We start from the raw sequence: 110,808 nt of genomic DNA, 5'->3' as shown, positions 1-110,808 counted from the left end.
AAAGCGCGAAGAGCGCACCACCGAGGGCGGTCTGGACGTGGCGGGCGATGCCAACCGCCTGACCGGCTATATCGCCGCGCTGACCGAAGCCGGCAGCCGCGTGTCGCTGTTCATCGGCCATGACGCGCGCCAGATCGAGGCGGCAGCGCGCGTCGGTGCGCCGGTGATCGAACTGCACACCGGGGCCTATTGCGATTTTGTCGCCGACGGGCAGGCTGAGGCCGCAGCGCAGGAACTTGCCGGACTGCTGGCGGGTGTGGCGCTGGCCAGCGAGCTGGGGCTTGAGGTCCACGCGGGCCATGGGCTGAGCTACGCCACCGTTGCGCCCTTCGCCGCGACGCCGCAGATCCGCGAGCTGAACATCGGGCATTTCCTGATTTCCGAGGCGGTGTTCATGGGCCTCGACCCGGCGATCCGCGAAATGCGCCGCCTGATGGACGCCGCCCGCGTCTGACCCTTTACGCCCGAGGTTTCCATGTCGCTGTCCGAGCTTCTTCCCATCCTGATCGGCTGGGTCATCGCCATCTCGTCCCCCGGTCCGGCCACACTGGCCCTGACTGGCACGGCGATGGAGGGTGGCCGCGCGCGCGGGCTGGCGGTGGCGATGGGGATCGTCACCGGTTCTGCCGTCTGGGCGCTGATCGCGGGCATGGGGCTGGGGGCGGCGATGATGAGCCACGCCTGGGCCGTTGATCTGCTGCGCTACGTCGGCGCGGCCTATCTGGCATGGCTGGCGTATAAATCCGCGCGTGCCGCGCTGCGCCCCGGCGACGCCGTCGCGCGCTCGGCCGGGGCTGAAACCCTGCGCCACGCCTGGGCACGCGGCGCGCTGATCCACCTGACCAACCCCAAAGCGGTGCTTTTCTGGGGCGCAATGTTTGCCGTGGTGATCCCGGCGGATGCGCCTGTCTGGGTGCTGTGGCAAGTCGGGCTGGCGTGCCTTGCGACCTCGACGCTGACGATGACCACGATGGCTGTGGCCTTTTCTGCCCGTCCGGTCGCCGCCACCTATCTGCGGTTGCGGCGCTGGTTCGACGGGGCGTTTGCGGTGTTGTTCGGACTGGCCGCGCTCAAGGTGCTGACTGCCCGGCTGGCTTGAGATCACGGTTGCGCGCGGCCGGTTGAGTTGTCTTCAGGCATGGCGGATGATGGTGTCCTTCATAGTTTAGGAGAAATTTATGCGTAAAGCTTTCATCGCCGCCGCTTTTTGTTTCTTGCCGCTGAGCGCCACGGCACAGGTTATTGCCGAGTGTGATTGGGTCGGTAATCCGGCCAATATTTTCGAGCCCTGGGAGACTCATTCCCGCACCTTCGCCAATGGCGCGATCCGCGTGGCGCTGCTCGACACCGGCGGCGAACCCGCCTGCTGCTCGCGGCATCTGCTGATCCTGTCACCGTCGGGGGATGGCTCGGACGAGCCGATCTTCCGCCAGTGCCGCGTCGCCTCGGCGCAGGTGAATAGCGGTTTTTATGACGTGGATGTGCCCGGGATCACGGCCAGTTACGACCCGGCCAAGGGGCTGTTGTTGTTGGTTCCGGTCGGGCATTGGCACGAGGGGATCGAGGATGGCCGCCCGCCGATCGTCGAGCGGATGGAGATCCGTATCAACCAGTCGACCGGAACGGTTGCGGTGGAATGAGGGCCGTCGCGTGATCCTGGGCATCGGTACCGATCTGGCCAATATCGAGCGTATTGCCGGTACGCTGGACCGTTTCGGCGACCGGTTCCGTCACCGCGTCTTTACCGATCTGGAACTGGCCAAGGCCAGCAGGCGCAAGGACGAAGCGGGCACGTTGGCCAAACGTTGGGCGGCAAAGGAAGCCTGCTCAAAAGCGCTGGGGACCGGGTTGGCGATGGGCATATCGTGGAAGGACATGGGGGTGGTCAATCGCCGCGGCGGACAGCCGACCATGCTTTTGACCGGCTGGGCCGCAGAACGCCTCGCCGCGATGACTCCGGCAGGGTACGAAGCGGTGGTCCATGTGTCCCTGACAGATGATCACCCCTGGGCGCAGGCTTTTGTGGTCATCGAGGCTCGATCGGTCGGCTAGGCGTGGCGCGCGACCCCATCGAGGGGTCGCGCGCCACGCTGGGCTGCCGCCCAGACCTGCTCGGGAGGATTTTCCATCCTCCCGAACCCTCATGGAGGATATTTAACAGAGCAAAGAGGGACGTTAACGAAAGGTTAACCACGCTTTCTTTGCTCTTCAAATATCCTCGGGGGGTGAATTCGCTGAAAGCGAAGAGGGGGCAGAAGGCCCCCCTGCCGCCCTGGCCCTGAGGCACAAGAATGGAGGTCAATAGCTGCGGATCAGCCCGACAAGCCGGCCTTGCACCTCGACCTGATCATCGCGCAGCATCCGCGTTTCATACGCCGGGTTCGCGGCCTCGAGCGCGATCATCCCGCGCAGGCGCCGGAAGCGTTTGAGGGTCGCTTCCTGCCCTTCGACCAAGGCAACGACGATGTCGCCGTTATCAGCCGAGGTCTGCTCGCGAATCACGACGATATCGCCGTCATGGATCCCCGCTTCGATCATAGAATCCCCGCGCACTTCGAGCGCGTAATGCGAGCCCGAGCCGGACAGCATCGACCCCGGCACCGAGACATGGTGCGAGATTTCCTGAATCGCCTCGATCGGTGTCCCGGCCGCGATGCGTCCCATCACCGGCAGGTCCATGGCATAGCTTTGCTGCACGGCCATCGCGCGGGCCGGAGCCGGAGAGGGCGCCGGTTTTGCGCCGCCCTCGATCACCCGGGCCACGTTGCGCGGTTGTGCCGTGTCAGGCATGCGCAGCACTTCGATGGCACGTGCGCGGTGGGCGAGGCGGCGGATAAAGCCGCGTTCCTCCAGGGCGGTAATCAGCCGGTGGATCCCCGATTTCGAGCGCAGGTTCAGCGCGTCCTTCATTTCGTCGAACGAAGGCGGTACACCGTCGCGCCGCATGCGGGCGTCGATGAGTTCCAAAAGCTCAAGCTGTTTGCGGGTCAGCATCGCGTCCTCCAGCAGTCAAACGTCAGGCGTTTAGCCGCTGTTCTACGCTTGTTCCCCTTTTGTGTCAATCGCGATGTCGCAAAAGCGCCTTACAGCGGCAGCACTGGCACCATCTCACCCGCCTTGCGGGGCCGGTCGCCCAAAGGCCGTTCCAGCAGCGCATTGGCGTCCGACAGCACGCTGAGCAGCGAGCTGTCTTGCCGCGCATAGGGCGTGACGCTGTCGCCATCCAGCCGCGCGCGCATGAAATGCGTCCGTGGTCCGGTCGGTCCGACGTCCTGCGCCAACCGGGCCGAGACGCGCTTGGGCTGCACATCCTCGAGCCCCAGCCAGCGCTTGACCATCGGCACCAGAAACAGATGCCCGGTCACGATGGCCGAGACCGGATTACCCGGCAGCCCGAGATAAGGCACTGCGCCCAGCGATCCCGCGATCAGCGGTTTGCCGGGGCGCATCGCCAGTTTGTAGAAGGCGCGTTCCAGTCCCAGCCGTTCGCCCACACGCCCGACCAGATCGTGATCGCCGACCGAGGCGCCGCCGATGGTCACCGCGATATCGGCCTTGAGCATCTCGGCCATCGCCTCGGCCAGTGCGTCCTCGCGGTCGGGCGCGATGGGCAGGATGATCGCCTCACCGCCCGCGGCATCGACCATCGCCTTCAGCGCAAACACGTTCGAGGCGATGATCTGGTCGCGCCCCGGTGTCTGCCCCGGCAGCACCAGCTCATCCCCGGTCGCCAGCAGCGCCACCTTGGGCCGGCGGGCAACGATCACCTCGGGGACGTTCATCGCGGCCAGCAGGGCAAGATCCGAGGGGCTCAGCCGGCGCGGCGCTTCCAGCTCGAAATCCGCCGGGAAATCTGCGCCAGCCGGGCGGACGTTCGGGCCTGAGCCGAGGTTCGGCTGGAGGGTGATCCGGTCACCCTCGCGCAGGACATCCTCTTGAATGACCACATGATCCGCCCCCGCAGGCACCGGCGCCCCGGTGAAGATGCGCAGGGCCTGACCGGGGGTCAGCGTCCCATCCCAGCCGTGCCCGGCTGCTGATTCCCCGACGACCTCGAAGCTGGCGCCCACGGTGACCTCGGCATCGCGCACCGAGTAGCCATCCATCGCCGCCGAGGCGAACGGCGGCTGCGCCCGAAACGCCCGCGCCGCCCGCCGCAACACGCGGCTATGCGCGGCGATCAGGGGGACAATGTCCAGCGCATCGGTCGGGGTGACCAGATCGAGGCACAGTGCCTGCGCTTCATCGACGCCGATCATTGCGGCCCCCGTTCGTACGTGCCCGACTTGCCGCCTTCTTTGCGAAGGACGGCGATGCCGCCGATTTCCATCGATTTCTCAACGGCCTTGAGCATGTCGTAGACGGTCAGCGCCGCTGTCGATGCCGCCGTCAGCGCCTCCATTTCCACGCCGGTCTGCCCGGTGGTCTTGACCTCGGCGGTGATGCGGACGCCGGGCAGATCGGGGTCGGGGGTCAGGTCGACCGAGACCTTGGTGATCGGCAGCGGGTGGCAGAGGGGGATCAGCTCGCTGGTTTTCTTGGCCGCCATGATCCCCGCCAGCCGGGCCACGCCCAGCACGTCGCCCTTCTTGGCGGTGCCGGCGATGACATGGGCCAGTGTCTCAGGCCGCATCACCACATGCGCGCAGGCGATGGCGGTGCGCGAGGTCACCGGCTTGTCGCTGACATCGACCATCAGCGCGCGCCCCTCGGCGTCGAAATGGGTCAGGGCGGGGGGCTGGGTCATGCGGGCACCGGATCGGCAAGTAGCGCACGGGTGGCGGCGGTCACGTCGCCCTGCCGCATCAGGCTTTCACCGATCAGGAAGCTGCGCGCGCCATAGCCCGCCATGTCGGCCAGATCACCCGCCGTAAAAAGGCCGCTTTCGCTGACCAGCATGCGCCCGGCGGGCACGCGGGCGGCCAGCGTGCGGGTGGTATCGAGCGTGGTCTCGAAGGTGTTCAGGTTGCGGTTGTTCACCCCGATCAGCGGCGATTTCAGCGACAGGGCGCGGTCGAGTTCGGCCCCGTCATGGACCTCGACCAGCACATCCATCCCCCAGCCGAAGGCGGCGTCTTCCAGTTCGGCGGCTTGCGCGTCGCTGACCGAGGCCATGATCACCAGAATGCAATCGGCACCCCAGGCGCGGGCTTCGGCGACCTGATAGGGGTCATACAGGAAATCTTTACGCAGGCAGGGCAGGGTGACCGCCGCGCGCGCCTGCATCAGGTACTCGGGCGCACCCTGAAAGCTGGGGGTGTCGGTCAGCACGGACAGACAGGTCGCGCCCCCCGCCTGATAGGCCTGCGCCAGCGCGGGCGGGTTGAAATCGGGGCGGATCAGACCTTTTGAGGGGCTGGCCTTTTTGATCTCGGCGATCAGGCCATAGCCGGTGGCCGAGGCTGCCGTCAGCGCCGTGGCAAAGCCGCGCGGGGCGTCGGCGGCGCGCGCTTGTGCTTCGATCTCGGCGAGGGGGCGCGCGGCTTTCGCGGCGGCGATTTCCTCAAGTTTGTAAGCCTTGATCTTGTCGAGAATGGTCGCCATGGCGTGGCCCTCCTTGCTTGGCCCTGACTAGCGCCTGACGCATGCGTTGAAAAGCCGCGTTTGTGTGCGGTTCAGGCGAGGGCGTCGCGCAAGGCCTGTTCGTGGCCGAGGCCGAGGATCCAGCCTTCCTCAGAGATACGCGGATCGTCGGGCGGGGTGAGGAGCGTTTTCAGGTCCGGTTGCCCGGCCAGCGCGCGGGCCAGCAGCGTAACTTGCACGCGGTCCTTGACGATGCCGGGGCGCAGGCGCGCGTTGACCTCGGGGCCAAGCAGCGAGGGGAAGACCTCAGCCAGCACCACGGGGGTGGTGAGCGGCTCGAAGGGCCAGACGGCGATCTGGCCGGGGAAGGCGGCGCGCAGGCGATGCAGGACGGGCAATCCGGTCAGGATCTGCGATCCGACCGCCCCGGCGCCGCCCAGTTTCCACGGCGATTGCGCACCCTTGGCGGTCTGGTCGGCCAGCCGGTGCTCGGCAAAGGGGTTGCCGTGGCGGGTGCTGCCTTTGTGCGGCAGGTCAGGGTAGGGCAGGCGCGTCGGGTTGAACCAGAACGGCCCAAGGCCGGGCAGGCGCGCGTTGATCTGCGCGGCCAGCGCGATGCGGTTGGAGCGGTTTTGCGGGTCGTCGTGAAGGTTGGCGGCCAGCCAGTCCCAGACGGCCAGAGCCTCGGGGCGTCCGGTCAGCGCCTGCGCAAATCCGGCGGGGTAGCCGAAGGCGAAATCGGCGCCGATCAGCAGGGTCTGGCGGCTGGCGAGGGTGGCCTCGACCAGAGCGCATAGCGCATCGAACGCCTCGGCCCGCGTGCGCGGGTTGGTGGCGGTGCCGTCATCCAGCCCCAGCCAGATCGAATCCTTGCCCCGGCGCGGGCGGTTCGCGGCGGACCAATCAAGGATGGCGATGCGGTCGAAATTCACAACAACGCCTCGGCGGCGCGCAGATCATCCGGCGTGTTGATGTTGAAGAACGGGTCGGGCAGGGCGTCAAACGGCACCGCCACCGCGCCGTGTTCGGCGGCAAAGCGGCCGACCTTGTTCTCTCCACGCGCCAAGGCCTCGCGCAGTGCTTCACGCAGCCGCACCGGCCACAGCCCCACCGTCGGATGTTGCCGCATCCGCCCGTCCGACGCACTGGCCGCCAGCGCGAACGCGCCCGCTTCGGACAGCCGCGCCACCAGATCCACCGGCAGGAACGGCGTGTCGCCGGCAACGCACAGCACCGCCTCGGCCCCCAGCCCATGCGCCCAGTCCATCCCCGCCAGCACCCCGGCCAGCGGCCCCGGAAACCCCGCCACCGGATCGGCCAGCACTGGCAGCCCGAAGCCCGCAAACCGCGCCGGATCGCCATTGGCACTGATCGCAACAGCCCCGACCTGCGGCCCGACCCGCGCCAGCACATGCGCCAGCAGGGGCCGCCCGCCAAAGGGCAGCAGCGCCTTGTCCCCGCCGCCCATCCGCGTCGCCCGCCCGCCTGCCAGCACAATCCCTGCGATCATCGTCTGCCTTTCGCCCTTGGTCGCTTCAGGCTATCAGGGCAGCAAGGCACCACAAGGGGGCAGGCCATGGCAGCGCTGGGATACGTGATCGGCGGGGCGCGCGGCGCGGGCGACAAGCTGCTTGCCGCCGTGGCCGAGCGGCTGGGGGCCGAAGGCTGGCCGCTGGCCGGGGTCGTGCAGATCAACACCGACCGGGCAAGCGGCGCCGATTGCGACATGGACCTGCGCGTGCTGGGGCGGTCTGAGCGTATCCGCATCAGCCAGAACCTCGGGTCTGGCTCGCGCGGGTGTCGGCTGGACCCCGAAGGCCTGCAAACCGCCGTCGGGCTGGTGGAAACCACGATGACCCCGGTGCCGCGCCTGCTGATCGTGAACAAATTCGGCAAGGCCGAGATCGAGGGTAGCGGCTTTCGCGCCCTGATCGGCGACGCGCTGGCGCAGGATATTCCCGTGCTGCTGGGCCTCAAGCCGCTGAACCTGCCGGGCTTTGAGGAATTCGCGCAAGGACTGGCCGAGGCCTTGCCCGGCGATCTCGAGACCATGCTTGACTGGTGCCGCGCGCAGGCCGCTGCAGAAATCTGATCGCCGCAGCCCTTGACCTTCCAGCTACGGGAACCTCCATATGAGGGAGGACCGTTAAAAGGAGGTCCCGATGACCGACACCCAAACCCTGCGCGTCGAGGGCATGACCTGCGCGTCCTGCACCTCGCGCATCGAGCGTCTGCTGGGCCGCGAAGACGGCGTGACCGGCGTGCGCGCCAATCTGATGACCGGCACCGTCGCTGTCGACGGGCAGGCGCAACCTGCTGATCTGGCTGCGAAACTCGGCGCCGCCGGGTTCACCGCGTCCGAGGATGTGACACGTCTGGCGATTGGCGGGATGACCTGCGCTTCTTGTGTCTCGCGGGTGGAGCGGGTGTTGGCGAAACAGCCGGGCGTGACCTCGGCCAGCGTGAACCTCGCCGATGAAAGCGCCACGGTGCGCCATCTTGCGGTGTCCGGTCTGCCCGAGAAACTGGCCGAGGCGGTCCGTGCGGCGGGCTATGAGGCCCGCATTGCCACCGAAACCTCGCGCGCCGATGTGGCCGAGCACAAGGCCGAGGAACAAGGCAAACTCGCCCGCGCCGTGATCCTTGCCGCCGTGCTGACCCTGCCGGTCTTCGTGTTGGAGATGGGCGGGCATATGGTCCCGGCGTTTCATCACTGGCTGCACGGGCTGGTCGGGCAATTTCCGCTGTGGGTCGCGCAATTCGTGCTGACGTCGGTGGTGCTGTTCGGCCCCGGCTGGCGGTTCTTCAAGGCCGGGGTTCCCGCGTTGCTGCACGCCGCCCCCGATATGAACAGCCTTGTCGTCCTGGGGGCCACCGCCGCCTGGGGCTATTCCACGATTGCCACCTTCGCGCCCGGCCTGCTGCCCGAAGCCTCGATCGCGGTTTACTATGAAGCGGCGGCGATGATCGTCACGCTGATCCTGCTGGGCCGCTATCTTGAGGCCCGCGCCAAGGGCCGCACCGGGGCGGCCATCGCCAAACTGGTCGGGCTGCAGGCGCAGACCGCGCGGGTGGAGCGGGACGGACAGGTTGACGAGGTTGCGATTGATCAGGTCGCTGTCGGTGACCTTTTGCACCTGCGCCCCGGCGAGCGGGTGGCGGTGGATGGCAACGTGACCAGCGGCCATTCGTGGCTCGATGAAAGCATGATCACCGGCGAGCCGGTCCCGGTCGAGAAATCCCCCGGCGAGACGCTGACGGCAGGCACGGTGAACGGTACCTCGGCGCTGACCTACCGGGCCGAGCACGTCGGTGCTGACACCGTTCTGGCCCGTATCATCCGCATGGTGGAAGAGGCGCAAGGTGCCAAGCTGCCCATTCAGGCCACGGTTGACCGGGTGACCCGCGTGTTCGTGCCCGTGGTCATGGCCGTCGCCGCGCTGACCTTTGCGATCTGGATGATCTGGGGCCCCGGCCTGTCGCACGCGTTGGTCGCCGCCGTGGCGGTGCTGATCATCGCCTGCCCCTGCGCGATGGGTCTGGCCACGCCGACCTCGATCATGGTCGGCACCGGGCGCGGCGCGGAGATGGGCGTGCTGTTCCGTCGGGGCGATGCGTTGCAGGCGTTGCAGGGCGTGCAGGTGGTCGCTTTCGACAAGACCGGCACGCTGACCGAGGGACGGCCCGAGCTGGTCGGGGTCCACACCACCCCCGGCGCGGATGAGGCTCAGGCGCTGGCCATCGCCGCCGCCGCCGAATCCGGCTCGGAACACCCCATCGCCAGCGCCATCCTGCGCGCCGCCAAGGAACGCGGCCTCACGCTGCCAAAGGCCGGGGACGTCACCGCCCTGACCGGTTTCGGCCTGCAAGCCCGCGTGGACGGCAAGGCGGTCCTCATCGGCGCGCAGCGCCTGATGGACCGCGACAGCATCGCGCTGGGCGATCTGCCTGAGCATGCCGCCAAGGGGGCGGCGCAAGGCCAGACGCCCCTTTACGTTGCGATAGACGGCAAGGCCGTGGCGCTCCTGCTTGTCGCAGACCGCCTTAAACCCTCGACCAAAGGTGCCATCGACGCGCTTCACGCGCTGGGCGTGGAGACCGCGATGATCACCGGCGACGCGCGCGGCACCGCGCAGGCCATCGCCGCCGAGTTGGGCATCGACCACGTCGAGGCCGAGGTTCTCCCAGACGGCAAGGTCGCCGCCATAGAGGCCTTGCGCCAAGGCGGTCGCAGCGTGGCTTTCGTCGGTGACGGCATCAACGACGCGCCCGCCCTGGCGGCGGCGGATGTCGGCCTTGCCATCGGCACCGGAACCGATGTCGCGGTCGAAGCAGCCGAGGTCGTGCTGATGTCGGGCGATCTGCGCGGCGTGGTCAACGCCATCCACCTCAGCCGCGCCGTGTTGCGAAACATCCGCCAGAACCTGTTCTGGGCCTTTGCCTATAACGCCGCCCTGATCCCCGTCGCGGCGGGCGTGCTCTATCCCGGCTTCGGCATCACCCTGTCGCCGGTTCTGGGCGCGGGCGCGATGGCGCTGTCGTCGATCTTTGTTCTCACCAACGCGCTGCGCCTGAAAACGCTGCGCCCCGCGCTGGAGGCCGCATGAACATCGGTGAAGCCGCCGCAGCCTCGGGCCTGCCCGCCAAAACCATCCGCTATTATGAAGAGATCGGCCTGATCCGCCCCAAACGCGACGGCAACGGCTACCGCGCCTTTGCCGAGGATGACGTGCACCGCCTCGCCTTTCTCAACCGCTCCCGCGGCCTCGGCTTCTCGATCGAGGATTGTCGCGCGCTGCTGGGCCTCTACGCCGATGACACCCGCGCCAGCGAGGATGTCAAACGGCTCGCCGCCGACCATCTGACGCGCATCGACGCGCGCATCAGTGAACTGCAAGCCCTGCGTGCCACGGTGGCCGGGCTGGTCGATGCCTGCGCCGGCGACGGTCGTCCGGATTGCCCGATCCTCGAAGACCTTGCCACCGGCCCGCTTTGCGCGCACCAACGCCCCAAGCCGCTGGCGTGAGCTTTCTTTGCTCTGGAAATATCCCGGGGGAGGCCGCAAGGCCGTGGGGGCAGGGCCCCCGAGGCGCGGCGCACCCCCTCGATGGGGGTGCGGCGCGCCCCCTCCCTGTCCGATCCGTTGACCGAAAGGAACACCCATGACCCAAACCCTGCTGGGCCTGAAAACCTGCGACACCTGCCGCAAGGCGCGCAAGGCATTGCCCGAGGCATCCTTCCGCGACATCCGGGAAACCCCTTTGACCGAAGGTGAGATCGGCGCGCTTCTAAACGAGTTCGGCGAGGTGCTGGTCAACAAATCCTCGACCACCTGGCGCGGGCTCAGTGATGTCGAGCGCACCCAACCTGCATCTGCTCTTCTCGCCACCCATCCCGCCCTGATGAAGCGCCCGGTGATCCAGTCCGGCGGCGTCTGGTATCTGGGCTGGACGCCTGCGGTGCGCGCGGCGCTGGGGGTGGCGTGAGTCGTTTCTTTCTTTTGACCGGCTGCTCAGGCAGCGGGAAATCGACATTGCTGGACGCCTTGGCGGCAGAAGGCATGGCCACGGTGCCAGAACCCGGCCGCCGACTCGTCGCCCAAGCGCTGGCAGGGGACGGGAAGGGCCTGCCCTGGGACGACCCCAAAGGCTTTGCCGAACGTGCCATCGCTCTGGCGCTCGACGATTGGCACGCGGCGCAGGCCCTGACCGGGCCGGTGGTCTTTGACCGCGGCTTGCTGGACGCGATTGCCGCGTATGAGCATGTCACCGGCGAACTGCCGCCGCAGGCGCAAACCCTCGGCGCATGCTACAATCCGCAGGTTTTCGTCGCCCAGCCCTGGCCCGAAATTTTTGCCACCGACGCCGAGCGTCAGCACGATTTTGATGCCGCCCTTGCCGAATACCACCGTCTGATCGCCTTCCTGCCCCGATTCGGCTATCGCGCCCTGCCGGTGCCTCAGGCGCCGGTTGCCCACCGCGTTACCTTTGTCCGCGCCGTTCTGGCACAACAAAACCCGCCGGGGGTGCCGGCGGGTTAAGCGACGCATTCGCATCAAGGTCGTGATGAAAGCTCAGAGCAGCCGCAGATCGGCGGCCGAGGCACGCCCGTCGCGGCCCGACTGCATTTCAAAGCTGATTTTCTGGTTGTCTTGCAACCCGGTCAGCCCGGCGCGCTCCACGGCCGAGATGTGCACGAAGATGTCTTTGCCGCCATCATCAGGGGCGATAAAGCCGTAACCCTTCGTCGAGTTGAACCATTTTACGGTGCCAGTGGCCATGTCCGTGTCCTTTCTCTGGTTTCCCACCGGCGGAGTACCGATGGGCCGTGCAGCCAGTCCTTCGAATATTGCGGGCTGCCTGTCAGAGGCCGGCGGACGCAGGAAGTCTGTTGTCACACCCTGAGGATGCCACGAATCTGCAACAAATCAAGGGCGCACTTGGGTGTTTGACGGCCAGACCTTGACTCCGGGCTTCCAAGAGCGCATCTGCCATATCTGACCGCGCGCCCTTCACGGGGCAGCGCGCACCGGCATTTGCGCCGCCCTTGGGGCCTGGCGCCCGAAAGGACTACCATGACCGATTTCTCTATGCTGGGGCTGAACCCGGCGCTGCTGGCCGCGTTGGAGCGCACCGGCAAAGACGTACCGACACCGATTCAGGCCCGCGGCATCCCCCCGTTGATGGAAGGGCGCGACCTGATGGGTCTGGCCCAGACCGGCACCGGCAAGACGCTGGCCTTTGGTTTGCCGATCCTGCACCGGCTGGCCGGGCAGGGCAAGCCCGCACCGAAGACCGCCCGCGCGCTGATCCTCGCGCCGACGCGCGAACTGGTGCAACAGATCGCCGAGGCGCTGACCCAGCTGTCGCATGGCACGCCCACCGCGATCACCACCGTCGTTGGCGGTGCCTCGATCAACCGTCAGATTGACCGCCTCGTGCGCGGCACCGATGTGCTGGTCGCAACGCCCGGTCGTCTGATCGACCTGCTCGAGCGGGGCTCGGTCTCGCTGGCCAAGGTGCAGATGCTGGTGCTGGACGAGGCCGACCAGATGCTCGACCTCGGCTTCATCCACGCGCTGCGCAAGATCGCCCGCTATCTGCCGGCTGAACGTCAGACGATGCTGTTCTCGGCCACCATGCCCAAAGACATGAGCGAGATTGCCGACGCCTATCTGGACCGCCCGGTCCGCGTGCAGGTTGCGACGCCAGGCAAAGCTGCCGACAAGATCACGCAGGCCGTTCACTTTGCGCCGCAGGGCGACAAGGCGGCGGTGCTCAGAGAGTACCTCTCGCAGCACCCCGACGAGCTGGCGCTGGTCTTTGGCCGCACCAAGCACGGGTCGGAAAAGCTGTCCAAGCTGCTGGCATCATGGGGCTTTTCCGTGGGCTCGATCCACGGCAACAAAAGCCAGGGCCAGCGCGAGCGCACGCTTGCCGCGTTCCGCGCCGGGGAAACCAAGGTTCTGGTCGCGACCGACGTGGCCGCTCGCGGGCTCGACATTCCGCTGGTCGCGCATGTCTACAACTACGAACTGCCCAACGTCCCCGAGAACTACGTTCACCGCATCGGCCGCACCGCGCGCGCCGGGCGTGAGGGTCGTGCCGTGGCGCTCTGTGCGCCGGCTGAAATGGCCGATCTGCGCGCCATCGAAAAGCTGATGAACATCAAGATCGAGGTTATCGGTGGCGATGTCTGGCCCGAGATCATGGCCGAAGCCGCCCGCGCGAAAGCCCGCGCCGCGACCGGTCAGAACCGTGGTCAACGTCCCGGCGGCGGCAAGGCGGGTGGCAAGCCCGGCGGGGCCAAAGGGGCTGGCGGTGGTCGTCCCGGTGGCGGCAAACCCGGTGGCAAGCCGGGTGTGGGGGCCGCTGATGCGGCTAAGCCGCGCAAACCCCGCGTACACCCGGCGCTGGCCGACGCGATGGCCGCTGAGCGCCCCAAGCGCCCCAAGCGTTTCAGCCAGAAACCGGCGCGTCGCAGCGACGGTTGAATTCAAGGCGGTGAGCCGAAAGGCTCACCGCATCCCGATCCCCAGTTGCATCAGACCCCGGCGCACCGGCGCCAGCGAATAGAGCGCGTGCAGCGCCGCCGCCCGCGCATCGCGCAGCGGCTGCGCGTCGATCATCGACGCCCGGTTCAGCGCATCGACCCCCGCCAGCCGCAGCTTGGCCTCGGGCCAGCGGCGGCGGTGATAGGCCTGAAGCGGCCCCGATTCGCCCAGCGTTTCCGGCGCGGCCAGCGCGATCAGCGCGCCCAGATCCCCCAGACTCATATTCAGCCCCTGCGCGCCAATCGGCGGCACCACATGCGCCGCTTCGGCCATCAGCGCGACTCGCTGGCCGTTAAACCGCTCGGCAATCTGGGTGATGATCGGCCAGACAGTCAGCGGTGTCGCCTGCTCCAGCCAGCCGTAAAGCCCGCAGCTGCGTTCGTTCATCGCCTGCTCGAACGCGGCGGGGTCCAACTGGCGCAGCCGGTCCACTTCGGGGCCCGTCTCCATCCAGACCACCGCCGAGCACGGCTTGCCCTGATGATCGCCCAGCGGCACCAGCGTGAAGGGCCCGCCCGAGCGATGGACCTCGGTCGAGACGTTGTTATGCGGCTCGGGGTGGGTGACAGCGAAGGCCAGCGCCTTTTGCCCGTAACGCGTGGTCTGCACCGGGATGCCCAGGGCCTTGCGGACAGGCGAGTGGCGGCCATCGGCGGCAATCACCAAGCGGGCGGACACGCGGCTGCCATCGGACAGGGTGACCAGTGCCTCGCTCTCGCGGGTGAACACGCGGCTGGTTGCGGTGCCGGGGCGGAAATCGACGTTTTCCAGCGCGTCCAGCCGGGCGACAAATTCGCGGCGCAGCAGCCAGTTGGGCAGGTTCCAGCCAAAGGGCTGGGCCGAGACATCGGCGGCGTTGAAGTCGTGGGTGATGCGGGCGACCGGCTCGGCCCCGCCCGCGTCAACGATGCGCATGACCTGCAAGGGCATCGCATGAGGCTGCAGGCGCTCCCACAGGCCCGCGGCCTCAAGCACCGGGATCGAGGGTTGCAGAAAGGCCGTGGTGCGCAGATCCGCGCCGGGGGCCGTGCCATCGGTAATCGGCGGCGCGGGATCGACGCAGATCACCGAATAGCCTGCCGAACCAAAGGCCGCCGCCGCCGCCAGACCGGCAACGCCGCCGCCTGAAACCAGCACATCCACCGATTGCCGCATGACCGTCTCCTACGCTTTGGCGCTTATCTAGCGCAAAGCGGGGGCCGGGGCGAGGCGGCAAGCCGCCTCAGGCAGCCGCGTCAGCCTCGGCTGATTGCCACCAGCACCACAACCATCAGCGGCGAGGCCACGACGGCGGGCAAATAGAGCGCGGGCAGGCCGAAGAAAAAGATCGCCAGCCCCCAGATCGAGACTAGCGCCAGGATCAGGTAAAGCGGATAATCGTCGTCACCCTCGGCCAGTTCGCGCGCAATCGCCCCGAGCAGCGGCACGCGGTAAACGGCGGGGGCAGGGGTGTAGCTGAGGTCAGCACTGGCCATGGGAAACTCCGGGTTAAAGCTATCCCGGAGATATGGCTTTCGCCCCTGCGTCTGAACATCCGGCGAGATGCCGCACTGCGGCAACGCGCCACCTGCGCGGCAATGTCACAGGGCGTTCAGGAACGCGGTCAGGTCGTCGGTGTGGTGGTGCACGTGGTCATGCGCCTCGACCTCGGGCGTGACAAGCACCGTGCGCATGCCCAATTGGTGCGGGACACGCAGGTTGCGCTGGTCGTCCTCGAACATCGCGGCACGGGCCGGGGTCAGCCCGTCCAGCCCAAAGATCCGCTCGAAGGCTTGCGGCTGCGGTTTGGGGTGATAGTCGGCGTTTTCTACGCCGTAGACCGCATCGAACAGCCCGTCCAGCCCGCGCGCCTCAAGCACCCGGCGGGCATAGGGGGCCGAGCCGTTGGTATAGACGATCCGCCGCCCACCCAGCCGCTCAATCGCGGCGCGCAGCGCGGGATCGGGGGCGAGCACGGTAAAGTCGATGTCGTGCACCTCGACCAGATACGGCACCGGGTCCAGCGCGTGATGCGCCATCAACCCGGCCAGCGTGGTGCCATAGGTCTGCCAGTAATCGTGCCGCAGGCGGTCCGATTCAGCCCGGTCCGCGCCGGTCACGCGCATCACCACGTCGGTCATCTTGATGTCGATCTGATCGAACAGCCGGACGCTGGGATGATAGAGGGTGTTATCAAGGTCGAAGACCCAGGTCTCGACGTGGTGGAAATCGCTGTCTGCCATGCGCACAGGGCTAGCCCGCCCCGCCGCGCGACACAAGGTTGCAGCGGCCAGAACAGGCCTTTTCATGCAGCGCCTGCGCCCCTAGTCTGCAGCGCTTCGGAGGACTGCCCATGAATGACCAGCGCCAACCCCTGCTCGATGCCTATTCGCTGATCCTCGCGGCGATTGACGATGGCGTTTACAAACCCGGCGACAGGCTGGTGGAATCCGAGCTGGCCGAGCGTTTCGGCGTCTCGCGCACCCCGATCCGCGAGGCGTTGCAGCGGCTGGAAACGCAATCGCTGCTGACCCGCGACGGGCGCTCATTGATCGTGGCCTCGCTCGACCATAACCAACTGGCCGAACTTTACGTGGTGCGCGCCCAGCTTGAAGGGCTGGCGGCGCGGCTGGCGGCCAAGCATGCCTCGGTCGAAGAGGTGCGCGTGATGCGCGACATGGTGACCGAGGATCGCCGGTTGATGAACGATCCCAAGGCGTTGAGCCGGGCGAACAAGCGGTTCCACAAGCAGATCCATCTGGCTAGCCACAACCGGTTTCTGGTGCAGCAGCTGGATCTGGTCCACCGCTCGATGGCGCTGCTGGCAACGACTTCGCTGGAGGCCGAAGGACGCGGGCGCGCGGCGCTCGATGAGCACGACGCCATGGTCGAGGCGATTGCACGCGGCGATGGCGACGCTGCCGACAAGGCGCTGCGCGAGCATATCAGCCGGGCGTTCGAGACCCGGCTCAAGCTGGAATCCGGCGACCGGCGGCGGCAACGCTAAGCCTGTTCGACGACTGAGGCATGCGCGGCGCCGTCGTGCAGGCCATGCGTGGTCTTGTCCCAGTAGAACGGGCTGGTTAGCATTTCCCAGATGCCCTTCCACGCGGCGATCACTGCCAAGGGGAAATAGAAATGCAGGCTGATCGCCCAGATTCTTAGCGCGCGGTGGCGTTTGTGTTGCAACGCGGTAAGGCTGATCGCCAGCGAGGACACCTCCGAGATCAGGAACACCGCCGAGACGCCAATCAGCGCCCAGCCCGGCAAGGCTGCAGCGGCGGGATGGCCAAGGCCGAAGAGCATCAGCCAGAAGCTCCACAGGATCGGGGCCAGCAGGAACTGCACAAGCGTGCCCAGAAACAGCAGCTGCACCCCGGCAAAACGCCACGCGCCCAGTTGCCGCCACAACAGCACCGGGTCGCGCATATGCACGGCATAGGTCATCGCGTAGCCTTTCAACCAGCGCGAGCGTTGCTTGATCCAGGGCCAGATCCGGCAGTTCGCCTCTTCCATGGTCACCGTCGACAGCAGTTCGGTGCGATAGCCGTGACGCGCCAGACGCAGGCCAAGATCGGCGTCCTCGGTCACGTTATGCGCGTCCCAGCCGCCAAGAAGTTCCAGCGTTTCGCGGCGGAAGAACAGCGTTGTACCGCCAAGCGGCACCACCAGCCCCAGCCGCGCCAGACCCGGTAGAATCAGGCGGAACCAGACGGCGTATTCGATGGTGAAACAGCGGCTGAGCCAATTGGTGTGCGGGTTCACATAGTCCAGCACCCCCTGCACGCAGGCCAGATCGGGCCCGGACCGGGCGAAACACTCAACAACGCGGTGGATCTGGTCGGGCGCCGGCGCATCCTCGGCGTCATAGACACCGATGATCTGCCCGCGCGCAAAGTTCAGCGCGTAGTTCAGAGCGCGCGGCTTGGTTCGCAGGGGCGAATCGGGCACCGGGATGACGCGCATCCACGTCGGCAACCCGCTGGCGGCCAGTGCGGTACGGGTCAGCTGGTCATCTTCTTCCACGATCAATAGCACGTCGAGCAGCTCTCGCGGATAGGACAACGCACCCAGCCGTTTGATCAGGCGCGGTGCGATATCCGGTTCGCGATAGAGCGGCACCAGCACCGATACGCAGGGTTTGCGCAACACATCCGTCGGTTCGGTTGCGTCGGGGCGTGCCCGGCTGGCGCGCAGTTGTGCGACGGTGGCGGCGATTTTCATCGCGTTGCCGAGCGTCAGAAATCCCAGCACCAGCCCGAAAAGGGCCAGAAAGCTGGCGACAGGCGCCACCAGGGTCAGCGTCACGAACGCCCCAAGCGCTGCTGCAACCCAGTGGCTGAAGCGCCGCCCGTCCCAGAGCCGACAGCTTTCTTGCGCCGCCACACAGGTTTCGGCCATCAGCCGCAGGCTGCCACTGCGCGAATCGATCAGCGCTTGTTGCAGGCCGGTTTCGGTGACGACGCCCATCACCACGGGGCCGAGCGCCGCCTCCAGCTCTGCGCGGTGGGCAAAGAACTGATCCGGTTCAGCACAGGCAACAAGGGTGACGGACCCGGCGCGTGTCCAGGGCAGGCAGCCGATGCGCAGGCAGCGGCGCGGCCCGACACGGTCGATCAGGCGCGGATCGGGGCGGGTATGCCGGGTGTCGATGACACCGGTGCCGAATTGCTCGGCCAGTGCCGCCATTACGGCTGTTTCACTGGCCAGCCCGTGGGCGCGCAGGATGTCGCCGAGTCGCAAGTGCTGGCGGGTCTGAATTTCAAGCGCGCGCAACAGATCGCACGACCGAATCGCCCCACGCCTTAGCAGAACCGCTCCCAAAGGCGTGCGCGGTCCGGGCGGTGATTCAGGTGGCGGAACAAGGGCCGGCTGCACGACCGCGGTCCCGTCGTTCAAGAGATCCCCCTCGACCGCAGGCCTTGCCTCAGAGTGCTGGCGTGCGACGTGTCGCATCTTGACCTCCGACCGGACCCCATCACTGATGCCCGGCGGAAGTTAAGAGAGCGTTAAGAATCGTCTACGCAGGCACTTTGCGCGCGGCCATCGCGTCGGCAAAACGCTCGAACAGGTAGTAGCTGTCCTGCGGGCCGGGGCTGGCCTCGGGGTGGTATTGCACCGAGAAGACCGGGCGGTCGGCCAGACGGATACCGCAGTTTGAGCCGTCGAACAGCGAGACATGGGTTTCCACCACACCGGCAGGCAGAGTCTGGCTGTCCACGGTAAAGCCATGGTTCATCGAGGTAATCTCGACCTTGCCGGTATCGCGGTTCTTGACCGGATGGTTGGCGCCATGGTGGCCGTGGTTCATCTTGATCGTGCGCGCACCCAGCGCCAGCGCCAGCATCTGGTGGCCCAGACAAATGCCGAAAACCGGCAGATCGGCGTCCAGAACCTGTTTGATCATCGGCACGGCATAGTCGCCCGTCGCCGCCGGATCGCCGGGACCGTTGGACAGGAAAACCCCGTCCGGATTGAGCGCGAGCACTTCTTCCGCCGTGGCGGTCGCGGGCAGGACGGTGACGTCGCAACCCGCCGACGCCAGACAGCGCAGAATGTTGCGCTTGGCGCCGAAGTCGATGGCGACAACCTTGTGCACCGGCGCGGTCTGCGGCTGGTAGCCCTGCGGCCATGCCCAGCGCATCTCGTTCCAGTGATAGCTCTGCGCGCAGGTCACGTCCTTTGCCAGATCGAGGCCGACGAGCCCCTTCCAGCCACGGGCCTTGGCCAGCAGGCGGTCCAGATCGAAGTTGCCGTCGGGATCATGCGCCAGCGCGACATGCGGCGCGCCCTGCTGGCGAATCGCCCGGGTCAGGCGGCGGGTGTCGAGGCCGCCGATGCCGATCCGGCCCTGCCGGGCCATCCAGGCGGTCAGCTCGCCGGTGGCGCGCCAGTTCGACGGCTCGGTCGGGTCCCATTTCACCACCATACCGGCGGCGACGGCCTGTTGGGCCTCTTCGTCTTCATCCGTCACGCCGGTATTGCCGATATGCGGGAAGGTGAAGGTCACGATCTGCCCGGCATAAGACGGGTCGGTCATGATTTCCTGGTAGCCGGTCATCGCGGTGTTGAAGCACAACTCGGCTACCGTCTCGCCGGTCGCGCCGAAGCCGAAACCGTAAAAGATGGTGCCGTCGGCGAGAACGAGGCAAGCGGTCGGGCGCGGCGACTCTTGGGCTGCGGGCATCGGACGGCTCCTGATCTGATATCGCGCTGTCTCTACGGGGTCGGCGGGGGGGAATCAAGGGCGCGCGCGCAGGGGCGGGCCTCGGGGGGCATCGAGCCCCCTCTCGGCCCGGCGGGTTGGCACCCGCAGGCGCGCGGTTTGTGCGCTCAGAGCAGCATCTCATAGGTCTTCCACTGCGCAGCCTTGGCCAGCTTGTCGTAAAGCCCACGGGCGCGGGCGTTGTCCTCGGCGGTGATCCAGCTCAGCGCGGTCCAGCCGCGCGCGCGGCCCTCGGCGGCGATGGCCTCGATCAGCGCTCGGGCCGCGCCTGAGCCGCGCGCGGCGGGATCGACGAAAAGATCGTCAAGGTAGCCGCCCGTTGAGGCGTCGAGCGGCAGGGCGTAGGGACGGAAATGCGCGAGGCCGACGAGGCCGCTGTCGCCTTCGGCCACGAAACACTCGACCTCATGCGCCGGGTCATGAAGCCAGCCCCAGACACGCGCGCGCATCTCGGCGCTCTGCTGGACGTGGTAAAACGCGGCATAGGCGGCGTAGAGGCGCTCCCAGTCGGCGCGGTCACGGCTGTGCGGTCGGCGGATGAGCATGGGGAACCTCCTGTTTCGCGCCTAGCCTAGACGCCGGGTGGCGGGCCTGAAAGGGGAGAATCCGCAGGTTCCCCTTTCCATTGGCGCGCCTTTCCCGTAAGGCCCAACGCTGTTCAGGACGGAGCCAGCGAAATGCAGGGAAGTGCCAATCTCAACCTCATGATCAAGGCCGCGCGTAAAGCGGGGCGTTCCTTGGTCAAGGATTTCCGCGAGGTGGAAAACCTGCAGGTCTCGTCCAAGGGGCCTGGAGATTTTGTGTCGAAAGCCGACCGCGAGGCCGAGCGGATCATCAAGGAAGAGCTGATGGATGGCCGGCCGAACTATGGCTGGCTGGGCGAGGAAACCGGCGAGGACGAGGGCACCGACCCGACGCGCCGCTGGATCGTTGATCCGCTGGACGGGACGACCAACTTCCTGCACGGGCTGCCGCACTGGGCGATCTCGATCGCGCTGGAGCATAAGGGCGAGATCGTTGCCGGTCTGGTCTTCGACGCGGCCAAGGACGAGATGTTCTACACCGAGAAGGGCCTCGGCGCCTATATGAACGACACGCGCCTGCGGGTGTCGGGGCGCCGGTCGATGATCGAGTGCATCTTTGCCACCGGCGTGCCCTTCGGTGGCCGCCCGGCACTGCCCGCGACGCTGCAGGATCTGGCGCGGCTGATGCCCGTCTGCGCCGGTGTGCGCCGCTGGGGCGCTGCGGCGCTGGACCTCGCCTATGTTGCCGCCGGTCGCTATGACGGGTTCTGGGAACGCGGGCTGAAACCCTGGGACACCGCCGCCGGTTCGCTGCTGGTGCGCGAAGCGGGCGGGTTCATCGGGCCGATCCGCGACGGGCAGGACCCGATCGAGTCGGGCAATATGATCGCCGCCAACAGCGTGATCTTCGACAGTTTCTCTAAAATTATCCGTACCCGCGACTGATCGCCGTCGCAAAGGGGGGCTTTCCGCCCCCCTCTTCGCTTTCAGCGAATTCACCCCCCGAGGATATTTGGAGACAGAAAACAGGGGCGGTTAACCAAACCTTAACCCGCATTTTCTGTCTCCAAATATCCTCAGGGGTGAGGCCCGGAACGGGCCGAGGGGGGCGAGCCCCCCTGACCCCGGCAGCCGGCTAGCGACCGCCCTCTTTCACCGATTCCATCGCCACGTGCGTCGAGGTCGAGGCGACATGCGGCAGGCTCGAGATCCGCTCAGCCAGGCTTTGCCGATAATCCAGTATATCGGCGCTGCGGACCTTGAGCAGGTAGTCGAAGGCCCCGGCGATCATGTGGCATTCCTCGACCTCGGGCAGGGCGCGCACTGCTGTGTTGAACGCCTTGAGTGCTGCTTCCCGGGTGTCGGACAGCCGCACCTCGACGAAGGTGATATGCGCCATGCCCAGCCGCAGGTGGTTCACCCGAGCCTGATAGCCGGTGATGAACCCCTCACGCTCGAGCCGGCGCAATCGCGCCTGTGTGGGCGATTTTGACAGGCTGATTCGGCTGGCCAGTTCGGTCACGCTGAGCCTTCCGTCCTGTTGCAACACACGCAGGATTGCCTGATCGAAGCTGTCGAGATCGTCGCGGGTCATTTGCCTGCCTTTGAGAACAAATGCAGCCAATTTGCCTGCCGTTGCAGCGTAATCGGGAAAAACTCAGGCGGCAATCGGCGTATTCTGGGGGTAATCGAAAATTCCGGGTGCCGCGATGCCGACTGATCCCCTGTTGTCCCCCCTCCCACAAGACGAAGCCGCCCTCACCACCGCTTTGGCCGAGGCTACGGCGCTCGACCCCGCCGCCCGCGCGCGCATCACCACCCGCGCCGCCGATCTGGTGCGCGCCATCCGCAGCGGGGCAAAGCCCGGCCTGATGGAAGTCTTCCTGGCCGAATACGGCCTGTCCACCGATGAGGGCATCGCGCTGATGTGTCTGGCCGAAGCGCTGCTGCGCGTGCCTGATGCGGGCACGATGGACGCGCTGATCGAGGACAAGATCGCGCCGTCGGACTGGGGCAAGCATCTGGGCCATTCGGCCTCATCTTTGGTTAATGCCTCGACCTGGGCCTTGATGCTGACGGGCCGGGTGCTGGACGAGGCCGAGCCGGGCATCGCCGGTCAGCTGCGCGGGGCGGTCAAGCGTCTGGGCGAGCCGGTGATCCGCACCGCCGTGTCGCGCGCGATGAAGGAGATGGGCCGCCAGTTCGTGCTGGGCGAAACCATCGCTTCCGCGATGAGCCGGGCCTCGGCGATGGAGGCGCGCGGCTACGCCTATTCCTACGACATGCTGGGCGAGGCCGCGCGCACCGAAGCCGATGCGCTGCGCTATCAGCGTGCCTATGCGGCAGCGATCGAGGCGATCGGCAAGGGCTGCAAGGGCCAGGACATCAAGGTTAACCCCGGCATCTCGGTCAAGCTGAGCGCCCTGCATCCGCGCTATGAGGAAGCGCAACGCGAGCGGGTGATGCGCGAACTGGTGCCCCGGGTGATCACGCTGGCGCGGATGGCGGCGCGGCGCGGCATGGGCTTCAACATCGACGCCGAAGAGCAGGACAGGCTGGTCCTGTCGCGCGATGTGATCGGCGCGGTGCTGGCCGATCCGGCGCTTGAGGGTTGGGACGGGTTCGGCGTGGTCGTGCAGGCCTACGGCCCGCGCGCGGGCGCGATGATCGACTGGCTTTATGCCGAGGCCGGTCGGCTGGACCGCCGCCTCATGGTGCGGCTGGTCAAGGGCGCCTACTGGGACAGCGAGATCAAGCGCGCGCAGGTGCTGGGCTTGCCCGGTTTCCCGGTGTTCACCGCCAAGACCGCGACCGACATTTCCTATGCCGCCAATGCGCGCAAGCTGTTGGGGATGACCGACCGGCTCTATCCGCAGTTCGCCACGCATAACGCGCAGACCGTCGCCACGGTGCTGGAGATGGCGCAGGGGCAGGGCCGCGACGCCTATGAATTCCAGCGCTTGCACGGGATGGGCGAGCGTCTGCACGACCTCGTGCTGGCCGCCGAGGGCACGCGCTGCCGGATCTATGCGCCGGTGGGCGCGCACCGGGATCTGTTGGCCTATCTGGTGCGCAGGCTGTTGGAGAACGGGGCGAACAGCTCGTTCGTACACAAGATCGTTGATGAGAGCGTCTCGCCCGAGGACGTGGTCGCTGATCCGCTGGAGGCGCATCGCCCCGTGGTGCTGACCACCGGGCCGGGGCTGTTTGCGCCGGAACGGGTGAACTCAACGGGCTGGGATCTGACCGATGCCGGGGATCTGGCGGCGATTGAGACGGCGCGCGCGCCGTTTGCGGCGCAGGTGTTCGCGGCGGGGCCGCTGCTGGCGGGGCCGGTTCAGGGGGGTGACACGCTGAGCGTCGGCAACCCGGCGCGGCCGGGTGAGGTGGTCGGGCAGGTGGTGCAGGCAACGGCGGCGGATGTGGAAACGGCGCTGGGGGCCGCGCAGGTGTGGGACGCTTCACCTGCCGAGCGTGCGGCGATCCTGAGCCGCGCCGCTGACCTCTATGAGCGCGACTTTGGTCCGCTTTTTGCGGTGCTGGCGCGTGAGGCGGGCAAGACGCAGGCCGATTGTGTCGGAGAGCTGCGCGAGGCCGTCGATTTCCTGCGCTACTACGCCGCCCGGATCACGCCCGAGATGGCCCCGCGCGGGAGGATCACCTGCATCTCGCCGTGGAACTTCCCGTTGGCGATTTTTACCGGCCAGGTCGCCGGGGCATTGGCGGCGGGCAACGCGGTGATGGCCAAGCCTGCCGAGCAGACCCCGCTGGTCGCCGCCGCCGCCGTGGCATTGCTGCATGAGGCGGGCGTGCCCCGCACGGCGCTGCAACTGCTGCCCGGCGAAGGCGCTGTGGTCGGTGCCGCGCTGACCTCGGACCCGCGCGTGGATGGCGTGGTCTTCACCGGCTCGACCGACACCGCGCAGGCGATCCGCCGGGCGATGGCGGCAAACCTTGCCCCCGGTGCGCCGTTGATCGCCGAAACCGGCGGGTTGAATGCGATGATCGTGGACTCAACCGCGCTGCCCGAGCAGGCGGTGCGCGATGTGGTCGCCAGTGCGTTCCAGTCGGCGGGTCAGCGCTGTTCGGCCCTGCGCTGCCTCTATGTGCAGCAGGACGTCGCGCCGCATCTGCTCGATATGCTGGGCGGGGCGATGGAGGCGCTGACCTTGGGCGATCCGTGGGTGCTGGCCAATGACGTCGGCCCGGTGATCGACGCCGAGGCGGCGCGCGAGATCCGCGCCTATGTGTCTCAGGCCCGCAAGGAGGGCCGCGTGCTGCACGAACTACGCGCGCCCAGTGCCGGGCATTTCATCGCGCCTGTGGTGATTGAGGTGACAGGGATCGAGGACATCCCGCGCGAGATTTTCGGCCCGGTTCTGCATGTCGCGCGCTTCAAGGGGCGTGATCTGCTCAAGGTGCTGGATGCGGTGAACGCGCGCGGCTTTGGGCTGACCTTCGGTCTGCACACCCGCATCGACAACCGCGTGCAAGAGGTGGTCGAGGCGATGCGCGTCGGCAACCTTTATGTGAACCGCAACCAGATCGGCGCGGTCGTCGGCAGCCAGCCGTTTGGCGGCGAGGGGCTTTCGGGCACCGGACCCAAGGCCGGCGGGCCCGAGTATGTCGCGCGGCTGGCGCAGCCTGTGGCGGCACCGGAAGCGGCAGCGACGGGGGCAAAGGCGGATCTTACCAAGCTCGCCCGCGATCTGGCTGTGGCGGTCCCGCAAGAGCCGCTGACCACGCTCGACATGCCCGGCCCGACGGGAGAGTCGAATCGCCTGAGCCTGCATGCGCGGCCGCCGGTGCTGTGCATGGGGCCGGGGCCGCAGGCCGAGGCGCAGCAGGCCGCCGCGATCCGGGCGCATGGCGGGGTGGCCGTGATGGCAGGCGGGGTGGTGCCGCCAGAGTGGTTGGAAACCGCTCAGGGGCTTTCGGGGGTGATCTGGTGGGGCGATACCGACACCGCGCGGGCCTGCGCGCAGGCGCTGTCGCGCCGCAAAGGCCCGATCCTGCCGCTGATCACCACGCAGCCGGATGCGGCCCATGCGCTGACCGAACGGCATCTGTGTATCGACACCACGGCATCGGGCGGAAACGCGCAACTGCTTGTTGAAGCGGCAGGTGCTTGACGGGCGGGCCATGATCGCCCATCCCCTTGGGCATGTTGCCAATCCGTGACCGAAACCCGTCGGGGCAGGTGCCCTATGTGACCTGGGGGCTGATCGCCGTGAACATTGTGGTGTTCATGGCGTATTACCCGCTTGGCACGGACGAGTCCGTTCTGGAGCTCTACCGCCGCTGGGCGATGATCCCCGCCCGCCTGAGCGCGGGCGAGGGGTTGGCGACGCCGCTGGTCGCAATGTTCGTGCATGGCGGCTGGTTCCATCTGGGCCTCAACATGCTGTTCCTGCGCATCTTTGGCGATAATCTTGAGGCCGAGTTCGGCCCGGTTCGTTTTCTCGCCTTCTACCTGCTTTGCGGGTTGATCGCCTTTGCCCTGCAATATGTCGCCGCGCCGCTCAGTCTGGTGCCGGTCGCTGGCGCTTCGGGTGCCGTGGCAGGGGTTATGGGGGGGTATCTGTTGATGTTCCCGCGCGCCCGCGTCGATGTGGCGACCTATTACGTCATTGGCCTGCGCACCTTTGCCGCGCCAGCGTGGCTGCTGCTTGGCCTTTGGTTCGCGCTGCAGGTCTGGGGCGGATTGGCGACGCCCGCCGATGGCGGCGTGGCGTTCTGGGCGCATATCGGCGGGTTCCTTGCGGGCGTCGGCTTGAGCGCCCGGACCTGGCGGTTGCGCGGCGGGCGGATGTTCTGGAGCCGCTTCCACGGGTTGCCGCCGCACCCGCAGGCGCCGATTGCCGTGCCGGTTGTGCGCCGCCGGGGCGCAATTTTGCCGCCACCACAGGCGCATGGGCTGTTCCGCCGCGAGGGCGATCCGCGCTGAGGCGCACAGGCTCTGTGCAGGCGCTGCGCGGGGCTTTTCCTGACAGATGACGCTCTCCATGTTAGGCATAACCATCGCCATAGGAGCCTGACATGAGCTGGAATCCCGCCTTCAATCCCGGCCCCCTGACCACCGATCCCGCCTCGATCGAGACCGTCATCGTCCCCCGCGCCCGCGATCTGGGGGGCTTCGAGGTGCGCCGCGCACTGCCCGCCGCCGCCCGCCGCATGGTCGGGCCGTTCGTGTTCTTCGACCAGATGGGCCCGGCCGAGTTCATCACCGGCAGCGGCATCGACGTGCGCCCGCACCCGCATATCGGGCTGGGCACGGTGACCTATCTGCTGAACGGCCACTTCATCCACAAGGACAGCCTTGGCACCGATCAGAAGATCGTGCCGGGCGAGGTGAACTGGATGATCGCCGGTCGCGGAATCACCCATTCCGAGCGCACCGATGCGACAGTGCGGCAGGCCAAGCATGAGCTGTTCGGCGTACAGACATGGCTGGCGCTGCCGGAAAACAAGGAAGAAATGACCCCGGCGTTCGAGCATCACGGTGCCGACGCGCTGCCGTTTCTGGAAGCCAACGGCCTGCGCGCCCGCCTGATCCTTGGCACGGCCTGGGGCGAGAAGGCCCCGGTCAGCACCTTCGGCGATCTGTTCTACGTCGATGCGGTGCTGGAAGCCGGTGCCCGCATGCCGATGCCGGACGGGCATGAGGATCGCGGGCTGCACGTGCTCGACGGGTCGGTGATCATCGCGGGACAGGAGTTCGAGACCGGCAAGATGGTCGTTTTCCGCCCCGGCGACGCGATCACCCTGCAAGCGGGCTCGCGAGGCGCGCGGCTGATGCTGCTCGGTGGCGATACGCTTAACGGGCCACGCTATATCTGGTGGAACTTCGTCAGCTCATCCAAAGAGCGGATCGAAGAAGCGAAAGAGGCCTGGCGGCGCGGGGATTGGGCGGATGGTCCCTTCCATCTGCCGCCGGGGGATACGGACGAGTTTATCCCGCTGCCGGGCTGAGGCGGGGTAGGGCGGAGTAAAGGGTGGGGTTGAACCCCACCCTACGGATGGTGTGCTTACGGGTGGGGTTAAACCCCACCCTACGGGCGCGCTGTAGGGTGGGGTTCAACCCCACCGACCTCACCACCGCAGCAGCCGCCGCCCGATCAACGCACCCGCTACCGTGACAATCGCCATCGCGGTGCCATAGGCCGGGAAGAAATACATCAGCGGGTCGTGCGGGCAATGCAGCGAATAGATCGCAGCCGCGCTGCCGCCGGCCACCAGCCCTGCCGCCGCGCCCGTCCAACCCGGGCTGCGCGGCGCGCCGGCGCGCAGGGCCCAGAGCGTGCCCGCCAGAGGCAAAGCGGCCAAAGCAGGCACCGAAATCAGGCAGTTGCTGAAATCGCGGGTGTCGAGGATCTCGGCGATCTCGGCCAACGACGTCGTCGCCAGCGCATAAACCAGCAGCGCCGCCAGCCCTGCCAGCAGCCCTCCCATCAGCGCGCGCTGCGCGGTCGCCCGCGCTTCGGGGCGGCTCAGCCCCTTCGCCAGCCACAGCGCCGCCAGCGCCAACAGTGCGGGCACCAGCGTCTTGTAGGCGGTGGGTGAGGTCAGCACTTCGGCCAGATCGGGCCGCGTGTGCCACAGCGTCACCAGCGCCAGTCCGGACACCAGCAGCGCGGGCGGCAAGGCACGCGCCATCCGCCGGGCGGGGGCCGGTCGGGGCGTGGTGTCGGCGGCCAGCGCCGCGATGAGCTCTTCGGTCTTCATTCAATCATCCTTTCGCGCAACCGGGCGACGCTTTTGAGCGCCCGGTGCAAGGCCACACGAACCGCCCCCTCGGTCATGCCCAGCCGCGCGCCGGTTTCTGCGGCGCTGTCTCCGTCTATCCCGATCGCACGCACGATCTGCGCCGCGCGCGGGTCGAGCTGGTCGATCACCCGCTCCATATCCTGGGCCTCGAACGGATCGGGGCCAGCGGGGGCGGGCAGCACCTCGGCGATCTCGTCCACCGGGATCTCGATCCGCTTGCCGCGCGCGCGGAACGCGTCGATCACCTTGTGCCGCGTGACGGCATAGAGCCACGGGCGCAGCGGCGCGTCCTCGTGCCAGGTCTGCCGCTTCAGATGGATGGTCAGCAGAACCTCCTGCACAATGTCTTCCCCGCTCTGCGTGCCCAGCGTCCCGCCGCGTGCCCGGACAATGCCGCGCACAACCGGCGTGATCGCGATCAAGAGCCGCCCATAGGCGCGCTGATCGCCGCGATTGGCGGCGCGCATCAGATGCTCCCAGCTCGGGTCTTGTGACGTGTTCACGTACTCTCCTTACGGGTCGGACCGGGGTGTTGTTACACCGCCCCTGCGTAATTTCGACGAAAAACGCGGCAATGTCACGGCTGCGTGATCGCTGTAACGGATCGCCGAGTGTCTGCGTCCTGACTGGCAGGCCCGCAACGGATGCGGGGCCTTTTCAGGGAGCTACCTCATGACCAAACACACCCCGATCCTTGCCGCCTCGATCGCCGCCGCCCTTTCGCTGGCCGCCACCGGCATGGCCGCTGCCGACGACATGGCGCAAGAGCGCTGCTACGGCGTCTCGATGGCTGGTGCGAATGACTGCGCCGCCGGTCCCGGCACCAGCTGCGCGGGCACCTCGACCATCGACTATCAGGGCAACGCCTGGACGCTGGTTCCCGCCGGCACCTGCGCGACGATGGAACTGCCCGCCGATGGCATGGGTCATGCCCGCATGGGGGCGACCGCCGAGCAGCTGGAAGCCGGTGGTTACGGGGCGGGTATCAAGCGCGACCTGCCGCCGACGCTGGCCTCGGAGATCGCCGACACCTACATGCCGACGATGATGTAACCCCGCTGGCCGCCCTGGCCCGGTGCCGGGGCGGCCGCTCTCCTGACGCACGCATCGCAGGACCGAAGCCATGATCTCCTCCCCCGATTTCCGCCTGCCCGCCGCGCCGGGCCTCAGCTTCAAGCCCGAGCATTTCGCGCAGGCAGTGCAGGCCAAAACCGCGCTGTTCTTCGAGGTCCACGCCGAGAATTACATGGGCGCGGGCGGTGCTCCGCATGCCATGCTCGAACGGCTGCACGCCGAGCACGCGCTCTCCATCCACGGGGTCGGTCTGTCGATCGGCGGGGCAGGGCCGCTGGACCCTGACCACCTGAAGCGCCTGCGCGGTCTGCTGGACCGCCATCAACCCGAGAGTTTTTCCGAACATCTGGCATGGTCCTCGCATGGCGCGGACTGGCTGAATGATCTGCTGCCGCTGCCCTACACGGATGAAACCTTAACCACGATCTGCGCCCATATCGATCAGGCGCAGACCGCGCTGGGCCGCCGCCTGCTGCTGGAAAACCCGGCCACTTACGTGACCTTTGCCGACAGCACCTGGCCCGAGGCCGATTTCCTGCGCGAGATCGCCCACCGCACCGGCTGCGGCCTCTTGCTGGACGTCAACAACGTCTTCGTCTCGGCCACCAATCACCGCACCGACCCGCGCGCCTATCTCGCGGCTTTCCCGCTGGAGCTGGTGGGCGAGATCCATCTGGCAGGTCACGAGGCCGAAGCGCTGCCCGATGGCCCCTTGCTCATCGACAGCCATTCGCGCCCGGTCGCCGATCCGGTCTGGACGCTTTACGCCGAGGTTCTGGCACGGACCGGCCCGCTGCCCAGCCTTGTGGAATGGGACAACGACGTGCCCGGCTTCGACACCCTGCTGGCCGAGGCTGCCCGCGCCGAGACCCTGCTGACAGAGGCCCGCCATGCACACGCCGCCTGATCACGCCACCACGCAGGCCCGGCTGCACGCGGCGCTCTGGTCGCCCCAGACACCGCAGGGGCTGGGCGAGGCGCAGGCGCTGGACCGCCGCTTTGCCGTCTACCGCAACAACGTCCAGCACGGCCTCAGCCGCGCTCTTGCCGCGCGCTTCCCGGTCATCGAGCGGCTTGTCGGGCCCGACTTCTTCGCCGCCACGGCCCGCGTCTTTGCCGCGCAGCACCCGCCGCAAACGCCGGTCCTGCTCGATTGGGGCGACAGTTTCCCCGATTTCCTCGCCACCTTTCCCCCGGCGCAATCGCTGCCCTATCTGCCCGATGTCGCCCGTCTGGAATGGCTGCGCGGTGAAGCTTACCACGCCGCCGACGCCGCCCGCGCCGACCCCTCCGCGCTGGCTACCGTCGATCCTGCGCGGCTCCGGCTGACCCTCGCGCCCTCGGTCCGCGCCTACGCCGCGCAGCACCCTGCCGTCTCGCTCTGGCACCAGAACCAGCCCGGCGCCCGGCCCGCGCCCCTGCCCAAGGGCCCGCAATACGCCCTCATCGCCCGCACCCCCGGCTTCGCCGTCACCGTCGATCCGCTGGCCCGAGACCAGCACACCATCCTCACCAACCTGCTGAGCGGCCAGCCCTTCGCCAGGGCCGCCACCACCGACCCAACCCCGCTGCTGGCGCTGCTCATCCGCCACCAGCTGATCGCCCAGATCGGAGAGACGCCATGACCGACACAACCCTCACCGCCCCCATGACCGGCCTGCGCCCCCGCATCCGCGCGCTCAATGCGCTGGCCGGGCGGCTGATGCCCAAGGATCTCGTGCAACTCGCCGCGCGGCTGTTCATCGGTATCGTCTTCTGGCAATCGGCCCGCACCAAGGTCGACGGGTTCATGATCAAGGATCAGACCTATTATCTGTTTGAAAACATCTACAATATCCCGCTGATCCCCTCCAACTGGGCCGCCGTCATGGCCACCATCGGGGAACACAGCCTGTCGGTGCTGATCATCCTCGGCCTCGCCGGCCGCTTCTCCGCCGCTGGCCTTCTCGTGATGACCGCCGTCATCGAAATCTTCGTCTTCCCCGAGGCTTGGGTCCTCCACGGCACCTGGGCCGCCAGCCTGCTGGTTGTCCTCGCTTACGGCCCGGGCCGCCTCTCGCTCGATCATCTGCTCAAGCTCGACCGCTAACCCTCTTTGCTCTGAAAATATCCCGGGGGGCGGGGCCGCATGGCCCCGGCGGGGGGCAGCGCCCCCCGAGGCGCGCGGGAGGGGCTCGATGCCCCTGCCGCGCGCCACCCGCTCGCCAAAGCACCAACGCCCAACCGTTTTCCGCCACCGCCGCCACACCCCCCATTGCACCCGCCCCGCCCACGCCTCTACTCTGCGCGCTCCCAACCCCGGAGCCGCCGATGACCGACACCCCCCTCTGGCAACTCAGCGCCACCGAACTCTCGGCCCTTACCCGCGCGGGCGACGTCAGCGCCGTCGAGGCCACGCAGGCTGCCATCGACCGGATGCAGGCCGTGAACCCGGGCCTCAATGCCGTTGTCGTCGATCTTTCCGAGTCCGCGCTCGCCCGTGCCCGCACTCTTGATGCCTCCGACACGCCCAAAGGCCCCCTCTACGGCGTGCCGATCACCATCAAGATCAACGTCGACCAAAAGGGGCAAGCCAGCTCGAACGGCCTGCTCGCGCTCAAGGACCACAGCGCCGGCGAAGACGCGCCGCTGGTGAAAAACCTGCTCGACGCCGGTGCCATCATCATCGGCCGCACCAACACGCCCGAGTTTTCCTTCCGCGTCGATACCGACAACCCGCTGCATGGCCGCACCCATAACCCGTGGGGTCCGCATCTCAGCGCTGGTGGCTCGTCGGGCGGTGCCGGGTCTGCCGTCGCCGCCGGGATCGGCGCGCTGGCGCATGGCAATGACATCGCCGGATCGCTGCGCTACCCGGCCTCGGCCAATGGCGCGGTGACCGTCAAGCCGGGTCTGGGCCGCGTCCCCGCCTGGAACCCCTCGCAACCGGCCGAGCGCGGCATGCTGGCGCAGGCCATGTCCGTGCAGGGGCTGATCACCCGTTCGGCCCGCGATCTGGCGCTGGCCATGCCGGCGATGATCCGCCCCGATCCGCGCGACCCCTTCCACGTGCCGCTGCCGTGGAAAGGTGCTGCCCATGAGGGCCCGGTCAAGGTCGGCTTTACCACCGATACGCTGGATTTCCCGCTGCACCCCGAAGTCGCCGCCGCCCTCACCGACGCCCGCGAAGCGCTCACCGACGCAGGCTATGTCGTCGAGGACATCACGCCCCCCTCGCTGCGCGACCTCGCCGAATGCGCGATCCGCGCGCTGATGACCGAAACGCAGGCGATGATGGCAGGCGACATCCAGCGGCTCGGTTCGGACACCGTCAAAGGCATCTTCGCCGAGTATTTCGCCACCTTCCAACCCTACGAGCCCGAAGACTACCTGCGCACTATCGCCAAACGCACGCATTTCGCCCGGCAATGGTCGCTCCTGCTGCACGATTACCCGCTGGTCCTGACCCCGTTCCTGCCGCAACCCTTCTTCGCGCCGGGGCGCGACACGCAAGGGCTTGAGGGGGTGCAGGAAGTTCTTGGCTCGGCGATCTGGTCCACCTCGATGAACTTTATCGGCCTGCCCGCCGGGAACGTCCCCGCCCGCCTCGCCGCTCTCGAAAGCGGGACGCAGCCGATCGGTGTGCAACTCGTCGGCCGCCGCTGGCGCGAGGATCTGATCGTCGAGGCGATGACCGCCATCGAAGAACGCGTCGGCCCCATGGCCCCGCGCCTGTGGTCGCGCATGGGCTGAACCCGTCTCCAACTTTATGCCGAAAATATCCCGGGGGCGGGGCCGCAAGGCCCCGGCGGGGGCAGCGCCCCCGGCGCGGGCGGCAGGGGCTCGATGCCCCTGCCGCCCGCCACCTGCTCACGCCGCCCCGCGCGCTTCCATCATCCGCGCCAGCATCGCCGCCCCCAGCGGCAGGGACGCGTCGTCAAACACATAGCCCGCGTTGTGCAATGGCACGCCGCTGCCATGGCCGACCGTGCAATAGGCCCCCGGTACGACCTGCAGCATGTCGGCGAAATCTTCGGACCCCATGACCAGCTCGGTCTTCTCCATCGCCAGATCGCCGACCAGCCCGGCCGCCACCCCCAGCATCGCCTGAGACAGCGTGGGATCGTTTTCCAGCACGTCGAACACGTTGCGCATGTTCAGCGTGACGGTGCAGCCATGGGCAACCGCTGCCCCGTCGCACAGTGCCTGCATCCGCTCGGTGACCAGCGCCGCCGTCTCGCGGTTGAAATAGCGCACGGTGCCGGCCAGCGTGGCCTCGCCGGGGATCACGTTATAGGCGGCGCCTGCGTGGATCTGGGTGATCGACACCACGATCCGCTCGGCTGAGGGCACGTTGCGCGCCTTGATGCTCTGGATCTGCCCGACCAGATCGGCGGCGATCACCACCGGGTCGACCGAGCTTTCGGGCATCGCGGCATGCGCGCCTTTGCCGGTCACCGTGATGTCAAAGAAATTGGCCCCGGCCATCGCCTGACCCGGCTTGACGCCGATCTCGCCGGGCTGGTGGAAGGGCGAGTTGTGCAGCCCGTAGATCTCGTCACAGGGGAATTGCTTGAAGAGCCCGTCCGCGATCATCGCGCGCGCGCCGCCGAGGCCTTCTTCGGCGGGCTGGAAGATGAACACGGCGGTCCCCGCGAAATCGCGGTCCTCGGCCAGATAGCGCGCGGCGCCCAAGAGCATGGTGGTGTGCGCGTCATGGCCGCAGGCGTGCATGACGCCGGGGTTTTTTGACGACCATGGCAGGTTGGTCTGCTCGCCAATCGGCAGCGCGTCCATGTCGGCGCGCAGCCCGATGGTCTTGCCGGGGCGGTTGCCCTTGAGCACGCCGACCACGCCGGTCTTGCCCAGCCCCGTCGTCACCTCGATGCCCAGCCGCGTCAGTTCGGCGGCGACGATGCCCGAGGTTCGGACCTCCTGAAAGCCCAGCTCGGGGTGTTCGTGCAGGTCGCGGCGGATGGCGGTGAGGTCTTCGGCAAAGTCCTGAATGCGGTGGGGAATGGTCATGGCGGCTCTCCTGTTTGCGCGGCAGGCTGAACGGCAGCGGCGTGGAAAGCAAGGGGGAGCATCGCCCTGATCAAGCATGTCCCATGATGGGACATGCTTTGGTCGCCAATAAATTCAAAGGCTTGCTGAAAATATTAACTTTCAGTCAAGACCTTTGCCCTGCCTCCCCTCGCTCACCCCCGAGGGAACATCCCCTGCCTGAAGGCGGCGCGGATCGCGTCAGCAGGGCAGGGTTGCGGATAGGTGACGACCGGGTCGTTGGCTGCGCCTTCGGTCAGCGTTTCCGCCCGCAGGGCCTCGCCTTCGAGAAGGAAGCGCGTAACCTGCTGGAACTCGACCGGCCCGTCGCCGTTATCGACCCAGCCGGTGCAGGTCATGCTGTTATCAGCATTGGTCTCGCAGGTGCGTTCGGAATCGAGCCACAGCGCCGTGGTTTCCTGAGCCTCGACCAGCAGAAAGCTTTGGGCCGAGCCATCCGCGTAGACCAGCGAGAAGCCGGTTTCGCACGAGGCTGCCAAGGCGGCGGCGTCCAGACCGGGTTGATCGGGATAGGCCCAGAATCCCGGTTCCATCTGCGCCAAGGCAGGGAAGGGGGCGAGAAGGGCGGCGATCACCAAGGGCGTACGGGTAAATCGGGGGAAGCGCATGGGAGTATCCTGTCTTCTATAAGGTTGCGCCCAGCCTGTCAGTCCTGACCCCGCGTGTCGAATAAGAACTCTGTCAACGCGGGCGCGACGGGGTTCCGGCGACATAGGTTTCCACCACGCTGCGGTCGTCGCCAAGGATCAGCAGCGAGAACAGCTCGTCCTTGAGATCCTGCGCCGCCTCCATCCTGAGCGCCTGTTCCGGCGTCGCGCGGCTGTCGAGCACCACCAGATCCGCCTCGGTCCCGGCTTCAAGCGTGCCGATCCTGTCAGTCAGCCCCAGCACATCGGCATTGCCGCGGGTGATCCACCAAAAGCCGCTGAGCGGGTCCAGACTGCGCCCCTGCAGCTGCGCAATCGCATAGGCCGCGCCGCCGGTCTTGAGCATTGACCAGCTCATCCCGGCGCCAATATCCGTGGCAATCCCGCTGGTCGCCCCCTTGGCCGCCAGCGCCGCCTCATCAAACAGGCCCGAGCCGAGAAACAGGTTCGACGTCGGGCAATGCACCGCGTGCGAGCCGGTCTCGGCGATCACGCTGCGCTCGCGGTCGCTGAGGTGGATGGCGTGACCGAGCAGGGCCTTGTCGCCCAGCATCCCATAGCGGGCGTAGATGTCGAGATAGCCATCCGCCTGTGGAAAGAGCGAACAGGCGAAGGCGATCTCGTCGCGGTTTTCGCTGAGATGGGTCTGGACGTGGCAGTCGGGATGCTCGGCGATCAGCGTCTGGGCAGCAGCCATCTGCTCGGGCGTCGAGGTGATCGCGAAGCGCGGCGAGATGGCATAGAGCGCGCGGCCCTTGCCGTGCCACTGCGCGATCAACGCCTTGCTGTCGTCATAGCCGGTTTGCGGCGTGTCCTGCAGCGCCTCGGGTGCGTTGCGGTCCATCAGCACCTTGCCACCCAGTATGCGCATGCCGCGTTTCTCGGCTTCACCGAAATAGGCCATGACCGAGGCCGGATGTACCGAGCAGAAGGCCGACGCGGTGGTGGTCCCGTTGCGCAGAAGAAGGTCGTAAAACAGCCCGGCCATCCGGTTGGCATGAGCGGGATCGGCAAAGCGGGTCTCGGCCGGGAAGGTGTAGGTGTTGAGCCAGTCGAGCAGCTGCGCGCCCCACGAGGCAACGATCTGGCCCTGTGGGAAATGCAGATGCGCGTCGATGAACCCGGCGGTGATCAGATGCGGGCGATGATCCGTCACCGGCACGCCCGCCGGGGCCACCGCCGCGAAATCGCCGGTCGCCACGATCAGCCCGTCGCGGATATGCACCGCGCCATCCTCGAACCAGTCATAGGCCGAATGATCGCCGACACCCTCAGGGCGGCGGCGGAAAGTCAGTACTCGCCCGCGCAACACGCGTTCTGTCATGGCCCGGCTCCTTGGATCAGCGCAGAACAATAGGCAGGTAATTTGGCATGGCAAGCGGGCGAAAGCGTTTGACTGTCTGCTCGCAGCGTTGAAAATCAGCCAGCAATCCGCAGAGATTGTCAACGAAACGGGCGCATTTGCCCGCGTGGGAGCGGAAAATGCCCTATCTCGAAAGCATTCAGGTCTTTGTCCGGGTGGTTGAACTGGGCTCGATCACCTCGGGCGGTCGGGATCTGCGGCTGACCCCGGCGGTGGCGTCGAAGCGGATCAAGGAGCTGGAGACGCGGCTGGGTACGCGCCTGCTGAACCGCACCACGCGCAAACTGGTTCCGACCGAGGCGGGACGGCTGTTTTATGAACATGCCCGCAGCGTGGTCTCTGCGCTCAACGACGCGGAAGCCTCGCTTGCAGGGTTCGAGGGGCGACCGCGTGGCACGATCCGCGTCACCGCTCCTCTGGGGGTCGGTCGGCGGGTGATCGCGCCGCTGGTGCCCCGGTTCTGCGACCTGTTCCCCGAGGTGGACGTGCGCCTGCGCCTGTCGGACCGGCGGGTCGACCTGTTCGAGGACGAGCAGGATCTGGCCTTTGTGCTGGGGACGCCGCAAAGCTCGGCCCTGACCCTGCGCAAGATCGCCGATTGCCCGCGTATCCTGTGCGCCGCGCCCGAGTATCTGGCGCGGCAGGGTACACCGCTGGTGCCGCAGGATCTGCTGGATCAGGGGCACAACTGCCTCTTGCTGCGCTATCCGCGCTCGCCCGAATATTTCTGGGTGCTCGAGACCCCGGAGGGCCCGCAAAAGCTGGAAGTCAGCGGGCGCTATGACGCCGACGAGGGCGCTGTGCTCTTGAACTGGGCGCTGGACGGGCGGGGCATCGTGATGAAGCCGCTGTTCGAAGTCGCGCGCCATCTGGATAGCGGCGCGCTGGTGCCGGTGCTCGAACAGACGCCGCCGCTGCCGGCGGTGTTTGGCTGTCTGTATCCACACCGAAAGCTGCAAGACCCCAAGATCCAGCGTTTCATCGACTTCATGCAGCGCCATAGCCGGGCGGCGCTGGAGACCTTCTAACGTGCAAAGACTGTTTCTGTCTGCCCCATAAATGCCCAGTTTCGGGCCGAACTTCCGCATAGTTTCGCATGATAAATGCAACACCAAAGCCCTTGTTTCCCGTCTGGTGAGCAGGGCCCGGCGTAACGGGAAGAGGGGTACAGTCACCCCGTTTGTACAAGGGATGAGACCATGAGCGTAGTGTCGAACGTCTCTGGCAGTGTGTATGCCTATTCGGGCAGCCTGCTGGATCTTTACGCAGGAAACCTTCTTGGCGCGAGCGTGTTGAACGCGGTCGGCGGCGGTGTGGATGCCGAGTTCAGCGACAACAACGGTCAGCTGACGGCGGACGAGAGCGGGACGACCACGGTGTCGGTTGACGGCGGCGCAGACCTGCCGATGACCTACCTTGGCTCGGGGACCGTGGCGACGATCTCAGTGGTGGGGCTGGAAATCGACCCACGGCCGGTGATGATCTTCGAAGTCGGTGGCCAGATCTATCTGCACGCGCCCGATGGCCTGCCGATCCTGAGCTCGCTTTCGGTCTCGTTTGACGTGGACCCCAATGCGCCCTTCGATCTTACTGCCGCGGCGGACGGGGCGGTTGACGGGCTCGATACCGGCGAAGTGATGAACGTCGGCTACGTCGATCTGCAAGGCGATGAATTCACCAACACCGGTTCGCTGGTCAATGCTCATGGCGGTGACGACACGGTCTATGGCGGCCTTGGCGACGATACGATCAACGGCGGTGCCGGTGCCGATTCGCTCTTTGGCGGCGACGGCAACGACCTTCTGAATGGCGGTCTGGACAACGATACGATCTGGGGCGATGCGGGCGATGATACGCTCAATGGCAACGAGGGTGACGACAAGCTGATCGGCGGCACAGGCAATGACCTGCTGGACGGCGGTGACGGCGACAACCTGATGTTCGGCGACAATGTCGCCGGTGATACCGGCGGGCTGGACCCGACGGATCCGCCCGAAGCGGGCTATGGCAGCGACACGCTGGTCATGGGGACCGGCAATGACACCGCCTATGGCGGATCGGGTGACGATTATTTCCACGTCTTCGACGATTTCGGCAACCATCAGATCATCGGGGGCGAAACCGGCGAGACGCTGGGCGACAAGATCGACGCCACGCCGATGACCCAGGATACCTCGGTCGTCTATACCGCCGACGAACAAGGGACGATGGACAACGGCACGAACGTCGCTGACTTCTCGGAAATCGAGCGGCTGTTCCTCGGCTCGGGCGACGACAACGTTGAAGTGATCACCTCGACCACCGGCTATGTCCATGGCGGGTCGGGCTTTGACACGCTGGTCCTGCCGGACCCCGCGCCGGGCGATCCCGCGCCGGTGGTGACGGTGACCAGCGAGATCGACAACGGCGACGGTACCACGTCCAAGACCGGCTATGTCGATTTCCCCGATGGCTCGCGCATGGATTTCGAGAGCTTCGAAGAGATCATCTGCTTCACGCCGGGCACCCTGATCGACTCCACCCGGGGCCGCGTCGCGGTCGAGGACCTGGTGATCGGCGACAAGGTGCTGACCCGCGACCATGGCTATCAGGACCTCACCTGGACGGGCCGCCGCGATCTGACCGAAGCCGAGCTGGCGTCCTGCCCGGGCGCCGCGCCGATCCGCATCAAGGCTGGCGCGCTGGGCCGCGATCTGCCCGAGCGTGACCTTACCGTCTCGCCGCGCCACCGGATGCTGGTGACCGGCGCCCGCGCCGAGCTGATGTTTGGCGAGCGCGAAGTGCTGGTGGCCGCCGCCGACCTCATGGGTCTGCCGGGGGTCGAGCAGGTCACCGAGGGCGCGGTCAGCTACATCCACGTGATGTGCGAGGCGCACCAGATCATCCGCGCCGAGGGCAGCTGGACCGAAAGCTTCCAGCCCGCCGAAGCGGTGATCAACGCGCTGGAAACCGAAACCCGCGCCGAGCTGCTGGGGCTGTTCCCGGAACTGGCGACGCAAGCGGGCCGCGACAGCTTCACGGCTGCGCGCCCGGTGCTGACCGGCGCCGAAGCGAAAACGCTTTTCGCCGCCTGAGACAGCGGCGATCGAGAAGAGAAAGGGCTGCCCGCGCGGGCGGCCCTTTTGCATGGTGGCCTTTTGTGTGGCGGCTTTTTTGCGTGACTGGCCCGCTTCGAGCAACCGGGCAGGGGGGTGCGGCGCTCGGGCCCATCGAGGGCCCTCGCGCCGCGCGGGGGGCGCTGCCCCCCACCGGGCCGTTCCGGCCCGCCCCCCGGGATATTTCAGGCATAAAGTTGGTTAACAGAACCCTAACGCCCAACTTTATGCTGCAAATATCCTCGGGGGGTGAATTCGCGACACGCGAAGAGGGGGGCAGAAGGCCCCCCTGCCTTATTCACTCTCAAAGAGCTCGCTCTGCCCAGATGGGCGCGGCGGCGTAAGCCCCAGATGTCTCCAGCTTGCCTGCGTCAGCATCCGGCCCCTGGGCGTGCGCGCCAGCAGGCCTTGCTGCAGCAAGAAGGGCTCGATCACTTCCTCGATCGCATCGCGGCTTTCCGACAGCGCTGCGGCGATGGTTTCGACACCCACCGGCCCGCCGCCGTAGTGGTCGGCAAGAAGTTGCAGATAGCGCCGGTCCGCGCTGTCGAGGCCCAGATGGTCCACACCGAGCCGGGTCAGCGCGTTATCGGCCATCGCCCGGTGCAGCGTGCCATTGCCCTCGACCAGCGCGAAATCCACCACCCGGCGCAGCAGGCGTCCGGCGATACGCGGGGTGCCGCGCGCGCGGCGCGCGATTTCGAGGACGCCGCCATCATCCGCCGGCACGCCCAACAGTCGCGCGCCGCGGGCGACGATCTCGCAGAGCTCGGCCTCGGTGTAGAATTGCAGCCGCGTCGGGATGCCGAAACGGTCGCGCAGCGGCGTGGTCAGCAGGCCCAGCCGGGTGGTCGCGCCGACCAGCGTGAAGGGTTGCAGCTCGATGCGCACGGTGCGCGCGGCGGGGCCTTCGCCGATCACCAGATCGAGCTGGAAATCCTCGAGCGCCGGGTATAGCACTTCTTCGACCGCCGGGTTCAGCCGGTGAATCTCGTCGATGAACAGCACGTCGCGCGCTTCGAGGTTGGTCAGGATCGCCGCCAGGTCGCCCGCCTTGGCCAGCACCGGGCCCGAGGTCATGCGGAACCCGACCCCCAGCTCGCGCGCCATGATCTGCGCCAGCGTGGTCTTGCCCAGCCCCGGCGGGCCGTAGAACAGCGTGTGGTCCATCGCCTCGCCGCGCATCTTGGCGGATTGGATGAACACTTTGAGGTTCGCGCGCGCCTCATGCTGGCCGATGAACTCGTCCAGCATCTGCGGGCGCAAGGCGCGGTCGGTATCCTCGGGCTGGCGGTCCGGGCGCAGGGTGGGGTCGGGGGTGGTCATGGGGCGAGAGTGATCCCAAAGGACTGTCCGGGCAAGGGACGTGAGGATGTCCCACGATGGGACAGGGTCATGAGACGAATATTTTCAACGGGTTACAATATCGCGTTAGCCTTTTCTTCACAAACGTCCCCTGGCTGCACCTGTTAACGGACACTTCACGCATTCAACCCATACTGTCTGCTGTGCAGGCGCACCATCCATTGTTGTTCCGCGCGCGTCACCTCGTCGATGGTGGCCGCCGGGGAAAGGAGGTCGAGGATCGAGAAACGGAAACTGGCCGGGTTCCGGCGGGACAGTTTGGCGGTGACGCCGATTTCATGCGCGACATGCGCGCGCCAGCGACCGAGCAGGTTTTCCTCGCCGTAGGCCGCACCCACGTAGCGGGCGCCGTCCGTCTCGTCGACGATCAGGTAGATGCCGCGCCACTGGCGCAGCTGCTCGGCCCAGCGGGTCGGCAGGATGCGTAGCGTCGGGGTGTGCAGCGTCAAGTCCCGCCAATCGGGCATTGGTGGTGACAGGTCCGGGCTGCGCGCGATTTCGAGGATCTCAAGCGGTGTTGTCTCGGCAAGCCGCATGTAGGCGCGCGAACCGGGATCGCGTACCACAAGGCGACCCTTGAGTTCGGCGAGTTCGGACATCGGCACGAGGTCGAAACAGGCGCGCCCGAGCTGGTCGCCAGCTGTCGTGTCGACCGTCGTTCGGACATGGCCGCCGGTAAGATCGTCCACCTGCTGCAGCAGCGGGTCGTTCTCGAGCTCGTCGGCGGTGCGCTCGGTCCAGCCGTTCTGGCGATAGAGCCCGACGAAAACCAACTCGCCGGGGCTGCGCATCAGGAACGAGGCCATGATCCGACGGGCTTGCAGCGTTGCCTGCGGGCTGCGGGTATGGGTTGCCTGATAGGCCTCGAACAGGGCAGGTGCCGAGTCGATCATCAGGGCCAGGGCGTCGCGTTCGCGCCGGGTTGGCGGCTTGTGCAGGCAAAGCGCGATGCCCGTCAGCGGCACGTCGAGACCCTGCAGGAGGTGACGAAAATCCATCGGCTCAGCCCTTGGGCGCCAGCAGTTTCAGCGCGGCGCGGATCAGGCCTGAGGTTTCCGTTTCCTCCTCAGCTGCAGTGGCGACGGCCTGCGCGGCTTCGGACGGTCCATAGCCGAGGTTGGTCAGGGCCGACAGCGCATCTGCCTGCGTTTGCTGGGCCTGACGGCGGGCTGAGGGTTTGGCGGGGGCTTTGGCCACCGGTTCCGGGGCAGGGGCCTCGGTCGGTTCGATGACCATCGAATCGCCGTCCAGATCGGGCGCGGTTCCGCCCATGGCCATGATGGTGGGCGCCTTGTCCTTCAGCTCGAGCACCACGCGCTGTGCGAGTTTCGGACCGACACCCGGCGCTTTGCGCACGGCGTTGGCGTCACCGATCGCGATCGCGCGCGAAACGCCTTCGGGGCCAAGCGTGCCCAGAATCGCCATGGCTGCCTTGGCCCCGACGCCTTGGACGGAGACGAGCAGCCGGTGCCATTCCTTTTCCACCAGCGTGAGGAAGCCGAACAGCTGCAGCAGATCCTCGCGCACCAGAAGCTCGGTATAGAGCGCCGCCATGCCGCCGGGGCCGGGCAGGGCCATCAGCGTGCGGTCGGACACATAGACGATATAGCCGACGCCCTTGACGTCGAGCAGCACGTGGTCGGCGGCGCGGTAGTCGATGCGGCCCGAGAGTTTGCCGATCATGGCGATGATCCTGTGGTGAAAGGGCGAAAAGCGTTAACCGGCGGCGCGCAGGGCAGCTTGCAAGCGCCCGGAGGTCTGCATGTGAAAGGCGTGACAGATGGCGACGGCCAGCGCATCGGCAGCATCCGGCCCGTCGATCACCACGCCGGGCAGCTGCATGCGCACCATGTGATCGACCTGGACCTTGGCGGCCTTGCCCACGCCCACAACAGCCTTTTTCACCGCATTCGGGGCGTATTCACCCACTGTCAGACCGGCCTGCGCCGGGACCAGCAGGGCGATGGCGCGGGCGTGGCCCAGTTTCAGCGTGGCGACGGCATCTTTGTTGACGAAGGTCTGTTCGACGGCGGCGCAATCGGGGCGTTGGCTGCGGACGACTCGTTCCAGCTGCCGGTGCAGATCCAGCAGGCGTGAGGCCAGATCCTGCGTTCCGTCCGAATGCAGCACGCCGTTTGCAACATGGCGCAGGCGTGAACCGTCCACATCAATCACCCCCCAGCCGAGATTGCGCAAACCGGGGTCGATTCCCAAAACTCGCATCGGTGATTCTGCCTGTTCATCATGGTGGCTTGTTGTTCAAGCCTTGCCAAAGAGTTAGCACGAAAAGGGAACATTGGCCAGCGTAAAGGCCGAATCTTGCGTCGGGCTGTCACTTCTCTGTTGCATCCGACGCATTTGGCCGTAAGTTGTTCGTATTCCATCCGTGACTATCGCGAGAGGGGCTTGCCGTGCGTGCCCCAAGCTATGCTGCACCTGCATGGCGGGATTGCGCGTACTCTGTCTTCTCATTGCTGCCTGCTGGGGCTATTTGAACCCCAGAAGCACAATGCTTCATCAAAGTTGAAATGACAGGAGCCTACGATGGCCTTTTTTGCCTCCGCCCGCCCCGTTGCTGACGGCGTGTTCGGCCGCAGCCTCGGGTTCTCGTTCGCCGACGCCTTTGCCCGCTATGCGGCGTGGAATGACAAGCGCATCACCCGCCGCGAGCTGTCCCGGCTTTCGGATCGCGAGCTCGACGATATCGGACTGTGCCGCGGCGACATCGCCGACGTGATCGACGCTCTGCGCTGATCGCCACAGACCATGATGAAACCTGCGCCGCCCGGGAAACCGGCGCGGCGTTTTGGTTTTTTTGGGGTCAGAGAGTGACCGGCGCAGGTGCCGGCGCGCGCAGGGCATAGGCCAGCGTGCTGCTGATCGGGTCAGCGCCGGCGAACCAGTGATAGATCTGCGCGCCGATGCCGGGTTCGGCGGCTGTGGCGGCAAACGCCTGCCCGTCATGCGCCAGCGCGGCGGCTTTGAGCACGAAAAAACACACCAGCGTCCCGGCGATCACGCTCAAGCCGCGTACCAGTCGTTGCGCGGGCTTGTGGTCTTGCTCTTTGCGCGCCTCGACGCGGGCGGCAAGGACGTGATCAAGGCGGGTGCGGAAATCAATGCTGGGCATGTGAGACCTCGAAACTGAACAGGCGTGTCAGTTTGAGGGCTCAATGCGGCAAAAATCAGGCGCGGCGCAGCACCAGCGTGGTCCAGTCGCCGATTTCCTCGCGCTCGACCTCGGTGAAACCGGCGGCGGTATAGGCGGCCAGAACATCGGTGGCCTGAGTCGTCAGCAGGCCCGAGAGGATGGCAAGGCTGCCGATCTCGGTGTGCTTGGCCATGTCGGGGGCGATCTGGATCAGCGGGCCCTTGAGGATATTGGCGAAGACCAGATCATAGGGCGCGCGCTTGTGGATCACCGGGTTCTCAAAGCCCATCGCCTCAAGGCATTCGACCCGGCCATCGAGGCCGTTTGCCATGACGTTCGCCTCGGCCACGTCGACGGCGACCTGGTCGATGTCGGTGGCCAGCACCATATCGGGCCAGATCTTCGCCGCCGCCATCGCCAGAACGGCGGTGCCGCAGCCGACGTCGATGACATTCTTGCCCTGAAATCCGCCGCTTGCCAGCCGGTCGAGCGCGCGCAGGCAGCCCAGCGTGGTGCCGTGGTGGCCGGTGCCGAAGGCCATGGCAGCTTCGATCAGCAGGCCGATGCGGTCGACGGGCAGTTTGTCGGCATCATGGCTGCCGTAAACGAAGAAGCGCCCGGCCTCGACCGGCTTCAGCTCGCGGCGGACATGGGCGACCCAGTCGATGTCAGGCAGTTCCGACACGGCGAATTCGGCGGCACCGAAGGCGGCGGCCATCAGGGTCAGCGCGATGTCGTCGGGCGTTTCGGTGAAATAGGCGCCGACTTCCCACAGGCCTGAGCCATCTTCCAGCTCGAAGACGCCGACGCCCACGGGCGCCGGGTCAAGCTCTTCAAGCGCTTCGCCCAGGGCTTGCGCCCGGGTTTCATCGCCAAGGGTGGTCAGCGCGGTGAAAGTGGTCATGTCGGCTCTCCGGGAATACCCGGTTCGCGTAGCCTGTCAGCGCTCAGACCGCAAGGCCCACGGGGCAGGTGACCCCGGTGCCACCAATCCCGCAATACCCATTGGGGTTCTTCGCCAGATATTGCTGGTGATAATCCTCGGCCATGTAGAAGTGTTCGGCATCGCGGATCTCGGTGGTGATCGTGCCCAGCCGCGCGTCGCGCAGACGTTCCTGGTAGAGCGTGCGGCTTGCCTCGGCGGCCTCGCGCTGCGCGGCGGTCGTGGGATAGATGCCGCTGCGATACTGCGTGCCCCGGTCACCACCCTGACGCATGCCCTGGGTGGGATCATGCCCCTCCCAGAAGATCTTGAGCAGATCGTCATAGCTGACCTTGGTCGGGTCATAGACCACGCGCACCAACTCGTTATGCCCGGTGCGGCCGGTGCAAACCTCCTGATAGGTGGGGTTCGGCGTGTAGCCCGCGCCATAACCCACCATCGTCACCCAGACGCCGGGTGTGTTCCAGAACAACCGCTCGACGCCCCAGAAACAGCCCATGCCGAAGATCGCCACTTCCATACCCTCAGGCACAGGGGCGGTCAGCGGGCGGGCGCTGAGGAAATGCGTGTCAGCGGTGGGGATCGGCTGGGACCGGCCGGGCAGCGCCTCGGACGGGGTCACCATGTCATACGATTTCGATGAGAACAGCATCGCGGTCTCTCCCTTTGGATGCCCCTAAACATAGGGCAGCGCGCGCGCGAAACAATGCGCGTATTTTCTGTCTGAAAATATCCACGGGGGAAGTCCAGAAGGGGGAGCGTGCTCCCCCTTCTGGCGAGGGGGTTCGGGGGGCGAGCAGCCCCCCGACACGACCCGTGCCGTTACGAGTCGAACCCGGGTTCTTCCAGCAAGGTCCGCCCCGCGCGGTCCTCGACCTCGATCACCCACAGATCCGGATCGCGCGCGCGCTCGCGGGCGATCAGGGCGTCGATCTCGGCTTCCGGGCCGCTGGCGATCCGGGTCCAGCGGCGGGTGTCGGCCATCAGGTCGAACTGGCGTTGGTGAAGCGTGGCGGTGCGGTCGAGCGGGGATTGCTTGATCAGCACGGCACCGGCGGTTTCATCGCCTTTTTTCACTACGAACGCCGGGATGTCGGCCAGGCGCAGGCGGGTGAGGTAGGCATGGACCCAGAAGCTGGCGGTGAGGCGCGGGGTCATGCGGCGCAGGGCGGGGGGGCTGCCGCCCCCCCGCACCCCCCTGCTTCAAGGGGGACGCACGCGCCCCCCTTGAAAATCCCCCCGTGGATATTTTCAGAGCAAAGAGGGTCAGGCATGGCCGTCGCGGAAGTCGAGGCCCATTTCGGTGTAGCGCTCGGATTCGTTGAGCCAGTTCTCGCGGACCTTGACGGTCAGGAACAGGTGCACCGGACGGTCGAGGAAGGTCGAGATTTCGGCGCGGGCCTGTTGGCCGATGGTTTTCACCGTCTCGCCTTTGTGACCCAGCACGATGCCTTTGTGACCGTCGCGGGCGACGTAGATGATCTGGTCGATCTTGGTCGAGCCATCGGGGCGGTCCTCCCAGGCTTCGGTTTCTACCGTCAGCTCGTAGGGCAGTTCCTGATGCAGGCGCAGGGTCAGTTTCTCGCGCGTCATTTCGGCGGCGATCATGCGCAGGGGCAGGTCGGCGATCTGGTCTTCGGGATAGAGCCACGGTCCTTCAGGCAGGCTTTGCGCCAGCCATTCCTTGAGGTGCTCGGTTCCGTGGCCGCGTTCGGCCGAGATCAGGAAGGTTTCCTCGAACGGATAGAGCGCGTTGACCTCTTCGGTCAGGCGCAGCAGGGCCTCGGCCTTGACCTTGTCGATCTTGTTGATGGCGAGCGCGACGCGCTGCCCCTCGATCGCGCGGTCTTTCAGCGTCTGGATCACCGCCTTGCCGCCTTCGGTCAGCCCGCGATGGGCCTCGATCAGCAGCACGACGATTTCGGCATCTGCAGCCCCGGTCCATGCGGCGGCGACCATGGCGCGGTCGAGCCGGCGGCGCGGGCGGAACAGGCCGGGCGTGTCGACGAAGATGATCTGCGTCTCGCCCGCCATGGCGATGCCGCGGATCCGGGTGCGGGTGGTTTGGACCTTATGAGTCACGATCGAGACCTTGGCCCCGACCATCCGGTTCAGAAGGGTGGATTTGCCCGCATTGGGCTCTCCGATCAGGGCAACGAAGCCCGCGCGTGTGGTCATGGTTGGTCCTTGGCTGGTCAGCTGCGGGCCTTATACCATGCGCGGGCGCTGCGCCATACTGCTGCGTTAGCGTGGGCGGGAGCGCGCCAGCGTAAAAAGGCCCGATCCGACGATCAGCGCCGAGCCGAGCAGCATGATGCCGTCCGGTGTCTCGTCAAACAGCAGCGCGGCGAGGATCAGCGCGAAGACCAGCCGTGTGTAGCGGAATGGGGTGACGACCGAGACTTCGCCCGAGCGCATCGCCACGGTGAGCGAGGCATAGGCGATGCAGCCGAACACCGCCGCACCGGCGACGCGCAGCGCGGCCATCGGTTCGGGCAGCGCGAGGGGGGCGAGGGTGACCAGTTGCACGACCAGCCCGGCCACAGCCAGCGCGCCCATGCCCAGCACGCCGAGCTGCGCGTTGGTGACGCTGAGCGGTGCGGCGCGGGTGGCAAGGTCGCGCCCGGCAAAGCCAAGCATGCCCAGCACCGCGAACAGAGCCGCCGGGTCCAGCGCATCGCCGGTGGGCCGAAGTACCAGAAGCACGCCGCAGAGCCCCAGCGCGATGGCGACCCAGCGCCGCCAGCCGACGATCTCGCCAAACAGCCAGACCGCGCCTGCGACCACCACCAGCGGCGTCGCCTGCAGGATGGCCGAGGTCACGCCCAGCCCGGCAAAGGCCAGCGCCAGCGAGTAAAAGAGCCGCCCGCCGACCTCGATGCCGGAGCGGATCGCCAGCCCTTTGGTGATCCGTGGCATCGGCGCTTCGCCCCGGATCAGCGCGGCGATGGCGAAGATCGCCATGCCGAGCAGGCCAAAGCCCATCATCGCGCTGGGGGCGGGGATCAGCTGCGTGGCGGCTTTGAAAAATGCGTCCTCGGCCGAAAACGCGGCCATCGAGAGCACCATGAACAGCGCGCCGCGTCGGTTTCCGGCAGGGGTCATTCGGGGGCGACCTGCGCCAGCAGCTCGCGCGCCGCTGCCTGTTCTGCCGCGCGTTTGGACCCGGCGGTGGCGCTGGCGCTGGGGCCGTCCTGCAGCCGGGCCTCGATGGTGAACATCGGCGCGTGGGGCGGGCCTTCACGGCCGATTTCGGCATAGGTCGGCGGCGGGGTGCCGCGCGCCTGCGCCCATTCCTGCAGCGCGGTTTTGGGGTCGCGCGAATCGTCGTCGACATGCTCGATCTTGTCGTGCCAGTGGCGCAGGATCACCGCGCGCGCGGCCTCCAGCCCGGCGTCGAGGTAGACGGCGGCCAGCACCGCCTCCATCGCGTCGCCCAGCAGGGTTTCCTTGCGCCGTCCGCCCGAGAGCATCTCGGACCGGCCCAGCCGCAATACCGCGCCCAGATCAATCGCCCGCGCCACATCGGCGCAGGTTTCCTTGCGCACCAAAGCGTTAAAGCGCGGCGCAAGCTGGCCCTCGGTCGCCTGCCGGTCGGCGCGAAACAGCGTTTCCGACATCACCAGCCCCAGTACCCGGTCGCCGAGAAACTCCAGCCGCTGGTTATGGGGCCGCACGTTGGATCCAGCCGAGGCATGGGTGACCGAGCGGATCAGCAGCTCGGGCCGCTGGAAGACATGGCCGAGACGGTCAGCAAAGGCGACCAGTTCGGCCGAGAGTTTGGGGGCTTGGGCCATCAGTTCAACGCGTGAAAAAGGCGGTCGCTGCGCCAGGTCCAGAAGGCCAGGAGCGAGCTGCCCGCAGAGGAAAACAACACCCGGTCGGCGCGCCCGATCAGGTTCTCGAGGGGGACAAAGCCCACGCCACCCTGCGCCTGCTCAAAGCGCGAGTCGAGCGAGTTGTCGCGGTTGTCGCCCATGACGAAGACATGACCCGGCGGGACGGTGTAGGTGGTCGTGGTGTCGCCAAAGGCGCGGTCGGTGATGTTGAGCACCGGGTAGCTGACGCCGTTCGGCAGGGTCTCGATGCTGCGCGCTTTGAGACACGCGCCGCCCGCAACCGGGCGGTTCCGGCAACGCGGCTGGTGCCCGCCGGGGCCCTGCGGGGCGGCCGTTTCGACGAAGTCACCATCGGGGCGCTGCGGGACGGGCGTGCCGTTAAGCCAGATCTGGCCGCGACGCAGCTCGATTTGATCGCCGGGCAGGCCGATCAGGCGCTTGACGTAATCGTCGCCGCTGATGGGATGGTGAAAGACCACGATGTCGCCGCGCTCGGGCAGGGTTTCCCACAGGCGGCCCTCAAACGGGCACAGACCCATCGGGCAGGACCAGCGCGACCAGCCATAGGCGAATTTGTTGACGAAAAGGAAATCGCCGATGAGCAGGGTTTCCTTCATCGAGCCCGAGGGGATCCAGAAGGGCTGAAACAGCACGGTGCGGAAGAGACCGGCCAGCAAAAGAGCAAAGACGACGGTCTTGACCGTCTCCCACCATGCCCGTGCTCTGTGTATTTCGGTGTTGGCCACGGCGCCGCAGTCCCCTTGCGCCGCCCTTGTGACGGTTGGCGGCTTTCTGGGCAACCGGGGCGCGCGAGTCAAGCCACGCGCCCGGCGTGCCCGGTAGGATCAGTCGCCCAGATGCAGCGAGTGGAAGAACCGGTCGCTGCGCCAGGTCCAGAAGGCCAGCATGGAGGTGCCGGCGGATGAGAACATCACGCGGTCGGCACGGCCGATCAGGTTCTCGAAGGGCACGAAACCGACTCCGCCCGAGGCCTGCGCGAAGCGCGAGTCGACCGAGTTGTCGCGGTTGTCGCCCATGAAGAAGAAATGGCCTTCGGGGACGGTGAAGATGGGGGTGTTGTCGGCAAAGCCGTTGTCCTCGATGTTGAGGATCGTGTGGCTGACGCCGTTGGGCAGGGTCTCGATCTGGCGGCCTTTGAGGCACTCGCCGCCCTGACCGACAGGGGCATTTTCACAGCGCGGGTACTGGCCGGCCGAGCCCTGACGTTCATAGGTTTCGACGAAATCGCCGTCATCCTGCAGCTCAACGGCTTCGTCGTTGATATAAAGCACACCCTCGCGCACCTGAATGCGGTCGCCGGGAAGGCCGATCAGACGCTTGATCAGATCGTCGCCGCTGACCGGGTGGCGGAACACGACAATATCACCGCGCTCGGGGTCCGAGGCGAAGATGCGGCCCGTGATCGGGCACAGCGCGAAGGGGCAGGAATAGCGCGAGTAGCCATAGGCCCATTTGTTGACAAAGAGGAAATCGCCGATCAGCAGCGTTTCCTTCATCGAGCCCGAGGGGATCCAGAATGGCTGGAAAAACAGTGTCCGGAACACGCCGGCGATGAGCAGAGCCCAGACGACGGTCTTGACGGTTTCCCAGATGCCGTCGTTTTTCTCGGCTGCAGCGGCCATGTCGGCTCCTCGGGTTGATGCCCGGGGTTTCTGGCGCGGGGGCCGGGGGAAGTCAAGCTTGGGCGGGGCGGGGGAGGGGTTTCGCCCTTGGCCGAGACGGCTGTCGCCGCCGCGCCCTCGGGCGACCGGGCAGGGGGGCCTTGCCCCCCTCTGCGGCTGGCGCCGCATTCACCCCCCAGGATATTTAGAGACAGAAAATAAGGTTCCGTTAACCCTGTTTCATTTTCTGTCTCTAAATATCCACGGGGGGTTTCCAAAGGGGGGCGCGTGCGTCCCCCTTTGGCGAGGGGGTTCGGGGGGCGAGCAGCCCCCCGATGCCAACAGCCTCAGACCTGGAACACGTCCGCCCATTCCGGGTGTCGCTTGCGCTGGGCGTTCACGAAGGGGCAGAGCGGGATGATCTTGACCCCCTCGGCCCGCGCATCCGCGACCAGACGCTGCACCAGCGCCAGACCCGCGCCGGTGCCGCGAAAGCTGTCGGGGACGCCGGTATGATCTGCGATGATCAGGTGCGGTGTGGTGATCGAGTAGGTCAGTTCAGCCTCGTCACCCTCTTTGCGGATGACGTAGCGGCCCTTGGTCCCGGCCACTTCACGGGTGACGGTGTAATCAGTCGACAATCGTCGCCTCGGTCGCAGCGCGCAGCTCGGCCTCGGAAACACCGTCGGCGCATTCGACGATCTTCAGCCCACCCGGCACAACATCGAGCACGCCGAGGTTGGTGATGATCCGGTCGACCACCGCCTTGCCGGTCAGCGGCAGGGTGCAGTCCTTGAGCACCTTGGAATCACCATGCTTGGAGGTGTGATCCATCACCACGATCACCCGTTTCACCCCGGCGACGAGGTCCATGGCGCCGCCCATGCCCTTGACCAGCTTGCCCGGGATCATCCAGTTCGCCAGATCGCCGTTCTCGGCCACTTCCATCGCGCCCAGGATCGCCATGGCGATCTTGCCGCCGCGGATCATCGCAAAGGAGGTCGCGCTGTCGAAATAGGCGGTGTGCGGCAGGGCCGTCACCGTCTGTTTGCCTGCGTTGATCAGGTCGGGATCGACCTCATCCTCGGTCGGGAAAGGGCCGATGCCCAGCATTCCGTTTTCCGATTGCAGCGTCACTGTCATCCCCTCGGGGATGTAGTTGGCAACCAGAGTCGGGATGCCGATGCCGAGGTTGACGTACATGCCGTCTTTGAGTTCCAGCGCCGCGCGGGCGGCCATTTGATTGCGGTCCCAAGCCATGATCGTCTCTCCTCAAGCCGCGCGGGTGGTGCGTTGTTCGATGCGTTTCTCGTGCTCGCCCTGAATCAGGCGGTGCACATAGATGCCGGGCAGGTGGATATGGTCAGGGTCCAGCGTCCCGGCGGGCACAATCTCTTCAACCTCTAGCACGCAGATCTTGCCACAGGTCGCCGCAGGCGGGTTGAAGTTGCGCGCCGTCTTGCGGAACACGGCGTTGCCGGTCGTGTCGGCTTTCCAGGCTTTGACGATGGACAGATCCATCACCAGCCCGGTTTCGAGCACATAGGTCTCGCCGTTGAAATCCTTCAGCTCTTTGCCCTCGGCGATCACCGTGCCGACACCCGTCTTGGTGTAGAAGCCCGGGATGCCGGCACCACCGGCGCGCATGCGTTCGGCCAGCGTGCCCTGCGGGTTGAATTCCAGCTCCAGCTCGCCCGAGAGGTACTGGCGCATGAATTCCGCGTTCTCGCCGACATAGGACGAGATCATCTTCTTGACCTGCCGTGTGGTCAGCAACTGACCCAGACCAAAGCCGTCGACACCGGCGTTGTTCGACGCGACCGTCAGATCCTTCACGCCCGAATCGCGGATCGCCGCGATCAGCAGTTCGGGGATGCCGCACAGGCCAAAACCCCCGGCTGCGATGGTCATTCCATCGAACAGGATCCCGTCCAGCGCCTCTGCTGCCGAGCCAAAAATCTTTTGCATGCTATCCCCCGTGCTGATCGCCCCGCGTTTGTGACGCGGCACTGCGGCGAAGTCAATTGCACCGGCGGCGCTGCGCGGCTGTGCACGTCTGGGTCAAGTGTCATGGGCGTGTCTTGCGGATGTGCTGGGGGAGACTATTGTGCAGCCATGGTTTTCCGGCTGAATCGCCTGTTTTTGTCCCTGCTGATCGCGCTGTCTGCCTGTGCGGCGGCGCAGCGTGGCGTCCCTGCACCCGAGCAGGTACCTCTGGTCGCCGCGCCGGTGCAGGGACGCCACGCCATCACCGATCTTCCCTTGTTCGAGGCAGGCCCGTCCGACGGCCAGCATCGCGGCTATTTCAGTGCTGCGGGCGCGCGCGAGGTCTCGCTGCGCTTCATGGCGCATGGTCATATGGCGTACCGGGTCGTGGCCGTCTGCGATGCCCGCGCGCGGATTCAGCGTCGTGATGAGGGGGTTGGCGGGTCGGTCTGGGTTACCGCAGGCGTCCCCATCACGCTGCGCGTGCCACCCGGTGAGCGGTTGCGCAGCGGGTTGGAACTGGACCCGGCGACGCAGGCCTGCGACCTGACGGTGACGCCGGGCGGGCGACCCGGCTGGACGCTGCGTCTTGAGCGCGAGGATACTGCGCTGCCGGCCATCGCCGCGCTGGACGCACCGGTGCGCAGCTGCACCGGCGGCGGGGCGGATGCGCTGGAGCGGGCCTTTATGGACACCGGTGACCTGGCGGCGACCTGCCCGATGCCTGCCGGGCCGGTGACGATGCTGGCGGACGGGGCCGAGGCGCTGAACGCGCGGGTTGAGGCGCTGACCGGCAGCCGCCTGCCGCGCGAAGCGTTGATTGAGGGCGATCCGGCGGTGGCGCTGGATTACTCGAATGCCCCGGAACTGGACCTGATTTACGTCAACTACCTGAACATGAACGCGGATTTCGCGGGCTATCTGACCGCGCGGATGCTGGCCTGGCACGCTGCGCGCGGCACGGTGGTGCGCATTCTGGTGTCCGACGTGATGCTGACCGAAACCGACCGGCGGTTGTTTGAGGGGCTGGCCTCGCAGTACCCGACGGTGCAGGTGCAGCCCTACCGCATGCCCGCCGAGGCCGCGCGGGGCGTCGAAGGCCAGTTTGCGCGGCTGCATCGGGTGACGCATGTAAAGCTGTTTGCTACCATCGCGCGTCAACCGGGGCGCTCGGTCGCCATCGTTGGCGGGCGCAATATCCACGAGGGGTATTTCTTCCCCGAGCCGCGCGATCTGGACGATTTCCCCTTCCTGCATCAGTACAATCCCGAGCAGATGCGCCTGACCGGCGGGTTCACCGCCTATGAGGATTTCGAGCTGGCCCTGTATGGCGACGCTCAGGTGCGCGCAATCGTGCAGCAGATGGGCGCGCTGTGGAACCGCGACCGTGACACACAGGCGATGTGGCCCGCGCCGGTTCGGGCTGAAACGGTGCGCGCGCTGCCGGACCACGCGATGCGGCATCTGATTTCGGTGCCCTATGCCGATGGCGCTGCTCTGGACCGTTATTACGCCGGGCTGATTGACGCAGCGCAGCACCGGATCCGCATTGCCTCGCCCTATCTGAACCTGACACCGGCGATCAGCGCCGCGATGGAGCGCGCGCATGCGCGGGGCGTGAGCGTCGATGTGGTGGCGACGGTGCGGGTGCGCGAGGCGACGGATTTCATGGTGACGGGCCTGAACCGGCGCTTTGCCAACCGGCACGGCGATTGGGTGCGGTTCTTTGACTATGACCCGATGCCGCTTTTGCTGCACTCAAAGCTGATCGTCATCGACGACCGGCTGGTGCTGATCGGCTCGATCAACCTGAACCAGCGCAGTTTCTGGCATGATCTGGAAAACGGCGTGGCGATCCTTGATGCAGCTCTGGCGGCGCGGGTGGACCGGCTGATCCAGAGCTATATCGATCAGGGCGAGCGCGTGCCGCCGGGGCAGGAGCTGTCGCCCTGGATGCGGTTCTTCTCGCGTCTGGGGTTCATCGAGCGCGGGTTCTGAGGCCCGCGCCCGAAGGGATCATTCGTCGGCGTCAGTCGGCTTTGCCGCCTTTTTGGCCGCCGTTTTGGCCGGGGCCTTTTTCGCCGCCGGTTTCTTGGCGGCGGTCGTTTTAGCCGCCGTCGTTTTGGCTGCCGGTTTTGCGGCGGCTTTCTTGGCGGCGGGCTTCTTGGCTGCCGCTTTCTTGCCCTTGGGGCTGCTCGCCGCTTTGGCCGCGATCAGTTCCAGCGCCTGTTCCATCGTCACTGCCGCCGGGTCGATCTCTTTGGGCAGGGTCGCATTGACCTTTTCCCATTTGACATATGGCCCATAGCGACCGGGCATCACCTGCACCGGCCCGCCATCGGGGTGATCGCCCAGAACCTTGAGCGGTTCCGCCGCCGCGCCGCGACCGGGGCCGCGCGCCAGTTTGGCCGCCAGCACTTCCATCGCGCGGTTCATGCCGATGGTGAAGACCTCGTCCACTTCGGGCAGGTTGGCGTAGGTCTTGTTGTGCTTGACGTAGGGGCCAAAGCGGCCAATCGCGGATTCAATCGGCTCGCCATCCTCAGGATGCGCGCCGATCAGACGCGGCAGGCTGAGCAATTGCAGCGCCTTGTCCAGATCCATCGCCTCGACGTCCCAGCCCTTGGGCAGGCTTGAACGCGGGGGTTTGGGCACCTCTTCGGTCGCCTCGCCGCGCTGAACGTAAGGACCAAAGCGCCCGGTTTTCAGCCGGATTGCATCCTCGCCGTCAAAGCCCAGCACCTTGCCGTCGCCTGCCAGTTCCGCGTCGCCCTCATCGCCCGACAGCGGCCGGGTGTAGCGGCACTCGGGATAGTTGTTGCAGCCGATGAAGGCCCCGCCCGAGCGCGCGGTCTTCAGGTTGAGACGGCCCTTGCCGCAGGTCGGGCACAGGCGCGGATCGCTGCCATCCTCACGCGGCGGGTAGAGATGCGGCGACAGCACGTCGTCGATCTTTTCCAGCACCTCGGTGATGCGCAGATCGGCGGTTTCGGCCAAGGCGGCCGAGAAGTCACGCCAGAACCGGGCGAGCACATCCTTGTAATTCCGGCTGCCCGCCGAGATGTCGTCGAGCTGCTCTTCCAGATCGGCGGTGAAATCATATTCCAGATATTTGCGGAAATAGCTGGTCAGGAAGATCGTCACCAACCGGCCTTTATCCTCAGGCAGCAGGCGGTTCTTGTCCTTGCGCACATAGCCGCGATCCTGAATCGTCGTGACGATCGAGGCATAGGTGGACGGACGGCCAATGCCCAGCTCTTCCATCCGCTTGACCAAGGTGGCCTCGGTATAGCGGGCGGGGGGTTGGGTGAAATGCTGCTCGGGGTCGATGGCGCGTTTCTCGACGCTTTCGCCCTGTGCGAGCTGGGGAAGGCGGCCTTCGTCGTCGCCATCCTCGTCGCGGCCTTCTTCATAGACGCGCAGGAACCCGTCGAACAGCATGACCTGACCGGTAGCGCGCAGGCCGACCTGACCGTCTTTCGAGCCGATTTCAGCCGTGGTGCGCTCCATGCGGGCGGCTTCCATCTGGCAGGCGATGGTGCGCTTCCAGATCAGATCATAGAGACGGCGCTGATCGGATTCCGTCAGGCGGACCGACTCCGGGTCCGCGCTCATATCCGTCGGGCGGATACATTCGTGCGCTTCCTGCGCGTTCTTAGCCTTGTTCTTGTACAGCCGCGGGCTGGCCGGAACATACTCCTTGCCATAGCGCTTTTCGATCTCGGCCCGGGCGTCCTGCACGGCGCTGGGGTCCATGTCGATGCCGTCGGTCCGCATATAGGTGATGTGCCCGGCCTCATAGAGACGCTGGGCCGCCGACATGGTCTGCTTGGCACCCATGCCGAACTTGCGGCTGGCCTCTTGTTGCAGGGTCGAGGTCATGAAAGGCGCGGTCGGGTTGCGGCTGGCCGGTTTGGCCTCGACTGAGGTGACGGTGAGCGCGCGCGAGGTCACAGCCTGCACGGCCAGCTCGGCGGCGACCGAGTCGGCCAGATCGAACTTGTCCAGACGCTTGCCGGCCAGATTGGTCAGCCGGGCGGTGAACTCAGCACCGCGGGCGTTGGTCAACTGGGCGGTGACCGACCAGTATTCACGGGCGCGGAACGCCTCGATTTCCATCTCGCGCTCGACGATCAGGCGCAGGCAGACTGACTGCACCCGGCCCGCCGATTTCGCGCCGGGCAGTTTACGCCACAGGACCGGGCTGAGGTTGAAACCGACAAGGTAGTCCAGCGCGCGGCGGGCGAGATAGGCCTGTACCAGCGGCGCATCGACCTGACGCGGGTGCTTCATCGCCTCCAAAATCGCCGGTTTGGTGATCGCGTTGAAGGTGACGCGCGAGACGTTCTTGCCCTTGAGCTTCTTCTCCAGCGCCTGTTCCAGGTGCCACGAAATCGCTTCCCCTTCGCGGTCAGGGTCAGTCGCCAGAATCAGCGTGTCGTCGTCCTTGAGCGCATCGGTGATCGCCTTGATGTGCTTCTTGGAGTCGGTCGCGATCTCCCATTTCATGTCGAATTCGTGTTCGGTATCGACCGAGCCATCCTTGGGCGGCAGGTCACGAACATGGCCGAACGAGGCGAGAACCGTGAAGCCGGGGCCCAGGTACTTGTTGATCGTTTTGGCCTTGGCGGGGGACTCGACAACGACAACTGTCATGCAAACCTCTGATTACACTTGCCCTTTTGGCGCGGCGACCAGGGGGTGCCGCGCAGGGTGCGCCGCATAGATGGGGTTGAACGGGGGGGGATGTCAATTGAGCGGGTGATTTTGCTGCGCGGAACCCGGGCCTCGGGGGCATCGAGCCCCCTCGGCCCGGCGGGTTCCCACCCGCACCCGCCCGGGAGGGTTTTCCACCCTCCCGGACCCTCCCGGAGGATATTTGACGAGCAAAGAAACGCTCAGCGTCGGGCGAGCATGCCACCGGGCTGGCGCTGCACGCGACCGTCGAGTTCGAGGAACAGCAGGGCAGGCGCAACCACCTGTGCAGGCAGGGCGAGGTCGCGCAGGAGCTGGTCTTCGGCCACCGGCGAGGGGCCGAGCCGGTCGAGGATCAGGCGGTGCAGGGTGAGCGTGTCCGGCCAGTTTTGGGCGGTCGGGCCGGTTTTGGATTGCGGGGCGGGGGTTGGTGGATCGCGCTCAAGGCTGCCCTCTAGCGCGGCGAGGACATCGGCCGTGTCGCGTACCAGCGTCGCCCCCTCGCGGATCAAGAGGTTGCAGCCGGCGGCGCGGGCATCCATCGGGTGACCGGGCACCGCCAGCAGTTCTCGCCCCTGATCCAGCGCATCACGGGCGGTGATCAGGCTGCCCGAGCCCTCAGCCGCCTCAACGACGATGACCGCGCGCGACAGCCCGGCGATCAGCCGGTTGCGACGCGGGAAGTGGCGCGCTTGCGGGCGCAGGCCAAAGGGTTGTTCGGACAGCAAGAGGCCCTGATCGGCGATCGAGGCGGCGAGCATCTCGTTCTCGGCTGGGTAGATGACGTCCACGCCGCCCGCCATCACCGCGATGGTGCCGGTCTTGAGCGCGCCGCCATGGGCGGTGGTGTCGATGCCGCGGGCAAGGCCGGAGACCACAACGAAGCCATGATAGCCCAGCCCCTCAGCCAGTTTGCGCGCCATACGCCCGCCCAGGCTTGAGGCATTGCGGGCGCCGACGATGGCGACGGCGGGGCGGCCCAGCACGGCACCGCGCCCGCGTGCCCAAAGCACCGGCGGCGGGTCGGTCAGCGCGGCCAGCGGTAGGGGGTAATCGGGGGCACCAAGGAACAAGAGCCGCGCGCCTTTGCGCAGGCCCTGATCGATCTCGGCCTGAGCAGCGTCCAGCGGCTGCGCGGTATAGTCGTCAATCCCGGCGGCGCGCGCGATGCTCGGAAGCGCTGCCAGTGCAGCCTGCGCGCTGCCATGTTCGCCCATCAGGCGCTGAAACGTGCTGGGGCCAACGCGGCGCGAGCGAATGAGACGAAGCCACGACAGCCGGTCTTCTTCCGTGGTGGGTGGGGTGAAGGGTGTGGGAGAAGAAAGTGGTGTCCCGTCCATCGCAGCCTCGTCTCATTCGACTCTCAATCTGGGGGATAAGGGTTAACAGGACATGAAGATTTCCGGCCCCGCGCCCCTCTTTGCTCTGAAAATATCCTCCAGGAGGGTCTGGGAGGATGGAAAATCCTCCCAGCGCGGGGTGTGGGGGCTGGCCCCCACCCGGGCGCGCGGGGGCTCGATGCCCCTGCGCGCCCGGTCCCCGTCACTTCGCTCTTTTCTTTTCCGATCCCGGCCGTATAGTCCGCCCCATGGAACGCACGCGCCCCTTCATCATTGCCTCGCTGCCGGGTTTGCCCGTGGCCTGCGCGCGCCTGTGCGGTCTTCTGCTCCTTAGCGACCTCTGAGCGTGCCTTCGGGCGCGACCGCTCAGAGGTAGCCAGCGCCCGGACCCGCCGTTAAGGACACTCGCAGACAGCACGGAATTTCATCATGACCGATACGACCGACCAAACCCGCTCGAAACAAGACCGCGTTCTGATTTTTGACACCACCCTGCGTGATGGCGAACAATCGCCTGGCGCCACGATGAGCCACGACGAGAAGCTGGAAATCGCCGGCTTGCTGGACGAAATGGGCGTCGATGTGATCGAGGCCGGTTTCCCTATCGCCTCGGAGGGCGATTTCGCCGCCGTCAGCGAGATCGCGCGCCAGAGCCGCAACTCGACCATCTGCGGTCTGGCCCGCGCCAATTTCGCCGACATCGACCGTGCCTGGGAGGCGGTGAAACACGCCGCCAAGCCGCGCATTCACACCTTCATCGGCACCTCGCCGCTGCACCGCGACATCACCGCGCTCAATCAGGAAGAGATGATCGAGAAGATCGCCGCGACCGTCGCCCATGCCCGCAACCTGTGCGCTGATGTGCAATGGTCGCCGATGGACGCCACGCGGACCGAGCATGACTATCTGTGCCGCGTCGTGGAAACCGCGATCAAGGCGGGGGCCACCACGATCAACATCCCCGATACCGTCGGCTACACCGCGCCGCGTGAATCCGCGGACCTGATCCGCATGTTGCTGGAGCGCGTGCCGGGGGCCGACAACATCATCTTCGCCACGCATTGCCACAACGATCTGGGCATGGCGACGGCGAACTCGCTGGCGGCGGTCGAGGCGGGCGCGCGGCAGATCGAGTGCACGATCAACGGTCTGGGCGAGCGCGCGGGCAACACCGCGCTGGAAGAGGTGGTGATGGCGATGCGCGTGCGCAACGACATCATGCCGTATCAGACGCGCATCGACTCGACCAAGATCATGCATCTGAGCCGCCGGGTCAGTCAGGTCTCGGGCTTTGCCGTGCAGTACAACAAGGCTGTCGTCGGCAAGAACGCCTTCCTGCACGAATCCGGCATCCATCAGGATGGCGTGCTGAAGAACGTCCAGACCTTCGAGATCATGCGCCCTGAGGATATCGGCCTGACCGCGAAGAACATCGCCATGGGCAAGCATTCGGGCCGCGCCGCGCTGCGCGCCAAGATGGCTGAGCTGGGCTATGATCTGGGTGACAACCAGCTGAAAGACGTCTTCGTGCGCTTCAAGGCTTTGGCCGACCGCAAGAAAGAGGTCTATGACGACGATCTGGTGGCGTTGGTGGCCGATACGGCGGCCTCGGGCGGCGACGACCATCTGCAGATCAGGAAACTGCGCGTGGTCTGCGGCACCGAGGGTCCGCAAGAGGCCGAGCTGACCATGAGCGTCGGCGGCGAGGAGCATTACGTCGATGCCACCGGCGACGGCCCGGTCGATGCGGTGTTCAACGCGGTGAAGATGCTCTACCCGCATGATGCCAAGCTGGACCTGTATCAGGTGCAGGCGGTGACCGAAGGGACCGATGCGCAGGCCACGGTCTCGGTCCGGGTCAGCCGGGCGGGCATGGTGTTCACCGGGCAATCGGCGGATACCGACACGGTTGTCGCCTCGGCCAAGGCCTATGTGAATGCGCTCAACCGGATGCATGCGGGGCAGGGCCGGGCGAACAATTCGGCGCTGCAAACCTCGGCGGCGCACTGAGCCACCGGCGGGGGGCCGCTCAGGCCTCCCACCTTTGCGTGTTGTCCCCAGAATTGTCTTGACCGACCCCTCGGACAAGCCGATCCATAAGGCGTCGCGGGGGCCCCTAATCCCGCACCCATTCGTGAGATGGATCGCGGCAGATATGCGCCGATGCTGCGGACCGGGGGCCTTTACGCCAAGGGTCAAGCGAGCCTATAAGGGCCACGCAATCGCCCCCGCCCTTGTGCGGGGGCCTTCCATGATTATGGGATGACCGCCACATGTTCGGACTTTCTGGCCTCTTTTCGTCGGATATGGCGATCGACCTCGGCACGGCGAATACGCTGGTCTACGTCAAGGGCCGCGGGATCATTTTGAATGAGCCGTCGGTCGTAGCCTACCACGTCAAGGACGGGCGCAAGCAAGTTCTGGCCGTGGGCGAAGACGCCAAGCTGATGTTGGGTCGCACCCCCGGCTCGATCGAGGCAATCCGCCCGATGCGCGACGGGGTCATCGCCGACTTCGACGTTGCCGAAGAGATGATCAAGCACTTCATCCGCAAGGTGACCAAGCGCTCGACCTTCTCCAAGCCCAAGGTCATCGTCTGTGTTCCCTACGGCGCCACGCCGGTTGAGAAACGCGCGATCCGGCAGTCGGTTCTGTCCGCAGGCGCCCGCCGCGCCGGGCTGATTTCCGAGCCGATCGCTGCCGCGATTGGCGCAGGGATGCCGATCACCGATCCCACCGGCTCGATGGTGGTGGATATCGGTGGCGGGACGACCGAGGTGGCCGTGCTGTCCTTGGGCGACATCGTCTATGCGCGCTCGGTGCGTGTCGGTGGTGACCGCATGGATGAGGCGATCATCAGCTATCTGCGCCGTCATCAGAACCTTTTGATTGGCGAATCCACCGCCGAGCGGATCAAATGCACCATCGGCACGGCGCGGATGCCGGACGACGGGCGCGGCAAGGTCATGCAGATCCGCGGTCGTGACCTGCTCAACGGCGTGCCCAAGGAAATCGAGATCACTCAGGGCCAGATCGCCGAGGCGCTGTCGGAAACCGTGCAGACCATCTGCGAGGCCGTGATGATCGCGCTGGAAACCACGCCGCCGGATCTGGCGGCGGATATCGTGGACCGGGGCGTCATGCTGACCGGAGGCGGGGCGCTCTTGGGCGATCTGGATCTGGCGCTGCGCGAGCAGACCGGGCTGATCATCACCGTGGCCGACCAGTCGCTGAACTGTGTGGCGCTGGGCACCGGCAAGGCGCTGGAATACGAAAAGCAACTGCGCCACGCCATTGATTACGAAAGCTGAGCACCGCTCGGGCGTGAGGGACCACCGTGGCAACTGACCGTTCGAACGAGGCCGATTATGTCCGCCCCGTGCGGCGCCTCGTGGTCGGGGTGTTGGCGCTGGTCCTGCTGGCGCTGTTCCTGCTCTGGCGCATCGACAGCCCCCGGATCGAGCGGTTCCGCACCGCTGTGGTCGACGCTGTGGTGCCCAATATGGAATGGGCCATGGCGCCGGTCACCCGCGTGTCGCGGATGGTCGAGGATTTCCGCAGCTACGCGCGCATCTATGAGCAAAATCAGGAGCTGCGGCGCGAGCTGCAGCAGATGCGCGCCTGGCGTGAGGCGGCACTGCAACTGGAACAGCGCAATGCGCAGCTCTTGGACATGGCCCGCGTGCGGCTGGACCCGCAGCTGACGCATGTGACGGGTGTGGTGATGGCCGATGCGGGCAGCCCGTACCGGCAATCGGTGCTGCTCAATGTCGGATCGCGCGACGGCATCGTCGATGGTTGGGCGGTGATGGACGGGCTGGGGCTGGCCGGGCGGATTGCCGGGGTCGGGGACCGCTCGTCACGGGTGATCCTGCTGACGGATTCCAACAGCCGGGTGCCGGTGATCGTGCAGCCCACCGGCCAGCGCGCGCTGATCAGTGGCGACAACACCCAGCAGCCGGTGCTCGATTTTGTCGAAAGCCCCGAGGCCCTGCGGCCCGGCGACCGGGTGGTCAGTGCCTCGGATGGCGGGGTGTTCCCGCCGGGACTGTTGGTCGGCGAGGTGGCCGAGGGGGCCGACGGACGCCTCCGCGTGCGGCTGGCGGCGGATTACGGGCGGCTCGACTTCCTGCGCGTGCTGCGCTCGCGCCCTGCTGAACGGATCGAGCAATCCGGCGCGCTGCTGCGCCCGGTGGATGCCGAGGGCACGCCGCTGGACCCGACGACCGGGGTGCCCTTCATCCCGATGCAAGACGCACCGCTGGAGGAAGGGCCCGAGCCTGACGCCGCCGGGACGGTCGATGCCGTGCCCGCGCTGCCACTGCCGGGTGGTGCCGCCACGGGCGGGCCGCCCAATGAGTAGCGAGTTCTGGCGCCTGCGGACTTTGGTCTATCTGGGCCTGTGGGTGCTGATCGCTGCGGTGACGATTCTGGCGCGCATCCTGCCGCTGTCCAATCCCGAAGGCGGCTGGCCCGCGCCCGACTTCCTGCTGGCGCTGACCGTTGCGTGGGTGCTGCGCCGCCCGTCGCATCTGCCTGCGCTGGCCATTGCTCTGGTGTTTCTGGTCGAGGATCTGTTCCTCATGCGGCCGCCGGGCCTGTGGGCGCTGGCCGTGCTGGCCGGGACCGAGTTCCTGCGCCGCCGTCAGTCCGTGGTGCGCGAGATGAACCTGCTACTGGAATGGGCAATGGTGGCCGGGGTGATGCTGGCCATGTCGGTGGCTTACAGGCTTGTGCTCGTGATCGTGATGGCCGCACGCGACCCGCTGGACTTGAGCGTGGGGCGACTTGTGGTCACTATTGCCGTATACCCCCTGGTTGTCTGGTTCCTGCAAGGCGTGCTGCGCGTGCGCAAACCGGCAACGGGCGAAGTGGATGAACTGGGCCGCAAGCTATGAAACGACCCCCCAAGGATAACGAGGAAAGCGCGCGCAGGATCTCGCGCCGCGCCGCGCTGCTGGGCGGTGCCCAACTGGTGTTTGCCGGGGCGCTGGTGCTGCGCATGCGCTCGCTTCAGCTGGGGCAGGCTGAAGAGTTCCGCCTGCTGGCCGATGAGAACCGCATCAACATCCGCCTGTTGCCGCCCGCGCGCGGCACCATTCTGGACCGCAGCGGGCTGGTTCTGGCGTCGAATGTGCAGAATTACCGCATCGTGCTGGTGCGCGAGGATGCAGGCGCGCCGCGCGCCGCGCTCGAGCGGCTGGCCGAGTTGATCCCGCTGACCGAAGAAGAGATCGAGCGCGCCGAGCGCGAGATCATGCGCCACCGTCCCTTTGTGCCGGTGACCATCGTCGATCAGCTGAACTGGGAGGAGGTCGCGCGCGTCGCCGCCAACGCCCCTGCCATGCCCGGCATCACCCCCGAGGTCGGCTGGACCCGCTTTTATCCCTTCGGTGCCGAGTTCGCGCATTCGGTCGGCTATGTCGGCCCGGTTTCCGAGCGTGACCTCGAGGCGCTGGAAAGCCCCGATCCGCTGCTGATGATCCCGCGTTTCCAGATCGGCAAGATCGGCATCGAGCGCGAGATGGAGGACGATCTGCGCGGCTCTGCCGGGCATCGCCGCATCGAGGTCAACGCCGTGGGCCGCGAAATGCGCGAGCTGGACCGCCAGGAGGGTGACGCGGGGGCCAATCTGCAGCTGACGCTGGACCGCTCGCTTCAGGCCTTCGCGCTGGCCCGTCTGGGCGATCAGAGCGCCGCGGCGGTGGTGATGGAGGTGCAGACCGGCAATGTGCTGGCAATGGCCTCGGCCCCGTCGTTCGATCCCAATCTCTTTGTGCGCGGCATCTCTGTCGCCGATTACGCCGGCCTTCGCGATAACGAATACCGCCCGATGTCGAACAAGGCCGTGCAAGGCGCGTATCCGCCCGGATCGACCTTCAAGATCGTGACCGCGATGGCCGCGTTCGAGGGTGGTTTCGCCACGCAGGACGAGCGTGTCTTCTGCCCCGGTCATATCGAAATCAGCGGGCGGCGCTTTCACTGCTGGAACCGGGGGGGCCACGGGCGGGTCAATGTGACCTCGGCGCTGGCTGAAAGCTGTGATGTGTATTTCTACGAGATGGCGCAGCGCACCGGGATCGACCGGATCAACGCCATGGCCGAACGCATGGGACTGGGTCTGCGCTATGACCTGCCGCTGTCGGGCATCTCGAGCGGTCTGAACCCCTCGCGTGAGTGGAAGCGCGACCGGCGCGGGGCGGAATGGGTGGTGGGCGACACGATCAACGCGTCGATCGGGCAGGGGTTCGTACTGTCGACGCCCTTGCAGCTGGCGGTGATGACCGCACGGATTGCGACCAACCGGGCGATCCTGCCCCGGCTGGTCCACAGCATCAACGATATCGAACAGCCGCAGCCTGAACACCCGCCTTTGGGTCTGAACCCTGTGCATCTGGCGATGGTTCAGCGCGGCATGTTCGAGGTGTCCAACTCGCAGCGCGGCACCGCCTATGCCTCGCGCATCGTTGACGAGGCCATGCGCATGTCGGGCAAGACCGGCTCCAGTCAGGTGTTCTCGATCACCGCTGCCGAGCGGGCGTCGGGCATCCGGCGGCAGGATCAGCTGCCGTGGAACCGGCGCGATCACGCGCTTTTCGTGTGCTACGCGCCCGAAAGCGCGCCGCGCTATGCCGTGTCGATCGTGGTCGAGCACGGGGGCGGTGGCTCGTCTGCCGCCGCTCCGATCGCGCGCGACATCATTCTGGCCGCGCAAAACGGCGGGCTGCCCCCGGTCGAGGCCTATCCCGCCCCGCAAAGAAACCGTATCGAGTCGATGATCCGCACGATCAGCGACCAGATCGGCCCGGCCGTCGCTGCCTCAAGCCTGCGGGGCCGCGCATGAGCTATCTTGAGTACCACGTCAAACGCTCGCCCACCGGCCTGAGCAAGGTGCTTTACGTCAACTGGGCACTGGTGCTGCTGCTCAGCGCCGTGGCCTCGGTCGGCTTCTTGCAGCTTTATTCGGTCTCGGGCGGTAATTTCGAGCGTTGGGCCGAGCCGCAGATGCAACGCTTCGCGCTGGCGTTGACGGTGATGTTCGTCGTCGGCTTCGTCCCCTTGTGGTTCTGGCGCTCGATGTCGGCGCTCGGCTACGCGGTGTCGGTGATCCTGCTTCTGGGGGTCGAGTTCTTCGGCTCGATCGGCATGGGCGCGCAGCGCTGGCTGGAACTGGGACCGATCCGCATTCAGCCGTCCGAGATGACCAAGATCACCGTGATCATGGCGATGGCGGCCTATTACGACTGGCTCGATATCCGCAAGGTTTCGCACCCGGTCTATGTGGCGCTGGCGGCGCTGATGATCCTTGTGCCCGCGTTTCTGGTGCTCAAGCAGCCCGACCTTGGCACCGCCCTGCTGATTCTGGGTGGCGGCGGTATGGTAATGTTCTTTGCCGGGGTCAGCCTGTGGTATTTCGGCGGCGTGATCGGCGCGGGCGTCGGGCTGGTCACGGCGGTGTTCTCCTCGCGCGGGACCGATTGGCAGCTGTTGCGCGACTATCAGTTCCGCCGCATCGACGCGTTTCTGGACCCGTCGCTGGACCCTTTGGGGTCATCGTATCACATCAATCAGGCAATGATTGCGCTGGGCTCGGGCGGCTGGTCAGGTCGGGGCTTCATGCAGGGCACGCAGTCGCGGCTGAACTTCCTGCCCGAGAAGCACACCGACTTCATCTTCAACACGCTGGCCGAAGAGTTCGGCTTTATCGGCGGCGTGTTCCTGTTGACGCTCTATATCGGCATTCTGGTGACCTGCGTCATCGCCGCGATGCGGTCCAAGAACCGCTATGCCTCGCTGTTGATTCTGGGCATCGCGGGTAACTTTTTCCTCTATTTCGCGGTGAACATGGCGATGGTGATGGGCTTGGCCCCGGTCGTCGGCGTGCCTTTGCCGCTGGTCAGCTATGGCGGCTCGGCCATGCTGATGATCCTGATCGGCTTCGGTCTGGTGCAATCGGCCTGTATCCACCGTCCAAGGGAGCGTGCATGAAGGTTCTGTTTTCCGCCGGAGACTGGCGTTGGCCGCAGTGGGAGGCCCCCTTGCGGGCAGCACTGGCCGAGGCTGGCGTGCAGGCCGATTTGCTGCGCGAGGCCGATCCGGCCGAGGTTGACGCGATGATCTACGCGCCGGGCGGCGAGACGCCGGACGACTTCACCCCCTACGTCAACTGCAAGGCGGTGCTCAGCCTGTGGGCCGGGGTTGAGAGGATCGTCACCAACCAGACCCTGACCCAGCCTTTGTGCCGGATGGTTGATCCGGGCCTGACGCAGTCGATGGTCGAATACGTTGTCGCCTATGCGATGCGCGCGCATATCGGCATGGACCGCGCGCTGGCCCAGCAATCGGGCGAGTGGGAGCCGGTGGCCCCGCCGCTGGCAGGGGAGCGCCCGGTGGCGATGCTGGGTCTGGGTGCGCTGGGCGCGACCTGCGGGCAGGCGCTGGCCGCTTTGGGCTTCCCGGTGCTGGGTTGGAGCCGGACGGCCAAGGACGTGCCGGGGATCGCGTGCCACCACGGGCCCGAGGGTCTGCGCGATGTGCTGAGCCGGGCGCAGATCGTGGTGACACTGCTGCCCAAGACCGCCGAGACCGAGAATATCCTGAACGCCGAGACGCTGGGCTGGCTGCCGCAGGGCGCCACGATCATCAACCCGGGGCGCGGTCCGCTGATCGACGATGACGCGCTGCTGGCGGCGCTGGATACGGGGCAGGTGGGGCAGGCGGTGCTCGATGTGTTCCGGGTCGAACCGCTGCCGCCCGAGCATCCTTACTGGGCGCATCCGCGCGTCACCGTGACCCCCCATATCGCCGCCGAAACCCGGCCCGAAACCGCCGCCCGCGTCGTCGCCGAGAACCTGCGCCGGTTGCAGGCGGGCGAGCCGCTGCTGCACCTTGTCGACCGCACGACGGGTTATTGATGCAGATTGCGGTTGTCGGCGCGGGGATCATCGGTCTGACCATCGCGCATCGGCTGGCCGATGAGGGGCATGGCGTCATCGTCATCGCCCGCGAGGGGCAGCCGCATTGCGCCTCGACCGGCAACGCGGGCACGATTGCGACGTATGCGGTGGACCCGGTCGGCACGCCCGACGTGCTGCGCGATCTGCCCCGGCTCTTGTTCAACCGCGACAGCCCGCTGGCGATCCACCGCCCGTCGGCGCTGGGGCTGGTGCCGTGGCTTTTACGGTTCGCGCGGCAATCGCTGCCGGGCAGGGCGCAGGCCAACCGGCAGGCGCTGGCCGGGTTGCTGGCGGGCGCGGATGCCGATTGGCGCGCCTTGGCGGCAGCGGTGGGCGGGGCGGATCTGTTGCAGGATCGCGGCGCGCTTTACGCTTATGACACGCCCGAGGCGCTGGCCGGCGCGCAGGCGGGGATGGCGCGGCGGCGCTCTCTGGGCGTGGCAGTGGATATGCTGGGGGCCGAGGCGCTGCAGGCGCTGGAACCCGCGCTGCCCGAAGGCCGCTTTGCCGGGGCCGCGCTGTTCCCCGGCACGATCTGGCTGACCGACCCGGCCGCCATGCTCACCCGGATCGAAGCGGCAGGCCCCGAGCGTCTTACGGCGCGCGTGACGGCCCTGGAGCCGGTCGGGGCGGGCTGGCGGATCGGGCTGGCCACCGGCGAAGGGGTCGAGGCAGACACCGTCGTTCTTGCCGCTGGCGCGTGGTCGGCGTCGCTGCTGCGCCCGTTGGGCATCCGTATCCCGCTGACCGCCGAGCGCGGCTATCACCTTGAATTTGACGGCGTAGCCCCGCTGACCCGGCCCTTTTGCCCGGCCAGCCGGGGCTTCTATTTCACCCCGATGCAGGGCCGGTTGCGTGCCGCCGGAACCGTGGAACTCGGCGGCATCGACGCACCGCCATCCGCGCATCGCTGGGACCGTCTGGAAGACGCCGTGCGCAGCGTCTTCCCCGACCTGCCGCCACCCTCTCGCCGCTGGATGGGCCTGCGCCCGTCGATCCCCGACAGCCTGCCGGTGGTCGGCACGGCGCGCAAAGGTCTGGTGCTGGCCTTCGGTCACGGCCACATCGGCCTGACGCTGGCGCCCAAAACCGCCGAGCTGGTCAGCCGTGCTCTGGCAGGGGGAGCCCCGCTGCCTGCCCTCAGCCCGAGCCGCTTCTAACGCTGACGCTCGCGCTTGCGCCGCGCCTTGATCTTGCCCGCCTTCGCCGCCGCGCCCTTGCGCGGGGCATAGCCTTTACCCTTGTGGCGGCGGGGCCGGGCCATCGGCGTGCCCTCGACCTCGATCAGCTCCAAGAGCAACCCGCCGGTCATCGCCTCGGCCTCGGACAGCTTGACCACCACCCGCTGCCCCAGCCCCAGCACATTGCCCGAGCGCTCGCCGGTCAGCGTCTGCGTGTCGGCGTCATGGCGGAAATACTCATCACCCAGCGTGCGGATCGGCACCAGACCATCCGCGCCGGTCTCGTCCATCTTCACGAACAGCCCGAACCGCGCTACCCCGGCGATACGGCCCTTGAACACCGCGCCGATCCGGTCGGCCATGAAGGCGGCCAGATAGCGGTCGGTTGTGTCGCGCTCGGCGGTCATCGAGCGGCGCTCGGTCTCTGAGATTTGCGTCGCGGTTTCCGCCAGATGCTCAATGTCCCAGTCGCTGAAACCGTCATTGCCCCATTTATGGGCCGAGATCAGCGAGCGGTGCACGATCAGGTCCGAATAGCGCCGGATCGGTGATGTGAAATGCGCGTAGTTGCGCAGGGCCAGCCCGAAATGGCCAAAGTTTTCCGCGCCGTAATAGGCCTGCGTCATCGAGCGCAGGGTGGCGATGTTGATCAGCTCGTCGAACTCGCCGCCCTCGGCGGCGGCGAGCAACTGGTTCAGGTGCCGGGTCTGCAAGACCTGCCCTTTGGCCAGCGTCAGCCCGGCCCCGGCAGCCACCTCGCGCAGCGCTTCCAGCTTCTCTTGCGACGGTTCTTCGTGCACGCGGAACAGCAGGGGCGAGCGGCGGGCGATCAGCTCCTCGGCGGCGGCGACATTGGCCATCACCATGAATTCCTCGATCACCTTGTGGGCGTCGAGCCGGTCCTTGAAGGCGACCGACGTCACCTTGCCATCCTCGCCCAGAATGATCTTGCGCTCGGGCAGGTCCAGCTCCAGCGGCTGGCGCGCGGCGCGGGCCTTGAGCGTGGCGTGCCAGGCGGCGTAGAGATGGCTCAGCCCCTCGGCCAGCGGTTCAGTTGCGTCATCCAGCTGACCCTCGAACGCCGCCTGCGCCTGCTCATAGCTCAGCGAGGCACGCGAACGCATCAGGCCACGCACGAAACGATGCGCGGTCTTTTCCCCCTGCGCGTTAACGCTGAGACGCACGGCAAGGACGGGGCGCTCGACCCCCTCATGCAGGCTGCACAGATCGCCTGACAGCCGGTCGGGCAGCATCGGCACCACGCGGTCGGGGAAGTAGCTGGAATTGCCGCGTTTGCGCGCCTCGCGGTCCAGCTCGGAATTCGGGCGCACATAGGCGGCGACATCGGCGATGGCGACCCAGACGATGTAGCCACCCTTGCTGTCCGGATCGGGCGCGGCGCAAACCGCATCGTCATGGTCGCGGGCATCCCAGGGGTCGATGGTCAGCAGCGGCAGGTCCAGCAGATCCTCGCGCTTGCCCTTGGGCAGGGTAGGGGCGGCTTCGGCCTCGGCGATGACCTCGGGCGGGAAATGGTCGGGGATGCCGTGCTGGTGGATCGCGATCAGGCTGACCGCGCGCGGCGCGCCGGGGTCGCCCAGCCGCTTGAGGATGCGTGCGCGGGGCAGGCCCATGCGGGCGGGGGCGGTCTGCTCGGCCTCGACCAGCTCGCCGTCCTTGGCACCCTGCGAGTCCGCGACGGACACGCGCCATTCCATGTCGGCGCCCTTGTCGATGGGCAGAATGCGCCCACCCTCCGACCCCGCGCGGTAAATCCCCAGCACCGCCGCCGGACCCGATTGCAGCTTGCGGATCGGATGGGCGTGCACGCCGTCCTTCGTCGCGATCAGCTTGGCCAGAACCCGGTCGCCGCGCCCGAAGGCGGGCAGATCGGGGCGCGCGATGACCAGAATGGGCGGCGGGGTGTCCTCGCTCTGCCACTCGGCCGGCTCGGCCATCAGATCGCCCTGCGCATCGGGGCCGGTCACGCGGATGATCGCCACCGGCGGTAAGCCTGCGTCCCGTGACCGGCGCTTGCGGCGCTCATACAGGCCCTCGGACTCCAGCTCGGCCAGCAGGCGCTTGAGGTCGATCTTGGCCGCGCCCCCCTTGATGCCATGCGCATGCGCGATGTCGCGCATCGTGGGACGGCCGTCCTGTTCGGAAAGCCAGCGGGCGAGGTCTTCTTTTGAGGGCAAGCGGGTCATGCTTTCGCGCTACCACGCGGGCCGCGTGGCGTCACGCAGAAAGGCAAGCGCGCGCCCTGCACCGGCCCCGGGGGCCAGCCCCCCCCACAGCCGCGCCACGGGCGCGGCGTTCTCGGCTGAAACGCGCCACCGGCGCGTTTCCGAGACGCCGATCACCCCCCGGGATATTTATAGAGCAAAGAGGGGCGTTAACACATCGTTAACCGCGCCCATCATCTGTCCCTAAATATCCTCGGGGGGTGAATTCGGCGTTAGCCGAAGAGGGGGGCCGACAGCCCCCCTTCTTTTCACGCCGCTTCCAGCGCGCTGACGATCTGGCCGAAATCCGCCGCTTTCAGCGAGGCCCCGCCAACCAGCGCGCCCTCGACATTGGGCAGCGCGAAGATCGTTGCGGCGTTGCCGGGGTTGACCGAGCCGCCATAGAGCAGCCGGATACCGGCATCGGGGGCCTTGTCGCGCAGGAAGGCGTGCACTTCGGCGATCTGCTCGGGCGTCGGGGTGCGGCCGGTGCCGATGGCCCAGACGGGTTCATAGGCGACAACGGTGTTCTCGGCCGTCGCCCCCTCGGGCAGCGATCCGGCCAGCTGCGCGCCGATCACCGCCAGGGTCTCGCCTGCGTCGCGCTGCGCTTCGGTTTCCCCGACACAGACCACCGCGATCAGTCCCGCAGCCCAGGCCGCCTGCACCTTGGCGGCCACCATGTCCGAGGTCTCTCCATGGTCCGCCCGGCGCTCGGAATGCCCGAGGATCACATAGGATGCCCCCGCGTCCGCCAGCATCTCGGCCGAGATATCGCCGGTATGCGCGCCCTTGACCGCTGCGTGGCAATCCTGCCCGCCGACCGCCACGGCGCTGCCCAGCATCGCCTGCGCCATCGGGGCCAGCAGGGTGGCCGGCGGGCAGAGCAAGACATCGACCGAAGGTGACGGGTGGGCGCCCGCCAGTGCCATGGCTTCGGCCAGCTGGGGCATGCGCCCGTTCATTTTCCAGTTCCCGGCGGCGAGTTTGCGAAGGCTCATCTGTGTCTCCCTGTTCTGGCCCATAGTTAACCCGATGCACCCCCCGGGGCCAAGCGCGCATCCCCCCTAACCCTTGATCCCGCCCCGGTGACGCACGATTTCTAAGCGATCAGGTGGCAACCTTCCTTGTCCAAGCCGCCCGATCTGCGCTATTCAGCGCCGGACACAGCCATGAGGACCACAGCATGCCGCATTACCGTTCCCGGCGATCCACCCACGGGCGCAACATGGCCGGGGCCCGCGGCCTCTGGCGCGCCACGGGCATGACCGACAGCGATTTCGGCAAGCCGATCATCGCCGTCGTCAACAGCTTCACCCAATTCGTGCCCGGTCACGTGCACCTCAAGGATCTGGGCCAGATGGTCGCCCGCGAGATCGAGGCAGCCGGTGGCGTCGCGAAGGAATTCAACACCATCGCGGTCGATGACGGCATCGCCATGGGCCATGACGGCATGCTCTATTCGCTGCCCTCGCGTGAGTTGATCGCCGACAGCGTCGAATACATGGTCAACGCCCATTGCGCCGATGCGATGGTCTGTATCTCGAACTGCGACAAGATCACGCCGGGTATGATGATGGCCGCCATGCGTCTCAACATCCCGACGATCTTCGTCTCGGGCGGCCCGATGGAGGCCGGCAAGGTGCAGATCGGAGATCTGGTCAAGTCGGTTGACCTGATCGACGCCATGGTCGCCGCGGCCGATGACAAATATTCCGACGCCGAGGTTGACGAGTTCGAAAAGAACGCCTGCCCGACCTGCGGTTCGTGCTCGGGCATGTTCACCGCCAACTCGATGAACTGCCTGGCCGAGGCCATGGGTCTGGGCCTGCCCGGCAACGGCTCGATGCTGGCCACGCACGCCGACCGCAAGGAGATCTTCCTTGAGGCCGGTCGTCGCATCGTCGACATCACCAAGCGTCACTACGAGGGCAACGAGGCAGGGCTGTTGCCGCGTGAGGTTGCCACCTTCGAGGCGTTCGAGAACGCGATGAGCCTCGACATCGCCATGGGCGGGTCGACCAACACCGTGCTGCACCTTTTGGCCATCGCCTATGAGGGCAAGGTCAACTTCACCATGGATGACATCGACCGGCTCAGCCGCAAGGTGCCGGTGCTGTGCAAGGTCGCGCCGTCGGTCGCCAATGTGCACATGGAAGACATCCACCGCGCCGGTGGCATCATGGGCATTCTGGGCGAGATGCACCGCGGCGGGCTGCTGCATGGCGATGTGGCGACCGTGCATTCGGCGACCATGGCCGAGGCGATTGCGACCTGGGACATCAAGACGGCAAACGACCCCAAGGTGGACGAGTTCTACCGTGCCGCCCCCGGTGGCGTGCGCACCACGCAGGCGTTCAGCACCGACAACCGCTACAAGGAACTGGACTCGGACCGCAAATCGGGCGTGATCCGCTCGGTCGAGGATGCGTTTTCCAAGGATGGCGGGCTGGCCGTGCTGTTTGGCAACATCGCGCTGGATGGCTGCATCGTGAAGACTGCGGGCGTGGATGATTCCATCCTGAAGTTCAACGGCACCGCCAAGGTTTACGAATCGCAGGACGATGCTGTCTCGGCGATCCTGACCGGCAAGGTGGTCGAAGGCGACGTGGTGGTGATCCGCTACGAGGGGCCGCGCGGCGGGCCGGGGATGCAGGAAATGCTGTATCCGACCAGCTACCTCAAGTCGAAGGGTCTGGGCAAAGCCTGCGCGCTGCTGACCGACGGGCGTTTCTCGGGCGGCACCTCGGGGCTGTCCATCGGCCATGCCTCGCCCGAAGCGGAAGAGGGCGGGCTGATCGGTCTGGTGGAAACCGGTGACCGGATCGAGATCGACATCCCCAACCGCTCGATCAATCTGGCGGTGGATGACGCGGTTCTGGCCGCCCGGCGCGAGGCCAAGGGGCCGCTGCCGTGGAAACCGGCGGCTCCGCGCAAGCGTGAAGTGTCGACGGCGCTCAAGGCCTATGCGATGTTGGCCTCGTCGGCGGCCAAGGGTGGCGTGCGGATCCTTCCCGGCGAGGAATGAGCGCCGGGTATACCCTCAGACAAGCCATCTCCGCCGATGCGGCGGGGATGGCGCGCGTGCTGCAGGCGCTGGTCGCCAGTGGGCAGCGCAGCCGCCCGGCGACCGTCGGGCATGTCCTGTCCCACTACATCGACGATCCCGAGCGTCTGTCGTGCCTGCTGGCGGTTGACGCTGGTGGCACGGTGCTGGGCTTTCAGTCGCTCAAGCGGGCCAGTGCGGGCAATCCGTATGACGTGACGCCGGGGTGGGGGATCATCGGCACCCACATCGCGCCGGACGCCGCACGGCGCGGGATCGGGCGCGGGCTTTTCGAGGGGACGCGCGCGACCATTCTGCGCGAGGGGTTGCCGGGCGTCGATGCCTCGATCGGCACCGAGAATGCGCAAGGGCTGGCGTATTATGAGGCCATGGGCTTTCGCGACTATGCGACCGCCACAGCTGTGCAGCGCAAGGCGTGGCACCCGGAACATGGCAATACCATGAAAATTTGAACTAAATTCGCCGCTCTTTGCTCCCCAAATATCCCGGGGGTCCGGGGGCTGGCCCCCGGGCGCGCGCAAAGGGCGTTACTCGGCGGCTTTGCTCGCCGCGTCCAGCCGGGCTTTCAGCGTCTCGACATCGTCGAACTTGACGCTTTCGCCGCAGCCGCAAGCCTCGGACACGTTGGGATTGCGGAACTTGAAGCCCGCTTCCAGCAGCCCGACCTCATAGTCGATCTCGGTGCCGAACAGGAACATCTGCGCCATCGGCGCGATCAGCACGCGGGCCGATCCCTGCTCGACGATCTCTTCATGCGCCGCGATCTCGTCGGCGAAGTCCATGGTGTATTCCATGCCCGCGCAGCCGCCTTTCTTGACGCCGATACGCAGGCCCATCTTGCCCTGCGACGCCATCAGCCGGGCGACGTGGCGCTCGGCGGCTGGGGTCAGGGTGACGGGGGATTTTCCGGGGATGCCGAACATAATTCTTACATGAATCCCAATTCGAGGCGGGCCTCATCCGACATCATATCCATGCCCCATTGCGGATCAAAGGTCATGTCGATGTCGACGTCCTGCACGCCGGGCACTGCGCCCACCGCGTCTTGCACCCAGCCGGGCATCTCGCCGGCGACCGGGCAGCCCGGAGCGGTCAGGGTCATGATGATCTTGACCTTGCTCTCGGGGTCGATGGTGACGGTATAGACCAGACCGAGGTCATAGATATTGACCGGGATTTCCGGGTCAAAGACCGTGCGGCACGCGTCAACCACCGCTTCATAAAGCGGGTGGTCGGTGGTCGACGGGGCAATCAGCGGGCTGCCTTCGGCCGGGGTGGTGTTCTGCGACGCGTCCATCCGTCTCTCGGTTCCTGTAATTCCTGACCGAAGATATAGGATTATGCCATGGATGCGTAAAGGGGTGCGCGGGAGTTTGTGACCCGGGCCCGGTTTTCGCGCCGTTCAGCCTGCGGCAAAGCGAGAGGTTTTATCCTGCGCCTGCAGCCTGTCGTCCATGAAATGCTCGATCATTTCGCGGGTTGCGAGCGCATAGGCGTCGGCAAGCGACAGGTCCAGATGCGCCTTGGTCGCCGCAATTCCCGCCTGCGACACCGGCGTGATGCGCGCGGCCAGTTGCGTCGCGACCTCGGCCACACGGGCAGCCAGCGCATCCGGGGCGACCACTTCGTTCACCAACCCGGCGTTGAGCGCCCAGACCGCGCCGCGGTTTTCACCCGAGAGCAGCAGCTCCATCAGGTGTTTGCGCGACACGGCGCGTGCCACGGCAACGCCCGGCGTGGTGCAGAACCCGCCGCGCGTGATCCCCGGCAGGCAGAAGCGCGCGCTGTCGGCGGCAATGGCCAGATCGCAGGCGGCGACCAGTTGCAGCCCCGAGGCCGTGGCGATCCCTTCGACCTGTGCGATCACCGGACGGCTGCTGTTGGTGATCTCCAGCATCAGCGCGGCGCAGGAGTCGAACAGATCGGTCAGATAGGCCCGGCCCTGATCGGCATCCGCGCGGTGCCGGGCGATCTCTTTCAGATCGTGCCCGGCGCAGAAGATCGAACCGGGGCCGTCGATGACGATCACCCGGACCAGAGTGTCGTGCTGCGCCGCCGAAATAGCGCCGTGCAGCGCCGCGATCATCGCGCGGGACAGGGGATGGGCCTTGCCGCCACCCAAGGTGAGGGTCAACACGCCGTTTGTGCAGGTACTCGTTACATTCTCGCTCATAGGGCGAGTGTGCCGTGACTTGGCTGGACTGGCAAGATGCGTGCTGTCACGCTAAAGCGAGTGCTGAAAGAGAGGGCACCCATGAGCGAGCGGTTTTCCTTTACCCTGAATGCCACCGATGGCGCGGCACGGACCGGCGTGATCCACACCCCGCGTGGCGACATCCGCACCCCGGCCTTCATGCCGGTCGGCACGGCAGCGACGGTCAAGGCGATGATGCCGGAATCGGTGCGCGCGACCGGGGCGGATATTCTGCTGGGCAATACCTATCATCTCATGCTGCGCCCCACCGCTGAGCGGATCGCGGCGCTGGGCGGGCTGCACAGGTTCATGAACTGGGACCGGCCGATTCTGACCGATTCGGGCGGGTTTCAGGTGATGTCGCTGGCCAGCCTGCGCAAGCTGACGGAAGAGGGCGTTCGGTTCTCCAGCCATATCGACGGCTCGAAACACATGCTCTCGCCCGAACGCTCGATGGAGATCCAGCGGCTGCTGGGCTCGGATATCGTCATGGCCTTCGACGAATGCCCGGCGCTGCCTGCGGATGACAAACGGGTGGCCGAGTCGATGCAGTTGTCTATGCGCTGGGCCCTGCGCTCACGCGAGGCGTTCGGCGACCGGCCGGGCCATGCGCTGTTCGGCATCATGCAGGGCGGCGTGACGCAAGAGCTGCGCGAGGAAAGCGCCAAGGCATTGGTTGATATCGGGTTCGAGGGCTACGCCATCGGCGGGCTGGCCGTGGGCGAGGGGCAGGAGGCGATGTTCGGCGTGCTCGACTATGCGCCGGGCTACCTGCCGCAGGACCGCCCGCGCTATCTGATGGGGGTGGGCAAGCCCGACGACATCGTCGGCGCGGTGCAGCGCGGGGTGGACATGATGGACTGCGTGCTGCCGTCACGCTCGGGCCGGACGGGGCAGGGCTGGACACCGCGCGGCGCGGTCAATCTGCGCAATGCAAGGCACCGCGACGACCCGCGCCCGCTGGACGAGGGCTGTGGGTGCCCCGCCTGCCGCAGCTATTCGCGCGCCTATCTGCACCATGTGGTGCGGGCCGACGAGATCATCGGCTCGATGCTGCTGACCTGGCACAACTTGCAGTATTATCAGGATCTTATGCAGGGCCTGCGCGACGCTATCGCGGCGGGGACGCTGGACGGCTTCGTCGCCCATTTCCACGCGCAGCGGGCGGAAGGGGATATCGAGCCGTTGTAAGCGGCGCGGCAGCGTCCCCGGCGGGGCGCGGTCAGCGGGTGACGTTGGCGCGCAGCCCCGGCTGCCACTCGCTGAAACGCAGACTGAAGTCGCGCGAGCCCCGGGTCGCGTTGCGGGCGCGCTCGACAGCGGTGGCGGTGGCGCAGGAATACCAGGCGCGTCCGTCGACCCCGGTCAGCATCAGACAAAGCCCGGCGAATTCGGCGCTGAACTCACGGGCGTAGATGTTCCAGTAATGCTCGAAATCGTGGCTTCCGCCGTTGGTCAGGTTGCAGGCGAACATGATGCGGCTCCCGCCGTCCCAGGCGAACTGCGTCGCCCGCATGATCCGCCCCATCGCGGCCGTTGGTGCGATTTCGGCGTCGGCGATATAGCGACCCCCCGCACAATCGAGTGCCTGAACCGGGGTGACAAACAGAGCCGCGACCGCGGCAAGGGCATAGATCAAGCGCATGAGAAGCCTTTGACACAAAAGAAAACCCCCGTGGCCCGGCGTCGGGCGAAGGCGGGGGTTCAGAGTTGCATGGCCCGGGGCGTCTGGTCAACCGCAGGTTGGGAGCGCACCGGGACTTCCCTTGCGTGCTGCGCGGTCACATCGCCCGGATGCGCAGCTTCGTCAGCAGGCGGTGGGATGAAATCCCACCCTACGTAGGGTGGGGTTTAACCCCACCTTACGCAGCGCCTTACATCGCGCGGATGCGCAGCTTGGTCAGCCGGTTTTCCTGACGCTCGGCCACGGTGAAGCGGAAGCCGTGGAACTGGAACACCTGTCCCGCCTCAGGGATCAGCTGCGCCTCGTGCATGACCAGCCCGGCCACCGTGTTCGCCTCGTCATCCGGCAGCGACCAGTCCATCGCGCGGTTGAGGTCGCGAATCGTCATGCCGCCGTCGATCTCGATCGCGCCCGACTCAAGCCGGGTGATCGGGTCTTCGGTGGGCAGGTCGTGCTCGTCGACGATCTCGCCGACGATCTCTTCCAGAATATCCTCAAGCGTGATCAGCCCCAGAAGCGCGCCGTATTCGTCGATCACCAGCCCGAAATGACGGCGCTGTTGCAGGAACTGGCGCATCTGTTCGTCCAGCGGCGTGGTGTCGGGCACGAAATACGGCGCCCGCGCGACCGAGGCGATGTCGATCTGCGCGACGGCTGAGAAATCGCCACCGGCCTCGGACACCACGCGGTGCACTTCGCGCATCAAATCGCGCACGTGGATGACGCCGACGATGTTCTCCGGCTCGTCGCGCCAGGCGGGCAGGCGGGAATGCGGGGAGTTCACGCTTTGCGCGATGATCTCGGCAGGCGAGGCGTCGATGTTGACGGTTTCCAGCTGCGAACGGTGCAGCATGACCTCTTCCACCGTGCGCGACGACAGATCCAGCGCGCCCAGCAGGCGGTCGCGGTCTTCCTTGTCGACGGTGCCCTCGGAATGCCCCAGCGCCAGCGTGCCCGCGATTTCCTCGTGATAGCTGAGCACCGCGCTGTCGGGATCGGTGCGCACGCCGACCAGCGCCAGAATCGCGCGCACGATCCAGCGTACCGCCGTGACCATCGGCGAGAACAGCAGCACGATGACCTTGATCGGGCCCGACACCAGCGAAGCGGCGGTCTCGGGGTTGGTGATGGCGTAGGTCTTGGGCAGCACCTCGGCAAAGATGAGGACCATCAGGGTCATCACCAGCGTGGCAAGCGCCACGCCGGAATCGCCGAATATCTTGGTAAACAGCGCTGTGGCCAGCGAGGCCGACAGGATGTTGACCAGGTTGTTGCCCAGCAGCACCGAGCCGATCAGCCGTTCGCTGTCTTCGGTGATTTTCAGCGCGGTTTCAGCCCCCGCCGAGCCTTTGTCGGCCAGCGCCCGCAGTTTGGAGCGCGACGAGGCGGTCAGGGCGGTTTCGCTGCCGGAGAAAAAGCCGGACAGGACGAGGAGCGCGATGATGGCGCCGGCGGTCAGCCAGGAGGCGGTGTCGATGCTGTTCATATCCAAAGATCCAGAGGTCCGGCATATTTAGGGGTCCGCCCCCCGGTTGTGCAAGGCCGCAACCGGGCCGAATAAAGCAACACCCCCGCAACCGGGAGGTTTGCGGGGGTGTCATGCGTGGCTGACGCTGGCAAAGGCGGGCTTAGCCGCCCCAGGTGCGGACCGGGCCGCAATCCATATGCGTGAAGTTCGAGCGCGAGTAGCGACCGACGCCCCCGGCGCTGCAGGCCGTGGCCGCGCGGGCGACCTGGCTGACCGAGCGGCCATTCAGGCGCACGTCGGCGGCCTGACCGACCATGTGACGCGAGTTGCGCGCAACACCGCTGGAACGGGCGCGGAGCATGGCGTTGGTTTCGGGCGAGCGGTAGCCCGACAGCAGCAGGTAAGGTTCGCTGATGTCGAGAATGTTGTGCGCCGCGGCCAGAATATCCAGCGTGCGGGTGTCGATGCGGTGGTTCCGGTCATTGCGCCAGTCGCGGAAGAAGTGGTTCACTTCGTCCAGAACCTCGGGGATGTAGTCGCCATCAACCCAGTAGATCGTGTCGAGCGTTTCGCCCGTCCGGGCGGAATGCATGTGCAGGCGGCGAATGTCGCCAGCGCCGCGGTTGAACCCGAATGCCTTGGACATTGTCGGGGCTGCGGTAACGGCGGTTGCGGCAAAGATGCCAAGCAGTGCACGCCGAGAAAATCCGGTGTTAACCGAGGAGGTCATTATTGTCCTGTCCCATCCCAAGTGTCTTGTGTAGCCTTACTGGCCTTGCTTCATGCTCATCGCCCCAGAGGGTGCCGCGTTGGGCGCGGACTGTCGGTGGGGTCGTGAGCAACGAAGATATTTTTTCGTCTGATGCTTCTATGCCACAACCTACCGTCTGGCCCAAGCCTTGAGTCGCCTCGCTGCGGGGGCTGCGGACAAAATAGGCGAGAATCTGCTGAGAATCGGTTAATTGGTGCAGAAATTGTCTCTTAACAAAGGGTTGCGGTTCATAGCTCAGGCGACTGGTGCTGAGGGAACTGCCCCGTGCGGGGCATTTTGCCGGTAAAATCAGGCGATGCCGCGAATTTTAGGGGAACCCGTTGCGCATATGGCGCGTTCACCGGGGATTCGCAGGGGGTGTCGTGATTGTGAATCGACCCCGAGTCGCCGATATTGGAACAATTCTGTGAACGCCCGAGCGCTGCCGCGCGACATACGGGTGATTTTGAAATGGAACGGAGATTGAGATGGGGATTGCAGGACGCAACACGCCGGGACTGCGCGCCGCGCTGATCGCGATGACGCTGGGAATGGGCGGGGTCCTGCCGGGCGTTCTGGCCGTGGTCGCGCCGACGCCGGCCATGGCGCAACAGTTTCCGGCCTTCCGTCAGGCCCTTGCCGAAGGGGTTGCCGAAAACCGCGCGCTGGCCGCCTTCTACCGTGAGAACGGCTATCAGGCTGTCTGGACGCGTGCCGAAGATGCCGCGCGCCGCACCGCGCTGGTCTCGGCGCTGAGCCGGGCGGGCGAGCACGGTCTGCCGGTTGCGCGCTATGACCTGCCGGGCCTGCTGGGCGCCTTCGGTGCCGTTGAGACCGAGCGTGACCGTGGTCTGGTCGAGGCCCGCGCCTCGATGACCTTCCTGCAATACGCGCGTGACATCCATTCGGGCGTGCTGGAACCGCATGAGCTGATCGCGGATATCGTCCGCGAACTGCCGCGCCCCGATCCGACCCAGTTGATGAACGATCTGATCTCGTCCGAGCCGGTCAGCTTCATCCGCAACCTTGCGCCGTCCTCGCCCGAATACGCCCGGCTGTTCCGCGCCAAGCTGGAGCTGGAGCAGACCATCGCCAATGGCGGGTGGGGCCCGCAGGTGCAGGCAGGCAGCCTGCGTCCGGGCGACACCGGCGCGAGCGTGGTGCAGCTGCGCAACCGGCTGATCGCGATGGGGTTCCTGCCCCGCGTCGCCACGGCCAGCTATGACGGGCAGATGCAGCGCGCGGTGCAGGATTTTCAGGAATCCGTTGCCATCGAAGCCGACGGCATCGCCGGCAGCGCCACGATCGATGCGATCAACACCGCGCCGCAAGAGCGTCTGCGCTCGATCACCGTGGCGCTGGAGCGTGAGCGCTGGCTGAACATTCCGCGCGGGGATCGCCATATCTGGGTCAACCTGACCGATTTCGTGGTGCGCATCGTCGATTTCGATCAGGTCACCTTCGAGACCCGCTCGGTTATCGGTGCCCGGGCAAACCAGACGCCCGAGTTTTCCGACCAGATGGAATACATGGACATCAACCCGACCTGGACCCTGCCGCGGTCGATCATCGGGGAATACTGGGCTGCTCTGTCCTCGGGTGGCGCAAACCACCTGAACCTGCTTGACGGCTCGGGCCGCGTCGTGCCGCGCGAATACATCGACTTTGCCGCCTATACGCCCGCCAACTTCCCCTTCGACGTGCAGCAGCCTCCGGGGCCGGGCAACGCGCTGGGTGAAGTGAAGTTCATGTTCCCCAACGCCTATGCGATCTATCTGCACGACACCCCGTCGCGCTCGCTGTTTGGCAACCGGGTGCGGGCCTATTCGCACGGCTGCGTCCGTCTGGCCGATCCGCGCGACTTTGCCTATGCGCTGCTGGCGCGGCAGGAAACCGATCCGGTGACCTATTACCACGCGATCCAGCGCACCGGGCGTCTGACGCGGGTGCCGCTGCTCGAACCGGTTCCGGTGCATCTGGTTTACCGCACCGCCTATACCTCGGTCACGGGGCAGATGAACTACCGCGCCGACATCTATGGCCGCGATGCGCGCCTTTATGACGCGCTGGTCAGCGCCGGGGTGGAAGTAGGCGCCTGAGCGCGTTACATCGGGCGGGCGTCATAATCGACGCCCGCCCGGAGGTTTCCTGACATGCCGCACACTGTAGCGCAGATCGCAGCCGCCCTTGGCGCGCGTTTTGAGGGTGCCGGCGATCTGACGGTCACCGGCGCTGCCGAGCCTGCTGCGGCTTCCCCCTTCGATCTCGCTCTGGCCATGGACCCGCGCTATGCGGACGGACTGGCCAAGGGACGCGCACGTGTGGCGCTGCTGTGGGAAGGAGCGGACTGGGAGGCGATGGGCCTGCAAGCCGCGATCTTTGCGCCGCGTGGACGGCTGGCGATGGCCGGGCTGACGCGGATGTTCGATCCCGCTCCCGCAATCACCCCCGGATTAAGCCCCCTTGCTGCCATCGACCCCAGTGCCGAGATCGGCGAAGGCGCGGCGATTGGCCCCTTCGCGGTGATCGGCGCGAATGCGGTGATCGGGCCGCGCGCGCGGATCGCCGAGCACGTGTCGGTGGGGGCCGAGGCGGTGATAGGGGCGGATGCGCTGCTGCTGGCGGGCGCCCGGATCGGGGCGCGGGTTCAGATCGGTGACCGCTTTATCGCGCAGCCCGGCTGCGTGATCGGCGGCGACGGGTTCAGCTTTGTGACCGAGGAACGCTCGCGCGTCGAAGAAGCCCGCGCGACGCTGGGCAAGCCCGAGCAGACCAAGCCGCAATCCTGGCTGCGCATTCATTCGCTGGGCGGTGTGACGATTGGCGACGATGTCGAGGTTGGCGCGAATACCACCATCGACCGGGGCACGATTCGCGACACGCAGATCGGGCGGGGCAGCAAGATCGACAACCTCGTGCAGGTCGGTCACAACGTGATCGTCGGTGAGGATTGCCTGTTGTGCGGTCAGGTCGGCGTGGCAGGGTCCACGCGGATCGGCAACCGGGTGGTGCTGGGCGGTCAGGTCGGCGTGGTGGACAACATCACCGTGGGCGATGACGTGGTCGCCGGGGCCGGGACGCTGATCACCTCGAACGCGCCCGCCGGTCGTGTTCTGATGGGATCGCCGGCAGTTCGGATGGATCAGCACGTGGAAATGTACAAAGCACAGCGCAGATTGCCAAGAATCCTTGCGCAAATCGCGGACCTTCAGAAAACTGTCAAGAACCTCGTGGAGAAGGGTCGCGACGGCGACCCTTGATCAGGAGATGACAGGATGGACGGTACGTTCTTGACCGCAAGTGATGACCTTCAAGGCCGGGTGATCGGAATTCTTGCCGCGCAGGCGCTGCGCGAACCCTCGGGCCTGACGCTGGACATGACACTTGACGGGTTGGGCATCGACAGCCTCGGCATGGCCGAGATCATCTTTGCCATTGAAGAGGAATTTGACGTGATGGTGCCTTTCAACGCCAATGAGTCAGACGCCGGGGCCGAGACCCTGGATCTGCGCACTGTGGGGTCGGTCTGCGCAGCAGTCGAACAGCTGCTGCGTTCGCGGCGGGGCTGAGGCATGGGCAGGCGCGTTGCTATTACCGGAGCCGGAACCGTCAACGCGCTGGGGCCCGATGTGACGACAACCTGGGCCGCTCTGGCAGCGGGCCGGGTGGCTATTGGCCCGATGGACTTTGAGGAAATCGACCGCCTGACGGTGCGCATCGGCGCGCAAATCAAGGACTGGGACGGGGCCGCACATTTCGCCCGGCAGGAAATGGCGCTTTATGACCGCGCCGTGCAGTTCGCCTGCGAGGCCGGGCGGCAGGCCGTGGCGCAAGCCGGGCTGGACCTGAGCGACGAAGAAACCCTGCGCGCGGGTGTGGTGATGGGCACCGGCGTCGGCGGGCAGACCACGATGGATGACAGCTACCGCGCGGTGCATGCGCAGGGCAAGAATCGGGTGCATCCCTTCACCATCCCGCGCCTGATGCACAGCGCGGCGGCCTCGCATCTGGCGATGCGGCACGGGCTGAAGGGTCCGGCGTTTACCGTGTCGACCGCCTGTGCCTCGTCCAATCACGCGATGGGGCTGGCGTTTCAGATGGTGCGCTCGGGGGCGGCACCGGTGATGCTGACCGGCGGCTCGGATGCGGCGCTGTGTTTCGGCGGGCTCAAGGCCTGGGAGGGGCTGCGCGTCATGTCCCCTGACGGCTGCCGCCCGTTCTGCGCCAGCCGCAATGGCATGGTGCTGGGCGAGGGGGCGGCGGTCTTTGTGTTCGAGGATTGGGAGCGCGCGGTGAACCGTGGCGCGACCATTCTGGGCGAGATGGTCGGTTTTGCGATGACCTCGGATGCGGCGGACATCGTGCTGCCGGACCCGGATGGTGCCGTGCGCGCGATGCGCGGCGCGCTGGGGGATGCAGGGCTGAACCCCGAGGATGTGGGCTACATCAACGCCCATGGCACCGCGACCGCCGTGAATGACCGCTCCGAGGCGCTGGCGATTCGTACGGTGTTTGATGCGCCGCCGCCGGTCAGCGCGACCAAGTCGATGCACGGCCACCTGCTGGGCGCTGCGGGCGCGGTCGAGATGCTGGCGGTGCTGATGGCGTTGGGCGATGGCGTCATCGCCCCGACCGTGGGCTGGCAGCGCGAAGATCCCGAGGTGCTGGGCCTGGACGTTGTTCCCAACGTAGCGCGCCGCGCCAAGGTGGGCGCGGCGCTGAGCAATGCGTTTGCGTTCGGCGGTATGAACGCCTGTCTGGCGGTGCGCAGGGCCTGAAGGCCCGGCGCAGGCCGTTCAGGGGTTGGCGCGCGCGGCGGCCGCAGCGGCGGCAAGACGCGTTTGCAGATCGTCATAAGCAGCGGTGAACCCGGCCAGCGAGACGTTGATCTCGACCGGCTGGTCGATGGCCACGAACGGCGCGATGGTGACCGTGGCGTTGCTGCCCGCTTTCATGCGGGTGATCTCGTCCGGGGACAGGCCCATGCGCACGACGCAACCGACCACGGTGCAGACGCGAAAGCCCTCAACGCGCATGTTTTCTTCCTGACCGATGCGAAAGCCCAGGCCCGTGGGCAGGAAGGTTTCCAGCGGCGTGGTCACGGTCGCGCCGGCGGCGAATTCGGCACCCAGCGGCAGGGCGGCGATGCTGAGCTCGGCGATCGGTGCGTTCGAGGGATCGAGCAGCAGCTGGTACATCTCGCAGGTCTGCGGCTGACCGGCGACCTCGGGCGAACAGATGATCTGCCAGTCGCGGAAGGTGGCCGCCAGAACCGGGCCCGCCGCTTCAGGTGCGGGCGCGGTCGGGGTGGCCGCATCAGCGGCCGGGGCCGGGGCGGTCTCTTGGGCGAAAGCCATCGGCGCGGCCAGCAGCGTGGCGCTGACAAGGCCCGAAACCAGGGCAGAACGGAACATCATGGAAGCTTCCTTCAGTGCGGGGCGTTGGCATGGCCCTAGCATGATCCGCGTCGCAAGTCAGGGGAAAAACCGGGGCGTTCACGGTCAGGTCAGGGCGGTGAGCCGGGCAGGGAGCGCGGCATCCGCCAAAAAGCGAAAGGGGCCCGCAAGCTGGACCCCTTCCGACTTTTTTTAGCTCCCTGTCGGACTGGCCGACTTATTGAAAGAAACGCTAGGCAGAAAAAAACAATGCGTCAACAGGAAATCAACGATCCGTGAGGAGGGTTGAAAGACGTCAATCATTGTCGCGCTGCCGGGCGATTTCGCGGGCAGTGTGGCGTTTTCTGCAGCGCGCGTGAATCGGATCACGCAGCGCGCGGGCGCAGTGCCAGCCAGATCAGCGCGCCGCCTGCCAGCACCAGGAAGGGCAGCATGGCCAGATTGACCAGCTGCCAGCCGGTTTCGACGTCGGAGCCCGAGCAGTTCATCAATTGCCCCGAGCTGAGCGACGCCACCGTGACACCGCCGAACACGATTGCATCGTTGACGCCCTGAATGCGGCCCCGCTCGGCACTGCTGTGCGCCTGCGCCAGCATCGTGGTGCCGCCGATGAAGGCAAAGTTCCAGCCGATGCCCAGCAGGATCAGCGCGATGAAGAACTGTTGCAGCTCGACCCCCGACAGCGCCACCGCGCCGCTTCCGGCCAGAATCAGCAGCCCGGCGGCGATGATCTTCTGCACACCAAACCGCGCAATCAGGTGGCCGGTGAAGAACGAAGGCGCATACATCGCCAGCACGTGGGCCGAGACGATATCGGCGGCATGGCTGGTCTGATAGCCGCAGCCGACGACCGCCAGCGGGGTCGAGGTCATCACCAGATTCATCAGGGCATAGGCCACCGTCGCGCAGATGATCGCCACCACGATGATCGGATCGCGCAAAAGCTCTGACCGCGACCGCCCTTCCATCGGAGCGCCCTGTACGGCAACCGGGGGCTTGGGGATGTCGAGAAAAACAAACAGCCACATGCCGACGAGGTTCAGCACGATCACGCCGAAATACGTGCCCAGGAAGGGGATCAGCATCGACTCTGCCGTGACCTTGACCAGCTGCGGCCCGATGATCGCGCTGAGCAGGCCTCCGGCCATCACGTAGCTGATCGCTTTGGGCTTGTAGGCGTCCGAAGCGGTGTCGGTCGCTGCAAAACGGAAGAACCCCTGCGCGGACATGTAGACGCCCGTGAACAACGCGCCGACCACGAACAACGTGAACGAACCGTTCAGCAACCCCAGCGCGGCGATAACCGCCCCGAACGCCCCTGAGGCCGAGCCCAGAATGAACCCCGCCCGCCGTCCACGGCGTTGCATGAAGGACGACAGGGGCGTGGCCGAAAGCATCGACCCCAGCACCGCCATGGTGATCGGCAGCGTGGCCCAGCAGGGGTTGGGGGCCAGCGTCTGCCCGGCCAGTCCGGCCGTGGTGAAAATCATCGGCATCTGCGCGCCCAGAATCGCCTGCGCGGCAACCAGAACCCACACATTGCGCTTGGCGCGGCGGTCATCGGAGAGGGGGAGCGTGCTCATACGCCCGGCGTAGCGCGGGGTCTTGGTAAAAGGAAGCGAAAATCTTCACACGATAAGCAACTGCGGCGCAGGGTCGCGCGGCCAGCGTGCAGCGGCGCTCGGCCCCATCGAGGGGCCTCGCGCCGCTCTGGGCTGCCGCCCAGACCCGCTCGGGAGGATTTTCCATCCTCCCGAACCCTCCTGGAGGATATTTCCAGACAGAAAATGGGCGCATTAAGCTTTTGTTAAGAATCCATTTTCTGTCTGAAAATATCCTCGGGGGGTGAATTCGCTGAAAGCGAAGAGGGGGGCTGAAGGCCCCCCTTGCCTGCGCAACCGTCAGGCTTTGAGGGCGGCGATGTCCTCGGGTGTTCCGATGGCTTTGGTCGCGCTGGCGCGCTCGATCCGTTTGATCATCCCAGACAGGGCCTTGCCCGCGCCGATCTCCCAGAATTCGGTCACCCCTTGCGCGACCATCCAGGCGACGGATTCGCGCCAGCGCACCGAACCGGTCACCTGTTCGACCAGCAGCGCCCGCAGCTGGTCGGGGTCGCTGACAGCCTCGGCACGGACGTTGGCAACGACGGGCACGCGCGGCGTGTTCACCGTCACGCTGGCCAGCGCTTCGGCCATGGCATCGGCGGCGGGCTGCATCAGGGCGCAATGGAACGGGGCCGAGACGGGCAGGATCAGCGCGCGCTTGGCACCGCGCGCCTTGGCCAGCTCGACGGCGCGTTCGACGGCGGCCTTGTTTCCCGACACCACGACCTGCGCCGGGTCGTTGTCATTGGCGGCCTGGCAGACGTCGCCCTGTGCCGCCTCGGCGGCGACCTCGGTTGCGGTGGCAAAGTCGAGGCCCAGCAACGCCGCCATCGCCCCCACGCCCACCGGCACGGCCGACTGCATCGCCGTGCCCCGGATGCGCAGCAGGCGTGCGGTATCGCTGATGCTGAGCGCGCCCGCCGCCGCCAGGGCCGAGTATTCGCCCAGGCTGTGCCCGGCGACAAAGGCGGCGTCGGTGATCGCAAAGCCTTCGCTCTCAAGCGCGCGCAGGGCGGCCAGCGAGGTCGCCATCAGTGCCGGCTGCGCATTGGCGGTCAGGGTCAGCGTTTCAATCTCGCCGTCCCAGATCAGCGTCGACAGCGATTCGCCCAGGGCCGCATCGACCTCGTCGAATACGGCACGGGCGGCGGGATAGGCGTCGGCCAGCGCGCGGCCCATGCCGATTGTCTGGGCCCCTTGGCCGGGGAACACGAAAGCACGGGTCATGGTAACCTCCAATTAGGGTTTTTCCCGGCATATCGTCACGAAAGGGTCGGCGCAATCGTCCGGCCTTTGGGGCGCGGGTCCGGGGCTGTCGGTACAAGGGAGTGCATGATGCGAGACGACAGGGGCAGGGGGCAGGGTGCGGTCGATGGCGACAGCGCCGATGTGATCCGCTCGATGGCCGAGGATGCGGGCGATCTGGCCGTGCAGATCGCGCAGGCGCATGGCCATGCCGATGCGATCTCGGCCGAACTGGCGCAGCAGCGCAGCGTGTTCGACGGTCTCCATTCCGAAGCGTCGCGGATGAATGAGGCCAGTGCAGCGGTCGAATCGGCGACGCGCACCGCGAAGCTGGCGACCGAGGCGGCGCATGAACGGCTGGATACGGCGCGCGGGGGCTTCTTGCGCGTCATGGATCAGGTGCGCACCCTCACGCGCGAGGCCGACGGGATGGGCGACAGCGTCGACGCGCTGGCGCATGCCATCGAAGGTGTGCGCCGGTCGGTTGAGGATATTGCCGAAGTGGCGCAACTCACCAACATGCTGGCGCTCAACGCACAGGTTGAGGCGGCGCGCGCCGGACAGTCGGGGCGTGGTTTCATGGTTGTCGCCGAAGAGGTGAAGGCGATGTCCGAACGCACCGCCGCCGCGACCTCGACGATCAGCAAGACGCTGCAGAACCTGCGTGGCTCGGCGGATGGGATTGCGCAGACCAATGCCGCCTTGCTGGCGCGCACGATCAGCATTCGCGACGAAACTTCGGTGTTTTCCGAGTCGATGGATGCCATCGACAGCGCGATGACCGAGGTCAACACCCAGCAAGAGCAGATCGAGGCGGCGCGCCGTGATTCAGCGCGGGCGATCGGCGTGGTCGATCTGAGCATCCGGCGGATGGCTGAGAGTGTCGGCACGGCCGAAAGGGGAATATCGGGGCTGCGCAGCGGCTTTGGCAAGATCGTGGCGACCTCCGAGAACCTCACGTCGGACTTTGCCACGCTCGGGGTCGAGACGGTGGATACGCCCTATGTCAGCGCCGTTCAGAACGCTGCGCGCGCCGCGAGTGAAGCCTTCGAGCAGGCGGTGGCGACCGGCGCGATTGCGCTCGAAGACCTCTTCGATACCCGCTACCGGCCAGTCCCGGGCAGCGACCCGCCGCAGATGACGACCCGCGCGCTTGCGCTGACGGACCGGGTGTTGCCAACGATCCAGGAGCCGCTGTTGCAGTTGTCGCCGCAGGTGGTGTTTTGCGCCGCGGTTGACCGCAACGGCTACCTGCCGACGCATAATCGCAAATATTCGCAGCGCCAGCGCGCCGGTGATCCGGTGTGGAACGCTGTCCATTGCCGCAACCGGCGTATCTTTGACGACCGTGTCGGGCTGGCGGCGGGCAAGAGCACGCGCCCCTTCACCCTGCAAGCCTATCGGCGCGACATGGGGCAGGGCCAGTTCGTCATGATGAAGGACGTCTCGGCCCCGATCTTTGTGCGCGGCAAGCACTGGGGCGGCATGCGGCTGGCCTACCGCGTGGAGGAGACGAGCAGGTGATCGGGGGTACGTGCGCCCAAGAGATAGTCACGGGTCTGCGGCACGGTCTTCACGTCGCGTGCCAATTGGATCTGGAAGACGTTCTGACCGGCAAAGCGAAACGTCTGTTCCGAGGCCGCCAGATAGAATTTCCACAGCCGCACAAAGCGCTCGTCATAAAGCGCCGCCGCCGCGTCCCGTTGCGCCATAAAGCGTGTGTACCAATGGTGCAGGGTTTCGGCATAGTGCAGCCGCCAGATCTCGACATCGGTGGTGATCAGGCCGCTGCGCTCGATTGCCGCTGCGGTTTCAGACAACGCGGGGATGTAGCCACCGGGAAAGATATATTTGGTGATCCAGGGATTGGTTGATCCGGGCGGGGTAAAGCGTCCGATGGTGTGGATCAGCGCCACGCCATCCGCGGCAAGCAGACGGTTCACCGTGTTGAAATAGGTCTGGAAGTTCGGCGCGCCGACATGCTCGAACATGCCGACCGAGACGATCCTGTCGAACTGCCCCTGCACGGCGCGGTAATCCATCAACTCGAACCGCACCCGGTCTTGCAGCCCGGCTGCCTGCGCGCGGGCGCGGGCGATCTTGAGCTGTTCTTCGGACAGCGTGACACCCAGCACATTCGCCCCGTGCTCTTGCGCCAGTGTCAGCGCCATTCCGCCCCAGCCGCAGCCGATATCGAGCACAGACATCCCCGGCTTGAGCAGCAGTTTGCGGGCGATATGGGCCTTTTTCTGCGTCTGGGCCTGGTCGAGCGTGTCCTGCGGCGTGCGGAAATAGGCGCAGGAATACTGCCGGTCGGTATCGAGGAAGAGATCGTAAAGCTCGGCCGAGAGGTCGTAATGATGCGCCACGTTGCGCTTCGAGCGGCGGGCGTGATTGCGCTGGCTGATGCCACGGGTCAGATCGCGAAACCGCTCTTGCGCGCGCGACAGCCAGGAATCATGCCCCGCCGCGATGTTGCGCATCGCCAGTTCCAGAAGCCCGTGCAGGTCATCATTCTCGATGGTCAGGGTCTGGTCCATATAGGCCTCGCCCAGTGCCAGATGCGGGTTCAACGCGAGGGCGCGCAGCGTGGCGCTGTCATGGATCGCAACGCTGACCGCCGGGGATTGCGGCCCTTCCGGGCCGAACCGCTGACTGCTGCCGTCCGGAAAGGTGAGCGACAGGCTCCCCACCCTGATCAATCGGCCAAGATAGAGGCTCAGAAGACGTTGCCACATGCCGGACCCCCGAATCCGATTGTTTTATGTAACAGGTTAACGATAATCCGAGATCGGCGTGCGTCAAGACATCGAACAAACGCCGCCTCAGCCCCTGTGGCCGTGAGCGGGCTGGCATGAACCCTTGCGCCACACGACAATCCCGCTATAAGGCCGCATTCCCGTCGCATCCTACGAATCCGGCGCAGACTCTCGTGGGCGGGCCGCGACGGGGCGAAATGCCCGCCTTATGAAATGCGCCCTGATAGAAATGGAGACCGCATGCCTCTGTATGAGCATGTCATGATCGCGCGTCAGGATCTTTCCAACGCGCAGGCAGAAGGGCTCATCGAGCACTTCTCGACCGTGATTTCCGACAATGGCGGCACGATCGTCGGCACCGAATATTGGGGTGTCAAGACGATGGCTTACAAGATCAACAAGAACCGCAAGGGCCACTACATGTACCTGCGCACGGATGCTCCGTCGCCAGCTATCATGGAAATGGAACGCCTGGCGCGTCTGCATGACGACGTCATGCGTGTGCTGTCGATCAAGGTCGACGCACATGAGGATGGCCCGACCGTCCAGATGCAAAAGCGGGACGAGCGCAGTGAGCGTGGAGACCGGGGTGATCGCGGCGACCGCGGTGATCGTGGCGACCGCGGCGACCGCCCGCGTCGTTGATCCAGGTAGGACAGGAGTAAGCCACCATGGCCACCAAACCATTCTTCCGCCGCCGCAAGGTTTGCCCGTTCTCGGGCGATAACGCACCCGCCATCGACTACAAAGATGTGCGCCTGCTGCAGCGTTACGTTTCCGAGCGGGGCAAGATTGTTCCCGCCCGTATCACCGCCGTCTCGGCGAAGAAGCAGCGTGAGCTGGCCCGTGCCATCAAACGCGCCCGCTTCCTCGCCCTGCTGCCCTATGCCGTGAAGTGAGGATCCAGCCATGCAAGTGATTCTTCTGGAACGCGTGGCCAAGCTGGGCCAGATGGGCGACGTCGTGAAAGTACGCGACGGCTTTGCCCGCAACTTCCTGCTGCCGCAAGGCAAGGCACTGCGCGCCACCGACGCCAACAAGCAATCTTTCGAGGACCAGAAAGCGCAACTCGAAGCGCGCAACCTGGAAACCAAGAAGGAAGCTGCCGCGCTGGCCGAAAAGCTCGACGGTACGGTTTACATCGTTATCCGTTCGGCCTCGGACTCGGGCGCTCTGTACGGCTCGGTCACGCCGCGTGACATCGCCGACGTCGTCACGGCTGAGGGTTTCTCGATCGATCGTCGTCAGGTTGTCCTGGTTGCACCGATCAAGGCGCTGGGCGTTCACGGGTTGAGCGTCGTGCTGCACCCTGAAGTCGAAGCCAAAATCTCGGTCAACGTTGCCCGTTCGGTTGAAGAAGCCGAGCTGCAGGCCTCGGGCAAGTCCATTCAGGAACTGGCCGCTGAAGCTGAAGCTGAAGCCGAATTCGAGATTTCGGAGCTGTTCGACGATATGGGCGGCGCCGTCGATGAGGATGCCGACCTGAGCTAACCCTCGGTTTGCGACTCTAAAGAACGAGCAGGGCGCGCTGTCAGATGACAGCGCGCCCTGTTTTTATGGCAAACCCTTGCGAAAACCGGGTTTGCGGCCTATCTTCTCCCATAAGATCGCGATCTTTGCATTTGTTTTCATCTGGAGACGCACTTATGGCCGGGCCTGCTGTTTCGGGGAATGCTGATACTCTCGACACGTTCTTCGGCGTCGATGCGCTTGACGGCGCGGGCGAGTGTGCGCAGCGTCCCGTCGACACCATGGTCGAACAGGCGCAGGCCGCAGCAGCTTTTCTCAAGGCGCTGGCGCATGAGGGGCGGTTGCTGATCCTGTGCTATCTCAGCACGGGCGAGAAATCGGTGACCGAGCTTGAGCAACTCTTGGGCTCGCGTCAGGCGGCGGTCAGCCAACAGCTTGCGCGTCTGCGGCTTGAGGGGCTGGTTGTCTGTCGCCGCGAAGGCAAGACGATCTATTACGCGCTGGGCGACGCCCGCGCGGCGCGCACCATTGGTTTGATGTACGACATGTTCTGCAGCGAGAGCGCTGAAGACGTCGCTGCCCCTACCGGTTGAGCCCGCCGCTTTGACAGATCCGTGACGCTTTCCGCACGGTTGTCCTCTGCACCCCCTTGCAAGACGTCGCGCGGGGGGCAAAGCTGGCCCGCATCACGAACTGAACCCGGATCATACCCGGCTTAACAGGGAAAGACGCGACGCCATGCCCGACAAAGTTCACCCCTTCCGCACCCTCGCCATGGCCGCGCTGGCCGCCGTTTCCTTCGGTGTTGCCGCGCAGGCGCAAGACACCGGCACGCCCGATGACGCGCGCCTTGTGCATCCCGGCATGCTGACCGTCGGCACCTCGGACCCGGTTTATCCGCCGTGGATGATGAACGACGATCCGGCCAGCGGCGAAGGCTTCGAAAGCGCGCTGATCTACGCGCTGGCCGATGAGATGGGCTTTGGCCACGATCAGGTGCAATGGGTGCGCCAGACCTTCGAGCAGATCATCGCGCCGGGTGAAAAGCCCTTCGACTTCGCCATCAATCAGGTTTCGGTCACGCCCGCACGGGCCGAGGTGATGGGCTTCAGCCAGGTCTATTACCAGTCCGACAAGGCCGTCATCGCGCTGCCCGGCTCGCCGGTGATCGGGGCTGCGTCCTTTGCCGACCTGCGCACCGCGCGCTGGGGCGCGGCAATTGGCACGACCGATCTGGCTTATCTGGAGAATGTCATGGGGGTCGCTGATGTGGCTGTCTATGACGATCAGGTCGGCGTCTTCCAGGCGATGCAGGCCGGGCAGATCGACGCGACGGTTGCTGCGGTGCCGACCGCGCTGTTCGCCACCGCTGTGCAAATCCCCGAGGCCAGCATCGTCGCGATCCTGCCGCCCGACGCGGCGGATGAGGGGCATGGGCTGATCTTCGAGCAAGGCAGCCCGTTGATCCCTTGGGTTGATGCCGCGCTGAGCAGCCTGATCGCGGCAGGCACGGTGCAAGAGCTGGTCGAGACCTGGCTGGTCGCCGACCCGGATCTGCCGATCATCACCGAATGATCCCCAAACAGCCCGACACGCCCCCGCCGCCGCCCCGGCGACGGGGTTTCGACTGGCGCACCGCGCTGGTGCCCGGCCTGATCGGCGCGGGCAGTATCGCGCTGGTGTTTGGCGGGCTGGCCTGGCTGGTCTCGCAGAACGAGAACTGGCCGCGCATTCAGCGACAGTTTTTCAGCCTGGACCATATGCTGGCGGCGCTGCCGCGCGTGGCGCACGGGTTCCTCACCAACATGCAGGTCTGGCTGATCGCCATGCTCTGCATCGGCGTCTGGGCGCTTCTGCTGGCGGTGATCCGCAGCCTGCGCGGGCCGTGGTTCGCGCCGTTCCGGCTGATGGTGGTGCTCTATATCGACATCTTTCGCGGGTTGCCGGCGCTCCTGCTGGTGATCCTGTTCGGCTTTGGCATCCCGGCGCTGCGCATCGCGGGGCTGCCCAACTCGGGCCTGTTCTGGGGCGGGGTGGCGATGGTGCTGAGCTATTCGGCCTATGTCTGCGAGATCTACCGCGCCGGGATCGACGCCGTGCACGAAGGCCAGCGCGCCGCCGCGCGGGCGCTGGGTCTGAACGAATGGCAGGTGATGGTCTACGCGATCCTGCCGCAGGCCCTGCGCAATGCGGTGCCGTCGCTGATGAACATCGTTGTGGCGCTGCAAAAGGACGTCGCGCTGCTGTCGGTCATCGGCGTGCGCGACGCGGTGCGCGAGGCGCAAATCTACACGGCGACGACGTTCAATTACTCGGCGCTGGTGGTGGCGGCGCTGTTGTTCTTGCTGGCAACCATCCCGATGGCGCGGCTGGCCGACTGGATCACCCACCGCGACCGGGTGAAGCGTTTGCAGATGGCGGGCTAGGGCGATGATCCGCATCCGGGGGTTAACCAAGTATTTCGGCACACATCTGGTTCTGGACCGGGTGGATCTGGACGTCGAGCGGCACGAGGTGGTCTGCCTGATCGGGGCCTCGGGCAGCGGGAAATCGACGTTGTTGCGGTGCATCAACCGGCTGATCGAGCCGGATTATGGCGAGATCGCGCTGGACGGGGTGTCGGTCGAGGATGCGTCCTTTGGCAAGACCGGGCTGCAACGCCGCGTCGGCATCGTGTTTCAAAGCTATAACCTCTTTCCGCATATGCGCGTCATCGACAACGTGACGCTGGCCCCTCGCAAGGTGCAGCGACTGGCACGGGCTGCAGCCGAGGCGCGGGCTCTGGAGGTGCTGGCGCTGCTGGGGATGGAGAGCTTTGCCCATGCCTATCCCGAGCAGCTGTCAGGCGGGCAACAGCAGCGCGTCGCACTGGCCCGCGCGCTGGCCGGACAGCCGGATGTGCTGCTGCTCGATGAGGTGACGGCGGCGCTGGACCCTGAGCTGGTCGGTGAGGTCATGGCAGCGATCCGCGGGCTGAAAGCGCGCGGCTTGACGATGGTGATCGTCACGCATGAAATGGGCTTCGCGCGGGGCCTGGCGGACCGGGTATGCTTTCTGGACGGCGGGCGGATCATCGAGGAGGCCCCGCCCGACCAGCTGTTCGCCGCGCCCGAGCATCCGCGCACGCAGGCGTTTCTGCATCGGTTGCTGGAGGCGGGTCGGCTTTAGGCGGCGAGGGGCGCGCCTCGGGGGCATCGAGCTCCCTCGGCGCGCTCGGGGGTGTCCCACCCCCGCCGGCGCGATGCGCCGCCCCCGGGAGTATTTGAGACAAGGTGAGGGAGGGTGCGTTGTGGGGGAATTGCCGATTGCGTTGATCGGGGCGGGGCCGATGGGGTTGGCCTGTGCCAAGCTTCTGGTCGAGCAGGGGATCGCGTTTCAGGGCTTCGAGCTGCATTCGGATGTCGGGGGTCTGTGGGACATCGAGGGGCCGCGCTCGACGATGTATGCCTCGGCGCATCTGATTTCGTCGAAGACCAAGACAGAATTCCGCGATTTCCCGATGGAGGCGGGGGTGGCGGATTACCCTAAACACTCGGTGCTGCGTGACTATTTCCGCGCCTTTGCCGATCGGTTCGATCTGCGGCGGCACTTTCGCTTCGGGGCTGAGGTACTGCGCTGTGAGCCCTTGGGCGAGGGGCATTGGCGGGTGGTGTGGCGTGAAGCGGGTGAGGAACACGCGGGCGAGTTCAGCGGCGTGATGATCGCCAATGGCACGCTCAGCGAGCCGAACCTGCCGGCGTTCCCCGGCGCGTTTGCCGGGGAGCTGATCCATTCCGCGCAGTACCGCCATCCCGACCAGATGCGCGGAAAGCGGGTGTTGGTGATCGGCGGCGGTAACTCGGGCTGCGATATTGCCGTGGACGCGGCGCATCATGGCGAGGTGGCAGATCTGTCGCTGCGGCGAGGCTATCATTTTGTGCCGAAATACATTTTCGGCAAACCGGCGGACACGATTGGCGGCGCGCTCAAGCTGCCGATGTGGCTCAAACGGCGGGTGGACGGAATGATCCTGCGCTGGTTCACCGGCGATCCGCAGCGCGTGGGGTTCCCGGCGCCGGATCACAAGCTGTATGAGAGCCATCCGGTGGTGAACTCCTTGGCGATTTTTCATGCGGGCCACGGCGATATTCGCGTGCGACCCGATATTGCCCGCTTCGAGGGCAGGCGGGTGGTCTTCACCGATGGCACCAGCGACGACTACGATCTGATCATCGCTGCGACCGGCTATCTGCTGCACTACCCGTTCATCGACCGCGCCTTGCTCAACTGGCAGGGGGCCGCGCCGCATCTGTACCTCAACTGTCTGCACCCTGAGCGTGACGATCTCTTCGTGATGGGCATGATCGAGGCGACAGGGCTGGGCTGGCAGGGGCGGCATGAGCAGGCCGAGATGGTGGTGCGCTATCTCAAGGGCATCCGCGCGGGCGATCCGGCGGCGCAGTCGATCAAGGCCGAGAAGGCGGCGGGCTTTGGTCGGGTGACCGGCGGGATGACCTACATCGACCTGCCGCGCATGGCCTATTACGTCGAGCGCGACACGTACCGGGCGGCGCTGGCCAAGCATATCACGGCATTGGGGGGCTGAGATGGATCAGATCGACGACGTCATGCTCAACTTCAGCCCCGCGTCCCTGACGCTGCTGAACGCGATCCTTGCAGTGGTGATGTTCGCCATCGCGCTGGATCTGCGGCCCGCGCAGTTCCGCGCGCTGGCGCGCGCGCCGCGCCCGGTGATCGCGGGCTTTCTGTCGCAATTCGTTGCGCTGCCGGCGGCGACCTATCTCTTGGTGCTGGTGATGCAGCCGCGCCCGTCGATTGCCTTGGGGCTGATCGTGGTGGCGGCCTGTCCGGGCGGGAATATCTCGAACTTTCTGACCCATAGGGCGGGCGGGAATGCCGCGCTGTCGGTCAGCCTGACGGCGATTGCGACGCTGGGGGCGATTGTCCTGACGCCGCTCAATATCGCGCTCTGGGGCGGGCTTTATGCGCCGACGCGCGAGATCCTGCACGCAACGACAATTGATCCGGTGCAGGTGGCGGTGACGGTGCTGTTCCTGTTGGTGCTGCCGCTGGCGGTTGGAATGTTGGTAAACGCGTATAAACCGGCGTTGGCGGCGAAGATCCGCAAGCCGATGCAGATCCTGTCGATGGTGATCTTTCTGGCCTTCATTCTGGCCGCGCTGGCCGGGAACTGGACCTATTTCGTCGCCCTCGCGGGGCTGGTCGCAGGGCTTGTCATCGCCCATAACGCGCTGGCTCTGGGGCTGGGCTATGGCATCGCCACGCTGGCGCGCGTGGCCCCGGCGGACCGGCGGGCGATTACGATTGAGACGGGGATACAGAACTCGGGTCTGGGGCTGATCCTGATCTTTGCCTTCTTCGGGGGCCTTGGCGGCATGGCGGTGGTCGCCGCCTTCTGGGGCCTGTGGCACGCGATCAGCGGGCTGGCGCTGGCCATGGCCTGGGCGCGGAGGCCGCTATGACCCGCATCCTGATCACCGGGGCGGCGGGCAATGTCGGGCGCGCGCTGATCGCCGGGCTTGGCGGGCACGAGGTGCTGGCCACCGATGTCGCCCCCGGCTATGAGCGGATGGACGTGACCGGCGACGATCCGGCCCGCGTGATCGCCGCCGTCCGGCCCGAGGTGGTGGTGCATCTGGCCTCGATCGTCACGCCGCCCAAGGGCTCGACCCGCGATTTCGAGTGGCGGGTGGATGTGCAGGGCACGCGCAATGTGCTCGACGCCTGTGTGGCGCAGGGGGTGCGGCGGCTGGTGGTGACCTCGTCGGGTGCGGCTTACGGCTATCACGCTGACAACCCGGTGCCCTTGCGGGAAACCGACCCGCTGCGCGGCAATGTCGAGTTCGCCTATGCCGACCACAAGCGGCAGGTCGAGGAGATGCTGGCCGAAGCTCGCGTTAACCATCCTGCGCTGGAGCAGGTGGTGCTGCGCATCGGCACCGTGCTGGGCGAGGGGGTTGAGAACCAGATCACCGCGCTGTTCCGGCGCAAGCGGGTGCTGGCGGTGGCCGGGTCGGGCAGTCCGTTCGTGTTCATCTGGACGCAAGACTTGGCGCGTATCCTGATTCGTGCGGCGACGGAGGGCCCGGCGGGGGTGTTCAACGTCGCCGGGGACGGGGCGATGAGCGTGCAGGATCTGGCGGCGGCGATGGGCAAGCCGTTGCTGGTGCTGCCTGCGTGGGCGCTCAAATTGGCTCTGGGGGTGGCGCGGCCTCTGGGGCTGTCGCGCTATGGGCCCGAGCAGGTGCGGTTTCTTCAGTACCGGCCCGTGCTGGATAACACGGCGCTGAAAGAGCGCTTTGGTTATACGCCGGACCTGACCTCGGCGCAGGTTTTCGCGCTGTGGCAGGCGTGGGCGCGGCCTTGAAAACGGCGGTGATCACCGGCGGCGGCGGGGGGCTGGGCCGGGCGTTGGCGGCAGGCCTGCAGGCGCGCGGCTGGTTCTGCGCCTTGCTCGACCTGCCCGGCGGATTCGGCGCGCTCAAGGACGGCGCGCAGCAAAGCCTGCACGCCTGTGACGTGACCGACTCCGAACAGGTGGCGGCCACCGTGGCGCAGATCCGGGCCGCGCGCCCCTCGCTGGATCTGGCGGTCTATAACGCAGGCGTCACGCTGATCGCCCCCTTCGCCGCGATGGACCCGGCGGCGCATCGCCGGGCGTTCGAGATCAACTACTGGGGCGCGGTGAACCTCGCCGCTGCGCTGCTCCCTGACCTGCGCGCCGCGCATGGCACGCATCTGGCGATCACCTCGGTCGCCGGGTTCGCGCCGCTCAAACACCGCACAGCCTATGCCGCCTCCAAGCACGCGATGACCGGGTTCTTCACCTCGCTCAGGGGTGAAGAAGCGCCGCACGGCGTCCGCGTCGCCCTCGCAGCCCCGTCCTTCGTGGCCACCAACCCCGGCGCAGAATACACCGTCAACGGGATCGGGCGACCTGGCGCGGCGACCGACGGGATCGACGCGATGACGCCGGATCAGGCGGCGGCGGTGATCCTCAAGGGCCTCGACCAAGGGCGCCGTTTCATCCCCGTCGGCCGTGTCGCCGCGCTCTCGGCCCTGATGATGCGGATCGCGCCGGGCTTATACGAACGCCAGATGTTGAAGAGGATGGCACGCGAATCGTCTTGACGGCCAAGGGCTTGGACCATGGGATAAGCCTCATGCGCATCCTCCTTGCTCTCTTCCTTTTGCTCGCCGCCTGCGGTCGCCCCCTGACGGCGCCTGAGACAGATCTGGCCCAACGCCTTTTCGGCCGCACGCTCGACCCCACCGCCGTGCGGTTCTATCGCAACGGCTTTGTCGGCATGCGCCGCCACGCCTTCGCGACCCGCCCGCGCACCACCTGCCGCGAGCGCATCCTGCCACCGCCCACAGCCGCCGTCGAATATGGCCGTGCCGCAGGGGTGGTGCTGTTCGAAACCATGCACGTGCGCCCCGACGTCCTGCAACCCGACTTCGCGCGCCGCCCGGATGGGACGATGACGCTGGGGGCGGCAATGTATCTGGTGCATGAGCTGACCCATGTCTGGCAATGGCAGAACCGCGAAAGCACCGGCTACTCGCCCCTGCGCGTCGGTGCGGAACACGCCAGCGCCGCCGACCCCTATCTCTTCGACCCGAACGACAATGCGCGCTTCCTAGACTTCGGCTACGAGCAGCAAGCCAGTCTGGTGGAGGAATACGTCTGCTGCGAGACGCTCGATCCCGAGGGCGCCCGCACCGCCCGCCTGCGCGATCTGCTGGGGCAGGTGATGGAGCCGGGCGCGATGCCCGACGTCCCTGTTTGGCTCCCCTGGGACGGCCTGCAACGCCGCGGCATTTGCAGCTAAGCGCGCGTCATCATCTGTCCAAAAATATCCACGGGAGGATTTTCAAGGAGGGTACGTGTACCCTCCTTGAAGCAGGGGGTCCGGGGGGCGGCAGCCCCCCGGCACCAACAGTAAACCCGGGGCGGCACCGCCCCACAGTACCAGCCTCAACTCTTCTTGCGACCGACCTTCGGTTCCGTCCCGTTCATCAACCGCGCGATATTCGCCGCGTGCCTCACCCAGACCAGCGCCGCCAGAACCACAGCCAGTGCGATCAGGCTCTGCGGGCCCCAGATCCACAGATAGAGCGCCGCTGCGGCCGAGGCGACCAGCGCCGAGGCCGAAGAAATCCGCGTCACCGCCAGTGCCACCAGCCAGGTGGCGCAGCAGGCCAGACCGATGGGCCAGGCCAGCGCCAGCAGCGTGCCGAGGAAGGTCGCAACCCCCTTGCCGCCTTTGAATCCCAGCCAGACCGGGAACAGATGCCCCAGAAAGGACATCAGCGCCGCTACCTGTGCGGCATCCTCGCCAGCCACGGCGCGGGCGATCAGCACCGCCACCGCGCCCTTGGCCGCGTCCAGCAGCAGTGTCGCCAGCGCCGCCGGTTTGTTGCCGGTGCGCAGCACATTGGTTGCGCCGATGTTGCCCGAGCCGATGGCACGGACGTCGCCCAGCCCCATCGCCTTGGTGATCACAACGCCGAAGGGGATCGAGCCCAGCAGGTACGATCCGATCGCGATGGCGATCAGCAGCAGCGGCGCGGTGGTCAGATCGGGGAGCATCAGGCGGCCTCGCGCACAAAGACCGGTTTCCCGGCGACATAGGTTGCCAGAACCTTACCCTGCAGCCGTGCCCCGTCAAAGGGCGAGTTCTTTGACTTCGAGCGCAGCAGGAACCGGTCCAGCACAAAGGGCGCATCGGCGTCAAACAACACCAGATCGGCGGGCGCACCGGCACTCAGCCGCCCGGCCTCCAGTCCCAGCCTGCGGGCCGGGTTCAGCGACAGGGCGCGCCAGAGCTGGGGCAGGGTGAGCTGGTCGTTGTGATAGAGCCGCAGCGCGGCGGGCAGCAGCGTTTCCAGACCCACCGCGCCGGGAGCCGCCTCTTCATAGGGCAGGCGCTTGGATTCCTCGTCCTGCGGCGTGTGCATCGAGCAGATCACGTCGATCAGCCCGTCGGCGACGGCCTCGATCATCGCCAGCCGGTCGTCTTCGGCGCGCAGGGGCGGGGTCAGTTTGAAGAACGACCGGTAATCGCCGACGTCGAATTCGTTCAGCGTCAGGTGGTGGATCGAGATCCCCGCCGTCACATCCAGCCCGTTCTTCTTGGCGCGTTCCAGCGCGGGCAGGGTGCGCGCGCAGGTGATCTGGTCGGCGTGATAGCGCACGCCGGTCATCTCCACCAAGGCCATGTCGCGGTCAAACCCCATCCGTTCGGCCATCGGCGACACGCCCGGCAACCCGCGCAGCGAGGCGAATTTTCCCGAGGTCACCGCCGCCCCGGCGCTCAGCCCCGGGTCTTGCGGGTGGCACACCACCAGCGCGCCCAGTGAGCGCGCATAGGTCAGGCAGCGCGACAGCACCTTGGTGTCGCGGGTGACGTGTTCGACGTCGGTAAAGGCGACGGCCCCGGCGTCCATCAGGAAGCCGATCTCGGCCATCTCGCGCCCTTCGCGGCCGCGGGTCAGGGCCGCCATGTGGCGCACGTTGACCGGGGCTTCGATGCTGGCGCGGCGGGCGAGAAAGTCGAGGGATTCGGGGGTGTCCGTGGCCGGCAGGGTGTCGGGGCGGGTGATGAACGTGGTCACCCCGCCCGCCGCGGCGGCCTGTCCGGCCGAGCGGTAGCTTTCCTTGTGGCGCGCGCCCGGCTCACCGACATGGACGCCCCAATCGACGATCCCCGGTGCCAGACATCTGCCGCGTGCGTCGATCACCTCGGCCCCTTGGGGCGCGGGCGCGTTCAGGGCGGTTATGCGGCCGTTTTCGACGGTCAGCGAGCCTGTGGCATCGGTGCCCGCCTCGGGGTCGATCAGCCGAGCGTTGGAAAAGTGAAGGATCATGCGCGCCGCCTTGCTTGCCGTCCGGGCGGCCCTCAAGCCACCGGGTTCGGGCGGGCTTATAACGCCGGACGGGCCGGGGCGCTACTGCTCAAGCGCGTGTCGGATGAGCCGGGCGGTGGCGGGCGCGTCGGGCAGGCCGACCAAACGCACCGATTGCGTGCCGGAGCCATCCAGCTGCACCGACACCGCGCCAACCGTGATCCGGGCAATGTCCGACAGCGGCAACGAGGCCCCCAGCGCGGTGATCACCCGGCGGTCGGTGACCAGCCATTGTGCGCTGCCCTGCGCCAGAAGATGCACCAGCGCGGCAAGGGCAAAGGGCATGAGCGGCAGATAGGCGGTGCCGGGACTGGCGCCGAACAGCACCTGTTCGACCAGCGCCGCTGCGATCACCAGCGCGGCGATCCCCAGCGCATGCAAGGCCAAGACACCGGGATCGGGGCGGATCACGGCGATCAGGCGCTCATCGCGGGCCAGTTCGACAACGGGTTTTCGGGTGGCAAAAGCGCGGCGCACCGGGGCCAGCGCTTGGGTGCTGAACAGCAGCACCAGCAGCGGGATAAGGAAGAGGGCGGCGGAAAAACTGGTCGCAGGCATGGCATATCCCCAATTTCACAAGGTCTATGCTGGCCCGTCTCGCCTTTCTGTCCAGTAAACGGCCCGTGCGCGGGTCAGGCGGGGCGGTTTCTGGCGCGGGCATCGCGGGCGTTGGTGATCTTGGTGATCACCTCGGTCTCGTCCGCCAGAAATTTAAGCAGATATTTGTCGCCCGATCTGGTGATCAGCTGCACGTCGCCCAACAGGGGCCGCGCCTTGTCGATCTCAAGCAAATTCACCGAGCGGACGCCACCGGCCAGAATGAGCCGCCGGTCGGTCAGCAGCCAGCGCATCTTGAAGGTCTCGCCCGCCAGATAGAGGCCGCGCACGGCGACAGCGAGAATAGCGCCCAGCGAGCCGATGGCGGGGTAGGGCGAGCCGATCAGCCAGAGCACACCACCTGCCAGCGCCATCAGCCCGACCGCCATGATCCCGTGATCGCGCCAGTACCGGTTGCGGTCCGGGGCGAAGGTGGCGAGCAGGGGCTCGCCCGGCTCCAGCAGCGGGTGGTCGATGTCGGCGGGTGTCATGCGGGGGTCCAATAAGGCTGCGCCCCCGAAGCGGGGGCGCAGGAAGGTCAGTTTGCCGGAGCGGCTGCGGGTTCTTCGGCGGGCGCTTCAGCCGGGGCCGGAGCGGGGGTTTCCGCCGGAGTGGCCGGAGCCGCGTCTGCCGCCGGAGCCTCCTCGGCTGCCATTGCCGCATCATCGGCATTGTCAGCGGTGATCTGCGCACCGGTTCCCGTGGGGTCGATCTGCCGCAGGAAGCGGAAGAAGTCGCTGTCCGGGCTCAGCACCATCGAAGCATTGGTACCCGTCAAGGCGCGCTCATACGAGGTGAGCGAGCGCGAGAAGGCGAAGAACTCGGGGTCGCGGCCGAACGCGTCGGCATAGATCCGGTTCCGCGCCGCGTCCGCTTCACCGCGAACGATCTCGCTGTCACGACGGGCGCTCGACACCAGTTCGACCACGGTACGGTCGGACAGGGCGCGCACCCGCTGCGCGGCTTCGTTACCGCGCGCGATCTCGTCAGCGGCCTCGCGTTCACGTTCGGCCCGCATCCGGGCGTAGGTGGCAGCAAGGTTCTGCTCGGGCAGATCGGTGCGCGTCAGACGCACGTCAACCACGTCCGCACCCAGCGCCAGCGCCTCGCGGCGGGCCTGATCGCGGATCTGGTTCATCAGGCCCGTACGATCCTCAGACAGCACCGCGTTGGACGGCACCGAGCCCAGAACCTCACGGATCGCTGCGTTCAGGATGCGCTCGATGCGCCCCTGAGCCGCGCGCACACCGTCCACGCCGACAGCTTGGCGGAACCGTTGCACATCAGCGATGCGCCAGCGCAGGAAGGCGTCGACGACCAGACGGCGGTCATCGGCGGGCGTCACTTCCAGCGGTTGGGTTTGCAGGCCCAGAATACGCGCGTCATAGCGCACGACTTCCTGGATCAGCGGGATGCGGAAATAGAGACCGGGTTCGGTGCGGACCTGTTTGACCTGACCGAACTGCAGCACCAGCACGTTTTCGCGCTCATCGACGATGAACAGCGACGACAGCGCCAGCGCGACGGCAATCACCAAAACGGGGATAAACAGCGTGAGACGTTTCATCAGTTGCTCCCCTGGTTCGTGGTGCGGCTGGAGGTGCCAGCGGGTGCATTGCGCACCATGTCGAGCGGCAGATAGGGCACGACGCCCTGACCGTCAGAGCCGCCGACATTGTCGAGGATCGTCAGGTTCATGCCACCGAGCACACGCTCCATGGTTTCCAGATACATCCGCTCGCGCGTCACTTCGGGGGCGTTACGGTACTCTTCCCACACGGCCAGGAAGCGGCTCGCTTCACCTTCGGCGTTGTTGACCACCTCGGCACGGTAGGCCTCGGCCTCTTCCAGCACCTGCGCGGCTTCACCGCGGGCACCGGCGACGACACGGTTGGCATAGGCATCGGCCTGACGCTCAAGCCGGTCACGTTCCTGGCGCGCGGCCTGCACTTCGCGGAAGCTGTCGATGACCTCACGCGGCGGATCGGCGCGGTCAAAGTTGATCCGGATCACGTTGATGCCCGACTGATAGGTGTCGAGCACGCCCTGCACGGCCTGCAGCAATTCAGCGGCAATGGTGCCGCGATCGCGGTTGAGAATGGGCGAGAGTTCCGAGCGCGCAATAATGTCGCGCATCGCCGATTCCGCCACAGCGCGGACGGTATTGGCAGGATCTGCCAGATTGAAAAGATAGTTGCTGGGGTCGCGGACGTTCCAGACGACCTGGAATTCGATATCGACCACCGCTTCGTCGCGCGTCAGCATCAGGCCGGTATCCAGCGCCGAGCGCCCGGTGCCGACTTCGGTGACGCGTTCGGTCGTGACCTGTACGATCTCGGCCGAAATGAACGGCCAGGGCGCAAAGTTCAGACCCGAGGTGCCGGTGCTGTATTCCTGCCCGAACAAAAGCTCGACCGAGCGCTCTTCCGGGCGCACGGAATAGACCGAGACGTAAAGCCACAGCCCGGCCAGCGCCAGAGCGCCCAGCGCGATACCCCGCCCTGACAGGCCCGGGCCGCCCGGGCCACGCCCGCCGCCCGATCCATTGCTGCTGCCACCGCCGTTACCGCCCATCAGGACTTTCAGCCGTTGCTGGCCCTTTTTCACCAAATCCTCGATTTCGGGGATCTGCGGGCGTTGGGGGTCATTACCGCCGCCGTTGGGGCGGTTCCCCCCGCCCGAGCTGCCACGGTTTCCACCGCCGCCGCCCCACGGGCCTCCACTGTTGCCTGACATGGCCTCTCCTTGGTTCAGGTCTGTCATCATCTCGGTATCACCGACTCAATTGGGCACGAAGGGCGCGGATTCAAGCGCAATCGCCCCCTGCTCCCTGCGGCTGACTGTCATTTTACCCGCACAAGCGGTGCGGGACCAGTCAGCGAGTCGGCTTGCGCATCAACACCAGCTCTTCGCTCATCGTCGGATGAACGGCCATTGTGGCGTCGAAATCGTCTTTTGTCGCGCCCATCTTGACCGCGACGGCGGCGATCTGGATCAGCTCACCGGCGCCGGGTGCGACAATGTGACAACCCAGAACCCGGCGCGAGGCTTTGTCCACGACCAGCTTGAACAGCGCTTTCGTCTCGGCGTCGATGAAGGCGGTCTGCATGGGCCGGAAGCTGGCCAGATACACCTCGATCTCACCCTGCGCGCGCGCCTCTTCCTCGCTCATCCCTACCGTGCCCGCCTCGGGCCGGGTGAAGACGGCGCTGGGGACGTTGGTGTGGTCCACCTTGACGGGGGTGCCGCCAAAGACGGTATCGGCAAAGGCATGGCCTTCGCGGATAGCGACCGGCGTCAGCTGGATGCGGTTGGTCACGTCGCCCACGGCAAAGATCGACGGCACGTTGGTCTGCGACCAGTCGTCCACCTTGACCGCGCCCTTGTCCAGCACGACGCCTGCCTCTTCCAGTCCCAGCCCTTGCGTGTTGGGCACCCGGCCGGTGGCAAAGAGCACGGCTTCAAAGATCCGCTCGCGTCCCTGCGTGTCGCAGGCGCGGAACCGGCCATCGTTCAGCTTTTCCAGCGCGGTCAGGTCGGTGTTCACCTCCAGCGCGATGCCCTGCTGGGTCAGCGCCGCGGCGACATGGTTCTGCAGATCGGCGTCAAACCCGCGCAGCACTTGCTGGCCGCGGTACATCTGCGTGACGCTGGAGCCCAGCCCTTGCAGGATGCCCGCCATCTCACACGCAATGAACCCGCCGCCCAGCACCAGCACCGAGGCGGGCATTCGGTCCATCAGGAAAATCTCGTTCGAGGTCATTGCGCCGACACCGCGATACGGCTCGGGGATGAACGGCGTGCCGCCGGTGGCGATCAGGATATGCTTGGTCGTAACGCGGCGGCCATCAGCCAGCACGACGGTATGCGGATCGGCCACGGTGGCGCGCTGGTGGTAAATCGTCACGCCCGCAGTTTCGGCGTTGCGGGTATAGATGCTCTCCAGCCGGTTCAGCTCGGCATCCAGCCGGTGACGGAACCTGGTCCAGTCAAACCGGCCCTTTTCAACCTGCCAACCGTAAGCCGCGCCCTCGTCGATCGAGGCGCCATGCCCGGCGGCGAACACCATCAGCTTCTTGGGCACACAGCCCCGGATCACACAGGTGCCACCCATGCGGAACTCTTCGGCCATCGCCACCTTGGCGCCGTGATCGCTCGACGCAATCCGCGCCGCCCGCACCCCGCCCGAGCCACCGCCGATGACGAAAAGATCATAGTCGAAATCGGGCATGCTGGGTCTCCGTCGCATCAGGTTCCGCCCTTACCTAAGCGGCCCATCCCGCAAGGGCAAGCGCGGGCGCCGCGCCATTTTCTGTCCGCAAATATCCTCGGGGGGTGAATTCGCTGCAAGCGAAGAGGGGGGTCCGAGGACCCCCCTTCTGTGCCGCTTGTGATCGCCCCCCGCCTGCGCGATCCTGCGCGCATGACCACCCGCTCCGAACGCCTCCTTGCCGTCCTGCAGATCCTGCGCCGCCATCGCCGCCCGCTGGCGGCAACGCGGATCGCCGAGGAAACCGGCACCTCGTTGCGCACCGTGTACCGCGACATCGACGCGCTGCGGGCGCAGGGCGCGGTGATCGAGGGCGAGGCCGGGGTCGGCTATGTCCTGCGCCCCGGTTTCCTGCTGCCGCCGTTGATGTTTTCGCGCGATGAGCTGGAAGCGCTGGTGCTGGGCGCGCGGCTGGTCGCCGGGCGCGGCGATCCGGCGCTGGCGGGTGCCGCGGGCGAGGCCCTGGCGCGCATCGGCGCGGTGCTGCCCGAGGATCTGCGCCTGTTCGTCGACACCTCGCCCCTGCTGGTGCCGCGCGCGCCGAGTGTATCGGCACCGTTCATGCCCGCGCTGCGCGGTGCAATCCGCGACGAGCGCAAGGCCGAGATCCTTTATCGCGACAAGACGAATGCCGAAAGCCAGCGCGTGATCTGGCCCTTTGCCATGGGGTTCTTCGACACAACGCAGGTCATCGTCGCGTGGTGCGAGCTGCGCCAGTCCGTGCGCCATTTCCGCAATGACCGCATCGCCGCCTGCACGGTCACCGATCAGCGCTATCCGGTGCGCCGCCTGCGATTGCTGCGCGACTGGCGCGATGCGGAAAAGGTGCGGCTGGCTGGGGATGCTGACATGGTTTGACACTGGCCTGCGCGACAAGGGGTCATCGAAACCTTGGAGAGAGCCCATGCAACGCACCTCGATGTTCATCCTTTATGTCAGCAACCCCTCGGCCAGCGCCCGCTTTTATGCCGGGGCACTGGGCGCGCCGGTTGTCCATGACGCGCCCGATTTCGCCCTGCTGGTTCTGGGCAACGGCGTCCAGCTGGGGCTGTGGCGTACCACTGAAGTCACCCCGGCGGCGGACGATGTCGCCCCGGCCTCGTCCGAACTTTCCGTGACGCTGCCCGACGCCGACGCGCTGCAGGCGCTGCATGACCGGCTCAAGGCCGAGGGGGTCACCATCCTGCAGCCGGTGACGCAGCTCGACTTTGGCCTCAATTTCACCGCCGCCGATCCCGACGGCCACCGCTTGCGCCCCTATGTCCCGAGCGCGCGATGAGCGCGCGCTGCTGGATCGCCGTCGCCTCGGCCGAACACGTCAGGATCGGGCGCGCGGGTGGGTTCATGCAGGTCAACCACGGAAAGGCGGCGCCCCTGCGCCGCCTGACCCCGGGCGACCGCGTGGTCTATTACTCCCCGAACGAGCAGATCCGCGCCGGGGCACCGGTGCAGGCCTTCACCGCTCTGGGGGTGGTGGCCGAGGGCGCGCCCTATGTCGGTGCGATGAGCGGCGATTTTCAACCGTTCCGCCGCGACGTCCGCTGGCACGCGACCCGCGATGCGCCGATCCGGCCCCTGCTGGCGCATCTGTCCTTTGGCGGGCCGAACTGGGGCGCTCGGTTCCGGTATGGGCTGTTCGAGATCCCGGCCTCGGACATGGACCTGATCGAAGAGGCGATGTGCGCGGTCTCAAGCTGACGGCGCGGCAGGGGGCATCGTGGCTCTTGCCAGATGCAGGGTCAGGCCCGATGATTTCGCGCAGTAGGGAGGGACGTTCACCATGAAAACCATCACACTCACTTTGGCCGCCGCACTGACCTTTTGCGCCAGCGCCGCGCTGGCCGATCCGGCCGAGGGCCGCTGGGCCACGCAGCCCGATGACAACGGCAATTCCGGCATCATCACCATGTCGATGTGCGGCGACCGGCTGTGCGGCACTCTGACCGAGTCGCGCAATGCCAGCGGCGAGACCTTCGCCTCGGCCAATGCCGGACGCCAGATCGTCTGGGACATGGAGCCGCGCGGCAATGGCGAATACCGCGATGGGCAGATCTATGCGCCCGACCGCGACCAGACCTACCGCGCCCGGATGGATCTGGCGGGCAGCCAGCTGACGGTCGCGGGCTGCGTGCTGTTTATCTGCCGCGACCAGATCTGGACGCGCGCCGACTGAGCTTTGCGCAGGTTCCGGGTCGCGCAAGGCGGCCCGGAACGGTCACAACAGGCGCGGGCATGCTGAGGCCCTGATCGCATCTGAGGGTAGAATGTCCGGGTCCGACTGGCTGCGCCTGATCGTCTTGTCCGTCCTGTGGGGCGGCTCGTTTTTCTTTGTCGGCGTCGCCGTGCCGGTCTTGCCGCCGCTGACCATTGTGCTGGCCCGCGTCGGGCTGGCAGCGCTGGTGCTGGCGGTGGTCTTGCCGCTGATCCGGGTGCCGATGCCCAAAGGCTGGCGGGTCTGGGCCGCACTGGCGGTGATGGGGTTTTTCAACAATGTCGTGCCCTTCACCCTGTTCGTCGTGGCGCAGGGGCAGATTTCAAGCGGGCTGGCCTCGATCCTGAACGCAACAACGCCGCTCTGGGGCGTGGTCGTCGCGCATCTGGCGACGCGGGACGAGCGATTGAGCTGGCCCAAGGCGCTGGGCGTGCTGGCGGGGTTTGCCGGTGTCGCGGTGATGATGGGCGGGGCCTGGGGTTCGGGCACGGTGCTGGCGCAGGCGGCCTGTCTGGGCGCGGCGCTGAGCTATGCGCTGGCCGGGGTCTGGGGGCGCCGGTTTCGCGGCATGCCACCACTGAGCGCGGCTTTCGGGCAGGTCAGTTGCGCGGCGCTGATGTTGCTGCCGGTGGTGCTGGTGGTGGATCAGCCGTGGAGCCTGCCGATGCCGGGCTGGCCGGTTCTGGCGGCACTGGTGGGGCTGGCGGTGCTGTCGACGGCCTTGGCCTATCAGCTCTATTTCGGCCTGATCGCCCGCGCCGGGGCGGTGAATGCGTTTCTGGTGACGTTCCTGATCCCGGTCAGCGCCATTGCCTTGGGTGTGCTGGTGCTGGGGGAGGCGTTGCTCGCGCGCCAGGTCGCGGGGATGGCGTTGATCGCGCTGGGTCTGGCAGTGATCGACGGGCGTCTCTGGCGGCGGTTGCGCGGCTGAGAGCGGGGAATGCGAGGGGCTGCGCGCCCCTCGCGCTCCTGCGCCAGAGGGGGGAGCACGCTCCCCCCTCTGGACACCCCCCGTGGATATTTTCAGACAGAAAATGGGGCGTGGTTTACCATGCGCCGTGTTTGTCGAGATCGGCGCGCAGTTCGGCGGCGAAATCGAGCGCCTTGGCTTTGGGTTTGGTGAGCAGCGAGACCAGCACGAACAGCACAAGGCAAGCGCCGCCGACACTGAGTGCCAGCACCGGGTTGAACACGCTTACGCCCTGGATCATTGCCATCCACACCGCCAACGCCGCGCCGCCGAGGATCGACGCCAGCGCCCCCGCCGCTGTTGCCCGGCGCCAGAAGAAGGCACCGATGATCGCCGGGACGGTGACCATCAGACCGGCAGCAGACAAAGCGGCCAACTGGTCAACAATCTGCACCTTTTGCAGCGCGAAAAGGCTGGCGAAAAGGATGACGAAGATCACCACGATGCGCCCGGTCAGGATCTGCGCCTTGGGCTGGGCGTCGGTCATCAGATCGCGCGCGACCATGGCCGCCAGCGTCAGCGCGATGCTGTCCAGCGTAGACACCGCGGCAGCCAGAATGCCAAGGATCAGCAGCACCGAAACCGGTGCCGGG

Annotated in this window: 114 protein-coding genes (2 of these 114 running past the window's edge); 57 read left to right on the top strand and 57 right to left on the bottom strand. The window is 66.4% G+C overall.

Annotated elements, in window-relative coordinates; translation table 11 throughout:
• The 4 genes from EAE28_RS05450 to acpS form a co-directional block, all read left to right on the top strand.
• Positions 1-454: the 3' portion of a pyridoxine 5'-phosphate synthase gene (locus EAE28_RS05450; RefSeq protein WP_127104829.1), read on the top strand. It extends 293 nt beyond the left edge of the window; only the last 454 of its 747 coding nucleotides appear in the window; its start codon lies beyond the left edge, outside the window; the stop codon is at positions 452-454.
• 21 nt (positions 455-475) lie between these two features.
• On the top strand, positions 476-1,099 hold the full coding sequence (locus EAE28_RS05445; RefSeq protein ID WP_127104828.1) for a LysE family translocator: 624 nt from the start codon (positions 476-478) through the stop codon (positions 1,097-1,099).
• A gap of 79 nt (positions 1,100-1,178) precedes the next feature.
• Complete coding sequence (locus EAE28_RS05440; RefSeq protein WP_127104827.1) at positions 1,179-1,640, top strand: hypothetical protein; 462 nt, start codon at positions 1,179-1,181, stop codon at positions 1,638-1,640.
• A 10-nt stretch (positions 1,641-1,650) separates the two neighbouring features.
• Positions 1,651-2,052, top strand: a complete 402-nt coding sequence (gene acpS / locus EAE28_RS05435; RefSeq protein WP_127104826.1) for a holo-ACP synthase — start codon at positions 1,651-1,653, stop codon at positions 2,050-2,052.
• Between the two features lie 246 nt (positions 2,053-2,298).
• Here the strand turns inward: acpS and lexA are convergent, their stop codons facing one another.
• From lexA to mobA, 6 genes are all read right to left on the bottom strand, one after another.
• Positions 2,299-2,994, bottom strand: coding sequence for a transcriptional repressor LexA (lexA, locus tag EAE28_RS05430; RefSeq protein ID WP_127104825.1), 696 nt, complete (start codon positions 2,992-2,994; stop codon positions 2,299-2,301).
• A gap of 89 nt (positions 2,995-3,083) precedes the next feature.
• Positions 3,084-4,259, bottom strand: a complete 1,176-nt coding sequence (locus EAE28_RS05425) for a molybdopterin molybdotransferase MoeA (protein ID WP_127104824.1) — start codon at positions 4,257-4,259, stop codon at positions 3,084-3,086.
• Entirely contained in the window at positions 4,256-4,747 is a 492-nt protein-coding gene (gene moaC, locus EAE28_RS05420; RefSeq protein WP_127104823.1) for a cyclic pyranopterin monophosphate synthase MoaC, read from the bottom strand. The genes EAE28_RS05425 and moaC overlap by 4 nt, the downstream gene beginning before the upstream one ends.
• Positions 4,744-5,544, bottom strand: coding sequence for an indole-3-glycerol phosphate synthase TrpC (gene trpC / locus EAE28_RS05415; protein ID WP_127104822.1), 801 nt, complete (start codon positions 5,542-5,544; stop codon positions 4,744-4,746). The genes moaC and trpC overlap by 4 nt, the downstream gene beginning before the upstream one ends.
• A 71-nt stretch (positions 5,545-5,615) precedes the next feature.
• Positions 5,616-6,455, bottom strand: a complete 840-nt coding sequence (locus EAE28_RS05410) for a molybdopterin guanine dinucleotide synthesis (protein WP_127104821.1) — start codon at positions 6,453-6,455, stop codon at positions 5,616-5,618.
• On the bottom strand, positions 6,452-7,033 hold the full coding sequence (gene mobA, locus EAE28_RS05405) for a molybdenum cofactor guanylyltransferase MobA (RefSeq protein ID WP_127104820.1): 582 nt from the start codon (positions 7,031-7,033) through the stop codon (positions 6,452-6,454). The genes EAE28_RS05410 and mobA overlap by 4 nt, the downstream gene beginning before the upstream one ends.
• A gap of 66 nt (positions 7,034-7,099) precedes the next feature.
• On the opposite strand from mobA, the gene EAE28_RS05400 reads away from it, so the two are divergent.
• The 5 genes from EAE28_RS05400 to EAE28_RS05380 all read left to right on the top strand — a co-directional run bounded on the left by EAE28_RS05400 (position 7,100) and on the right by EAE28_RS05380 (position 11,563).
• Positions 7,100-7,615 carry a DUF2478 domain-containing protein gene (locus EAE28_RS05400; protein ID WP_127104819.1) on the top strand — a complete coding sequence of 172 codons (516 nt, stop codon included), beginning with the start codon at positions 7,100-7,102 and terminating at the stop codon, positions 7,613-7,615.
• A gap of 70 nt (positions 7,616-7,685) precedes the next feature.
• Entirely contained in the window at positions 7,686-10,130 is a 2,445-nt protein-coding gene (locus EAE28_RS05395; protein ID WP_127104818.1) for a heavy metal translocating P-type ATPase, read from the top strand.
• Positions 10,127-10,549 carry a Cu(I)-responsive transcriptional regulator gene (locus EAE28_RS05390; RefSeq protein WP_127104817.1) on the top strand — a complete coding sequence of 141 codons (423 nt, stop codon included), beginning with the start codon at positions 10,127-10,129 and terminating at the stop codon, positions 10,547-10,549. Before EAE28_RS05395 ends, EAE28_RS05390 begins: the two co-directional genes overlap by 4 nt.
• A 136-nt stretch (positions 10,550-10,685) precedes the next feature.
• A complete protein-coding gene (locus EAE28_RS05385) occupies positions 10,686-11,009 on the top strand; it encodes an arsenate reductase family protein (RefSeq protein WP_127104816.1) in 324 nt (107 codons plus the stop codon).
• The gene (locus tag EAE28_RS05380; protein WP_127104815.1) at positions 11,006-11,563 is read left to right on the top strand and encodes an AAA family ATPase; all 558 of its coding nucleotides are present in this window, start codon (positions 11,006-11,008) and stop codon (positions 11,561-11,563) included. Before EAE28_RS05385 ends, EAE28_RS05380 begins: the two co-directional genes overlap by 4 nt.
• Positions 11,564-11,596: 33 nt before the next feature.
• Here the strand turns inward: EAE28_RS05380 and EAE28_RS05375 are convergent, their stop codons facing one another.
• Positions 11,597-11,803 (bottom strand): cold-shock protein, encoded by a 207-nt coding sequence (locus EAE28_RS05375; RefSeq protein WP_127104814.1) that lies wholly within the window; start codon positions 11,801-11,803, stop codon positions 11,597-11,599.
• Between the two features lie 294 nt (positions 11,804-12,097).
• On the opposite strand from EAE28_RS05375, the gene EAE28_RS05370 reads away from it, so the two are divergent.
• Positions 12,098-13,516: a DEAD/DEAH box helicase gene (locus EAE28_RS05370; RefSeq protein ID WP_127104813.1), complete on the top strand. Its 1,419-nt coding sequence runs from the start codon at positions 12,098-12,100 to the stop codon at positions 13,514-13,516.
• A 24-nt stretch (positions 13,517-13,540) separates the two neighbouring features.
• Here EAE28_RS05370 and EAE28_RS05365 read toward each other — a convergent pair whose 3' ends face one another.
• The 3 genes from EAE28_RS05365 to EAE28_RS05355 form a co-directional block, all read right to left on the bottom strand.
• Complete coding sequence (locus EAE28_RS05365; protein ID WP_127104812.1) at positions 13,541-14,731, bottom strand: UbiH/UbiF family hydroxylase; 1,191 nt, start codon at positions 14,729-14,731, stop codon at positions 13,541-13,543.
• 80 nt (positions 14,732-14,811) lie between these two features.
• Entirely contained in the window at positions 14,812-15,051 is a 240-nt protein-coding gene (locus tag EAE28_RS05360; protein ID WP_127104811.1) for a hypothetical protein, read from the bottom strand.
• Between the two features lie 105 nt (positions 15,052-15,156).
• Positions 15,157-15,798 (bottom strand): pyrimidine 5'-nucleotidase, encoded by a 642-nt coding sequence (locus EAE28_RS05355; RefSeq protein WP_127104810.1) that lies wholly within the window; start codon positions 15,796-15,798, stop codon positions 15,157-15,159.
• A 110-nt stretch (positions 15,799-15,908) separates the two neighbouring features.
• Between EAE28_RS05355 and EAE28_RS05350 the strand changes: the two genes are divergently transcribed.
• The gene (locus tag EAE28_RS05350) at positions 15,909-16,562 is read left to right on the top strand and encodes a GntR family transcriptional regulator (protein WP_127104809.1); all 654 of its coding nucleotides are present in this window, start codon (positions 15,909-15,911) and stop codon (positions 16,560-16,562) included.
• On the opposite strand, the gene EAE28_RS05345 is transcribed toward EAE28_RS05350, so the two are convergent.
• The 3 genes from EAE28_RS05345 to EAE28_RS05335 all read right to left on the bottom strand — a co-directional run bounded on the left by EAE28_RS05345 (position 16,559) and on the right by EAE28_RS05335 (position 20,326).
• A complete protein-coding gene (locus tag EAE28_RS05345; RefSeq protein ID WP_127104808.1) occupies positions 16,559-18,511 on the bottom strand; it encodes a glycosyltransferase in 1,953 nt (650 codons plus the stop codon). The genes EAE28_RS05350 and EAE28_RS05345 overlap by 4 nt on opposite strands.
• A 64-nt stretch (positions 18,512-18,575) precedes the next feature.
• Complete coding sequence (gene carA, locus EAE28_RS05340) at positions 18,576-19,742, bottom strand: glutamine-hydrolyzing carbamoyl-phosphate synthase small subunit (RefSeq protein WP_127104807.1); 1,167 nt, start codon at positions 19,740-19,742, stop codon at positions 18,576-18,578.
• Between the two features lie 146 nt (positions 19,743-19,888).
• Positions 19,889-20,326 (bottom strand): GNAT family N-acetyltransferase, encoded by a 438-nt coding sequence (locus EAE28_RS05335; protein ID WP_127104806.1) that lies wholly within the window; start codon positions 20,324-20,326, stop codon positions 19,889-19,891.
• 132 nt (positions 20,327-20,458) lie between these two features.
• On the opposite strand from EAE28_RS05335, the gene EAE28_RS05330 reads away from it, so the two are divergent.
• A complete protein-coding gene (locus EAE28_RS05330; protein ID WP_127104805.1) occupies positions 20,459-21,250 on the top strand; it encodes an inositol monophosphatase family protein in 792 nt (263 codons plus the stop codon).
• Positions 21,251-21,440: 190 nt separating this feature from the next.
• Here EAE28_RS05330 and EAE28_RS05325 read toward each other — a convergent pair whose 3' ends face one another.
• The gene (locus EAE28_RS05325) at positions 21,441-21,899 is read right to left on the bottom strand and encodes an Lrp/AsnC family transcriptional regulator (protein WP_127104804.1); all 459 of its coding nucleotides are present in this window, start codon (positions 21,897-21,899) and stop codon (positions 21,441-21,443) included.
• A 115-nt stretch (positions 21,900-22,014) separates the two neighbouring features.
• Between EAE28_RS05325 and putA the strand changes: the two genes are divergently transcribed.
• The 3 genes from putA to EAE28_RS05310 all read left to right on the top strand — a co-directional run bounded on the left by putA (position 22,015) and on the right by EAE28_RS05310 (position 27,277).
• Positions 22,015-25,437, top strand: coding sequence for a bifunctional proline dehydrogenase/L-glutamate gamma-semialdehyde dehydrogenase PutA (gene putA, locus EAE28_RS05320; protein ID WP_127104803.1), 3,423 nt, complete (start codon positions 22,015-22,017; stop codon positions 25,435-25,437).
• A gap of 32 nt (positions 25,438-25,469) precedes the next feature.
• On the top strand, positions 25,470-26,252 hold the full coding sequence (locus tag EAE28_RS05315) for a rhomboid family intramembrane serine protease (protein WP_127104802.1): 783 nt from the start codon (positions 25,470-25,472) through the stop codon (positions 26,250-26,252).
• Between the two features lie 92 nt (positions 26,253-26,344).
• Positions 26,345-27,277, top strand: a complete 933-nt coding sequence (locus tag EAE28_RS05310) for a pirin family protein (protein WP_127104801.1) — start codon at positions 26,345-26,347, stop codon at positions 27,275-27,277.
• Positions 27,278-27,397: 120 nt separating this feature from the next.
• Here the strand turns inward: EAE28_RS05310 and EAE28_RS05305 are convergent, their stop codons facing one another.
• Together EAE28_RS05305 and EAE28_RS05300 are read right to left on the bottom strand one after the other, a co-directional pair.
• Entirely contained in the window at positions 27,398-28,030 is a 633-nt protein-coding gene (locus EAE28_RS05305) for an NrsF family protein (protein ID WP_127104800.1), read from the bottom strand.
• Positions 28,027-28,575 (bottom strand): sigma-70 family RNA polymerase sigma factor, encoded by a 549-nt coding sequence (locus EAE28_RS05300; RefSeq protein ID WP_246022281.1) that lies wholly within the window; start codon positions 28,573-28,575, stop codon positions 28,027-28,029. Before EAE28_RS05300 ends, EAE28_RS05305 begins: the two co-directional genes overlap by 4 nt.
• 169 nt (positions 28,576-28,744) lie before the next feature.
• Between EAE28_RS05300 and EAE28_RS24425 the strand changes: the two genes are divergently transcribed.
• From EAE28_RS24425 to EAE28_RS05275, 5 genes are all read left to right on the top strand, one after another.
• Positions 28,745-29,125: a BufA1 family periplasmic bufferin-type metallophore gene (locus tag EAE28_RS24425; RefSeq protein WP_127104799.1), complete on the top strand. Its 381-nt coding sequence runs from the start codon at positions 28,745-28,747 to the stop codon at positions 29,123-29,125.
• Between the two features lie 70 nt (positions 29,126-29,195).
• Complete coding sequence (bufB, locus tag EAE28_RS05290; protein WP_127104798.1) at positions 29,196-30,053, top strand: MNIO family bufferin maturase; 858 nt, start codon at positions 29,196-29,198, stop codon at positions 30,051-30,053.
• Complete coding sequence (locus EAE28_RS05285) at positions 30,037-30,771, top strand: HvfC/BufC N-terminal domain-containing protein (protein ID WP_127104797.1); 735 nt, start codon at positions 30,037-30,039, stop codon at positions 30,769-30,771. Before bufB ends, EAE28_RS05285 begins: the two co-directional genes overlap by 17 nt.
• Positions 30,768-31,235: a DoxX family protein gene (locus tag EAE28_RS05280; RefSeq protein ID WP_127104796.1), complete on the top strand. Its 468-nt coding sequence runs from the start codon at positions 30,768-30,770 to the stop codon at positions 31,233-31,235. The genes EAE28_RS05285 and EAE28_RS05280 overlap by 4 nt, the downstream gene beginning before the upstream one ends.
• Positions 31,236-31,456: 221 nt before the next feature.
• Positions 31,457-32,878: an amidase family protein gene (locus EAE28_RS05275; RefSeq protein WP_127104795.1), complete on the top strand. Its 1,422-nt coding sequence runs from the start codon at positions 31,457-31,459 to the stop codon at positions 32,876-32,878.
• 117 nt (positions 32,879-32,995) lie between these two features.
• Here EAE28_RS05275 and EAE28_RS05270 read toward each other — a convergent pair whose 3' ends face one another.
• The 3 genes from EAE28_RS05270 to guaD all read right to left on the bottom strand — a co-directional run bounded on the left by EAE28_RS05270 (position 32,996) and on the right by guaD (position 36,160).
• Positions 32,996-34,150 carry a M20 aminoacylase family protein gene (locus EAE28_RS05270; protein WP_127104794.1) on the bottom strand — a complete coding sequence of 385 codons (1,155 nt, stop codon included), beginning with the start codon at positions 34,148-34,150 and terminating at the stop codon, positions 32,996-32,998.
• Between the two features lie 173 nt (positions 34,151-34,323).
• Positions 34,324-34,797, bottom strand: a complete 474-nt coding sequence (locus EAE28_RS05265; RefSeq protein ID WP_127104793.1) for a hypothetical protein — start codon at positions 34,795-34,797, stop codon at positions 34,324-34,326.
• Between the two features lie 73 nt (positions 34,798-34,870).
• Positions 34,871-36,160, bottom strand: a complete 1,290-nt coding sequence (gene guaD / locus EAE28_RS05260; protein WP_127104792.1) for a guanine deaminase — start codon at positions 36,158-36,160, stop codon at positions 34,871-34,873.
• A gap of 158 nt (positions 36,161-36,318) precedes the next feature.
• Here guaD and EAE28_RS05255 point away from each other — a divergent pair, with 158 nt between their 5' ends.
• Positions 36,319-37,227 (top strand): LysR family transcriptional regulator, encoded by a 909-nt coding sequence (locus EAE28_RS05255; protein WP_127104791.1) that lies wholly within the window; start codon positions 36,319-36,321, stop codon positions 37,225-37,227.
• A 171-nt stretch (positions 37,228-37,398) separates the two neighbouring features.
• Positions 37,399-39,273: a Hint domain-containing protein gene (locus EAE28_RS05250; protein WP_127104790.1), complete on the top strand. Its 1,875-nt coding sequence runs from the start codon at positions 37,399-37,401 to the stop codon at positions 39,271-39,273.
• A 315-nt stretch (positions 39,274-39,588) separates the two neighbouring features.
• On the opposite strand, the gene ruvB is transcribed toward EAE28_RS05250, so the two are convergent.
• From ruvB to ruvC, 4 genes are all read right to left on the bottom strand, one after another.
• Positions 39,589-40,620 (bottom strand): Holliday junction branch migration DNA helicase RuvB, encoded by a 1,032-nt coding sequence (gene ruvB / locus EAE28_RS05245; protein WP_127104789.1) that lies wholly within the window; start codon positions 40,618-40,620, stop codon positions 39,589-39,591.
• A 155-nt stretch (positions 40,621-40,775) separates the two neighbouring features.
• Positions 40,776-41,657: a GIY-YIG nuclease family protein gene (locus EAE28_RS05240; RefSeq protein WP_127104788.1), complete on the bottom strand. Its 882-nt coding sequence runs from the start codon at positions 41,655-41,657 to the stop codon at positions 40,776-40,778.
• 4 nt (positions 41,658-41,661) lie between these two features.
• A complete protein-coding gene (gene ruvA, locus EAE28_RS05235; RefSeq protein ID WP_127104787.1) occupies positions 41,662-42,342 on the bottom strand; it encodes a Holliday junction branch migration protein RuvA in 681 nt (226 codons plus the stop codon).
• Between the two features lie 33 nt (positions 42,343-42,375).
• A complete protein-coding gene (gene ruvC / locus EAE28_RS05230) occupies positions 42,376-42,882 on the bottom strand; it encodes a crossover junction endodeoxyribonuclease RuvC (RefSeq protein WP_127104786.1) in 507 nt (168 codons plus the stop codon).
• 321 nt (positions 42,883-43,203) lie between these two features.
• On the opposite strand from ruvC, the gene EAE28_RS05225 reads away from it, so the two are divergent.
• Complete coding sequence (locus EAE28_RS05225; RefSeq protein ID WP_127104785.1) at positions 43,204-43,413, top strand: DUF1127 domain-containing protein; 210 nt, start codon at positions 43,204-43,206, stop codon at positions 43,411-43,413.
• 67 nt (positions 43,414-43,480) lie between these two features.
• On the opposite strand, the gene EAE28_RS05220 is transcribed toward EAE28_RS05225, so the two are convergent.
• From EAE28_RS05220 to EAE28_RS05165, 12 genes are all read right to left on the bottom strand, one after another.
• A complete protein-coding gene (locus EAE28_RS05220) occupies positions 43,481-43,789 on the bottom strand; it encodes a hypothetical protein (protein WP_127104784.1) in 309 nt (102 codons plus the stop codon).
• 55 nt (positions 43,790-43,844) lie between these two features.
• Positions 43,845-44,714 (bottom strand): 50S ribosomal protein L11 methyltransferase, encoded by an 870-nt coding sequence (locus tag EAE28_RS05215; protein WP_127104783.1) that lies wholly within the window; start codon positions 44,712-44,714, stop codon positions 43,845-43,847.
• A gap of 43 nt (positions 44,715-44,757) precedes the next feature.
• Positions 44,758-45,405, bottom strand: a complete 648-nt coding sequence (gene msrA, locus EAE28_RS05210) for a peptide-methionine (S)-S-oxide reductase MsrA (RefSeq protein WP_127104782.1) — start codon at positions 45,403-45,405, stop codon at positions 44,758-44,760.
• Positions 45,406-45,575: 170 nt separating this feature from the next.
• Positions 45,576-45,911: a DUF1491 family protein gene (locus tag EAE28_RS05205; RefSeq protein ID WP_127104781.1), complete on the bottom strand. Its 336-nt coding sequence runs from the start codon at positions 45,909-45,911 to the stop codon at positions 45,576-45,578.
• 108 nt (positions 45,912-46,019) lie between these two features.
• The gene (gene era, locus EAE28_RS05200; RefSeq protein WP_127104780.1) at positions 46,020-46,931 is read right to left on the bottom strand and encodes a GTPase Era; all 912 of its coding nucleotides are present in this window, start codon (positions 46,929-46,931) and stop codon (positions 46,020-46,022) included.
• A gap of 66 nt (positions 46,932-46,997) precedes the next feature.
• Positions 46,998-47,858, bottom strand: a complete 861-nt coding sequence (locus EAE28_RS05195) for a DMT family transporter (protein WP_127104779.1) — start codon at positions 47,856-47,858, stop codon at positions 46,998-47,000.
• Positions 47,855-48,550, bottom strand: a complete 696-nt coding sequence (rnc, locus tag EAE28_RS05190) for a ribonuclease III (protein ID WP_127104778.1) — start codon at positions 48,548-48,550, stop codon at positions 47,855-47,857. Before rnc ends, EAE28_RS05195 begins: the two co-directional genes overlap by 4 nt.
• Positions 48,550-49,338 (bottom strand): signal peptidase I, encoded by a 789-nt coding sequence (lepB, locus tag EAE28_RS05185; protein ID WP_246022280.1) that lies wholly within the window; start codon positions 49,336-49,338, stop codon positions 48,550-48,552. Before lepB (EAE28_RS05185) ends, rnc begins: the two co-directional genes overlap by 1 nt.
• Before the next feature lie 99 nt (positions 49,339-49,437).
• On the bottom strand, positions 49,438-50,235 hold the full coding sequence (gene lepB, locus EAE28_RS05180; protein ID WP_127104777.1) for a signal peptidase I: 798 nt from the start codon (positions 50,233-50,235) through the stop codon (positions 49,438-49,440).
• A gap of 326 nt (positions 50,236-50,561) precedes the next feature.
• Complete coding sequence (locus EAE28_RS05175) at positions 50,562-50,855, bottom strand: GNAT family N-acetyltransferase (protein WP_127104776.1); 294 nt, start codon at positions 50,853-50,855, stop codon at positions 50,562-50,564.
• Positions 50,845-51,474, bottom strand: a complete 630-nt coding sequence (locus tag EAE28_RS05170) for a CoA transferase subunit B (RefSeq protein WP_127104775.1) — start codon at positions 51,472-51,474, stop codon at positions 50,845-50,847. Before EAE28_RS05170 ends, EAE28_RS05175 begins: the two co-directional genes overlap by 11 nt.
• Before the next feature lie 12 nt (positions 51,475-51,486).
• A complete protein-coding gene (locus EAE28_RS05165; protein WP_127104774.1) occupies positions 51,487-52,182 on the bottom strand; it encodes a CoA transferase subunit A in 696 nt (231 codons plus the stop codon).
• Positions 52,183-52,329: 147 nt separating this feature from the next.
• Between EAE28_RS05165 and EAE28_RS05160 the strand changes: the two genes are divergently transcribed.
• Positions 52,330-54,198, top strand: coding sequence for a phospholipase D-like domain-containing protein (locus tag EAE28_RS05160; RefSeq protein ID WP_164736553.1), 1,869 nt, complete (start codon positions 52,330-52,332; stop codon positions 54,196-54,198).
• 18 nt (positions 54,199-54,216) lie between these two features.
• Here the strand turns inward: EAE28_RS05160 and topA are convergent, their stop codons facing one another.
• Together topA and dprA are read right to left on the bottom strand one after the other, a co-directional pair.
• A complete protein-coding gene (topA, locus tag EAE28_RS05155; RefSeq protein WP_127104772.1) occupies positions 54,217-56,856 on the bottom strand; it encodes a type I DNA topoisomerase in 2,640 nt (879 codons plus the stop codon).
• Between the two features lie 242 nt (positions 56,857-57,098).
• Positions 57,099-58,235, bottom strand: a complete 1,137-nt coding sequence (gene dprA, locus EAE28_RS05150) for a DNA-processing protein DprA (RefSeq protein ID WP_127104771.1) — start codon at positions 58,233-58,235, stop codon at positions 57,099-57,101.
• 429 nt (positions 58,236-58,664) lie between these two features.
• Between dprA and EAE28_RS05145 the strand changes: the two genes are divergently transcribed.
• The 8 genes from EAE28_RS05145 (at position 58,665) to EAE28_RS05110 (ending at position 68,352) form a co-directional block, all read left to right on the top strand.
• Positions 58,665-60,245 carry a 2-isopropylmalate synthase gene (locus EAE28_RS05145; RefSeq protein WP_127104770.1) on the top strand — a complete coding sequence of 527 codons (1,581 nt, stop codon included), beginning with the start codon at positions 58,665-58,667 and terminating at the stop codon, positions 60,243-60,245.
• Positions 60,246-60,508: 263 nt separating this feature from the next.
• Positions 60,509-61,546, top strand: a complete 1,038-nt coding sequence (locus EAE28_RS05140) for a rod shape-determining protein (RefSeq protein WP_127104769.1) — start codon at positions 60,509-60,511, stop codon at positions 61,544-61,546.
• 26 nt (positions 61,547-61,572) lie between these two features.
• Complete coding sequence (gene mreC / locus EAE28_RS05135; RefSeq protein WP_127104768.1) at positions 61,573-62,598, top strand: rod shape-determining protein MreC; 1,026 nt, start codon at positions 61,573-61,575, stop codon at positions 62,596-62,598.
• Positions 62,591-63,133, top strand: coding sequence for a rod shape-determining protein MreD (locus EAE28_RS05130; RefSeq protein WP_127104767.1), 543 nt, complete (start codon positions 62,591-62,593; stop codon positions 63,131-63,133). The genes mreC and EAE28_RS05130 overlap by 8 nt, the downstream gene beginning before the upstream one ends.
• Positions 63,130-65,079 (top strand): penicillin-binding protein 2, encoded by a 1,950-nt coding sequence (gene mrdA, locus EAE28_RS05125; RefSeq protein ID WP_127104766.1) that lies wholly within the window; start codon positions 63,130-63,132, stop codon positions 65,077-65,079. Before EAE28_RS05130 ends, mrdA begins: the two co-directional genes overlap by 4 nt.
• Complete coding sequence (gene rodA, locus EAE28_RS05120) at positions 65,076-66,224, top strand: rod shape-determining protein RodA (protein ID WP_127104765.1); 1,149 nt, start codon at positions 65,076-65,078, stop codon at positions 66,222-66,224. Before mrdA ends, rodA begins: the two co-directional genes overlap by 4 nt.
• Entirely contained in the window at positions 66,221-67,150 is a 930-nt protein-coding gene (locus EAE28_RS05115) for a 2-hydroxyacid dehydrogenase (protein ID WP_127104764.1), read from the top strand. Before rodA ends, EAE28_RS05115 begins: the two co-directional genes overlap by 4 nt.
• A complete protein-coding gene (locus EAE28_RS05110; protein ID WP_127104763.1) occupies positions 67,150-68,352 on the top strand; it encodes an NAD(P)/FAD-dependent oxidoreductase in 1,203 nt (400 codons plus the stop codon). Before EAE28_RS05115 ends, EAE28_RS05110 begins: the two co-directional genes overlap by 1 nt.
• Here EAE28_RS05110 and rnr read toward each other — a convergent pair.
• Positions 68,349-70,580, bottom strand: a complete 2,232-nt coding sequence (gene rnr, locus EAE28_RS05105) for a ribonuclease R (RefSeq protein WP_127104762.1) — start codon at positions 70,578-70,580, stop codon at positions 68,349-68,351. The genes EAE28_RS05110 and rnr overlap by 4 nt on opposite strands.
• 287 nt (positions 70,581-70,867) lie before the next feature.
• Positions 70,868-71,599 (bottom strand): triose-phosphate isomerase, encoded by a 732-nt coding sequence (tpiA, locus tag EAE28_RS05100; protein WP_127104761.1) that lies wholly within the window; start codon positions 71,597-71,599, stop codon positions 70,868-70,870.
• A gap of 185 nt (positions 71,600-71,784) precedes the next feature.
• Between tpiA and ilvD the strand changes: the two genes are divergently transcribed.
• Positions 71,785-73,626 carry a dihydroxy-acid dehydratase gene (ilvD, locus tag EAE28_RS05095; protein ID WP_127104760.1) on the top strand — a complete coding sequence of 614 codons (1,842 nt, stop codon included), beginning with the start codon at positions 71,785-71,787 and terminating at the stop codon, positions 73,624-73,626.
• A complete protein-coding gene (locus EAE28_RS05090) occupies positions 73,623-74,117 on the top strand; it encodes a GNAT family N-acetyltransferase (RefSeq protein ID WP_127104759.1) in 495 nt (164 codons plus the stop codon). The genes ilvD and EAE28_RS05090 overlap by 4 nt, the downstream gene beginning before the upstream one ends.
• A gap of 75 nt (positions 74,118-74,192) precedes the next feature.
• Here EAE28_RS05090 and EAE28_RS05085 read toward each other — a convergent pair whose 3' ends face one another.
• From EAE28_RS05085 to EAE28_RS05075, 3 genes are all read right to left on the bottom strand, one after another.
• A complete protein-coding gene (locus EAE28_RS05085) occupies positions 74,193-74,588 on the bottom strand; it encodes a HesB/IscA family protein (protein WP_127104758.1) in 396 nt (131 codons plus the stop codon).
• Positions 74,589-74,593: 5 nt separating this feature from the next.
• Positions 74,594-74,962 (bottom strand): SUF system Fe-S cluster assembly protein, encoded by a 369-nt coding sequence (locus EAE28_RS05080; RefSeq protein WP_127104757.1) that lies wholly within the window; start codon positions 74,960-74,962, stop codon positions 74,594-74,596.
• A gap of 105 nt (positions 74,963-75,067) precedes the next feature.
• Complete coding sequence (locus tag EAE28_RS05075; protein ID WP_246022279.1) at positions 75,068-75,802, bottom strand: enoyl-CoA hydratase-related protein; 735 nt, start codon at positions 75,800-75,802, stop codon at positions 75,068-75,070.
• 117 nt (positions 75,803-75,919) lie between these two features.
• Between EAE28_RS05075 and tgt the strand changes: the two genes are divergently transcribed.
• Complete coding sequence (gene tgt, locus EAE28_RS05070; RefSeq protein WP_127104755.1) at positions 75,920-77,050, top strand: tRNA guanosine(34) transglycosylase Tgt; 1,131 nt, start codon at positions 75,920-75,922, stop codon at positions 77,048-77,050.
• Positions 77,051-77,081: 31 nt separating this feature from the next.
• Here the strand turns inward: tgt and EAE28_RS05065 are convergent, their stop codons facing one another.
• The 3 genes from EAE28_RS05065 to mepK form a co-directional block, all read right to left on the bottom strand.
• The gene (locus tag EAE28_RS05065; protein WP_127104754.1) at positions 77,082-77,504 is read right to left on the bottom strand and encodes a hypothetical protein; all 423 of its coding nucleotides are present in this window, start codon (positions 77,502-77,504) and stop codon (positions 77,082-77,084) included.
• Positions 77,505-77,733: 229 nt separating this feature from the next.
• Positions 77,734-79,029: an HlyC/CorC family transporter gene (locus EAE28_RS05060; RefSeq protein WP_181954479.1), complete on the bottom strand. Its 1,296-nt coding sequence runs from the start codon at positions 79,027-79,029 to the stop codon at positions 77,734-77,736.
• A 142-nt stretch (positions 79,030-79,171) separates the two neighbouring features.
• Complete coding sequence (gene mepK / locus EAE28_RS05055; protein ID WP_127104752.1) at positions 79,172-79,741, bottom strand: peptidoglycan L,D-endopeptidase MepK; 570 nt, start codon at positions 79,739-79,741, stop codon at positions 79,172-79,174.
• A 509-nt stretch (positions 79,742-80,250) separates the two neighbouring features.
• On the opposite strand from mepK, the gene EAE28_RS05050 reads away from it, so the two are divergent.
• Genes EAE28_RS05050 through EAE28_RS05035 form a run of 4 tightly spaced genes read left to right on the top strand, consistent with a single transcriptional unit; the run spans position 80,251 to position 84,540 of the window.
• Positions 80,251-81,861 (top strand): L,D-transpeptidase family protein, encoded by a 1,611-nt coding sequence (locus EAE28_RS05050; RefSeq protein ID WP_127104751.1) that lies wholly within the window; start codon positions 80,251-80,253, stop codon positions 81,859-81,861.
• 54 nt (positions 81,862-81,915) lie between these two features.
• Positions 81,916-83,022, top strand: a complete 1,107-nt coding sequence (locus EAE28_RS05045) for a UDP-3-O-(3-hydroxymyristoyl)glucosamine N-acyltransferase (protein ID WP_127104750.1) — start codon at positions 81,916-81,918, stop codon at positions 83,020-83,022.
• A gap of 15 nt (positions 83,023-83,037) precedes the next feature.
• Positions 83,038-83,331 (top strand): acyl carrier protein, encoded by a 294-nt coding sequence (locus EAE28_RS05040; protein ID WP_127104749.1) that lies wholly within the window; start codon positions 83,038-83,040, stop codon positions 83,329-83,331.
• A 3-nt stretch (positions 83,332-83,334) separates the two neighbouring features.
• Positions 83,335-84,540, top strand: a complete 1,206-nt coding sequence (locus EAE28_RS05035) for a beta-ketoacyl-[acyl-carrier-protein] synthase family protein (RefSeq protein WP_127104748.1) — start codon at positions 83,335-83,337, stop codon at positions 84,538-84,540.
• An 18-nt stretch (positions 84,541-84,558) separates the two neighbouring features.
• Here EAE28_RS05035 and EAE28_RS05030 read toward each other — a convergent pair whose 3' ends face one another.
• The 3 genes from EAE28_RS05030 to fabD all read right to left on the bottom strand — a co-directional run bounded on the left by EAE28_RS05030 (position 84,559) and on the right by fabD (position 87,989).
• Complete coding sequence (locus EAE28_RS05030) at positions 84,559-85,176, bottom strand: invasion associated locus B family protein (RefSeq protein ID WP_164736552.1); 618 nt, start codon at positions 85,174-85,176, stop codon at positions 84,559-84,561.
• A 347-nt stretch (positions 85,177-85,523) separates the two neighbouring features.
• Positions 85,524-86,741: an MFS transporter gene (locus tag EAE28_RS05025; protein ID WP_127104746.1), complete on the bottom strand. Its 1,218-nt coding sequence runs from the start codon at positions 86,739-86,741 to the stop codon at positions 85,524-85,526.
• 318 nt (positions 86,742-87,059) lie between these two features.
• Positions 87,060-87,989, bottom strand: coding sequence for an ACP S-malonyltransferase (gene fabD / locus EAE28_RS05020; RefSeq protein WP_127104745.1), 930 nt, complete (start codon positions 87,987-87,989; stop codon positions 87,060-87,062).
• 108 nt (positions 87,990-88,097) lie between these two features.
• Between fabD and EAE28_RS05015 the strand changes: the two genes are divergently transcribed.
• Positions 88,098-89,531 (top strand): methyl-accepting chemotaxis protein, encoded by a 1,434-nt coding sequence (locus EAE28_RS05015; protein WP_164736551.1) that lies wholly within the window; start codon positions 88,098-88,100, stop codon positions 89,529-89,531.
• On the opposite strand, the gene EAE28_RS05010 is transcribed toward EAE28_RS05015, so the two are convergent.
• Positions 89,504-90,745, bottom strand: a complete 1,242-nt coding sequence (locus EAE28_RS05010) for an SAM-dependent methyltransferase (protein ID WP_127104743.1) — start codon at positions 90,743-90,745, stop codon at positions 89,504-89,506. The two genes, EAE28_RS05015 and EAE28_RS05010, sit on opposite strands and share 28 nt — an antisense overlap.
• Positions 90,746-91,006: 261 nt before the next feature.
• On the opposite strand from EAE28_RS05010, the gene rpsF reads away from it, so the two are divergent.
• The 12 genes from rpsF (at position 91,007) to EAE28_RS04950 (ending at position 100,089) form a co-directional block, all read left to right on the top strand.
• The gene (gene rpsF / locus EAE28_RS05005; RefSeq protein WP_127104742.1) at positions 91,007-91,411 is read left to right on the top strand and encodes a 30S ribosomal protein S6; all 405 of its coding nucleotides are present in this window, start codon (positions 91,007-91,009) and stop codon (positions 91,409-91,411) included.
• Positions 91,412-91,437: 26 nt separating this feature from the next.
• A complete protein-coding gene (gene rpsR, locus EAE28_RS05000; RefSeq protein ID WP_127104741.1) occupies positions 91,438-91,665 on the top strand; it encodes a 30S ribosomal protein S18 in 228 nt (75 codons plus the stop codon).
• Between the two features lie 10 nt (positions 91,666-91,675).
• Complete coding sequence (rplI, locus tag EAE28_RS04995; RefSeq protein WP_127104740.1) at positions 91,676-92,257, top strand: 50S ribosomal protein L9; 582 nt, start codon at positions 91,676-91,678, stop codon at positions 92,255-92,257.
• Between the two features lie 260 nt (positions 92,258-92,517).
• A complete protein-coding gene (locus EAE28_RS04990) occupies positions 92,518-92,829 on the top strand; it encodes an ArsR/SmtB family transcription factor (RefSeq protein ID WP_127105310.1) in 312 nt (103 codons plus the stop codon).
• A 145-nt stretch (positions 92,830-92,974) separates the two neighbouring features.
• Positions 92,975-93,811: an ABC transporter substrate-binding protein gene (locus tag EAE28_RS04985; RefSeq protein WP_127104739.1), complete on the top strand. Its 837-nt coding sequence runs from the start codon at positions 92,975-92,977 to the stop codon at positions 93,809-93,811.
• Positions 93,808-94,662, top strand: coding sequence for an amino acid ABC transporter permease (locus tag EAE28_RS04980; protein WP_127104738.1), 855 nt, complete (start codon positions 93,808-93,810; stop codon positions 94,660-94,662). Before EAE28_RS04985 ends, EAE28_RS04980 begins: the two co-directional genes overlap by 4 nt.
• 4 nt (positions 94,663-94,666) lie before the next feature.
• Positions 94,667-95,404 carry an amino acid ABC transporter ATP-binding protein gene (locus EAE28_RS04975; RefSeq protein WP_127104737.1) on the top strand — a complete coding sequence of 246 codons (738 nt, stop codon included), beginning with the start codon at positions 94,667-94,669 and terminating at the stop codon, positions 95,402-95,404.
• A gap of 121 nt (positions 95,405-95,525) precedes the next feature.
• On the top strand, positions 95,526-96,821 hold the full coding sequence (locus EAE28_RS04970) for a flavin-containing monooxygenase (RefSeq protein ID WP_246022278.1): 1,296 nt from the start codon (positions 95,526-95,528) through the stop codon (positions 96,819-96,821).
• 1 nt (position 96,822) lies between these two features.
• Positions 96,823-97,719 (top strand): bile acid:sodium symporter family protein, encoded by an 897-nt coding sequence (locus EAE28_RS04965; RefSeq protein ID WP_127104735.1) that lies wholly within the window; start codon positions 96,823-96,825, stop codon positions 97,717-97,719.
• Positions 97,716-98,624, top strand: coding sequence for an SDR family oxidoreductase (locus tag EAE28_RS04960; RefSeq protein WP_127104734.1), 909 nt, complete (start codon positions 97,716-97,718; stop codon positions 98,622-98,624). Before EAE28_RS04965 ends, EAE28_RS04960 begins: the two co-directional genes overlap by 4 nt.
• Positions 98,621-99,388 carry an SDR family NAD(P)-dependent oxidoreductase gene (locus EAE28_RS04955; protein ID WP_127105309.1) on the top strand — a complete coding sequence of 256 codons (768 nt, stop codon included), beginning with the start codon at positions 98,621-98,623 and terminating at the stop codon, positions 99,386-99,388. Before EAE28_RS04960 ends, EAE28_RS04955 begins: the two co-directional genes overlap by 4 nt.
• Positions 99,389-99,420: 32 nt before the next feature.
• Entirely contained in the window at positions 99,421-100,089 is a 669-nt protein-coding gene (locus EAE28_RS04950) for a hypothetical protein (RefSeq protein ID WP_127104733.1), read from the top strand.
• 146 nt (positions 100,090-100,235) lie between these two features.
• Here EAE28_RS04950 and plsY read toward each other — a convergent pair whose 3' ends face one another.
• The 7 genes from plsY to gorA form a co-directional block, all read right to left on the bottom strand.
• On the bottom strand, positions 100,236-100,850 hold the full coding sequence (gene plsY, locus EAE28_RS04945; protein ID WP_127104732.1) for a glycerol-3-phosphate 1-O-acyltransferase PlsY: 615 nt from the start codon (positions 100,848-100,850) through the stop codon (positions 100,236-100,238).
• Positions 100,850-102,127, bottom strand: coding sequence for a dihydroorotase (pyrC, locus tag EAE28_RS04940; protein ID WP_127104731.1), 1,278 nt, complete (start codon positions 102,125-102,127; stop codon positions 100,850-100,852). Before pyrC ends, plsY begins: the two co-directional genes overlap by 1 nt.
• 81 nt (positions 102,128-102,208) lie before the next feature.
• Positions 102,209-102,724, bottom strand: coding sequence for a hypothetical protein (locus EAE28_RS04935; RefSeq protein WP_127104730.1), 516 nt, complete (start codon positions 102,722-102,724; stop codon positions 102,209-102,211).
• Between the two features lie 74 nt (positions 102,725-102,798).
• The gene (locus tag EAE28_RS04930; protein ID WP_181954478.1) at positions 102,799-103,254 is read right to left on the bottom strand and encodes a hypothetical protein; all 456 of its coding nucleotides are present in this window, start codon (positions 103,252-103,254) and stop codon (positions 102,799-102,801) included.
• Between the two features lie 47 nt (positions 103,255-103,301).
• Positions 103,302-104,330: a protease modulator HflC gene (gene hflC, locus EAE28_RS04925; protein WP_127104729.1), complete on the bottom strand. Its 1,029-nt coding sequence runs from the start codon at positions 104,328-104,330 to the stop codon at positions 103,302-103,304.
• On the bottom strand, positions 104,330-105,499 hold the full coding sequence (gene hflK / locus EAE28_RS04920; protein WP_127104728.1) for an FtsH protease activity modulator HflK: 1,170 nt from the start codon (positions 105,497-105,499) through the stop codon (positions 104,330-104,332). Before hflK ends, hflC begins: the two co-directional genes overlap by 1 nt.
• A gap of 139 nt (positions 105,500-105,638) precedes the next feature.
• Positions 105,639-106,994, bottom strand: coding sequence for a glutathione-disulfide reductase (gene gorA / locus EAE28_RS04915; RefSeq protein ID WP_127104727.1), 1,356 nt, complete (start codon positions 106,992-106,994; stop codon positions 105,639-105,641).
• 150 nt (positions 106,995-107,144) lie between these two features.
• Here gorA and EAE28_RS04910 point away from each other — a divergent pair, with 150 nt between their 5' ends.
• The 5 genes from EAE28_RS04910 (at position 107,145) to EAE28_RS04890 (ending at position 110,176) form a co-directional block, all read left to right on the top strand.
• Positions 107,145-107,891, top strand: a complete 747-nt coding sequence (locus tag EAE28_RS04910; RefSeq protein ID WP_220443891.1) for a helix-turn-helix transcriptional regulator — start codon at positions 107,145-107,147, stop codon at positions 107,889-107,891.
• Positions 107,892-107,937: 46 nt separating this feature from the next.
• Complete coding sequence (locus EAE28_RS04905; RefSeq protein WP_127104725.1) at positions 107,938-108,312, top strand: VOC family protein; 375 nt, start codon at positions 107,938-107,940, stop codon at positions 108,310-108,312.
• On the top strand, positions 108,309-108,731 hold the full coding sequence (locus tag EAE28_RS04900; protein ID WP_127104724.1) for an EVE domain-containing protein: 423 nt from the start codon (positions 108,309-108,311) through the stop codon (positions 108,729-108,731). Before EAE28_RS04905 ends, EAE28_RS04900 begins: the two co-directional genes overlap by 4 nt.
• An 82-nt stretch (positions 108,732-108,813) precedes the next feature.
• On the top strand, positions 108,814-109,206 hold the full coding sequence (locus EAE28_RS04895) for a DUF2147 domain-containing protein (protein WP_127104723.1): 393 nt from the start codon (positions 108,814-108,816) through the stop codon (positions 109,204-109,206).
• A 91-nt stretch (positions 109,207-109,297) separates the two neighbouring features.
• Positions 109,298-110,176 carry a DMT family transporter gene (locus tag EAE28_RS04890; protein ID WP_127104722.1) on the top strand — a complete coding sequence of 293 codons (879 nt, stop codon included), beginning with the start codon at positions 109,298-109,300 and terminating at the stop codon, positions 110,174-110,176.
• A 115-nt stretch (positions 110,177-110,291) separates the two neighbouring features.
• Here EAE28_RS04890 and EAE28_RS04885 read toward each other — a convergent pair whose 3' ends face one another.
• Positions 110,292-110,808: the 3' portion of a sodium:solute symporter family protein gene (locus tag EAE28_RS04885; protein ID WP_220443890.1), read on the bottom strand. It continues 953 nt past the right edge of the window; 517 of the gene's 1,470 nt are visible here — the last part of the coding sequence; the start codon falls outside the window, past its right edge — the gene reads right to left on this strand; the stop codon is at positions 110,292-110,294.

It is taken from the genome of Pararhodobacter zhoushanensis, from assembly GCF_003990445.1.
In the GTDB taxonomy this organism is placed as follows: Bacteria; Pseudomonadota; Alphaproteobacteria; order Rhodobacterales; family Rhodobacteraceae; genus Pararhodobacter; species Pararhodobacter zhoushanensis.
This window is presented reverse-complemented; position numbering and strand designations above follow the sequence as displayed.

Coding starts and splice junctions, on each gene's coding strand:
- EAE28_RS05445 (WP_127104828.1), top strand. CDS start 476: ATGTCGCTGTCCGAGCTTCTTCCCATCCTGATCGGCTGGGTCATCGCC.
- EAE28_RS05440 (WP_127104827.1), top strand. CDS start 1,179: ATGCGTAAAGCTTTCATCGCCGCCGCTTTTTGTTTCTTGCCGCTGAGC.
- lexA (WP_127104825.1), bottom strand. CDS start 2,994: ATGCTGACCCGCAAACAGCTTGAGCTTTTGGAACTCATCGACGCCCGC.
- EAE28_RS05425 (WP_127104824.1), bottom strand. CDS start 4,259: ATGATCGGCGTCGATGAAGCGCAGGCACTGTGCCTCGATCTGGTCACC.
- moaC (WP_127104823.1), bottom strand. CDS start 4,747: ATGACCCAGCCCCCCGCCCTGACCCATTTCGACGCCGAGGGGCGCGCG.
- trpC (WP_127104822.1), bottom strand. CDS start 5,544: ATGGCGACCATTCTCGACAAGATCAAGGCTTACAAACTTGAGGAAATC.
- mobA (WP_127104820.1), bottom strand. CDS start 7,033: ATGATCGCAGGGATTGTGCTGGCAGGCGGGCGGGCGACGCGGATGGGC.
- EAE28_RS05400 (WP_127104819.1), top strand. CDS start 7,100: ATGGCAGCGCTGGGATACGTGATCGGCGGGGCGCGCGGCGCGGGCGAC.
- EAE28_RS05395 (WP_127104818.1), top strand. CDS start 7,686: ATGACCGACACCCAAACCCTGCGCGTCGAGGGCATGACCTGCGCGTCC.
- EAE28_RS05390 (WP_127104817.1), top strand. CDS start 10,127: ATGAACATCGGTGAAGCCGCCGCAGCCTCGGGCCTGCCCGCCAAAACC.
- EAE28_RS05385 (WP_127104816.1), top strand. CDS start 10,686: ATGACCCAAACCCTGCTGGGCCTGAAAACCTGCGACACCTGCCGCAAG.
- EAE28_RS05375 (WP_127104814.1), bottom strand. CDS start 11,803: ATGGCCACTGGCACCGTAAAATGGTTCAACTCGACGAAGGGTTACGGC.
- EAE28_RS05370 (WP_127104813.1), top strand. CDS start 12,098: ATGACCGATTTCTCTATGCTGGGGCTGAACCCGGCGCTGCTGGCCGCG.
- EAE28_RS05365 (WP_127104812.1), bottom strand. CDS start 14,731: ATGCGGCAATCGGTGGATGTGCTGGTTTCAGGCGGCGGCGTTGCCGGT.
- EAE28_RS05360 (WP_127104811.1), bottom strand. CDS start 15,051: ATGGCCAGTGCTGACCTCAGCTACACCCCTGCCCCCGCCGTTTACCGC.
- EAE28_RS05355 (WP_127104810.1), bottom strand. CDS start 15,798: ATGGCAGACAGCGATTTCCACCACGTCGAGACCTGGGTCTTCGACCTT.
- EAE28_RS05350 (WP_127104809.1), top strand. CDS start 15,909: ATGAATGACCAGCGCCAACCCCTGCTCGATGCCTATTCGCTGATCCTC.
- EAE28_RS05345 (WP_127104808.1), bottom strand. CDS start 18,511: ATGCGACACGTCGCACGCCAGCACTCTGAGGCAAGGCCTGCGGTCGAG.
- carA (WP_127104807.1), bottom strand. CDS start 19,742: ATGCCCGCAGCCCAAGAGTCGCCGCGCCCGACCGCTTGCCTCGTTCTC.
- EAE28_RS05335 (WP_127104806.1), bottom strand. CDS start 20,326: ATGCTCATCCGCCGACCGCACAGCCGTGACCGCGCCGACTGGGAGCGC.
- EAE28_RS05330 (WP_127104805.1), top strand. CDS start 20,459: ATGCAGGGAAGTGCCAATCTCAACCTCATGATCAAGGCCGCGCGTAAA.
- EAE28_RS05325 (WP_127104804.1), bottom strand. CDS start 21,899: ATGACCCGCGACGATCTCGACAGCTTCGATCAGGCAATCCTGCGTGTG.
- putA (WP_127104803.1), top strand. CDS start 22,015: ATGCCGACTGATCCCCTGTTGTCCCCCCTCCCACAAGACGAAGCCGCC.
- EAE28_RS05315 (WP_127104802.1), top strand. CDS start 25,470: ATGTTGCCAATCCGTGACCGAAACCCGTCGGGGCAGGTGCCCTATGTG.
- EAE28_RS05310 (WP_127104801.1), top strand. CDS start 26,345: ATGAGCTGGAATCCCGCCTTCAATCCCGGCCCCCTGACCACCGATCCC.
- EAE28_RS05305 (WP_127104800.1), bottom strand. CDS start 28,030: ATGAAGACCGAAGAGCTCATCGCGGCGCTGGCCGCCGACACCACGCCC.
- EAE28_RS24425 (WP_127104799.1), top strand. CDS start 28,745: ATGACCAAACACACCCCGATCCTTGCCGCCTCGATCGCCGCCGCCCTT.
- bufB (WP_127104798.1), top strand. CDS start 29,196: ATGATCTCCTCCCCCGATTTCCGCCTGCCCGCCGCGCCGGGCCTCAGC.
- EAE28_RS05285 (WP_127104797.1), top strand. CDS start 30,037: ATGCACACGCCGCCTGATCACGCCACCACGCAGGCCCGGCTGCACGCG.
- EAE28_RS05280 (WP_127104796.1), top strand. CDS start 30,768: ATGACCGACACAACCCTCACCGCCCCCATGACCGGCCTGCGCCCCCGC.
- EAE28_RS05275 (WP_127104795.1), top strand. CDS start 31,457: ATGACCGACACCCCCCTCTGGCAACTCAGCGCCACCGAACTCTCGGCC.
- EAE28_RS05270 (WP_127104794.1), bottom strand. CDS start 34,150: ATGACCATTCCCCACCGCATTCAGGACTTTGCCGAAGACCTCACCGCC.
- EAE28_RS05265 (WP_127104793.1), bottom strand. CDS start 34,797: ATGCGCTTCCCCCGATTTACCCGTACGCCCTTGGTGATCGCCGCCCTT.
- guaD (WP_127104792.1), bottom strand. CDS start 36,160: ATGACAGAACGCGTGTTGCGCGGGCGAGTACTGACTTTCCGCCGCCGC.
- EAE28_RS05255 (WP_127104791.1), top strand. CDS start 36,319: ATGCCCTATCTCGAAAGCATTCAGGTCTTTGTCCGGGTGGTTGAACTG.
- EAE28_RS05250 (WP_127104790.1), top strand. CDS start 37,399: ATGAGCGTAGTGTCGAACGTCTCTGGCAGTGTGTATGCCTATTCGGGC.
- ruvB (WP_127104789.1), bottom strand. CDS start 40,620: ATGACCACCCCCGACCCCACCCTGCGCCCGGACCGCCAGCCCGAGGAT.
- EAE28_RS05240 (WP_127104788.1), bottom strand. CDS start 41,657: ATGGATTTTCGTCACCTCCTGCAGGGTCTCGACGTGCCGCTGACGGGC.
- ruvA (WP_127104787.1), bottom strand. CDS start 42,342: ATGATCGGCAAACTCTCGGGCCGCATCGACTACCGCGCCGCCGACCAC.
- ruvC (WP_127104786.1), bottom strand. CDS start 42,882: ATGCGAGTTTTGGGAATCGACCCCGGTTTGCGCAATCTCGGCTGGGGG.
- EAE28_RS05225 (WP_127104785.1), top strand. CDS start 43,204: ATGGCCTTTTTTGCCTCCGCCCGCCCCGTTGCTGACGGCGTGTTCGGC.
- EAE28_RS05220 (WP_127104784.1), bottom strand. CDS start 43,789: ATGCCCAGCATTGATTTCCGCACCCGCCTTGATCACGTCCTTGCCGCC.
- EAE28_RS05215 (WP_127104783.1), bottom strand. CDS start 44,714: ATGACCACTTTCACCGCGCTGACCACCCTTGGCGATGAAACCCGGGCG.
- msrA (WP_127104782.1), bottom strand. CDS start 45,405: ATGCTGTTCTCATCGAAATCGTATGACATGGTGACCCCGTCCGAGGCG.
- EAE28_RS05205 (WP_127104781.1), bottom strand. CDS start 45,911: ATGACCCCGCGCCTCACCGCCAGCTTCTGGGTCCATGCCTACCTCACC.
- era (WP_127104780.1), bottom strand. CDS start 46,931: ATGACCACACGCGCGGGCTTCGTTGCCCTGATCGGAGAGCCCAATGCG.
- EAE28_RS05195 (WP_127104779.1), bottom strand. CDS start 47,858: ATGACCCCTGCCGGAAACCGACGCGGCGCGCTGTTCATGGTGCTCTCG.
- rnc (WP_127104778.1), bottom strand. CDS start 48,550: ATGGCCCAAGCCCCCAAACTCTCGGCCGAACTGGTCGCCTTTGCTGAC.
- lepB (WP_127104777.1), bottom strand. CDS start 50,235: ATGGCCGCTGCAGCCGAGAAAAACGACGGCATCTGGGAAACCGTCAAG.
- EAE28_RS05170 (WP_127104775.1), bottom strand. CDS start 51,474: ATGGCTTGGGACCGCAATCAAATGGCCGCCCGCGCGGCGCTGGAACTC.
- EAE28_RS05165 (WP_127104774.1), bottom strand. CDS start 52,182: ATGCAAAAGATTTTTGGCTCGGCAGCAGAGGCGCTGGACGGGATCCTG.
- EAE28_RS05160 (WP_164736553.1), top strand. CDS start 52,330: ATGGTTTTCCGGCTGAATCGCCTGTTTTTGTCCCTGCTGATCGCGCTG.
- topA (WP_127104772.1), bottom strand. CDS start 56,856: ATGACAGTTGTCGTTGTCGAGTCCCCCGCCAAGGCCAAAACGATCAAC.
- dprA (WP_127104771.1), bottom strand. CDS start 58,235: ATGGACGGGACACCACTTTCTTCTCCCACACCCTTCACCCCACCCACC.
- EAE28_RS05145 (WP_127104770.1), top strand. CDS start 58,665: ATGACCGATACGACCGACCAAACCCGCTCGAAACAAGACCGCGTTCTG.
- EAE28_RS05140 (WP_127104769.1), top strand. CDS start 60,509: ATGTTCGGACTTTCTGGCCTCTTTTCGTCGGATATGGCGATCGACCTC.
- EAE28_RS05130 (WP_127104767.1), top strand. CDS start 62,591: ATGAGTAGCGAGTTCTGGCGCCTGCGGACTTTGGTCTATCTGGGCCTG.
- mrdA (WP_127104766.1), top strand. CDS start 63,130: ATGAAACGACCCCCCAAGGATAACGAGGAAAGCGCGCGCAGGATCTCG.
- rodA (WP_127104765.1), top strand. CDS start 65,076: ATGAGCTATCTTGAGTACCACGTCAAACGCTCGCCCACCGGCCTGAGC.
- EAE28_RS05115 (WP_127104764.1), top strand. CDS start 66,221: ATGAAGGTTCTGTTTTCCGCCGGAGACTGGCGTTGGCCGCAGTGGGAG.
- EAE28_RS05110 (WP_127104763.1), top strand. CDS start 67,150: ATGCAGATTGCGGTTGTCGGCGCGGGGATCATCGGTCTGACCATCGCG.
- rnr (WP_127104762.1), bottom strand. CDS start 70,580: ATGACCCGCTTGCCCTCAAAAGAAGACCTCGCCCGCTGGCTTTCCGAA.
- tpiA (WP_127104761.1), bottom strand. CDS start 71,599: ATGAGCCTTCGCAAACTCGCCGCCGGGAACTGGAAAATGAACGGGCGC.
- ilvD (WP_127104760.1), top strand. CDS start 71,785: ATGCCGCATTACCGTTCCCGGCGATCCACCCACGGGCGCAACATGGCC.
- EAE28_RS05090 (WP_127104759.1), top strand. CDS start 73,623: ATGAGCGCCGGGTATACCCTCAGACAAGCCATCTCCGCCGATGCGGCG.
- EAE28_RS05085 (WP_127104758.1), bottom strand. CDS start 74,588: ATGTTCGGCATCCCCGGAAAATCCCCCGTCACCCTGACCCCAGCCGCC.
- EAE28_RS05080 (WP_127104757.1), bottom strand. CDS start 74,962: ATGGACGCGTCGCAGAACACCACCCCGGCCGAAGGCAGCCCGCTGATT.
- tgt (WP_127104755.1), top strand. CDS start 75,920: ATGAGCGAGCGGTTTTCCTTTACCCTGAATGCCACCGATGGCGCGGCA.
- EAE28_RS05065 (WP_127104754.1), bottom strand. CDS start 77,504: ATGCGCTTGATCTATGCCCTTGCCGCGGTCGCGGCTCTGTTTGTCACC.
- EAE28_RS05060 (WP_181954479.1), bottom strand. CDS start 79,029: ATGAACAGCATCGACACCGCCTCCTGGCTGACCGCCGGCGCCATCATC.
- mepK (WP_127104752.1), bottom strand. CDS start 79,741: ATGACCTCCTCGGTTAACACCGGATTTTCTCGGCGTGCACTGCTTGGC.
- EAE28_RS05050 (WP_127104751.1), top strand. CDS start 80,251: ATGGGGATTGCAGGACGCAACACGCCGGGACTGCGCGCCGCGCTGATC.
- EAE28_RS05045 (WP_127104750.1), top strand. CDS start 81,916: ATGCCGCACACTGTAGCGCAGATCGCAGCCGCCCTTGGCGCGCGTTTT.
- EAE28_RS05040 (WP_127104749.1), top strand. CDS start 83,038: ATGGACGGTACGTTCTTGACCGCAAGTGATGACCTTCAAGGCCGGGTG.
- EAE28_RS05035 (WP_127104748.1), top strand. CDS start 83,335: ATGGGCAGGCGCGTTGCTATTACCGGAGCCGGAACCGTCAACGCGCTG.
- EAE28_RS05030 (WP_164736552.1), bottom strand. CDS start 85,176: ATGTTCCGTTCTGCCCTGGTTTCGGGCCTTGTCAGCGCCACGCTGCTG.
- EAE28_RS05025 (WP_127104746.1), bottom strand. CDS start 86,741: ATGAGCACGCTCCCCCTCTCCGATGACCGCCGCGCCAAGCGCAATGTG.
- fabD (WP_127104745.1), bottom strand. CDS start 87,989: ATGACCCGTGCTTTCGTGTTCCCCGGCCAAGGGGCCCAGACAATCGGC.
- EAE28_RS05015 (WP_164736551.1), top strand. CDS start 88,098: ATGCGAGACGACAGGGGCAGGGGGCAGGGTGCGGTCGATGGCGACAGC.
- EAE28_RS05010 (WP_127104743.1), bottom strand. CDS start 90,745: ATGTGGCAACGTCTTCTGAGCCTCTATCTTGGCCGATTGATCAGGGTG.
- rpsF (WP_127104742.1), top strand. CDS start 91,007: ATGCCTCTGTATGAGCATGTCATGATCGCGCGTCAGGATCTTTCCAAC.
- rpsR (WP_127104741.1), top strand. CDS start 91,438: ATGGCCACCAAACCATTCTTCCGCCGCCGCAAGGTTTGCCCGTTCTCG.
- rplI (WP_127104740.1), top strand. CDS start 91,676: ATGCAAGTGATTCTTCTGGAACGCGTGGCCAAGCTGGGCCAGATGGGC.
- EAE28_RS04990 (WP_127105310.1), top strand. CDS start 92,518: ATGGTCGAACAGGCGCAGGCCGCAGCAGCTTTTCTCAAGGCGCTGGCG.
- EAE28_RS04985 (WP_127104739.1), top strand. CDS start 92,975: ATGCCCGACAAAGTTCACCCCTTCCGCACCCTCGCCATGGCCGCGCTG.
- EAE28_RS04980 (WP_127104738.1), top strand. CDS start 93,808: ATGATCCCCAAACAGCCCGACACGCCCCCGCCGCCGCCCCGGCGACGG.
- EAE28_RS04975 (WP_127104737.1), top strand. CDS start 94,667: ATGATCCGCATCCGGGGGTTAACCAAGTATTTCGGCACACATCTGGTT.
- EAE28_RS04965 (WP_127104735.1), top strand. CDS start 96,823: ATGGATCAGATCGACGACGTCATGCTCAACTTCAGCCCCGCGTCCCTG.
- EAE28_RS04960 (WP_127104734.1), top strand. CDS start 97,716: ATGACCCGCATCCTGATCACCGGGGCGGCGGGCAATGTCGGGCGCGCG.
- EAE28_RS04950 (WP_127104733.1), top strand. CDS start 99,421: ATGCGCATCCTCCTTGCTCTCTTCCTTTTGCTCGCCGCCTGCGGTCGC.
- plsY (WP_127104732.1), bottom strand. CDS start 100,850: ATGCTCCCCGATCTGACCACCGCGCCGCTGCTGCTGATCGCCATCGCG.
- pyrC (WP_127104731.1), bottom strand. CDS start 102,127: ATGATCCTTCACTTTTCCAACGCTCGGCTGATCGACCCCGAGGCGGGC.
- EAE28_RS04935 (WP_127104730.1), bottom strand. CDS start 102,724: ATGCCTGCGACCAGTTTTTCCGCCGCCCTCTTCCTTATCCCGCTGCTG.
- EAE28_RS04930 (WP_181954478.1), bottom strand. CDS start 103,254: ATGACACCCGCCGACATCGACCACCCGCTGCTGGAGCCGGGCGAGCCC.
- hflC (WP_127104729.1), bottom strand. CDS start 104,330: ATGAAACGTCTCACGCTGTTTATCCCCGTTTTGGTGATTGCCGTCGCG.
- hflK (WP_127104728.1), bottom strand. CDS start 105,499: ATGTCAGGCAACAGTGGAGGCCCGTGGGGCGGCGGCGGTGGAAACCGT.
- gorA (WP_127104727.1), bottom strand. CDS start 106,994: ATGCCCGATTTCGACTATGATCTTTTCGTCATCGGCGGTGGCTCGGGC.
- EAE28_RS04905 (WP_127104725.1), top strand. CDS start 107,938: ATGCAACGCACCTCGATGTTCATCCTTTATGTCAGCAACCCCTCGGCC.
- EAE28_RS04900 (WP_127104724.1), top strand. CDS start 108,309: ATGAGCGCGCGCTGCTGGATCGCCGTCGCCTCGGCCGAACACGTCAGG.
- EAE28_RS04895 (WP_127104723.1), top strand. CDS start 108,814: ATGAAAACCATCACACTCACTTTGGCCGCCGCACTGACCTTTTGCGCC.
- EAE28_RS04890 (WP_127104722.1), top strand. CDS start 109,298: ATGTCCGGGTCCGACTGGCTGCGCCTGATCGTCTTGTCCGTCCTGTGG.